At 73.7% G+C, this 112,270-nt stretch carries 99 protein-coding genes (1 of these 99 cut by a window edge); 45 read left to right on the forward strand and 54 right to left on the reverse strand.

Annotated elements, in window-relative coordinates; translation table 11 throughout:
• Window positions 1–33: 33 nt before the first annotated feature.
• The gene (locus tag ACWEEU_RS06435) at window positions 34–945 is read left to right on the forward strand and encodes a universal stress protein (protein ID WP_451729177.1); all 912 of its coding nucleotides are present in this window, start codon (window positions 34–36) and stop codon (window positions 943–945) included.
• Here ACWEEU_RS06435 and ACWEEU_RS06440 read toward each other — a convergent pair.
• Together ACWEEU_RS06440 and ACWEEU_RS06445 are read right to left on the reverse strand one after the other, a co-directional pair.
• A complete protein-coding gene (locus tag ACWEEU_RS06440) occupies window positions 924–3,230 on the reverse strand; it encodes a heavy metal translocating P-type ATPase (RefSeq protein ID WP_451729180.1) in 2,307 nt (768 codons plus the stop codon). The two genes, ACWEEU_RS06435 and ACWEEU_RS06440, sit on opposite strands and share 22 nt — an antisense overlap.
• A 129-nt stretch (window positions 3,231–3,359) precedes the next feature.
• Window positions 3,360–4,295, reverse strand: coding sequence for a helix-turn-helix domain-containing protein (locus tag ACWEEU_RS06445; RefSeq protein ID WP_451729183.1), 936 nt, complete (start codon window positions 4,293–4,295; stop codon window positions 3,360–3,362).
• 111 nt (window positions 4,296–4,406) lie between these two features.
• Between ACWEEU_RS06445 and ACWEEU_RS06450 the strand changes: the two genes are divergently transcribed.
• The 6 genes from ACWEEU_RS06450 to ACWEEU_RS06475 all read left to right on the forward strand — a co-directional run bounded on the left by ACWEEU_RS06450 (window position 4,407) and on the right by ACWEEU_RS06475 (window position 11,550).
• Complete coding sequence (locus tag ACWEEU_RS06450; RefSeq protein WP_451729186.1) at window positions 4,407–5,924, forward strand: alpha/beta hydrolase; 1,518 nt, start codon at window positions 4,407–4,409, stop codon at window positions 5,922–5,924.
• 130 nt (window positions 5,925–6,054) lie between these two features.
• The gene (locus tag ACWEEU_RS06455; protein WP_451729189.1) at window positions 6,055–8,454 is read left to right on the forward strand and encodes a SpoIIE family protein phosphatase; all 2,400 of its coding nucleotides are present in this window, start codon (window positions 6,055–6,057) and stop codon (window positions 8,452–8,454) included.
• 272 nt (window positions 8,455–8,726) lie between these two features.
• Window positions 8,727–9,158 (forward strand): DoxX family protein, encoded by a 432-nt coding sequence (locus tag ACWEEU_RS06460; protein ID WP_385741132.1) that lies wholly within the window; start codon window positions 8,727–8,729, stop codon window positions 9,156–9,158.
• 87 nt (window positions 9,159–9,245) lie between these two features.
• Entirely contained in the window at window positions 9,246–9,926 is a 681-nt protein-coding gene (locus ACWEEU_RS06465; RefSeq protein WP_385741134.1) for an ABC transporter permease, read from the forward strand.
• Window positions 9,923–10,594, forward strand: coding sequence for an ABC transporter permease (locus tag ACWEEU_RS06470; RefSeq protein WP_451729194.1), 672 nt, complete (start codon window positions 9,923–9,925; stop codon window positions 10,592–10,594). The genes ACWEEU_RS06465 and ACWEEU_RS06470 overlap by 4 nt, the downstream gene beginning before the upstream one ends.
• A complete protein-coding gene (locus ACWEEU_RS06475; protein ID WP_451729197.1) occupies window positions 10,591–11,550 on the forward strand; it encodes an ABC transporter substrate-binding protein in 960 nt (319 codons plus the stop codon). The genes ACWEEU_RS06470 and ACWEEU_RS06475 overlap by 4 nt, the downstream gene beginning before the upstream one ends.
• A 24-nt stretch (window positions 11,551–11,574) precedes the next feature.
• Here ACWEEU_RS06475 and ACWEEU_RS06480 read toward each other — a convergent pair whose 3' ends face one another.
• From ACWEEU_RS06480 to ACWEEU_RS06495, 4 genes are read right to left on the reverse strand one after another with little or no spacing between them, the layout of a single operon-like run.
• Window positions 11,575–12,729, reverse strand: a complete 1,155-nt coding sequence (locus ACWEEU_RS06480; protein WP_451729200.1) for a betaine/proline/choline family ABC transporter ATP-binding protein — start codon at window positions 12,727–12,729, stop codon at window positions 11,575–11,577.
• Window positions 12,726–13,427 (reverse strand): LutC/YkgG family protein, encoded by a 702-nt coding sequence (locus tag ACWEEU_RS06485; protein WP_451729203.1) that lies wholly within the window; start codon window positions 13,425–13,427, stop codon window positions 12,726–12,728. Before ACWEEU_RS06485 ends, ACWEEU_RS06480 begins: the two co-directional genes overlap by 4 nt.
• Window positions 13,424–14,902, reverse strand: coding sequence for a LutB/LldF family L-lactate oxidation iron-sulfur protein (locus ACWEEU_RS06490; protein WP_451729206.1), 1,479 nt, complete (start codon window positions 14,900–14,902; stop codon window positions 13,424–13,426). Before ACWEEU_RS06490 ends, ACWEEU_RS06485 begins: the two co-directional genes overlap by 4 nt.
• Window positions 14,899–15,654, reverse strand: coding sequence for a (Fe-S)-binding protein (locus ACWEEU_RS06495; protein WP_385741150.1), 756 nt, complete (start codon window positions 15,652–15,654; stop codon window positions 14,899–14,901). Before ACWEEU_RS06495 ends, ACWEEU_RS06490 begins: the two co-directional genes overlap by 4 nt.
• Before the next feature lie 115 nt (window positions 15,655–15,769).
• Between ACWEEU_RS06495 and ACWEEU_RS06500 the strand changes: the two genes are divergently transcribed.
• A complete protein-coding gene (locus tag ACWEEU_RS06500) occupies window positions 15,770–16,606 on the forward strand; it encodes a pentapeptide repeat-containing protein (protein ID WP_451729210.1) in 837 nt (278 codons plus the stop codon).
• On the opposite strand, the gene ACWEEU_RS06505 is transcribed toward ACWEEU_RS06500, so the two are convergent.
• Window positions 16,571–18,169 carry a cytochrome P450 gene (locus ACWEEU_RS06505; RefSeq protein WP_451729213.1) on the reverse strand — a complete coding sequence of 533 codons (1,599 nt, stop codon included), beginning with the start codon at window positions 18,167–18,169 and terminating at the stop codon, window positions 16,571–16,573. The genes ACWEEU_RS06500 and ACWEEU_RS06505 overlap by 36 nt on opposite strands.
• A 120-nt stretch (window positions 18,170–18,289) precedes the next feature.
• On the opposite strand from ACWEEU_RS06505, the gene ACWEEU_RS06510 reads away from it, so the two are divergent.
• The gene (locus ACWEEU_RS06510; RefSeq protein WP_385741156.1) at window positions 18,290–18,895 is read left to right on the forward strand and encodes a TetR/AcrR family transcriptional regulator; all 606 of its coding nucleotides are present in this window, start codon (window positions 18,290–18,292) and stop codon (window positions 18,893–18,895) included.
• A gap of 202 nt (window positions 18,896–19,097) precedes the next feature.
• On the forward strand, window positions 19,098–19,817 hold the full coding sequence (locus tag ACWEEU_RS06515; RefSeq protein WP_451729217.1) for a DUF2470 domain-containing protein: 720 nt from the start codon (window positions 19,098–19,100) through the stop codon (window positions 19,815–19,817).
• Here ACWEEU_RS06515 and ACWEEU_RS06520 read toward each other — a convergent pair.
• From ACWEEU_RS06520 to ACWEEU_RS06535, 4 genes are all read right to left on the reverse strand, one after another.
• Window positions 19,785–21,044 carry a lactonase family protein gene (locus ACWEEU_RS06520; protein ID WP_451729220.1) on the reverse strand — a complete coding sequence of 420 codons (1,260 nt, stop codon included), beginning with the start codon at window positions 21,042–21,044 and terminating at the stop codon, window positions 19,785–19,787. The two genes, ACWEEU_RS06515 and ACWEEU_RS06520, sit on opposite strands and share 33 nt — an antisense overlap.
• A gap of 117 nt (window positions 21,045–21,161) precedes the next feature.
• A complete protein-coding gene (locus tag ACWEEU_RS06525) occupies window positions 21,162–22,415 on the reverse strand; it encodes an FUSC family protein (RefSeq protein WP_385741164.1) in 1,254 nt (417 codons plus the stop codon).
• Between the two features lie 73 nt (window positions 22,416–22,488).
• The gene (locus ACWEEU_RS06530) at window positions 22,489–22,983 is read right to left on the reverse strand and encodes an FBP domain-containing protein (RefSeq protein WP_385741167.1); all 495 of its coding nucleotides are present in this window, start codon (window positions 22,981–22,983) and stop codon (window positions 22,489–22,491) included.
• A 111-nt stretch (window positions 22,984–23,094) separates the two neighbouring features.
• Window positions 23,095–23,748: a helix-turn-helix transcriptional regulator gene (locus ACWEEU_RS06535; protein ID WP_385741170.1), complete on the reverse strand. Its 654-nt coding sequence runs from the start codon at window positions 23,746–23,748 to the stop codon at window positions 23,095–23,097.
• Between the two features lie 208 nt (window positions 23,749–23,956).
• Here ACWEEU_RS06535 and ACWEEU_RS06540 point away from each other — a divergent pair, with 208 nt between their 5' ends.
• Together ACWEEU_RS06540 and ACWEEU_RS06545 are read left to right on the forward strand one after the other, a co-directional pair.
• Window positions 23,957–27,136, forward strand: coding sequence for a cytochrome P450 (locus ACWEEU_RS06540; protein ID WP_451729225.1), 3,180 nt, complete (start codon window positions 23,957–23,959; stop codon window positions 27,134–27,136).
• 134 nt (window positions 27,137–27,270) lie between these two features.
• Window positions 27,271–28,560 (forward strand): ROK family protein, encoded by a 1,290-nt coding sequence (locus ACWEEU_RS06545; protein WP_451729228.1) that lies wholly within the window; start codon window positions 27,271–27,273, stop codon window positions 28,558–28,560.
• A 244-nt stretch (window positions 28,561–28,804) separates the two neighbouring features.
• Here the strand turns inward: ACWEEU_RS06545 and ACWEEU_RS06550 are convergent, their stop codons facing one another.
• Window positions 28,805–29,845: a PHP domain-containing protein gene (locus ACWEEU_RS06550; RefSeq protein ID WP_451729231.1), complete on the reverse strand. Its 1,041-nt coding sequence runs from the start codon at window positions 29,843–29,845 to the stop codon at window positions 28,805–28,807.
• A 141-nt stretch (window positions 29,846–29,986) separates the two neighbouring features.
• Here ACWEEU_RS06550 and ACWEEU_RS06555 point away from each other — a divergent pair, with 141 nt between their 5' ends.
• Window positions 29,987–30,232, forward strand: coding sequence for a hypothetical protein (locus ACWEEU_RS06555; RefSeq protein ID WP_385741181.1), 246 nt, complete (start codon window positions 29,987–29,989; stop codon window positions 30,230–30,232).
• Window positions 30,233–30,244: 12 nt separating this feature from the next.
• On the opposite strand, the gene ACWEEU_RS06560 is transcribed toward ACWEEU_RS06555, so the two are convergent.
• The 3 genes from ACWEEU_RS06560 to ACWEEU_RS06570 form a co-directional block, all read right to left on the reverse strand.
• Window positions 30,245–31,477 carry a lectin gene (locus ACWEEU_RS06560; RefSeq protein WP_385741184.1) on the reverse strand — a complete coding sequence of 411 codons (1,233 nt, stop codon included), beginning with the start codon at window positions 31,475–31,477 and terminating at the stop codon, window positions 30,245–30,247.
• Between the two features lie 105 nt (window positions 31,478–31,582).
• Window positions 31,583–32,254, reverse strand: coding sequence for a VanZ family protein (locus ACWEEU_RS06565; protein WP_385741187.1), 672 nt, complete (start codon window positions 32,252–32,254; stop codon window positions 31,583–31,585).
• Between the two features lie 85 nt (window positions 32,255–32,339).
• Window positions 32,340–32,969 (reverse strand): DUF4230 domain-containing protein, encoded by a 630-nt coding sequence (locus tag ACWEEU_RS06570; protein ID WP_385741261.1) that lies wholly within the window; start codon window positions 32,967–32,969, stop codon window positions 32,340–32,342.
• A gap of 232 nt (window positions 32,970–33,201) precedes the next feature.
• On the opposite strand from ACWEEU_RS06570, the gene ACWEEU_RS06575 reads away from it, so the two are divergent.
• Window positions 33,202–34,155 (forward strand): ribose-phosphate diphosphokinase, encoded by a 954-nt coding sequence (locus ACWEEU_RS06575; protein ID WP_385741190.1) that lies wholly within the window; start codon window positions 33,202–33,204, stop codon window positions 34,153–34,155.
• A complete protein-coding gene (locus tag ACWEEU_RS06580; protein ID WP_451729236.1) occupies window positions 34,148–34,633 on the forward strand; it encodes a hypothetical protein in 486 nt (161 codons plus the stop codon). The genes ACWEEU_RS06575 and ACWEEU_RS06580 overlap by 8 nt, the downstream gene beginning before the upstream one ends.
• A gap of 8 nt (window positions 34,634–34,641) precedes the next feature.
• On the opposite strand, the gene ACWEEU_RS06585 is transcribed toward ACWEEU_RS06580, so the two are convergent.
• Together ACWEEU_RS06585 and ACWEEU_RS06590 are read right to left on the reverse strand one after the other, a co-directional pair.
• Window positions 34,642–35,022, reverse strand: a complete 381-nt coding sequence (locus tag ACWEEU_RS06585) for an anti-sigma factor antagonist (protein ID WP_385741196.1) — start codon at window positions 35,020–35,022, stop codon at window positions 34,642–34,644.
• A 197-nt stretch (window positions 35,023–35,219) separates the two neighbouring features.
• Window positions 35,220–35,519, reverse strand: a complete 300-nt coding sequence (locus ACWEEU_RS06590; RefSeq protein WP_385741198.1) for a DUF4235 domain-containing protein — start codon at window positions 35,517–35,519, stop codon at window positions 35,220–35,222.
• A 156-nt stretch (window positions 35,520–35,675) separates the two neighbouring features.
• Between ACWEEU_RS06590 and ACWEEU_RS06595 the strand changes: the two genes are divergently transcribed.
• Window positions 35,676–36,662: a cation diffusion facilitator family transporter gene (locus tag ACWEEU_RS06595; protein ID WP_385741201.1), complete on the forward strand. Its 987-nt coding sequence runs from the start codon at window positions 35,676–35,678 to the stop codon at window positions 36,660–36,662.
• 332 nt (window positions 36,663–36,994) lie between these two features.
• On the opposite strand, the gene ACWEEU_RS06600 is transcribed toward ACWEEU_RS06595, so the two are convergent.
• On the reverse strand, window positions 36,995–37,444 hold the full coding sequence (locus ACWEEU_RS06600; protein ID WP_385741204.1) for a nitroreductase family deazaflavin-dependent oxidoreductase: 450 nt from the start codon (window positions 37,442–37,444) through the stop codon (window positions 36,995–36,997).
• 349 nt (window positions 37,445–37,793) lie between these two features.
• Between ACWEEU_RS06600 and ACWEEU_RS06605 the strand changes: the two genes are divergently transcribed.
• The 3 genes from ACWEEU_RS06605 to ACWEEU_RS06615 are packed head-to-tail and all read left to right on the forward strand — an operon-like array spanning window position 37,794 to window position 39,825.
• Window positions 37,794–39,023, forward strand: coding sequence for a cytochrome P450 (locus tag ACWEEU_RS06605; RefSeq protein WP_451729242.1), 1,230 nt, complete (start codon window positions 37,794–37,796; stop codon window positions 39,021–39,023).
• 12 nt (window positions 39,024–39,035) lie between these two features.
• A complete protein-coding gene (locus ACWEEU_RS06610; RefSeq protein ID WP_451729245.1) occupies window positions 39,036–39,260 on the forward strand; it encodes a ferredoxin in 225 nt (74 codons plus the stop codon).
• Window positions 39,261–39,312: 52 nt separating this feature from the next.
• Complete coding sequence (locus tag ACWEEU_RS06615; RefSeq protein WP_451729248.1) at window positions 39,313–39,825, forward strand: flavoprotein; 513 nt, start codon at window positions 39,313–39,315, stop codon at window positions 39,823–39,825.
• A gap of 26 nt (window positions 39,826–39,851) precedes the next feature.
• Here ACWEEU_RS06615 and ACWEEU_RS06620 read toward each other — a convergent pair whose 3' ends face one another.
• Window positions 39,852–40,652 (reverse strand): endo alpha-1,4 polygalactosaminidase, encoded by an 801-nt coding sequence (locus ACWEEU_RS06620; RefSeq protein ID WP_451729251.1) that lies wholly within the window; start codon window positions 40,650–40,652, stop codon window positions 39,852–39,854.
• 150 nt (window positions 40,653–40,802) lie between these two features.
• On the opposite strand from ACWEEU_RS06620, the gene ACWEEU_RS06625 reads away from it, so the two are divergent.
• Both ACWEEU_RS06625 and ACWEEU_RS06630 read left to right on the forward strand, forming a co-directional pair.
• Window positions 40,803–41,771 (forward strand): aldo/keto reductase, encoded by a 969-nt coding sequence (locus tag ACWEEU_RS06625; protein WP_385741219.1) that lies wholly within the window; start codon window positions 40,803–40,805, stop codon window positions 41,769–41,771.
• A gap of 312 nt (window positions 41,772–42,083) precedes the next feature.
• Window positions 42,084–44,006 carry a ricin-type beta-trefoil lectin domain protein gene (locus tag ACWEEU_RS06630; protein WP_451729256.1) on the forward strand — a complete coding sequence of 641 codons (1,923 nt, stop codon included), beginning with the start codon at window positions 42,084–42,086 and terminating at the stop codon, window positions 44,004–44,006.
• A gap of 6 nt (window positions 44,007–44,012) precedes the next feature.
• On the opposite strand, the gene ACWEEU_RS06635 is transcribed toward ACWEEU_RS06630, so the two are convergent.
• The 4 genes from ACWEEU_RS06635 to ACWEEU_RS06650 all read right to left on the reverse strand — a co-directional run bounded on the left by ACWEEU_RS06635 (window position 44,013) and on the right by ACWEEU_RS06650 (window position 48,200).
• A complete protein-coding gene (locus ACWEEU_RS06635; protein ID WP_451729259.1) occupies window positions 44,013–44,495 on the reverse strand; it encodes a universal stress protein in 483 nt (160 codons plus the stop codon).
• A 55-nt stretch (window positions 44,496–44,550) separates the two neighbouring features.
• A complete protein-coding gene (locus tag ACWEEU_RS06640; RefSeq protein ID WP_385741228.1) occupies window positions 44,551–45,843 on the reverse strand; it encodes an arsenic transporter in 1,293 nt (430 codons plus the stop codon).
• 78 nt (window positions 45,844–45,921) lie between these two features.
• Window positions 45,922–46,650 carry a DUF4232 domain-containing protein gene (locus tag ACWEEU_RS06645; RefSeq protein ID WP_451729262.1) on the reverse strand — a complete coding sequence of 243 codons (729 nt, stop codon included), beginning with the start codon at window positions 46,648–46,650 and terminating at the stop codon, window positions 45,922–45,924.
• A gap of 167 nt (window positions 46,651–46,817) precedes the next feature.
• On the reverse strand, window positions 46,818–48,200 hold the full coding sequence (locus ACWEEU_RS06650) for a serine/threonine-protein kinase (RefSeq protein WP_385741234.1): 1,383 nt from the start codon (window positions 48,198–48,200) through the stop codon (window positions 46,818–46,820).
• Window positions 48,201–48,244: 44 nt separating this feature from the next.
• Between ACWEEU_RS06650 and ACWEEU_RS06655 the strand changes: the two genes are divergently transcribed.
• Window positions 48,245–48,793: an RNA polymerase sigma factor gene (locus tag ACWEEU_RS06655; protein ID WP_385741237.1), complete on the forward strand. Its 549-nt coding sequence runs from the start codon at window positions 48,245–48,247 to the stop codon at window positions 48,791–48,793.
• A gap of 4 nt (window positions 48,794–48,797) precedes the next feature.
• Here the strand turns inward: ACWEEU_RS06655 and ACWEEU_RS06660 are convergent, their stop codons facing one another.
• Both ACWEEU_RS06660 and ACWEEU_RS06665 read right to left on the reverse strand, forming a co-directional pair.
• The gene (locus tag ACWEEU_RS06660; protein WP_385741240.1) at window positions 48,798–51,224 is read right to left on the reverse strand and encodes a SpoIIE family protein phosphatase; all 2,427 of its coding nucleotides are present in this window, start codon (window positions 51,222–51,224) and stop codon (window positions 48,798–48,800) included.
• Between the two features lie 198 nt (window positions 51,225–51,422).
• Window positions 51,423–53,078 carry a multicopper oxidase family protein gene (locus ACWEEU_RS06665; protein ID WP_451729267.1) on the reverse strand — a complete coding sequence of 552 codons (1,656 nt, stop codon included), beginning with the start codon at window positions 53,076–53,078 and terminating at the stop codon, window positions 51,423–51,425.
• A gap of 151 nt (window positions 53,079–53,229) precedes the next feature.
• Here ACWEEU_RS06665 and ACWEEU_RS06670 point away from each other — a divergent pair, with 151 nt between their 5' ends.
• The 3 genes from ACWEEU_RS06670 (at window position 53,230) to ACWEEU_RS06680 (ending at window position 56,016) form a co-directional block, all read left to right on the forward strand.
• Window positions 53,230–53,532, forward strand: a complete 303-nt coding sequence (locus ACWEEU_RS06670) for a hypothetical protein (protein WP_385741246.1) — start codon at window positions 53,230–53,232, stop codon at window positions 53,530–53,532.
• A gap of 3 nt (window positions 53,533–53,535) precedes the next feature.
• Window positions 53,536–53,916: a toxin Doc gene (locus ACWEEU_RS06675; protein ID WP_385741249.1), complete on the forward strand. Its 381-nt coding sequence runs from the start codon at window positions 53,536–53,538 to the stop codon at window positions 53,914–53,916.
• 447 nt (window positions 53,917–54,363) lie between these two features.
• Entirely contained in the window at window positions 54,364–56,016 is a 1,653-nt protein-coding gene (locus tag ACWEEU_RS06680) for an RICIN domain-containing protein (RefSeq protein WP_451729272.1), read from the forward strand.
• A gap of 168 nt (window positions 56,017–56,184) precedes the next feature.
• On the opposite strand, the gene ACWEEU_RS06685 is transcribed toward ACWEEU_RS06680, so the two are convergent.
• On the reverse strand, window positions 56,185–57,342 hold the full coding sequence (locus ACWEEU_RS06685; RefSeq protein WP_451729275.1) for a lactate 2-monooxygenase: 1,158 nt from the start codon (window positions 57,340–57,342) through the stop codon (window positions 56,185–56,187).
• Between the two features lie 171 nt (window positions 57,343–57,513).
• Between ACWEEU_RS06685 and ACWEEU_RS06690 the strand changes: the two genes are divergently transcribed.
• Window positions 57,514–60,678: a BTAD domain-containing putative transcriptional regulator gene (locus tag ACWEEU_RS06690; protein ID WP_451729278.1), complete on the forward strand. Its 3,165-nt coding sequence runs from the start codon at window positions 57,514–57,516 to the stop codon at window positions 60,676–60,678.
• Here the strand turns inward: ACWEEU_RS06690 and ACWEEU_RS06695 are convergent.
• The 4 genes from ACWEEU_RS06695 to ACWEEU_RS06710 form a co-directional block, all read right to left on the reverse strand.
• Complete coding sequence (locus ACWEEU_RS06695; protein WP_451729281.1) at window positions 60,662–61,423, reverse strand: ABC transporter permease; 762 nt, start codon at window positions 61,421–61,423, stop codon at window positions 60,662–60,664. The two genes, ACWEEU_RS06690 and ACWEEU_RS06695, sit on opposite strands and share 17 nt — an antisense overlap.
• A complete protein-coding gene (locus ACWEEU_RS06700; RefSeq protein WP_385750827.1) occupies window positions 61,420–62,358 on the reverse strand; it encodes an ATP-binding cassette domain-containing protein in 939 nt (312 codons plus the stop codon). The genes ACWEEU_RS06695 and ACWEEU_RS06700 overlap by 4 nt, the downstream gene beginning before the upstream one ends.
• A 116-nt stretch (window positions 62,359–62,474) precedes the next feature.
• Window positions 62,475–63,134, reverse strand: coding sequence for a cyclase family protein (locus ACWEEU_RS06705; protein WP_451729285.1), 660 nt, complete (start codon window positions 63,132–63,134; stop codon window positions 62,475–62,477).
• Window positions 63,131–64,738, reverse strand: a complete 1,608-nt coding sequence (locus tag ACWEEU_RS06710; RefSeq protein ID WP_451729287.1) for a purine-cytosine permease family protein — start codon at window positions 64,736–64,738, stop codon at window positions 63,131–63,133. Before ACWEEU_RS06710 ends, ACWEEU_RS06705 begins: the two co-directional genes overlap by 4 nt.
• A 474-nt stretch (window positions 64,739–65,212) precedes the next feature.
• Here ACWEEU_RS06710 and ACWEEU_RS06715 point away from each other — a divergent pair, with 474 nt between their 5' ends.
• The gene (locus tag ACWEEU_RS06715; RefSeq protein WP_385750819.1) at window positions 65,213–65,635 is read left to right on the forward strand and encodes a subtilase-type protease inhibitor; all 423 of its coding nucleotides are present in this window, start codon (window positions 65,213–65,215) and stop codon (window positions 65,633–65,635) included.
• Between the two features lie 218 nt (window positions 65,636–65,853).
• Here the strand turns inward: ACWEEU_RS06715 and ACWEEU_RS06720 are convergent, their stop codons facing one another.
• From ACWEEU_RS06720 to ACWEEU_RS06735, 4 genes are all read right to left on the reverse strand, one after another.
• Window positions 65,854–68,670 carry an NHLP bacteriocin export ABC transporter permease/ATPase subunit gene (locus ACWEEU_RS06720; protein ID WP_451729290.1) on the reverse strand — a complete coding sequence of 939 codons (2,817 nt, stop codon included), beginning with the start codon at window positions 68,668–68,670 and terminating at the stop codon, window positions 65,854–65,856.
• Between the two features lies 1 nt (window position 68,671).
• Complete coding sequence (locus ACWEEU_RS06725; RefSeq protein ID WP_451729760.1) at window positions 68,672–70,792, reverse strand: NHLP family bacteriocin export ABC transporter peptidase/permease/ATPase subunit; 2,121 nt, start codon at window positions 70,790–70,792, stop codon at window positions 68,672–68,674.
• Between the two features lie 113 nt (window positions 70,793–70,905).
• On the reverse strand, window positions 70,906–71,712 hold the full coding sequence (locus ACWEEU_RS06730) for an HlyD family efflux transporter periplasmic adaptor subunit (RefSeq protein WP_385750960.1): 807 nt from the start codon (window positions 71,710–71,712) through the stop codon (window positions 70,906–70,908).
• A 132-nt stretch (window positions 71,713–71,844) separates the two neighbouring features.
• Window positions 71,845–72,060, reverse strand: a complete 216-nt coding sequence (locus tag ACWEEU_RS06735; protein ID WP_018548646.1) for a hypothetical protein — start codon at window positions 72,058–72,060, stop codon at window positions 71,845–71,847.
• A 680-nt stretch (window positions 72,061–72,740) separates the two neighbouring features.
• Here ACWEEU_RS06735 and ACWEEU_RS06740 point away from each other — a divergent pair.
• Window positions 72,741–74,153: a S1 family peptidase gene (locus tag ACWEEU_RS06740; protein WP_451729763.1), complete on the forward strand. Its 1,413-nt coding sequence runs from the start codon at window positions 72,741–72,743 to the stop codon at window positions 74,151–74,153.
• Window positions 74,154–74,354: 201 nt separating this feature from the next.
• Here ACWEEU_RS06740 and ACWEEU_RS06745 read toward each other — a convergent pair whose 3' ends face one another.
• Window positions 74,355–76,493, reverse strand: a complete 2,139-nt coding sequence (locus ACWEEU_RS06745; RefSeq protein ID WP_451729766.1) for a SpoIIE family protein phosphatase — start codon at window positions 76,491–76,493, stop codon at window positions 74,355–74,357.
• A gap of 339 nt (window positions 76,494–76,832) precedes the next feature.
• Here ACWEEU_RS06745 and ACWEEU_RS06750 point away from each other — a divergent pair, with 339 nt between their 5' ends.
• A complete protein-coding gene (locus ACWEEU_RS06750) occupies window positions 76,833–77,441 on the forward strand; it encodes a response regulator transcription factor (protein WP_385744946.1) in 609 nt (202 codons plus the stop codon).
• A gap of 19 nt (window positions 77,442–77,460) precedes the next feature.
• On the opposite strand, the gene ACWEEU_RS06755 is transcribed toward ACWEEU_RS06750, so the two are convergent.
• From ACWEEU_RS06755 to lanKC, 4 genes are all read right to left on the reverse strand, one after another.
• Complete coding sequence (locus tag ACWEEU_RS06755) at window positions 77,461–79,182, reverse strand: ATP-binding cassette domain-containing protein (protein ID WP_451729295.1); 1,722 nt, start codon at window positions 79,180–79,182, stop codon at window positions 77,461–77,463.
• A 28-nt stretch (window positions 79,183–79,210) separates the two neighbouring features.
• The gene (locus ACWEEU_RS06760) at window positions 79,211–80,920 is read right to left on the reverse strand and encodes an ABC transporter ATP-binding protein (protein ID WP_451729298.1); all 1,710 of its coding nucleotides are present in this window, start codon (window positions 80,918–80,920) and stop codon (window positions 79,211–79,213) included.
• A gap of 174 nt (window positions 80,921–81,094) precedes the next feature.
• On the reverse strand, window positions 81,095–81,208 hold the full coding sequence (locus ACWEEU_RS06765; RefSeq protein ID WP_018548652.1) for a SapB/AmfS family lanthipeptide: 114 nt from the start codon (window positions 81,206–81,208) through the stop codon (window positions 81,095–81,097).
• Window positions 81,209–81,246: 38 nt separating this feature from the next.
• Window positions 81,247–83,973 carry a class III lanthionine synthetase LanKC gene (gene lanKC, locus ACWEEU_RS06770; protein WP_451729302.1) on the reverse strand — a complete coding sequence of 909 codons (2,727 nt, stop codon included), beginning with the start codon at window positions 83,971–83,973 and terminating at the stop codon, window positions 81,247–81,249.
• Window positions 83,974–84,192: 219 nt separating this feature from the next.
• Here lanKC and ACWEEU_RS06775 point away from each other — a divergent pair, with 219 nt between their 5' ends.
• Both ACWEEU_RS06775 and ACWEEU_RS06780 read left to right on the forward strand, forming a co-directional pair.
• Window positions 84,193–86,628, forward strand: coding sequence for an ATP-binding SpoIIE family protein phosphatase (locus ACWEEU_RS06775; RefSeq protein ID WP_451729305.1), 2,436 nt, complete (start codon window positions 84,193–84,195; stop codon window positions 86,626–86,628).
• Between the two features lie 55 nt (window positions 86,629–86,683).
• Complete coding sequence (locus ACWEEU_RS06780; RefSeq protein WP_385744936.1) at window positions 86,684–86,950, forward strand: hypothetical protein; 267 nt, start codon at window positions 86,684–86,686, stop codon at window positions 86,948–86,950.
• Between the two features lie 75 nt (window positions 86,951–87,025).
• On the opposite strand, the gene ACWEEU_RS06785 is transcribed toward ACWEEU_RS06780, so the two are convergent.
• Both ACWEEU_RS06785 and ACWEEU_RS06790 read right to left on the reverse strand, forming a co-directional pair.
• The gene (locus tag ACWEEU_RS06785) at window positions 87,026–87,610 is read right to left on the reverse strand and encodes a hydrolase (protein ID WP_385744934.1); all 585 of its coding nucleotides are present in this window, start codon (window positions 87,608–87,610) and stop codon (window positions 87,026–87,028) included.
• A gap of 120 nt (window positions 87,611–87,730) precedes the next feature.
• Complete coding sequence (locus ACWEEU_RS06790) at window positions 87,731–88,168, reverse strand: MarR family winged helix-turn-helix transcriptional regulator (protein WP_385744932.1); 438 nt, start codon at window positions 88,166–88,168, stop codon at window positions 87,731–87,733.
• 183 nt (window positions 88,169–88,351) lie between these two features.
• Here ACWEEU_RS06790 and ACWEEU_RS06795 point away from each other — a divergent pair, with 183 nt between their 5' ends.
• Window positions 88,352–89,383 (forward strand): alcohol dehydrogenase, encoded by a 1,032-nt coding sequence (locus ACWEEU_RS06795; protein ID WP_385744930.1) that lies wholly within the window; start codon window positions 88,352–88,354, stop codon window positions 89,381–89,383.
• 279 nt (window positions 89,384–89,662) lie between these two features.
• On the opposite strand, the gene ACWEEU_RS06800 is transcribed toward ACWEEU_RS06795, so the two are convergent.
• Together ACWEEU_RS06800 and ACWEEU_RS06805 are read right to left on the reverse strand one after the other, a co-directional pair.
• Entirely contained in the window at window positions 89,663–89,896 is a 234-nt protein-coding gene (locus tag ACWEEU_RS06800) for a hypothetical protein (RefSeq protein ID WP_451729311.1), read from the reverse strand.
• Complete coding sequence (locus tag ACWEEU_RS06805) at window positions 89,884–90,249, reverse strand: nuclear transport factor 2 family protein (protein WP_385744928.1); 366 nt, start codon at window positions 90,247–90,249, stop codon at window positions 89,884–89,886. The genes ACWEEU_RS06800 and ACWEEU_RS06805 overlap by 13 nt, the downstream gene beginning before the upstream one ends.
• A 172-nt stretch (window positions 90,250–90,421) precedes the next feature.
• Here ACWEEU_RS06805 and ACWEEU_RS06810 point away from each other — a divergent pair, with 172 nt between their 5' ends.
• The 6 genes from ACWEEU_RS06810 (at window position 90,422) to ACWEEU_RS06835 (ending at window position 94,591) form a co-directional block, all read left to right on the forward strand.
• Complete coding sequence (locus tag ACWEEU_RS06810; protein ID WP_385744926.1) at window positions 90,422–90,727, forward strand: hypothetical protein; 306 nt, start codon at window positions 90,422–90,424, stop codon at window positions 90,725–90,727.
• A 109-nt stretch (window positions 90,728–90,836) separates the two neighbouring features.
• Window positions 90,837–91,925 (forward strand): S-(hydroxymethyl)mycothiol dehydrogenase, encoded by a 1,089-nt coding sequence (locus ACWEEU_RS06815; RefSeq protein WP_385744924.1) that lies wholly within the window; start codon window positions 90,837–90,839, stop codon window positions 91,923–91,925.
• The gene (locus ACWEEU_RS06820) at window positions 91,925–92,554 is read left to right on the forward strand and encodes an MBL fold metallo-hydrolase (protein ID WP_451729316.1); all 630 of its coding nucleotides are present in this window, start codon (window positions 91,925–91,927) and stop codon (window positions 92,552–92,554) included. Before ACWEEU_RS06815 ends, ACWEEU_RS06820 begins: the two co-directional genes overlap by 1 nt.
• Window positions 92,555–92,658: 104 nt before the next feature.
• Entirely contained in the window at window positions 92,659–93,447 is a 789-nt protein-coding gene (locus ACWEEU_RS06825) for an SDR family NAD(P)-dependent oxidoreductase (protein WP_451729319.1), read from the forward strand.
• 131 nt (window positions 93,448–93,578) lie between these two features.
• A complete protein-coding gene (locus ACWEEU_RS06830; RefSeq protein WP_451729322.1) occupies window positions 93,579–94,274 on the forward strand; it encodes a L,D-transpeptidase family protein in 696 nt (231 codons plus the stop codon).
• 131 nt (window positions 94,275–94,405) lie between these two features.
• Complete coding sequence (locus ACWEEU_RS06835) at window positions 94,406–94,591, forward strand: hypothetical protein (protein ID WP_018548667.1); 186 nt, start codon at window positions 94,406–94,408, stop codon at window positions 94,589–94,591.
• A 115-nt stretch (window positions 94,592–94,706) separates the two neighbouring features.
• Here ACWEEU_RS06835 and ACWEEU_RS06840 read toward each other — a convergent pair whose 3' ends face one another.
• Together ACWEEU_RS06840 and ACWEEU_RS06845 are read right to left on the reverse strand one after the other, a co-directional pair.
• Window positions 94,707–96,083, reverse strand: coding sequence for an alpha-lytic protease prodomain-containing protein (locus ACWEEU_RS06840; protein WP_385744916.1), 1,377 nt, complete (start codon window positions 96,081–96,083; stop codon window positions 94,707–94,709).
• A gap of 196 nt (window positions 96,084–96,279) precedes the next feature.
• Window positions 96,280–97,110, reverse strand: coding sequence for an SAM-dependent methyltransferase (locus tag ACWEEU_RS06845; RefSeq protein WP_385744914.1), 831 nt, complete (start codon window positions 97,108–97,110; stop codon window positions 96,280–96,282).
• Between the two features lie 191 nt (window positions 97,111–97,301).
• Here ACWEEU_RS06845 and ACWEEU_RS06850 point away from each other — a divergent pair, with 191 nt between their 5' ends.
• Window positions 97,302–97,688, forward strand: a complete 387-nt coding sequence (locus tag ACWEEU_RS06850) for a PPOX class F420-dependent oxidoreductase (RefSeq protein ID WP_385744912.1) — start codon at window positions 97,302–97,304, stop codon at window positions 97,686–97,688.
• Between the two features lie 56 nt (window positions 97,689–97,744).
• Here the strand turns inward: ACWEEU_RS06850 and ACWEEU_RS06855 are convergent, their stop codons facing one another.
• A complete protein-coding gene (locus ACWEEU_RS06855) occupies window positions 97,745–98,104 on the reverse strand; it encodes a Zn-ribbon domain-containing OB-fold protein (RefSeq protein ID WP_385744910.1) in 360 nt (119 codons plus the stop codon).
• Here ACWEEU_RS06855 and ACWEEU_RS06860 point away from each other — a divergent pair.
• Window positions 98,103–98,306, forward strand: coding sequence for a hypothetical protein (locus ACWEEU_RS06860; RefSeq protein ID WP_451729329.1), 204 nt, complete (start codon window positions 98,103–98,105; stop codon window positions 98,304–98,306). The genes ACWEEU_RS06855 and ACWEEU_RS06860 overlap by 2 nt on opposite strands.
• Window positions 98,307–98,428: 122 nt before the next feature.
• On the opposite strand, the gene ACWEEU_RS06865 is transcribed toward ACWEEU_RS06860, so the two are convergent.
• Complete coding sequence (locus tag ACWEEU_RS06865; RefSeq protein ID WP_385744906.1) at window positions 98,429–99,148, reverse strand: TetR family transcriptional regulator; 720 nt, start codon at window positions 99,146–99,148, stop codon at window positions 98,429–98,431.
• A gap of 200 nt (window positions 99,149–99,348) precedes the next feature.
• On the opposite strand from ACWEEU_RS06865, the gene ACWEEU_RS06870 reads away from it, so the two are divergent.
• Window positions 99,349–100,215 (forward strand): ATP-grasp domain-containing protein, encoded by an 867-nt coding sequence (locus ACWEEU_RS06870; protein ID WP_385744904.1) that lies wholly within the window; start codon window positions 99,349–99,351, stop codon window positions 100,213–100,215.
• Between the two features lie 76 nt (window positions 100,216–100,291).
• On the forward strand, window positions 100,292–101,020 hold the full coding sequence (locus tag ACWEEU_RS06875) for a peptidoglycan-binding protein (RefSeq protein WP_385744902.1): 729 nt from the start codon (window positions 100,292–100,294) through the stop codon (window positions 101,018–101,020).
• Between the two features lie 34 nt (window positions 101,021–101,054).
• Here ACWEEU_RS06875 and ACWEEU_RS06880 read toward each other — a convergent pair whose 3' ends face one another.
• From ACWEEU_RS06880 to ACWEEU_RS06900, 5 genes are all read right to left on the reverse strand, one after another.
• Window positions 101,055–103,397 carry a SpoIIE family protein phosphatase gene (locus ACWEEU_RS06880; protein WP_451729769.1) on the reverse strand — a complete coding sequence of 781 codons (2,343 nt, stop codon included), beginning with the start codon at window positions 103,395–103,397 and terminating at the stop codon, window positions 101,055–101,057.
• A gap of 103 nt (window positions 103,398–103,500) precedes the next feature.
• On the reverse strand, window positions 103,501–103,875 hold the full coding sequence (locus ACWEEU_RS06885; RefSeq protein ID WP_451729334.1) for a hypothetical protein: 375 nt from the start codon (window positions 103,873–103,875) through the stop codon (window positions 103,501–103,503).
• A gap of 154 nt (window positions 103,876–104,029) precedes the next feature.
• The gene (locus ACWEEU_RS06890; protein ID WP_385744900.1) at window positions 104,030–104,944 is read right to left on the reverse strand and encodes a MurR/RpiR family transcriptional regulator; all 915 of its coding nucleotides are present in this window, start codon (window positions 104,942–104,944) and stop codon (window positions 104,030–104,032) included.
• An 89-nt stretch (window positions 104,945–105,033) separates the two neighbouring features.
• On the reverse strand, window positions 105,034–106,731 hold the full coding sequence (locus tag ACWEEU_RS06895; RefSeq protein WP_451729773.1) for a phospholipid carrier-dependent glycosyltransferase: 1,698 nt from the start codon (window positions 106,729–106,731) through the stop codon (window positions 105,034–105,036).
• A 137-nt stretch (window positions 106,732–106,868) separates the two neighbouring features.
• Window positions 106,869–107,552: a nucleoside/nucleotide kinase family protein gene (locus ACWEEU_RS06900; RefSeq protein ID WP_451729337.1), complete on the reverse strand. Its 684-nt coding sequence runs from the start codon at window positions 107,550–107,552 to the stop codon at window positions 106,869–106,871.
• A 218-nt stretch (window positions 107,553–107,770) separates the two neighbouring features.
• Here ACWEEU_RS06900 and ACWEEU_RS06905 point away from each other — a divergent pair, with 218 nt between their 5' ends.
• Together ACWEEU_RS06905 and ACWEEU_RS06910 are read left to right on the forward strand one after the other, a co-directional pair.
• Window positions 107,771–108,511 (forward strand): HAD family hydrolase, encoded by a 741-nt coding sequence (locus tag ACWEEU_RS06905; RefSeq protein WP_451729340.1) that lies wholly within the window; start codon window positions 107,771–107,773, stop codon window positions 108,509–108,511.
• Window positions 108,508–110,856, forward strand: coding sequence for a glycoside hydrolase family 65 protein (locus ACWEEU_RS06910; RefSeq protein ID WP_385744894.1), 2,349 nt, complete (start codon window positions 108,508–108,510; stop codon window positions 110,854–110,856). The genes ACWEEU_RS06905 and ACWEEU_RS06910 overlap by 4 nt, the downstream gene beginning before the upstream one ends.
• Window positions 110,857–111,037: 181 nt before the next feature.
• Here ACWEEU_RS06910 and ACWEEU_RS06915 read toward each other — a convergent pair whose 3' ends face one another.
• Window positions 111,038–111,472, reverse strand: coding sequence for a BlaI/MecI/CopY family transcriptional regulator (locus ACWEEU_RS06915; RefSeq protein WP_385744892.1), 435 nt, complete (start codon window positions 111,470–111,472; stop codon window positions 111,038–111,040).
• Between the two features lie 51 nt (window positions 111,473–111,523).
• Window positions 111,524–111,730, reverse strand: coding sequence for a hypothetical protein (locus ACWEEU_RS06920; protein ID WP_385744890.1), 207 nt, complete (start codon window positions 111,728–111,730; stop codon window positions 111,524–111,526).
• 239 nt (window positions 111,731–111,969) lie between these two features.
• On the opposite strand from ACWEEU_RS06920, the gene ACWEEU_RS06925 reads away from it, so the two are divergent.
• Window positions 111,970–112,270, forward strand: partial view of a glycoside hydrolase family 15 protein gene (locus tag ACWEEU_RS06925; RefSeq protein WP_385744888.1) — the start only. It continues 1,541 nt past the right edge of the window; only the first 301 of its 1,842 coding nucleotides appear in the window; its start codon is at window positions 111,970–111,972; its stop codon lies beyond the right edge, outside the window.

The raw sequence follows: 112,270 nt of genomic DNA on the forward strand, positions 1-112,270 counted from the left end.
GGCGGCCGGGCTACGAGACGAGGAGACTCGGCGATGAGCACAAGCGCCGGCATCCGAGCCGGCCACCGGCCGTCCGGTGCCCGAGACCTTCCGATCACCGTCGGCGTCGACGGCTCCGCACCGAGCCTGACCGCACTGGACTGGGCCGCCGACGAGGCCGCCCTGCGCGGTGTCGCCCTGCGGATCGTGCATGCCTGCTGGTGGGAGCCCCACGCTAACACCGCCGAGGAGGGTACGGCCGCCGTCGCCGCCGCCGCCGAGCGCCGCGCCCGCCGCAGGCAGCCGGGCGTGGAGGTCGGCATCGGCCTCGTCCTCGAAGCGCCGGAGTACGCGCTCGTACGCGAGAGCCGGCGCGCCCTCGCGCTGGTCCTGGGCTGCCGGGGCCGGGGCGCCGTAGCCGGAACACTGCTCGGCTCCGTCAGCGCCATGGTGGCGCGCCACACTCACTGCCCGGTGATCGTGGTGCGCGGACCACATGTGGAACCGCCCTCGGCCGGGTGTGTCGTCGTGGGTGTCGGCGAGCCGCCGGAGGACGCGGCCGCCATGCGGTTCGCCGTCGAGGAGGCCCTGCTGCGGGGCGTCCCCCTGGAAGCCGTACGGTCCTGGCGCTGCCCCCGGCACGCGCCCGCCGTACACCCCCTGCTCGCCGGCGCGCCCGCCCACGCACAGGAACAGCGGGCGGCGGAGACACTGGAGGCGGCCCTGCGCGACGCACCCGAACACCTGCGGATACGGCGCCGCACGGTCGAGGGCCCGGCCCGCGACGCCCTGCTCGCCGTCGCCCGGGACGCCGTACTGCTGGTGGTCGGCGCACAGGGAGACGACGAACACCTCGGGCGGGTCGCCCATGGGGTGCTGCACCATGCGCGGTGCCCGGTCGCCGTCGTACCGGACCCGGGCCGGGCCGCTCCGGACCCCCCGACTCACTCGGCGAGTGAGAAGTAGCTCTCCTCCTCCTGGGCGAAATGCAGCCGCAGCACGCCGTGCAGTCCGTACAGACAGGCGCGCAGGTCGTCCAGTTGCCCTTCCGAGAGGCCGCCCTCGGTGTGGGCCAGCCGCAGGTGCGCGGCGACGCGCTGGGTGAGGTGGTCGATCTCGGTGTGGGCGCGGCTCATGGTGGCTGTCGCCTCCGGGCCGCCGAGGCTCGGCGCGATCGCGGGGTAGAGCCGGTGTTCCTCGGCGTGCTCGTGGGGCAGCAGCCGCTCGCTGAGCAGCCGGTACGCCTCCTCGACGGCGGCCAGCGCCCGCGGGCCGGGGCCGTCCGCGAGGGCGTCGGCCGCGGCGCGCACCGCCGCGAGGACGCTCTGGAGGTCGTCGTGTTCCGCGGCGAAGCGGTGCACGAGCGCCTCGGCGCCGGCGGACAGCACCGGACGCGCGGCCGGCGGCACGCGCAGGGCACGCAGAGCGTTGAGGATGACGGCGACGTCGATGGCCTCCTGGAGCAGGGCTCCCGGGGCGGGCGGCAGCAGACCGGAGGCCGCCGCCGCCATCGCGGCCAGCGACAACAGCATCCCGCCCAGGGCGCTCTGCACCGCGATCCGGCGGGCCCGCACGGCAATGAGCACGGCGTCGGCCAGCCGGTCCAGACGGTCGGCGGTCAGCACGACGTCCGCCGCCTGGGACGAGGCGGTGGAGCCACGCGCTCCCATCGCGACGCCGACGTCGGCGGCGGCCAGCGCGGGGGCGTCGTTGACGCCGTCCCCCACCATGGCGGTCACCGCGCGCTCACGTTCGGCCCTTACGGCGGCGGCCTTCCCGACCGGGTCGAGTCCGGCCCGTACGTCGTCGAGACCGAGGACGGTGCCGACCTCGCGGGCCGGCTCCGGGCGGTCGCCCGTCAGCATCGTCAGCCGCTCGATGCCCGCCTCCCGCAGCCGGCGCAGGGTGCGCGGGGCGTCTTGACGCAGCGGATCACCGAGGACCACGGCGCCCTCCATGCGCCCGTCGACGGCAAGCCAGGCCACCGCGGCGCCGTCGAGCAGCACCCGGTTCTCCACCGTCCGCGCCCACCCGGGCAGGTCGGGGACGTCGGGACGACCGACGGAGACCGCCCGGCCGTCCACGACACCCGTGGCTCCCCGGCCGGGTTCCTCACTGACACCGGTCGGCACCGACAGCACCAGCCCCCGCTCACGCGCGGCGCCCACGATCGTCCCGGCCAGGACGTGCGGCGAGTACTGGTCCACGGACGCTGCCAGACGCAGCACCTCCGCGGGCCGCCCGCCCGGCGCGGCGACCACGTCCAGGACGCGTGGCCGCCCCCCGGTGAGGGTGCCGGTCTTGTCGAGCAGCAGGGTACGGGCCCGGCCCAGGTTCTCCAGCGCGCCGCCGTCCCGTACGACGACGCCCCGCCGCGAGGCACGGGAGATCCCGGAGACGACGGCCACCGGCGCGGCCAGCAGCAGCGGACAGGGCGTGGCGACCACCAGCACCGCCACCGCCCGCACGGCCGATCCGCTCAGCAGCCAGGCCAGCCCCGCCACCACCAGGGTGAGCGGCAGGAACCAGGCCGCGTACCGGTCCGCCAGCCGCACCACCGGCGCCCGCTCGGCGCCGGCGTCCCGGGCGAGCCGCACGATCCCCGCGTACGTGCTGTCCCGGGCGTTCGCCGTGGCCCGCAGTTCGAAGGCGGACCCCGCGTTGGCCGCGCCGCTGCGGACGTCCTCGCCCGCCGTCCGGCGTACGTGCAGGGACTCCCCGGTGAGAACCGACTCGTCGAGCTCTGCGACCGTCCCCTCCAGCCGCCCGTCCACCGGCACGACCTCACCCGGCCCCACCACCAGCAGGTCGCCCGGGACGACCTCCCCGACCGGGATCTCGCACACCCCGTCGGCCGTCCGCCGCCGCGCCACCGCCGGCGCGTGCTCCGACAGCGCACGCAGGTCCCGGGCGGCCCGCCGCCGCGCCGCGGTCTCCAGCGTCCGCCCGGTGGCCAGCATGAGCGCGATGAGAGCCCCGGCCAGGTACTCGCGCACGGCGAGGGTGCCGCCGAGGGCGAGCACCGCGATGAGGTCCACTCCCGCGTGGCCTCGGTGCAGGGCGGAGAGCACCCAGCCGACGGCGGGGACGATCGCGACCACGGTGCCCAGTGCCCACAGCAGGTCGGCGAGGCCCTGCTCGCCGACCAGCCGGGCCACGCCGCCCGCGGCCAGGGCGAAGGCCGTGAGCAGGAGGAGGACCGGCTCGGGGCGCACCCGGCCGAGGCTTGGGAGGGGGAAGAAGCGGTTCATGGCTGCTCCGCCGGTTCGCTGCCCGTGGGCCGTCCTCCGTCATCACACCCCGGCGAGCCCCTTTTGCGACAGGGGTCGCAAGGGTCTGTTCAGGGGGCCGTACGGACCCTTCCGGGTGAGGGGGGTCGCTCAGCCCGCCGCCCGCGCGACGTCGTCGCCCAGCGCGGACCGCAGCCACTCGTGCACGGCGCCGAGGGTCGGGTCCGGGGACGGGGTGAGGACGCCGGTCAGTTCCCAGTACCGGTCGATCACCGGGTCGGCGGCACGGGTCAGCAGGGTGTGCAGGCGGCGGCGGAAGGCGGGGGTGTCCGGCAGGTCACGGGCGGTGGCGTGGGCGGTGACGAAGCAGTCCAGGGCCTGCCCCCGGTCGGGGACACGGCCGGTGCGCAGGTCGGCGGCGGCCAGGCTGTACGCGTCGAAGAGGCCGTCGTAGAGCACGTCGGGGCGGCAGTCCGCGTCGGTGCGGTGGCGGGCGGGGCGGCGCGGGTCGGCCGCCGGACAGGGGGCGGTGGCGATGGCGTGCAGCCGGGCGAAGGCCAGCACCTGCGCGGGCGTCGGATCGGCCGGGGGCCGGGGGACCGCGTGGTCGAGGATCGCCGAGCGCAGCCGGGCCGACAGCCGGGCGGGCAGCGCCCCGCGCCAGAAGCGCGCGAGCGCAGCGGTACTGGGCGGCGCCGACACGGCCCCGACCAGCCGGAGCCGCTCGGCGCGCTCCTCGGCCGGACAGTCCCGGACGAGCTGGAGGGCGGCCTCCCGCCACCTCAACGCGGCCATTTCCGAGCCGAGTTCGCGCAGGCGGGTGTCAAGGGCGTTCTCCAGGGCACCGGTCAGCCCGTCGCCCTCGTCGAGCACCCGGCCCACCTCGGGAACCGGCAGGCCGAGCGCGCGCAGTGAACGGATCAGCCGCAGCCGGTCCAGCGCCTTCGGGCCGTAGCGCCGATGACCGCCGCCGCTGCGGGACGCCTCGGGCAGCAGGCCGAGATCGGAGTAGAAGCGGACCGTCTTCACGGTGACACCCGCGCGCCGCGCCAGCTCGCCGATGCTCAACAGGGCTTCAGAGGACATGCCTTGAATCTCCCTCAGGGGGAGTTCCTACGGTACCCGCGAGCGCGGCCGGCCGATGTGCCCCTCCGGTACGGCGGACCGCGCGGACCACCACCCCACAGGGAGACGATCATGACGGCGTTCGTACTGGTCTCCGGCCCCTTCACCGGTGCCTGGATCTGGCGGGAGACCGCCGCACGGTTGCGTGAGGCAGGGGCGCAGGCGCATCCGCTGTCCCTCACCGGTCTCGGGGAGAAGCGCGAACTCGCGGTTCCGGGAACCGACTTGGAGACACACATCGAGGACGTCGTACGGCTGATCGACGGCCTCGACGCGTCCGAGCTGGTCCTCGTCGGGCACGACTACGCCATCCATCCGGTGCTCGGCGCGGCCGACCGCCGTCCCGGACGGATCTCCCGCATCGTGCACCTCGACGCCGGGATGCCGCAGGACGGCGACGCGGCGCTGGCCCTCGTGCCCGACCAGGAGACGCGCGAGCGGCTGCTCGCCGAGCCCGACGGGAGTGTCCCGGTGCCGAAGCCGGGCGACTGGGACCGGTGGGGCAGCACGGCGGGGCTGTCGGCGAGCGCACTGGACCGACTGGACCGGTACGCCGCGCCGCAGCCGTCCGGCACACTCCTCCAGCCGCTGCGGCTCACCGGGGCGTCGGCCGAACTGCCCAGCACCGGGATCTTCTGCACCGCCTCCGGGATGACCATCGCCATGGCCGAGACCCTCGTACGCACCGGACCACCGCAGTTCCGCGCACTCGCCCACCCCCGGGTCACCTTCTTCGAACTCCCCACCGGACACTGGCCGATGCTCTCCACCCCCGACCAACTGGCCGACGCACTGCGGCGCGCGGCCGCCGGCGAGGGGCACCGGATCGCCGTGGACCCCGACGAACAGCCGCTCCACCTGCGGCCGTTCGTGCTCGACGTGCCCGAGCGGCCGCGCGAGCGGACCGGCCGGGTCGACCTCCATCTGCCCGACTCCCCGCCCGAAGCGGACGCGGACGCGTACCCGCCCCGGCCCGCCGTCGTCTTCGTCCACGGCGGCCCCGTCCCCGTCTCCCGGCGGCCCACCCCGCGCGACTGGCCGCTCTACACCGGCCACGCCCGGTACGCGGCGAGTCAGGGCGTGGTCGGTGTGACCGTCGACCATGGTCTGCACGCGCTGACCGACTACGCGCGGGCCGCCGCCGACCTCGAAGCCGCCGTCGACCTGGTCCGGGCGCATCCCCGGGTGGACGCCGACCGGATCGCCCTGTGGTTCTTCTCGGGCGGCGGGCTGCTCATGAGCGACTGGCTCGCCGCGCCGCCGCCCTGGCTGCGGTGCGTCGCCGCGAGCTACCCGGCGCTCGCGCCGCTGCCCGGCTGGAACGCGGTCGACGCCCGCTTCCGTCCCGTCACGGCCGTACGCTCGGCCGGGAAGCTGCCGGTCGTCCTCAGCCGGGTGGGCCTGGAGCACGCGTCGATCGCGGACACGGTGACGGAGTTCCTCACCGCCGCACGGGCCGCGGGCACCCGCGTCGTCACCGTCGACGTCCCCTCGGGCCACCACGGCTTCGACGTGGCCGACCCCACGGACGAGTCCCGGCGCGCGGTGGTGTCCGCCCACCGCCAGGTGCTGAGCCTTCTGACGGCCTGAGCCGCGACCCGCCCCCGCCACCGCGACCGCCCGAAAAGTGCCGAGCACCCGCGCGGCCCGTCGCGAAAAGCGCTCCCACCTCGTTGGTCGTACCGTGGGAGAGGCGGGGGCGCCGAGCCGGAGGAGCAGGATGGGCGGGTTCAGCGCCGGTGCCGAGAGGCATGTGTTCTCGTTCGCCGGAGTGGCGACGGCCGTGCTCGACGACCGGGGCACCGTGGTGCGCTGGTCGCCGGCGGCCGCCGAACTGCTGGGCCGGACCGCCGACGAGGTCTGCGGACGGTCGTTGCGCGATCTGCTGGCCCGCGAGTGTCCGGGCGTAGGCGACGACGGAGCCTTCCCCGCGGACGGCCGGGCCCTGCTGCGGCATCGCAGCGGTGACGCGGTGGCCGTCAGCTTCCGCGTCCTGCGGACCGAACCCGACTCCGAGGCGCTGGTGCTGCTCGCCCCCGCCCGGCAGGTCAGCCACTGGGAGGCGGACGCCAATGTGCTGCGCGCCCTGCTGTCCCAGGACCGTCTCGGCATCGGGATGCACGACACCGACCTCACCGTGGTGTGGACCAACATCACGTCCGGCATGTTCGGCGGCTCCGCCCTCCCGCGGGGCAGCCGGCTGACGGACGTGGCCGCCCTGAAGGACGCCAAGTCGGCCGAGACGGAGCTGCGGCAGGTGCTGGAGACCGGGGAGCCGGCGGTCGGGAAGACGCTGCACATGCGCGCGCCGGACGACCCGGACCGCTACGTCGTCCTGTCGATGTGCGCCTTCCGGGTGGAGGACGCCGACGGCGCGCCCATCGGCGTCGTCACGATGTTCGCCGACACCCCGGAACAGCAGCGGGTGCGCAGACGGCTGGACGTGCTGCACGCCGCCGCCGACCGCATCGGCGGCTCCCTCGACGTCACCCGCACCGTGCGGGACCTGCTGGACGTGCTGGTCCCGGCCCTCGGGGACGTGGGCTGGGCCGACCTCGCCGAGGCCGTTCTCAACACGGAGGAACCGGCCAAGCCCGCCGCCGGCGGGGGAGACCTGTATCTGCGCCGGGTCGTCGTGACCCCCCACGAGGGCACCGCCCACGTCTTCCAGCCCGGCGAGGCCATCCCCCGGCTGCCGCACACCCCCGAACTGGGCGACATCCAGCGCGGACGGCCCGTCGTCCTGGACCCCGAGACGGTGGCCGTCGTGCTCGGCGACCCCGACATGGTGCACCGTTTCCTCCCCGAGGACGGCCGTTCGGGCCTGTGGGCGCCGCTGTTCGCGCGCGGTCTGGTGCTCGGTTCCGTCACCATCTGGCGCACCGGGGAGCGCGACCCCTTCGAGCCGGAGGACGCCGAACTGCTCGGCGAGATCGCCTCCCGCGCCGCCCTCAGCGTCGACAACGCCCGCCGCTACACCCGCGAGCGCCGCACGGCCCTCACCCTCCAGCGCCGCCTGCTGCCCCCGGCCACCACCGAGGGCCCGGCCGCCGAGACCGCGGGCATCTATCTGCCCGCCGGCGGCGGCGCCGACATCAGCGGCGACTGGTACGACGTCATCCCGCTGCCCTCCTTCCGGGTCGCCCTGGTCGCCGGGGACGTGGTCGGACACGGCCTGGACGCCAGCGCCGCGATGAGCGGTCTGCGCACCGCCGTCCGCACCCTCGCCGACCTCGAACTCGACCCCTCCGAACTCCTCACCCACCTCGACGACCTCGTACGGCGGCTCGGCCAGGACACCGAATGGGGCAAGCCCGCCGGAGCGACGTGTCTGTACGCCGTCTACGACCCCGTCGCCTGCCGCTGCGTCATGGCCGGGGCCGGGCACCCCCCACCGGTCGAGGTACGACCCGACGGCACCACCCGGATGCTCCGCTTCGCGCCGGGACCGCCGCTCGGCGTGGGCGGGATGCCCTTCGAGACCATCACCGCCGACCTGGAGCCCGGCAGCGTCCTCGCCCTCTACACCGACGGACTCCTCGACCGGTACGACGGCGACCTCGACGCCGGTCTGCGCTGGCTCACACACCGGCTCGCCACCTCGTGCCGCCCCGGCCAGAGCCTGGTGGAGGCGAGCCGGCTGCTCCAGGCCGACCTCGGCCAGACCCCGCCGCGCGACGACATCGCCCTGCTCCTCGCCCGCGCCCGCGCCATCCCCGAAGACGCCGTCGCGGACTGGGAGTTCGGCGCGGACGAGTCCGTGGTGTCGGATGCCCGCCAGGCCGCCAAGCGGCAGCTCACCGAGTGGGGCCTGGACGACCTCGTCTTCACCACCGAGCTGATCGTCAGCGAGCTGGTCACCAACGCCGTCCGCTACGCCGGAGCCCCGGTCGGCCTCCGCCTCATCCGCGACGACGTCCTGGTCTGCGAGGTCACCGACCCCAGCAACACCCAGCCCCGGCTGCGCCGGGCGAGTCTCAGCGACGAGGGCGGCCGCGGCCTCTTCCTCGTCGCCCAGCTCTCCACCCGCTGGGGCAGCCGCTACGGACGCAACGGCAAGACGATCTGGTCGGAGCAGCGGATGGTGCCCCAGGAGGTGGACTTCGAGGCCCTCATGTGAGGGGACCACATAGGTGCGCCCCACATGTGAGCACCCCACATGGGGGGCGCTCGGTGCGTGTACGGCTTCGAGACCAGTGCCCCCTGCGGCACAGCCGTCGGGTCTCGGCATCCTCTTCGAACAGCCCCTGATCGCCCGCAATTGTCGCCTTCAGGCCGATGAACGCCTTTTGAGGCTATATCTCCGCCGCGCGAGAGGCGCGGGCAACCGCGGGCCGACGCGAAGGGGACTGCGTAGCATGAACGTCCGTACCCCTAGGGAAAGTGAGTGGCATGAACATCCTCGGTAGGCTCGGTGGCGCGCTGCTCGGCGGATCCTTCGCGGTGTTCGGCTCCGGCGCCGTGCGCGACCCCGCGGCATTGGCGAAGCTCGCCGGTCCCGCGCTGGAAGAGATCCGCAAGGTCGTCCCGCTGCCGAAGGACGACGAACTCCTCGTACGCGTCAACGGCGCGGTCCAGACCGGCGCCGGAGCGACCCTGGCCATCGGCCTGTTCCCCCGCACCTCCGCCCTCGCCCTGGCCGGCTCACTGATCCCGACCACCTACGCCGGTCACCCCTTCTGGACCGTCGAGGACCCCGCCCAGCGCAGGGCCCAGCGCACCCAGTTCCTCAAGAACGCCGCGATGCTCGGCGGCCTGCTGGTGATCGCGGGGGCACGGCGCAAGCCGGGCGCGCTGCCGGGCACGGGGATCTCGGCCGGATAGGCACCGCTGGGGGGGGGCAGAGCAGCCCGCCCCCCATCCGGCCCACCTCGACGCGCCCCCCGCCACCCCGCCCGCTCCAATGGACCCGTGGCCGCGCCCCCCGACGACTGTCTCGCGCGTAACGAGTGGATCTGTGGTGCCTATCTGAGCAGCCGGCGCCAGATTCTGGTCGACGCGGTGGTGCAGCATCTCGAGTTGACGGTGTCGTCCGTCGTCATCGGGCTGGTCATCGCCGTGCCGTTGGCGGTGATGGCGCGCAGGTGGGGGTGGGCGGCCGGGCCGGTGCTCGCCGTGACGACCGTGCTGTACACCATCCCCTCGCTGGCGATGTTCTCGTTGCTGCTGCCGGTGTACGGACTCTCGGCGACGCTCGTCGTCGCCGGGCTGGTGCTGTACTCGCTGACTCTGCTCGTGCGGAACATCCTGGCCGGGCTGCGGGCGGTGCCGGAGGAGACGCGGCAGGCGGCGCGGGGGCTGGGATACGGGCCCGTGCGGCTGTTGCTGACCGTGGAGCTGCCGCTCGCGCTGCCCGCCGCGATGGCCGGGCTGCGGATCGCGACCGTTTCGGCGGTCTCGCTGGTCACGGTGGGCGCGATCGTCGGGTTCGGCGGGCTCGGGAATCTCATCTACTCCGGGATGAACACCTTCTTCAAGGCGCAGGTGCTCACCGCGTCCGTGCTGTGCGTGCTCATCGCCGTCGCGGCCGACCTGCTGCTGCTCGGCGTGCAGTGGCTGATCACACCGTGGGTGCGCAAGGGGCGGGCGTGAGCACCCTCGCCGCCGCCTGGGACTGGCTCGCCGACCCCGCGCACTGGAGCGGGGAGGACGGGGTGTGGCACCGGCTGCTCCAGCACCTCGTCCTCACCGTCGTCTGCCTCGTCGTCAGCTGTCTGATCGCGCTGCCTGTCGCGCTCGTCCTCGGGCACATCGGCAAGGGCGGCGCGCTCGCGGTCAACATCTCCAACGTCGGCCGGGCCGTTCCCACCTTCGCCGTGCTGGTGCTGCTCCTGCTGACCCCGGTCGGCAAGTGGGGCGAGGGTCCCACCGTGGTCGCGCTGGTGCTGTTCGCCGTGCCGCCGCTGCTCACCAACGCCTATGTCGGGATGCGCGAGGTCGACCGGGGCGTGGTCCAGGCGGCCAAGGGCATGGGGATGACCGGACGACAGGTCCTCGTGCGGGCGGAGGTGCCCCTCGCGCTGCCGATGATCCTCAACGGGGTGCGGATCGCCGCCGTCCAGCTCGTCGCCACCGCCACCGTCGCCGCGCTCGCGGGCGGCGGCGGGCTCGGCCGGATCATCACCGCGGGCTTCAACCTGGCCAGCACCCCGCAGGTGGTCGCGGGCGCGCTCCTCGTGGCGGTGTTCGCGCTGCTCGTGGAGGCCGTCTTCGAGGTCGTGGAGCGGCTGTCACCCACCTGGGCCCGGGCCGGCCGATGAGATGCCGTACGGCGGCCGCCACCGTCACCGCCCTGCTCTGCGCGCTCGCGGGCTGCGCCTCCGGGCCCTCCCTGGAGAACCGCAGCCAGGTCACCGCATCGCCGGGCGACAGCCGTCATCTCACCATCGGCTCGGCCGGCTTCACCGAGAGCGATCTGCTCGCCCAGATGTACGCCCAACTGCTCGACCACGCCGGGTACAGGACCTCGATGATCACCGTCGCCAACCGCGAGCTGTACGAACCCGCACTGGAATCGGGGCAGATCGACGTCGTACCGGAGTACGCCGCCACCCTCGCGGACTGGCTCAACGCCAAAAAGCACGGTGCCGACGCGCCCCCGGCCGGATCGCCCGACCTCGACACCACGATGAAGTCCCTGCGCGCCCTCGCCGCCCCGCGCGGACTCACCGTGCTTCCGCCCGGCCGCGCAGTGGACCAGAACGCCTTCGCCGTGCGCGCCTCCTACGCCCGCGAGCACCACCTCAAGACCCTAAGCGACCTCGGCGCCTCGGGACTGAAGGTGCGCCTGGCCGCCGGGGACGAATGTGTGCGGCGCCCCTACTGCGCGCCCGGGCTGAAGAAGGTGTATGGCATCCACATAACCGGCGTCGATCCCAAGGGTGTCGGCACCACACAGGCCAAGCGTGCCGTGCAGTCGGGCCGCGACCAGATGGTGCTGACCACCACCACGGACGCCACCCTCGACTCCTTCGGCCTGGTCCTGCTCGCCGACGACAAGCACCTCCAGAACGCCGACTACATCGTCCCCGTCGTCAACCGCGCCCGCGCGGGCAGCCCCCGCGTCGCCCGGGCCCTCGACAGACTCAACGACGTCCTCACCACCCAGGAGCTCGCCGACATGAACCGCCAGGTCGACAGTTGGCGACGGCTCCCCGCCGACGTGGCCCGCACCTATCTGAAGGACAAGGGCCTGATCGTGACCACACACGAGTGACCGCACGCCCCGCCGGAAGACCCCTCACGCATCCGCCACCGAGTCGAACCGCACCTGACCCCGCGCCACCCCCAGCGCGTCGGCGTCCACCGACCGCCGCAGCGCCTCGTGCAGCTTCGCCGGGGTCAGCACGCCCAGGAAGCGCGCCCCGTCGAGGACCGCGACCCACCCCGCGTCGTACTGGAGCATCACCCCGAACGCCTGCTTCAGCGGCGCGCCCACCGGCACCCACGCCGTCATCCGGTGGGCCAGGTCCCCGACCGTGCCCCCGGCCACCAGCTCGTCGATCCCCACCCAGCCGTGCAGATTCCCGTCCGCGTCCAGGACCACCGCCCAGCGCGCCCCCTCGGCCCGCAGCCGGTCCAGGGCGCGTGCGGCGGGCTCGTCGGGGCGGGCCACCGGGGGCTGTTCGAGGTCGTCCGGCTCGATCTCGGTGACGGAGAGCCGCTTCAGGCCCCGGTCGGCGCCGACGAAACCGGCGACGTACGAGGTCGCGGGCGCGCCCAGGACCGCGCCGGGCGTGTCGAACTGCTCGATCCGGCCCTCCCCGTACACCGCGATCCGGTCCCCGAGCCGAACCGCCTCCTCGATGTCGTGCGTGACCAGGAGCACCGTCTTGCGGACCGCCTCCTGCATTCGCAGGAACTCGTCCTGCAACTGTTCGCGCACCACCGGGTCCACCGCGCCGAACGGCTCGTCCATCAGCAGCACCGGCGGATCGGCCGCGAGCGCCCGCGCGACCCCGACCCGCTGCCGCTGGCCGCCGGAGAGCTGGTCGGGGTAGCGGGAGCCGTACGTCTTCGGGTCGAGCCCGACCAGGTCGAGGAGTTCGGCGGCGCGCGCCCGGGCCCTGGCCCGCTTCCAGCCGAGCAGGGTGGGCACGGTCGCGGTGTTGTCGAGAACGGTGCGGTGGGGGAAGAGGCCCACCTGCTGGATGACGTAGCCGATACGGCGGCGCAGCCGCACCGGGTCCACGCGGGCGACGTCCTCGCCGCCCACGGTGATCCGGCCCGAGGTGGGCTCGATGAGCCGGTTCACCATCATCATGGTGGTCGTCTTGCCGCAGCCGGAAGGGCCGACGAGAGTGACCAGTTCGCCCTCGGCCACCTCGAACGACAGCCCGTCCACGGCGGTCGTGCCGTCCGGGTAGCGCTTGGTGACCTGCTCGAACCGGATCATTCCCCCACGCTAGCCGCGCTCCCCTCCGCCCGCCCGGCCCCGCCGACCGAAGGGATGACCCCGGCGAGGACGACCTCAAGGGTGCGCGGTCCGTGCACACCCTCCACCCGGTCCAGCTCGATGTCGCTGGTCGCCGAGGGACCGGAGATCCAGGTCGACGGGCGGGTGGGGGAGAGGCGTTCGAGGGCCTGCGGCACGGACGCCACGACCTGCGCGGGGGCGCGGACGACACAGATGTGGTGGTCGGGGACCAGGGTGATCCGGCGGCGGCCCTGCCCCGGCCCGCCGTCCAGCACGATCGTGCCGGTCTCCGCGACGGCGACCGCGCAGCCGGTCACCACGCTGTCCACCGCGTCCAGCTCGTACGGCGTGCTCGCGGTCCGGTCCGCGACACGACTCGCGTCTGCGGCGGACAGCCACGCCGTCGGCAGCCCGTCCGGGACGAGCACGGAACGCGAACCGCGTTCGGCCAGCAACCGGCCGATCAGCGAGGGCAGTTCGTCCTCCGTGCAGCGGTGCACCACCGCCCGGTAGTCCGCCAGGTTCTCCGCCAGCAGCGCCACCGTCTCCCCGGCGGTGCGCTCGCCGTGCTCGCGCAGATAGCGGCGCGGGACCGCCCGGTCGTAGGGGGTGTCGTCCGGCGGCACGTCCGCGAGCGCGCGGCGCACCCGGCCGAGGACCCGTTCCCTGGCGCTCATCGCGCGTCGTCCTTTCCGCCGCGCGTGCGCAGCCACCAGTCACGGAAGGGTTCGGCCGGTACGGCCGGAAGGTCGCGGGTCGCCGTCCAGGCCCGGCCGGGTCCGGGCAGCGTGCGCGGGCGGAAGCCGCGGGTGCGGGAGGCCAGCCGCTGCCCGGTCCGCAGGACGCCGGGCCGGGCCAGCGCCCAGCCCGCCGCGCGCATGGCGGCCCGCTCGGCCGCGTGCCCCTTGGCGGGCTTGAGCACCACCCGGTTGCCGTTCCGCACCGCCGGGCCGCCCTCGACGACCCGTTCGCGCAGATGGACCAGTACCTCGGGGATGTCGATGGCGACCGGGCAGACCTCGTAGCAGGCTCCGCACAGCGAGGACGCGTACGGCAGGGAGGCGTCGATCGCGCTTGCCGTGCCCCGGAGCTGGGGACTGAGGACGGCGCCGATGGGACCGGGGTAGACCGAGCCGTAGGCGTGGCCGCCCGCGCGCTCGTACACCGGGCACACGTTGAGGCAGGCCGAGCAGCGGATGCAGCGCAGCGCCTGGCGGCCCACCTCGTCGGCGAGGGTGTCGGTGCGGCCGTTGTCCAGCAGGACCAGATGGAAGGCGCGGGGTCCGTCGCCGTCGGTCGTGCCGGTCCACATGCTGGTGTACGGGTTCATGCGCTCGGCGGTGGAGGAGCGGGGGAGGAGTTGCAGGAACACCTCCAGGTCGCGCCAGGCCGGGACGACCTTCTCGATGCCCACCACCGAGATCAGCGTCTCCGGCAGGGTCAGACACATCCGGCCGTTGCCCTCGGACTCCACGACCACCAGCGTGCCGGTCTCCGCGACCATGAAGTTGGCGCCGGACACGCCGACTTTGGCCCGCAGGAACTTCTCCCGCAGATGCAGCCGGGCCGCCTCCGCCAGCTCGGCCGGATCGTCGGACAGGCCCTCGGGCGCCGGGCGCCCCCAACTCGCCATCTTCGTCAGGAAGATGTCGCGGATCTCGCCCCGGTTGCGGTGGATGGCCGGGACCAGGATGTGCGAGGGGCGGTCCTCGCCCAACTGCACGATCAGCTCGGCGAGATCGGTCTCGTAGGCGCGGAGGCCCGCAGCCTCCAGCGCCTCGTTCAGCTCGATCTCCTGCGTGGCCATGGACTTGACCTTCACGACCTCCGACTCGCCCGTGGCACGCACGAGTTCGGTGACGATCCGGTTGGCCTCGGCCGCGTCCGCCGCCCAGTGGACGGTGCCGCCGGCCGCCGTGACCGACTCCTCCAACCGCTCCAGATACCGGTCGAGATGGCGCAGCGTGTGGTCCTTGATCCGCTTGCCCGCCTCGCGCAGCTCGGCCCAGTCGGACACCTCCGCGACGGCCCTGGCACGCTTGGCGCGGATGGTGTGCGTGGCGTGCCGCAGATTCCCGCGCAGGGTGCGGTCGCCGAGCGCCTCCCGCGCGGCCTCGGGGAAGGCGGGCATACCCGCGAACGTCGCGCTCATAGGGCCGGGTCCTCCTCCGTGCTCGCCAGGATCTCCGCGAGGTGCACCGGGCGCAGCTTCGAACCCGACCGGCTGAGCGTGCCGCCGAGGTGCATCAGACAGGAGTTGTCGGCCGCGCACAGCACCTCGGCGCCGGTCGACTCGGCGTTGCGCACCTTGTCCGCGCCCATCGCCGCCGACACGTCCGCGTTCTTCACCGAGAAGGTGCCGCCGAACCCGCAGCACTCGTCGGCGCCCGGCAGCTCGGTCAACTCCAGCCCCTCGACGGCCTGGAGAAGCCTGCGCGGCCGGTCGCCCAGACCGAGCGAGCGCAGGCCGTGACAGGTGGGGTGATAGGTCACGGTGTGCGGATACCAGGCGCCCACGTCGGTCACGCCCAGCACGTCCACCAGGAACTCGGTCAGCTCGTACGTCTTCGGGATCACCGGGGCCAGCGTGGCCGTGAGCCCGCCGCCGCGCCCCTCGGCGCTCGCCCGCTCGCCCAGGCGCGGATACAGCTCGCGGACCATCGCCGCGCACGAGCCGGAGGGGGTGACGATCGCGTCGTACTCCCCGAAGACCTCCGCGTAGTGCCGGGCCAGCGGTTCCGTCTCGTGCCGGTAGCCGGTGTTGTAATGCGCCTGGCCGCAGCAGGTCTGCGCCATCGGGAAGTCCACCTCGACACCGAGACGGGTCAGCAGTCTCACCACGGCGCGCCCGGTGTCCGGATAGAGCGTGTCGTTGACACAGGTCAGGAACAGGGCGACACGCATCGCGGCTCCTCGGGGCTCGGCTCCCTCTCGGCGGGCGGACCCTCGCAGCCTAGCCAGGCGGGCCCCTCGAAAAACGAAAAGCCGCGCAGGTCAGCAGGTCGGTAGGCTGCCCGCCATGCCGGAACACGAACGTATGACCGACCGCTCCGTCCTGCGCGCCGACTGCGCGCGCTGCTTCGCGCTGTGCTGTGTCGCGCTGCCGTTCGCCGCCTCCTCCGGCTTCGCCCTGGACAAGCCCGCGGGGAAGCCCTGCCCCAACCTTCGCGGCGACCACCGCTGCGGCATCCACACCGGACTGCGCGAGAGGGGCTTCGCCGGCTGCACGGTCTACGACTGCTTCGGCGCGGGGCAGCGCGTCTCCCAGGTCACCTTCGGCGGCCGGGACTGGCGCGGTGGCGAACGGGCCGGGGCCCGGCTGATGTTCGACGTGTTCCCCGTGGTCCGCCGACTGCACGAACTGCTCTGGTACCTCGCCGAGGCACTGGCACTGGACGCCGCCCGGCCGTTCCACCCCGAGCTGCGGCAAGCACGGGAGCGGACCGAGGAGTTGGCCGGGAGGGAGGCCGAGGCGCTGGCCGCGCTGGACCTCGACGCCCACTGGCACGAGGTGGCCCAACTCCTGCTTCAGGTAAGTGAGTCGGCCCGGCGGGGGATCGGCCGGAAGCAGGGCAGGGACCGCCGGAGCGCCGATCTGACCGGCGCCCGCCTCAAGGACGCCGACCTGCGCGGGGTCAGTCTGCGCGGCGCCTGTCTGATAGCGGCCGACCTCACCGGCGCCGATCTGCGGGGCGCGGATCTGATAGGCGCCGACCTGCGTGACGCCGATCTTGCCGACGCCGACCTCACCGGCGCCCTCTTCGTCACCCAGCCGCAGCTCAACGCGGCCAAGGGCGGTCCGGGTACCCGGCTGCCGGGGTCACTGGTCCGCCCGGTGCACTGGACAACCGGCTGAACCGGAGCCCGACGCGGTGGACTCGGAGTCGTAGTCCGCCCCCGACGCGGCGGACTCGGAACCCGCCCCCGCCACACGTCCCGCCGAGACGCCCGCCGCCACCGGCCCCCGCCGCTCCAGCCCCAGCCGCAGCCCCTCCGGCATCAGCGTCAGCCGCTCGGTGACCTCCAGCCGGTAGCCGGGATCGGCCCGCAGCTCGTAGCGGCGCAGCAGCAGGCCGAGCACGAGGGTGGCCTCGTGCAGCGCGAACTGGCGGCCGATGCAGGCCCGCGCGCCGGTGCCGAACGGCTTGAAGGTGTGCGGCGCCCGGCCGCGTACCGCCTTGGCGTCGAAACGGTCCGGGTCGAAGCGCTCGGCGTCCTCGCCCCACACCTCGGGATCGCGGTGCAGCAGCGGCAGCAGCACCAGCGCCCACGCGCCCCGGCGCATCGGGTGCTCCCCGGCCAGCACGGTGTCCCGCGTGGCCTCACGGGCGTAGGCGGGCGCGGTCGGCCACAGCCGCAGCGACTCGTCCAGGACCCGGCGCACGTAGCGCAGCTTGGCGACCTGGTCGTAGCCCGGCTCGGGCGTGTCGCCCCAGACGCGGTCCACCTCGGCGCGGGCGCGGGCGGCGATCTCCGGGTGCCGCGCGAGGTAGTAGAGGGCGAAGGAGAGCGCGCCCGAGGTCGTCTCGTGGCCCGCGACCAGGAAGGTGATGACCTGCTTGCGGACGTTCTCCGCCGAGAGCCGCTCCCCGGTGACGGGGTGGGAGGTCTCCAGCATCCGGTCCAGGAGGTCCCCGCTGCCGCCGCCGGAGCCGCCGCTGCCGCCGCCCGAGCCGCGCCGCGCGGCCACCAGCGTGTCGACCGTGCGGTTGAGATGGGCGATGTCGGCCGCGTTGCGCCGGGCGGCGGTGCGCAGCAGCAACGGGGCCAGCGGGCCGGGCACGCTGTTCAGGCGCTGGGCGTAGGTGAGGGTGCCGACCATCGCCCGGACGAAGGGATGCGGGCGGTCCCGCTCGAAGGAGCCGAAGTCGTGCCCGAAGCCGGTGCGCGCGATGGTCTCCAGGGTCAGTTTGGTCATGTCCCCTGGCACGTCCACGGTGCGTCCGGCCGCCAGCTCACCGTCCCAGTGGGCGGTCAGCCGCCCGGCGACCGACAGCATCATGCCGTGGTAGGTCTCCATGGCCTCGCGGCTGAAGCCGGGCGCCAGGACGTCGTGCGCGAGCTGCCAGTTGGGCTCGTGGTTGTACGCCGTGAACAGGCCGTCCCCGACGACCGGCCGCAGATTGGCGACCCCGAGGCCGACGTGCTTGGCGAAGCGCGACTCGTCGGCGAGATCGGCGGCGAGCCGCGCGCCCCACACGAACACGAACTCCTTGCCGAACGCCCGCCGCCGGAAGACCGGTCCCAGTTCCCGTCCGAAGCGCATCGAGTCCTGGAGCGGGCGGCGGCGGTCCACGCCCACCACGTCACCGACCAGCGGCAGCCGGCGCGCCGGGTGCGGGATGCGGTCCAGCTCCGGCCAGCCGTGCTCGGCGCTGCGGAACCCCTTCGGCAGCCCGCGCTCCGTCGTCTCCGCCATGGCGCGATCTCCCTTGATCCAGCGGACGGTTGTGCCTGCGATCCCCGCGTGTTGTACGCGAGTTCAATAGCCGGTTCAGTCTGGTCCGCTTGTTGAATCCGCGTCAAGTAAGGTGGCCGCATGGCCGCGAACGAGGGGGAACGCGCCCGGCGCAGACTCAGCACCCAGGAGCGCCGCGAGCAACTGCTCTCGGTCGGCGCCCGGCTGTTCTCCGAGAGCCCGTACGACGACGTGTGGATCGAGCGGGTTGCCGAGATCGCCGGGGTCTCGCGGGGGCTGCTCTACCACTACTTCCCGAACAAGCGGGACTTCTTCGCGGCGGTCGTCGAGCGCGAGAGCGAGCGGATGCTGCGCATGACCGCGCCGGTACCCGGTGTGCCGGTGCGCGAGCAGCTCGCCGCAGGGCTGGACACCTATCTGACCTACGTCGAGACCCATGCCCACGGCTTCCGCGCCTTCCACCGTGCCGACGCGGCCGGTGACCAGGCCGTGCGCCGGGTCTACCGGCGGGCGCTCGCCGCCCAGGAGCGGCAGATCCTCGCCGCGCTCGCCGCCGACCCCGAGTTCGGGCCGCGTTTCGAGGACGCCGCGCCCGCCCGGCTCGCGGTGCGCGGCTGGCTGGCCTTCACCACCGCCGTCTGCCTGGAGTGGCTGCGCGAGGGCACCCCGGACCGCGAAGAGGTCCGCGAGCTGTGCGCGCGGGCGCTGCTCGGCGTCATCGCCTAGCAGGCGCCTCCCGGCCCTCGCCGTTCGCCTCGTGGCTTCCGCACGGCATTTCGCGACTCCCCGGCGGCTGCCGAAGTCCTGCGAGGCGGTGGCCGGTTGGCGCTCCCCCGGGAGTCCTCGGGTCACCCGTGCGGCGCGGCGTGGTTGGCCTGCGCCCCGATCTTCGATAAGTTAGGCAAGGCTTACCTAAGGAGGGCTCGGGATGGGTGACACGCAGGACTGGGCGGCCAGCCCCGGAGCGGCGGAGCGGGCGAGGTCGGTCCTCGCGGCCGCGTGGTCGTGCGCGGTGACCGCCGAGAGTGTCCGGGAGGAGTACGTCGGCGCGCACTCCGTGACCGAGGACGGCGGGGTGCTGCTCGACGTCCCCGAGGACAGCGCGCTGCACACGGCGGCCCTGTGCGCGCCGCGCGGTGAACCCGGTGCCGTGCTGGAGTTCGCCGACGTGGCCCCGGTGCCGGTGCGCCGGCGCATCCGGGCCCGGCTCTGGATCGCCGGCCGGCTCTCGCGGGACGCCGGTGCGCTGCGGTTCCGGCCCGCCAGGGTGGTCCTCCGGCTGCCCTCGGGCACCCAGGTCGTCGGCCTCGACGAGTTCGCCGCCGCCCGGCCCGACCCGCTGGCCCTCGCCGAGGCGCAGTTGCTCACCCATCTGGCGGACGCCCACCCGGACGCGGTGGAGCGGCTGACCCGCCTGGTGCGGCCCGAGAGCCTGTACGCCGCGACCCGGGTCGTCCCCGTCGCCGTGGACCGGCACGGACTCACTTTGCGCATCGAGCGCACCCGCGCCCACGGCGACGTGCGCCTGGCCTTCCACGCGCCCGCAGACGACGTCTCGCAGCTCACCGAGCGGATGCACGCCCTGCTCTCCCAGGCCGCCGCCTGTCCGCGTGCCCTACAGCGGCACCGCGCAGACGGCGACCGGTGACGCGAACGGCTCGCCCGTAAGGCGTAGTTTCCCGCCGTCCACACGGAACACGCTGACCGTGCCGGAGCGCTGGTTCGCCGAGAACAGCAGCCGGCCGTCGGGGGACAGCGCGATCTGCCGGGGGAAGTCCCCCTCCACCGGCACCGTGCCCAGCAGCCGCAGTCGTGCGCCGTCGGCCTCGACGGCGTACCGGGCGACGGTGTTGTCACCCCGGTTGGCGAGGAACGCGTATGCGCCGTCGGCGCTCACCACGAACTCCGCCGGATAGTTGGTCACCCCGTCGCGCGAGCCGCTGGGCCGCGGTTCACCGATCGTCAGACGGCCGCTGGAGGCGTCGTACGCGCAGACGGCGACCGTGTCGTCCACCTCGTTGGCCAGATAGGCGTACCGGCCGCCCGGGTGGAAGGTCAGATGGCGCGGCCCCGCGCCCGGCCGCGTGGCCGCCCGGGACACCTCGGTGAGCGTGCCGTGCGTGGTGTCGAGGCGGTACGTGTAGACCGTGTCGGTGCCGAGGTCGACCGCGAGGACGTGCTCCCCGTCCGGCGCCGTGAGGAACTGGTGCGCGTGCGGGCCCTGTTGGCCCGGGCCCGGGGACGGCGCCGTATGGGTGACCAGCGCCGTGCGCTCACCGGGAGCGCCCGAGGCGTCCAGGGGGTGCACGGCGACGCTGCCCGAGCCGTAGTTCGCGCTCAGCAGCCAGCGCCCGCCCGGATGCACCGACACATGGCAGGGTGCGGAGCCGCCCGTGCTCCGGCTGCCGAGGACCGCCCCGTCCGCGAGCCGTACGGCGGTCACCGCGCCCTCGTCGCGCTCGTCCACCGCGTACAGCGTGCGGCCATCGGGGTGCACCGCCAGGAACGACGGGTCCGGGACCTCCGCCAGGACGCCCGGGCCGGTGACGTGGCCGGTCTCCGGGTCGTACGACGCCTTGCCGATGCCCTTGCCGCCGTTCTCGCCGGAGGTGTAGGTGCCGAGGTAGAGGGGGTGGGGTCCGGTGCCGGCGCGGGGTGCCGGGCGGCTCTCGGGAGCGTGCTTCCCGCCGCCCGCCTCCGACGCGGTTCCGTCCGCCGCGGCGCCGTCCGTGGCGGGCTCCTCCGGGGGCGCCGGGGAGGGCACCGTCACCACGGCCGCCGCGCCCGCCAGGGCGCCGACGAACCGGCGCCTGTTCCAGCTTCCGCGCACCCGTGCGCCCGCGTTCCCGTCCCCGGCGCCGTCCGTGCCGTACATCCCGTGCCTCAGCCGCCCCTCGGTGCTCTCACGTCCCGTACGTCATGGCCACCTTGGCGCGGCGCGCCCCGGGAAGGCAAGGCGGGCGGGTGGCGCGACCCGGCCGGGCGGCCCGGTTCAGCGGGAGCGGCGCCCGGCTCCCGTGCGGGTGCGCCACAGATCCTCCTGGACGCCGAGCCGTTCGCGCAGCCGGTTCATCCGGGGCAGGCGCGCCCGCTGCTGCCGGGCCACGCGGTCCAGCTCCTCCAGCAGACGACGGCTGCGGTGCTCGGTGTCCATCTCGTCGATGATGCGGCTCACCTCGGTCAGCACCGCGCCCATGAGCTGCCAGTTGGCCCAGTCCGAGCGGACCTCCTCCTTGATCAGCTCCGCGAGCCGGTCGCGGGTGGCCGCCGCCGTGTGCAGTTCGGCGGTGAGCCGGGCCTCCGCCGACTCGGCGTTCGCGCTGAGGTCGGTGGTGACCAGCACCGCGAAGCTGACCACCGCGTCCGCCACCTCGGACAGCACTTGCTGAACGGTCGCCCCCACCGGCGGCGGGAACAGCTCCCGGCCGCCCCGCGCCTTCGCCAGGTCGGTGAAGGAACGGGCCAGCACACGCAGGACGACCGTGCAGATCTCCAGCGTGTCCAGGCCGGTGCGCAGCACCACCCGGTGCAGCAGCCCCTCCTTGACGCGCGGGTTGAGCCGCAGGCTGTCCTCCGCCTGCCGCAGCGAGGCGTCGACCTCGACGATGTCGTGGTCCATGCGGCGGGCCTCGTGCAGCCGCTCGGCCGCCTGCTCCCAGGGAACGGCGCCTGCGGCCTCCTCACCCATCCGGAGCATCAACTGCCGCAGCTGGCGGGCCAGCCCGTCGATCGAGCGGCCCGCCTCGTCCACCCACACCGGCGGCGGCAGCAGCAGATTGCAGGCCATGCCCGTGATCGCGCCGATCAGGGTCTCCACGATCCGCGCCCACGCCGTGAAGCCGACGGTGGTGACCCCGAGCACCAGCATGGCGCTGATCGCCACCTCGACCACGTACTCGTGCACGCGCACGAGATGGCCCACCGTCAGCGCGGACACGATCAGCAGGGCCAGGCTCCACCAGGTCAGCCCGACCAGCAGGCTGAAGATGATGGCGACCACGACCCCCGCGACCACCGCGTTCACCCGGCGGATGCCGTTGGTGAGCGTGGCGTAGAACGTGACCTGGACGACCAGCAGCGCGGTCAGGGGCGAGGTCAGCGGGGCGGGTTCCGGGCTGAGCCGGAGCGCGACGACATAGGCGATCGTCGCCGCGAAGGCCGACCGCAATGTCTGCACGACCACCGGTTCGCGACGGCGCGCGATCAGGCGCCGCAGTCCGGCTGTCCATTTCCGTACGTCTGGCATCCCATGCCCTGTTCCCGTTCCGGGCGGCCGGTGAACGGGGCCGAAAGAGGACCGTTCGTGTGACGTGTGTGACTCATGTGTGCAGCTTGTCCACGAACGCCGCCAGGTTGGCGTTCGCGCGGTCGATCTGTTCCCGCACGGTGAGGCTCTCCTCGAACCGCGTGCCGGAGTCGGGCACCTTCAAGCCGCGCACGTACAAGGAGCACGCCAGGTCGGCACACATGTACACGCCGACCGAGTTGCCCTCGCGCCCGGCCGGGCCGGCCTTGCGGGCCGTCATCAGGGACACCCCGCCGCCGCGATGGGTCGTCAGGCACACCGAGCACATGCTGCGGTGCAGGAACCCGTGGCGCGCGGGCGGGAAGCGCAGGGCCACCCCCGCGAGACCGCCCGCCCGCTCCACGACCAGATAGCTGCGGTCGGGCGCCCCCGGATCGCGCCAGCCGAGGAAATCGAGGTCCTCCCAGGGTCGTTCGGCCAGGTCACGCGGGACTGTCAGCCGTTTGGCCTCGCCCTTGGAGCAGTTGACGAACGAGGCGCGGATGTCCTGCTCGGTGAGCGGTCGCATGGGGTCCTCCGGATACGACTGGGGAACCTAGGGGGTCTAGGTGCAGGGTGAGCATATGTAGGCGGCAGGGGGGTGGCGAATGGTTTTAGCGGCCGAGCCCGTCGACGCCGGTCACCGGTCCTGCTCCGGCCCGCTTCCTCGCGCCTCCGGCGGCCACACCCCTGGCACGAGCACGCCCAGCGCGTAGGCGCGGGCGATCAGCTCCGTGCGGTTGGTCGCGCTCCAGCGGGCCGACAGGCGGCGCAGATGATAGGCGACCCCGTCCCGGCTCAGGCCCAGCTCGCGGGCGGCACGGTCCGTCGTGGCGCCCCCGGCCAGCAGCGCCAGGACCCGGCCCTCGGTCTCCGTGACCCGCGCGGGCTCCGGCCCCCGCCGCGCCCCCCGCTCACCGCGCACCCGCAGCATCACCAGGAGCGCCGGGGTCGCGTCCACGCTGTCGCTCACCGGGTCCGCCGTCAGCTCCCCGAACCGCTCCGCGCCGCCGGGCGCGCTCCAGCTCACCGAGACCTCGTAGCGCGAGCGGTGGCGCAGTCGCAGCGCCTCGGCGATCCGCTCCACCTGGCCGGTCTCCCGGGGCCGGAACACGCTCAGCACGTCCCGGCCGCGAAGCCGTCCCGGGGTCGTGCCGCACTCGGCCGCCATCGCCGGGTTCGCCAGCAGCACCACGCCGTACACGTCACAGACGGCGACCGGCATCGGCACCCGGTCGAAGAGGGTGAGGGCACGGTTGCGCCACACCACGCCATCCGTCCGCCCCAGGTCCATCCGGTGCCTCCCGCTGTGCAAAGCCTGCCCCATCCAAGACGAAAGCACAGGTCAGCGGCAACTTACGGGCTCCACGAGAACCCCTCGCGCAAGTGCCCGCGACGACTTTCGGCTACACGAACGTGTAGTGCCGTGGCACGGCCCGTCCCCGCCGGAGCGCCAGTCTGGAACACAGGACTCCCGCCCCGCGAAAGGCAGTTGCCGCGCCATGCCCCCCACAGCACCGCTCCCCGAGCCCGTCGACCCCGGCGTCCCCATCGTGGACATCAGTGCCACCGGTCCCGGCCGCACCCCGATCCAGCAGGTCATGGGCCTGATGCGCACCCACGGCCCGGCGCTGGTGCGCCGACTGCACGGGCGGGACGCGCTGTTCGTCGCCGACGCCGACCTCGTCGCCGAGCTGGCCGACGAGGACCGGTTCACCAAGCACATCGGGCCCGCCCTGGAGAACGTGCGCGCCTTCGCCGCGGACGGCCTGTTCACGGCCTACAACGACGAGCCGAACTGGGCCAAGGCCCACGACATCCTCATGCCCGCCTTCGCGCTCGGCTCCATGCGCGCCTACCACCCGGTCATGCTCAAGGTCGCCCGCCGCCTGATCGAGTCCTGGGACCGCGCCGCCGGTGCCGGCCGCCCGGTGAACGTCCCCGACGACATGACCCGGATGACCCTCGACACCATCGGCCTGGCCGGATTCGACTACGACTTCGGCTCCTTCGACCGCGACGAGCCGCACCCCTTCGTCGAGGCGATGGTGCGCTGCCTGGAGTGGAGCATGACCCGCCTCGCCCGCGTCCCGGGCGGCGACTACACGGCGGCCGACGCGGCCTTCAAGGCCGACGCCGACTACCTCGCCGGCGTCGTCGACGAGGTGATCGCCGCCCGCACCGGCACCGACCAGAGCGAGGCCCAGGACCTCCTCGGCCTGATGCTGACCGCGCGGCACCCCGCCGACGGCACCACCCTGGACACGGCCAACATCCGCAACCAGGTCATCACCTTCCTGATCGCCGGGCACGAGACCACCTCGGGGGCGATGTCCTTCGCCCTCTACTACCTGGCCAAGCACCCGGCCGCGCTGCGGCTCGTCCAGCGCGAGGCCGACGCGCTGTGGGGCTCCGCCGCCGACCCCGAGCCGACGTACGACGAGGTCGGCCGGCTCACCTACACCCGCCAGGTGCTCAACGAGGCGCTGCGGCTGTGGCCCACCGCCGCCGCCTTCAGCCGCGAGGCCCGCGAGGACACCCTGCTCGGCGGCCGCATCCCGCTGCGCGCCGGGCAGGCCGTCAGCGTGCTCGTCCCGATGCTGCACCGCCAGGACGTGTGGGGCGACAACCCCGAGCTGTTCGACCCCGAGCGGTTCACCGCCGAGGCCGAGGCGGCCCGCCCGGTGCACGCCTTCAAGCCCTTCGGCACGGGCGAACGCGCCTGCATCGGACGGCAGTTCGCGCTGCACGAGGCCACCATGCTGCTCGCCATGCTGGTCCACCGCTACCGGCTGCACGACCACGCCGACTACGTGCTCGACATCAAGGAGACGCTGACCCTCAAGCCCGAGGGCTTCACGCTCGCCCTGACCCCCCGCACCCCCGCCGACCGCGCCCACGCCACGCTCCCCGGCGCCGTCCCGGCCACCGCCGCCCAGGACAGCGCCGCCGCCACCCTCCCGGCCCGGGTGCGCCCCGGCACCGCAGCCCTCTTCCTGCACGGCAGCAACTACGGCACCTGCCGCGAGTTCGCCGCCCAGCTCGCGGACGAGGCCGCCGCCCTCGGCTGCGCCACCGAGGTCGCCCCGCTCGACGCCTACGCCGACAGCCTGCCCACCGACCGCCCGGTGGTGATCACCGCCGCCTCCTACAACGGCCGCCCCACCGACGACGCCACCGCCTTCCACGCCTGGCTCGACGGCGACCACGACCTCACCGGCGTCACCCACGCCGTCCTCGGCGTCGGCGACCGCAACTGGGCCGCGACCTACCAGCACGTCCCCACCAGGATCGACACCCGTCTGGCCGAACTCGGCGCCACCCGGCTCACCGGGCGCGCCGCCGCCGACGCCTCCGGCGACCTCACCGGCACCGTCCGCGACTTCACCGCGGAACTGCGCACCGCGCTGCTCCGGGAGTACGGCGACCCGGACGCCATCGGCTCGGCCGCCGCGGCCGACGAGCCCGAGGCCGCCTACGAGGTCCGCGTCCTGCCCGGCGGCCCCCTCGACGCCGCCGTCGAACGGCACGGCCTGGTCCCGATGACCGTCACCGAGGCCCACGACCTCACCGCGCCCGGTCACCCGCGCGTCAAGCGGTTCCTGCGCGTCGCCCTCCCCGAGGGCGTCACCTACCGCACCGCCGACCACCTGACCGTGCTCCCCGCGAACGACCCGGACCTCGTGGACCGCGCCGTCGCCGCCCTCGGCGTCGACCCCGACGCGGTCCTGGACATCCGCGCCACCCGCCCGCGCCGCGACGGCCTCGCCGTCGACCGCCCGCTGACGGTGCGCGAACTCCTCACCCACCACGTGGAGTTGCAGGAGCGCCCGAACCGCCGCCAGCTCGACCTGCTCGCCGGGGCCAACCCCTGCCCGCCCGAGCGCGCCGCGCTGGCCGCCCTGCCCGGCGACGACCCGCGCACCCTGCTGGAGATCGTCGAGGACCACCCCGCCCTGCGCGGTGCCCTCGGCTGGCCCCTGCTGCTCGACCTGCTCACCCCGATGCGCCCCCGCCACTACTCCGTCTCCTCCTCCCCGGCGGGCGACCCGCACCACGCCGACCTCATGGTCTCCGTGCTCGACGCCCCCGCCCGCTCCGGCAAGGGCCGCTACCGGGGCACCGGTTCGAACCACCTGGCCGCCCTCAAGCCCGGCGACACGGTGTACGCCCGCGTCCAGCCCTGCCGCGAGGTGTTCCGCGTCGACGGCTCGGCCCCGGTCGTGATGATCGGCGCCGGAACCGGCCTCGCCCCCTTCCGCGGAGCGGTGGCGGACCGCGCGGCCGCCTGCGCCCAGGGTGCCGAACTGCCCACCGCGCTGCTGTACTTCGGCTGCGACGCCCCCGACGCGGACTACCTCCACGCCGAGGAACTGCGCGCCGCCGAGGCCGCCGGAGCCGTCTCGCTGCGCCCCGCCTTCAGCGCCGCCCCCGAGAACGGCGCCCTCTTCGTCCAGCACCGCATCGCCGCCGAGGCTGACGAGGTCTGGGACCTCCTCACCGCCGGAGCGCGGGTGTACGTCTGCGGCGACGGCTCCCGGATGGCCCCCGGCGTTCGGGAGGCGTTCCGTACCCTGTACCGGGAGCGCGTCCCCGGCGCCGCCGAGACCGACGCCGTCCGCTGGCTCGACTCGCTGGTGGCGGACGGGCGTTACGTCGAGGACGTGTACGCGGCCGGGTGATCCCGAGCCCGCCGAGCGCCGTGGCTCACCACTCCACGCCTTAGCTCACAGCATGAGATAAGGGCGCCCCGGCATCGTGCCCGGCCTGCCAGGAGAGGTATGTTGCAGGTCGGGCACGGTTCGGAAGGGGCCACATGGCGGGGCGGAACGGGCGCACGGTACGCGATCTGAGGCGGGGCAACCGCACGGCCGTGCTCCAACGGCTTTACTTCGACGGCCCCTTGAGCCGCTTCGAACTCGGCCCGGCCACCGGACTCAGCTCCGGCTCGGTGAGCAACGTGGTCGCGGACCTCGTCGCGGACGGCCTGGTCGAGGAGGCGGGCAGTGTCGACTCCGACGGCGGCCGCCCGCGCACCCTGCTCCGCGTCGCCCCGCACAGCGGCCAGATGATCGGCGTCGACGTGGGCGAGACCCGCGTCCGCGTCGAGCTGTTCGACCTCGCTCTCACCGAACTGGCCCGCGTGGAACACCCGTTGGCCCCGCAGAGTTACGACGTCGACGTGATCGTCGGCCACATCCGCGACGGCATCGCCGAGGTTCTCGCCTCCGAGGCGGCCGTCCCCGCCCGCCTGCTCGGCGTCGGGGTCGGCGTCCCCGGCATCATCGAGCACACCGCCGACGAGGGCGCCGTGGTGCACGGGCAGACCATCGGCTGGGACGGTGTCCCGCTGGAGCGGCTGCTCCGGGCGACGTCTCAACTCCCCGACGACGTTCCGTACTTCATCGACAACGGCGCCAAGACGCTGGGCCAGGCCGAGATGTGGTTCGGCGCGGGACGCGGCGCCCGCAACGCCCTGGTCGTCCTCTTCGGCTCCGGTGTCGGTGCCTGTCTGGTCGCCCCCGACGTGGAGCAGGGGCGGGCCGTGGAGTGGGGGCATCTGACCGTACGGGTGCGCGGGCGCCGGTGCCGTTGCGGGGCGCCGGGGTGCCTGGAGGCGTACGCGGGTGCCGAGTCGCTGCTGGCCCGCTGGCGCGAGGAGGGCGGACGTCCGCCGGAGGGCACCGACGAGGAGACCGCGCTCACCGCGATGCTCGCCGCCGCCTACCCGGCCGACGGCACCGAGCCCGACCCGGTGGCCCTCGCGGTCCTCGAGGAGACCGCCGAGTACCTGGGCGCCGGGCTCTCCGACCTGATCAACCTCTTCCAGCCCGAGCGCATCCTGATCGGCGGCTGGGCCGGACTCCAGCTCGGCACCCGCTTCCTGCCCGCCGTGCGCCGCCACGCGGCCACCTACGCGCTGCGCCACCCGGCCGACCGGGTGACCATCGAGCTGGGCCGCCTCGGCCCGGACGCGGTGACCGTGGGCGCGGCGATCCTGCCGCTGGCCGACTTCTTCGCCCGCGGCGGCCGCCGCGCCGAACCCGCACCCGGGGACCGGCTGCCCGCCTGGCAGACGGCCCTGGAGGAGCGGACGCCGCGCTGAGCGCACGGTAGAAGACCGCGAACCGAGGGAAAACGCCGAAAAGCCTGAAAAAGAGGCTGTAAAAGCCTGAAAAGCCGTAAAAGACTGAAAAAGAAGAGCCCCGGCCGTGACGGGGGGACGCACGGCCGGGGCGGGTGGGCGCTGCGGCCGGTCGGTCGACCGCGTCCCACACCGTCTACAACGGTCCGTGCCGCTCGGTCGTTCCTGCCGGGGCGGTGACCCCCGTCACGTCCGACGCCGCTGGTCAGCGCGCCGCCGCCCGCTCGGGAACCCGGCCCTCGCGCGTCCAGCCGAGCAGTTCGTCGGCCGTCCAGGTGGTCACCACCCGCTCCGGCGGCACCGCGCACTCCTCGGCGCGGGCGCAGCCGAGGATCTGCCAGTCGAGCTGGCCGGGCGCATGGGCGTCGGTGTCGATGGAGAACAGGGTGCCCGCGGCCACCGCCTCCCGCAGCAGCCGCCTGGGAGGGTCGAGGCGTTCGGGGCGGCTGTTGATCTCCACGGCGGTGCCCGACTCGGCGCAGGCCGCGAACACCTCGGCGGCGTCGAACGCGGACTCGGGGCGCTTCTTCCCGGCGAGCAGCCGGCCGGTGCAGTGGCCGAGGACGTCCGCGTGCGGGCTCCGTACGGCCCGCACCATGCGCCGGGTCATCGCGCGGGCGTCCATCCGCAGCTTGGAGTGCACCGAGACCACCACCACGTCCAGGCGGTCGAGCAGCTCGGGCTCCTGGTCCAGCGAGCCGTCGTCCAGGATGTCGCACTCGATGCCGGTGAGCAGCCGGAACGGCGCCCAGCGGGCGTTCAGCTCCTCGATCACGTCCAACTGCTCGCGCAGCCGCCCGGGGGACAGGCCGCGGGCCACGGTGAGCCGGGGGGAGTGGTCGGTCAGCGCGGTCCACTCGTGACCGAGCGCGGCCGCCGCCCGGCCCATCTCCTCGATCGTGCTGCCGCCGTCCGACCAGTCGGAGTGGGTGTGGCAGTCACCGCGCAGCAGCTCCCGCAGCCCCTGGCCCGCGCCGTCGGTGAGCGGTGCCCCGGCCTCCTCCTCCAGCGCGCTCAGATAGCCGGGCACCTCACCGGCCAGCGCCTCGCGCACCACCTGGGCGGTCTTCGGGCCGATCCCCTTGAGCGACTCCAGCGATCCGGCGGCCGCCCGCCCTGCGATCTCCTCCTCGGGCAGCTCCGCGAGGACCCGGGCGGCGGTCCGGAAGGCCCGTACCCGGTAGGTGGGCGCCAGCGAGCGCTCTAGGAGGAAGGCGATCCGGTCCAGGGCCGCGACGGGATCCATGCGTCACCTCCGGCTCGGGGCACCCCGCCCGCACGGGGACCTCCAGCGTTCCCCACCCCTGCCCACGGCGCACGGCGGGCGCCGCCGGTCCGGCGCACCTGGACGAGTCGTCCCGGTCCGTGGCGTTCTAGGCTTCAGAACATGACCGAACAATCAGCTCCGTACATGTCGAAGCCGCGGGTCCTGGTGCTCGGGGTGTGCCCCGGCAAGCCGGGGCAGCCGCCCTTCCGGATCATGGAGATCGACGGTGAGGTGATCGGCGAGGTCACGTCCATCACCGAGGTGCTGGAGGTCGCCGCCGCCCGGGGGATCGTCATCCACGACCTGGACGATCCGGATGTGATCCGCTGGGTCGGCGGCGACAAGTTCACCTGGAAGCCGCGCTGAGTCCCGGTCGGCTCAGCCGACCGTCCACTTCTGGTTGGCGCCTCCGCCGCAGGTCCAGATCTGGAGCCGGGTGCCGTTGGCCGAGTTGTTGTCGGTCACGTCCAGACACTTGTTGGCCTGTGGATTGACGATGTCGTTGGCCGACGACACCACCCACTTCTGGTTCGGGCCGCCCGTGCAGTCCCAGAGCTGGACCTTGGCGCCGTCCGCCGTGCTGTTGTCCACGACGTCCAGGCACTTGCCGAGCGCCCGGACCGTCCCGTCCGAGCCGACCGTCCACTGCTGCGCGGCGGTGCCGTTGCAGTCGTAGAGCTGGACCGGGGTGCCGTTCGCGGAGTTTGCCGCGGCCACGTCCACGCACTTGCCCGCCAGGCCCCGGATGGCCTTGCCCGCGGCTCCGTCGGCGGTCGTCACCGACACCGAGTCCACCACGAGCTGCGCGGGGAACTGGGTCGAGCCGTCCGGGTCGCCCGGCCAGTAGCCGCCGACCGCGAGGTTCAGGATCAGGAAGAACGGCTTGTTGAACACCCAGGTCCTGCCGCCCAGGTCGGCCGGGGTGCGCCGCTGGTAGACGTTGCCGTCCACGGACCAGGTGATCGAGTCGGGCGCCCAGTCGACCGCGAAGGTGTGGAAGGCGTCCGCGAACGCCTGGCCGTTCGGCAGCGAGTAACCGGCGCCGATGCCGCCCGAGCCGGAGTAGCCGGGGCCGTGGATCGTGCCGTGCACCGTGGAGGGCTCGAATCCGACGTTCTCCATCACGTCGATCTCACCGGAGTCCGGCCAGTTCACCGGGGTGCCGAGCATCCAGAACGCGGGCCACATGCCCTGCCCGCGCGGGATCTTCATCCGCGCCTCGACATGGCCGTACTGCGCGTTGAACCTGCCCGAGGTGTTCAGCCGGGCCGAGGTGTACTGGCAGGTGCCGTACCAGCACTGGTAGCCCGCCGGGTTCTCCTTCTTGGCGGTGATCACCAGATGGCCCTGGCCGTCCAGGGCCGCGTTGTTGGTGCCCGAGGTGTAGTACTGCCGCTCGTGGTTGTTGACGTTGTCACCCGTCTCCTGCGTCCACTTCGAGGAGTTGACCGCGGAGCCCGCGGGTCCGTCGAAGGTGTCGGAGAACGTGGTGACGGCCGCCGCGGTGGGCGCCGCCGTACCGGCGTGCGCGGGCGCGACGGCCGCCGTGCCGATCAACGCGGCAGAGAGGGCCGCGAACAGGCATCTGCGGAGCAGGCGTGGGGTGGCCATGGCTCTCCGTTTCACGTGGGGGGTCTCCTGCACCTCGATTCAAGGAGTGAACTGATGGCACGTCAATACCTTGGTACGGACCAGAAGTCGGAGACCCTCCGCGCCTCAGGCGCCGGCGGGCTCGCGCACCCGCCGCGCGTGCACCGCCCGGCCCAGGCGACGGCCCAGCAGCGCCCAGCCCAGCAGTGATCCGGCCGTGTTGAGGATGACGTCGTCGATGTCGAAGGCGCGCCCGGTGATGAGCGCGCCCTGCGTCAGCTCGACCATCAGCATCACCAGCGCCGTGAGCGCGAGGACCTGGACCACACCCCGGGCGCGCGGGGCGAGCACCGGCACCAGCACGCCGAACGGCACCCCGAGCAGGATGTTCCCGCCGAGCTGGCGGATCACGTCGTGTACGGAGGCGTAGTCGAGGTACGCCCGCAGCGAGCGGCCGGGGTGCAGATTGCTGTGGGTCAGCGCCACCGAGGCCGGGGAGGGCTCCAGGGTGACCCGGGCGAGGAGGATGGCGAAGGCCACCATGAAGACGAAGGCCAGCAGCATGATCGGCAGCCGCAGGGGGAGCGGGAGCGGCCGGGGGCCCGACGGCGGCGCCGCCTTCTGCGGGGCGCTGGTCCGGCGGACCCTCGCCAGGAGGCCCGGCCGGTGGGTTCGGGCGGCGGAAGTGCCGGCCTTCGCGGGAGCGCTCGCCCGGCCGGCCTTCGCCTTCCGTTCCGGCCGCTCACCTCGCCTCGGCAGGCGCAGCGCGGCGGGCAGGCGGGGGGCGGTACGGGCCATGCGGTCCTCCAGGCGGGGATGCGGATGTTGCGTTCAGGGGCTGTACGGGTGCGGGTGCGTGGGTGCCCGCATGCGGGGGGTGTGTTCAGGAGCCGTAGGTGACGCGCACCTTCTCGAAGCCGAGGGAGCGCAGCAGGCCCTGGAGCATGTCGGTGGTGTTGGTCTCGGCGCGGGTGGTCAGTTCGCTGTCCTTCGCGGCCTCGCCGATGTGCTTGACGGCGAGTTTCTGCACCGCCTGCTCGCCGTTGGGGTTGTCCGAGAAGAAGTCACCGAGGCGGTCGAGCAGTCCACGCTGCTTGGAGACGGCGTAGGAGCGGTCCGGGTCCAGTGCGGGCTTGCCGAGCCGGGCGTGCGGCAGGTGGAGGGTGGCCGAGGTGCGGTCCTTGTTCACGCTCACGTCGTTCTTGCCGAGCCGCCCGAGGTCCACATAGGCGTCCACGGTGCCCGCGCCGACGTACAGCGTGCGGGTGCCCCGGAGCGCGTCGGGGAGGAACCTGGCGTCCTTCTCCAGGTCCACCACCACCTGGAAGTTGCCGGATGCGGCGTCGTAACGGCTCATGTCCTGGATGGACTTCAGGAGCGCGGGGCCCGAACGGTCGTGCGTGTCGGTGCCGAACAGGTCCTTGATGCCCGGGAGTACGGCCAGCCGTATCCCCGCCACCAGCAGCACCAGCACGACGACGATCGCGGTCACCACTTTGGCCCACAGCGGCATACGCCGGGGCAGGTCTCTGACGGAACTGGTCTTGTCCACGGGTCCTCCTTCCCCCGAACAGATGCCCGCCAAATCCCTTCACAGACAGCTCAGTTGACCGGACGGCCGGGATGGCTTAGGTCCTCGCCGGCGCGACGAGGGTGCGTGCATGGCGTCGCGCGGCAGACGAGAGTTGTCAGACAGGCCCTAGCATGTGCGGCGCAGCCCGTACGGATCATGCGAGGAGCGGATCGTGCGAGACATCGCCGTCTTCAGTGGCAGTGCCCATCCCCGGCTGGCCGAGGAGGTCTGCGCGCATCTCGGAGTGCCGCTCAGCCCGACCCGCGTGAGCCGTTTCGCCAACGACTGTCTGGAGGTGCAGCTCCAGGCCAACTGCCGGGAACGGGACGTGTTCCTGATCCAGCCGCTGGTCAAGCCGGTGCAGGAGCATCTGGTCGAACTGCTGCTGATGTGCGACGCGGCGCGGGGTGCCTCGGCGGCCCGGATCACCGTCGTGATGCCTCACTACTCCTACGCCCGCTCAGACAAGAAGGACGCGCCCCGCATCTCGCTCGGCGGCCGTCTCGTCGCCGACCTGCTGGTGGCGGCGGGGGCGAGCCGGGTGCTCGCGATGACCCTGCATGCCCCGCAGGTGCACGGCTTCTTCTCCGTCCCGGTGGACCATCTGCACGCGCTGCGCGAACTGGCCGCGCACTTCTCGCGGTACGACCTCTCCCGCACCACCGTGGTCTCCCCGGACCTCGGCAACGCCAAGGAGGCGGCGGCCTTCGCGCGGATGATCGGGGCGCAGGTGGCGGCGGGCGCGAAGCAGCGGTTCGCGGACGACCGGGTGAGCATCAGCTCCGTGATCGGCGAGGTCGCCGGGCGCGACGTCATCGTGCTGGACGACGAGATCGCCAAGGGCAGCACGGTGCTCGAACTCCTCGGAAAACTGCGGGAGTCGGGGGCGCGCTCGATCCGGGTCGCCTGTACGCACGGGCTGTTCGCGGCCGGTGCGCTGAAGCGGCTCAGCGAGCAGCCGGACGTTCTGGAGATCGTCTGCACCAACACCGTCCCGGTCCCCCTCGACGACCACCCGGAAAAACTCCGCGTCCTCTCCATCGCCCCCGCCCTCGCCGAGGCCGTCCGCCGCATCCACAACGGCGAATCGGTGAGCGCGCTGTTCGAGGAACCCAAGGATGCGTGAGCGGGGCGCGCCGCGCGCGCTGGGCGTACTGGTGCTGCTCTTGGGGTTGACGGGATGTGCGCGGGGGGAGGCGTGCGCCGGCTGGGGCACCGTGGCAGGCGTCGGTGTCATGTTCCGACAGGCGGGGCACGGGCATCTCGCCGGGGCCGTGGCCGAGTTGTGCGCGCGCGGCGTGTGCGCGCGGTCGCGACTGCGGGACGAGGAGATCACCCAGGTGAGCCTCCGCCTGCCGGAGGACGTGGACCCGGACTCCGGGCCCGTCCGGCTGCGGGTCACTCCGGCGGGGGCCGCCCGGCCTGTCATCGACACCTCCGCCGAGGTGCCGCTCACCCTCCAGAGCGACGGTTGCGGCGGCGGGTCGTACAACCGGGGGCTCGCGCTCACCGGCGACGGGGTCCTCACCACGAAGATCCCGGAGTCCCTGGGGGAGGACTGGGCCGCCCAGGTCCGCGCGCGGGCGACCGCGCCGTCGCGGTGACTGCCCGTTCAGCGGGGCTGCGCGTCGCCGTTCGACTCGTTGATCACCGACTCCAGGGTCGGGTGCGGGGGCAGGAGGCGGGTCAGGCCGGTGACGCGGAAGACGCGGAGGGTCAGGGGGTGGGTGCAGACCAAGTGGAGACGGCCGCCGCGTTCCAGCAGGCGGCCGCGGGCGCGGTGGACCAGGCGGAGCCCGGAGCAGTCGAAGAACTCCACGGGGCGCAGATCGAGGACGAGCCGGACGCCGGGGCGGCCGGTGAGACGGTCGAGCAGCGGGGCGATCTCGGCGGCGGTGGCGATGTCGATCTCGCCGCGTAACTCCAGAACCGTGTGACCCCGGTCCTCGTGCACACGCAGATGCCGGGTGGGCGGGGTGGGGTCCTGTCGCACGACGACATCACCTCCCACCCGCGCCCGTGACGCACTCCGCGCCGGTCCACTCGCCTTCGACAGAAGGAATTTGAGCATGTTCGATTGACATATGTCTTCGACTTTGACGCATGTCGTTCGAACCTGATCGAGCTGTGTGTACGTAAGCGATTGCGTGGCTTGATCGCGGTGCTCAGTGGTGCGTCGGCGGACGCCGCTCAGTGCTGCTTCGCCGGGCGCGGCTGCGGCCAGCTCCCCGTCGAGCGGGCGACCGCCTTCGCCCGGGTGCGGTCCACCACGCTGCGCGCCACCGCGAAGATCGCGCCCTGTACCGCCGCCGCGAGCAGGATCTCGCCCCACCCGCGCTCCGGGTCGAGCGGGTCGGGCGCGTGCTCCTCGTGCCGGACGACCGTCCAGACCTTACGGAACGCCAGCCCCGCCAGCGCGCCGCCCGCCCAGCTCAGCAGAAAGCCGACCGGCTGGTAGTGGAGGGGAAGCTTGGTCCTGTTCTTCGCCATGGGAGACTCCTTCCTCGCGTCGCGGCCCTCTTGTCGGCCGAGCGGGCCGCGCCACCCGTTCGCCCCTCCCGCCGATCCCTCACCGCCTTTCCCCGTTCCGGCACCCCGCCCGTTCGGCGCCGTGTGAACCGGCCGGTGCGGGGCATTGGGTGACGGATGAGTGGGACATCCTCCAAGCGCGACAAGCAGACCAAGGCCGACCGGCACACCCGGTTCACCGTGCTGGTGGCACTCGCCGCCAACCTGGTGATCGCGGTGGCGAAGGCGGTCGGCGGAGTACTAGCCGGCTCGCCCGCACTCCTCTCGGAGGCGGCCCACTCGGTCGCCGACAGTCTCAACGAAGTCTTCCTGCTGGCCGCGCTGAGCCGCAGCCGCCGTCCGGCCGATCGGCGTCACCCCTTCGGGTACGGCAAGGAGCGGTATTTCTGGTCCCTCCTCGCGGCCGTAGGGATCTTCGTGATGGGCGGCTGCTTCTCCTTCTTCCAGGGCTTCGAGGCGCTGCGCTCGGGCGCGGAGGAGAAGTTCAGCGGATACGTGGCGGGACTCGTCGTGCTCGGCGTCGCGTTCGTCGCTGAGGGGCTCTCCCTGCTCCGCGCGGTGTACCAGGCCCGCCGCAAGGGCGGCGGCTCCGCCGATCTGAGCGACCCCGCCCTGCGCACGGTGATCGCCGAGGACGGCACGGCGGTGCTCGGTGTCACCCTCGCCGCCGTCGGCATGGCGCTGCACATGGTGACCGGGCAGGTCGTCTGGGAGGCCGCCGCCTCCATGGTGATCGGCGCACTGCTCGTCTACATCGCCTACCGCCTCGGGCGCGAGGCCCGCGACCAGCTCATCGGCGAGGCCGCCGACCCCGAACTGACCGCCCGCATCCGCGCGCTGCTGTGCGCGCAGCCGGAGATCGACAGCGTGGAGGCGCTGTTCACGATGAAGACCGGCATCGACTCCACGCTGGTGGCCGCGCGGGTGGACCTGGTGCCGGGGCTGGACAGCGAGCGGGTCGAGGAGGTCGCCGTACGGATCAAGCGGTCGGTCGCGCAGACGTTCCCCGACGCCGACCGGATCTTCCTCGACGTCACCGACCGCGACGGAGCCACCGGAACACAGGAGAGCCCCGCCGCGACGGGGGAACGCGGCGGGGCCTGACCGGCGAGTGCCCGGCCCGGGGGCGGTTCATGCGCACCTCCCGCGAAAACCGGTGCCGCTCCCGCACGGGGTCGACGAGTTCGGCCACCCCGGCTCGCGGGCCCCGGCCCGCAGGGTCGTTCCGGGGTCCGATCACCACCGGCTCCCTGGTCCGCGCCCACACCAGCCTCCCGGCCCGGGGGCCCGTAAGAACCTCCGGGCCGACCCGCACCACCCGCACGACCCGCACGACCCGCACGACCCGCACGACCCGCACGACCCGCGCGGACCGCGCCGCCGCAGTCCCGCGGCCCGGTCCGCGCCCGTACCCCCGAAAAAATGAGCGCGCCCGCTCAGCGGGGGTCCACCGGCTCCAGCACGAACAAGGGGATCTCCCGGTCCGTCTTCTCCTGGTACTCGGCGTACGGCGGGAAGGCGGCCACCGCCCGCTCCCACCACTCGGCCTTTTCCGCGCCGGTCACCTCGCGGGCGCGCATGTCCTGCTTGACGGGGCCGTCCTGGAGTTCGACCGCCGGGTCGGCCTGGACGTTGAAGTACCAGACGGGGTGTTTGGGCGCGCCGCCGACGGAGGCGACCGCCGCGTACTTCCCGTCGTGCTCCACCCGCATCAGCGGCGTCTTGCGGATCTTGCCGCTGCGCGCGCCCCGGGTGGTCAGGATGATCACCGGGAGTCCGGTGTCCTGCAGCGTCGTCCCCTTGGTCCCGCCGGACCCCTCGTACAGCTCGACCTGCTCGCGCACCCACTGGGCCGGGCTGGGCTCGTACTCGCCCTCAAGCGGCATTGCCTCGTCCTCTTTCTCGGTCAGACGGCGTAGTGCTCGGACGGTTTGCTCCTGCGACCTGCCGTAACACCGGCGGGCGCCGCAATCATCCATACCGCGCAGCGGTGGCCGGAACACCCCCCGAGCCGCGAGACTGAAAGTGGCTGAAAGCAACCGAGTAACCTGGCCGAGAAGAAGCGAAGTGCGATCCGGAACGGCCGGAACCGGAGCTCGCCCACCCATGACGGCCACGCTCTTCGGCCAGATCCGCGGGATCACCGATCTGGCCGAACTTGCCGTCGCCCCATGGGTGCCCCAGGCATCTAATGAAGATCGGCACGACGCACCTCTTCGTCTGCGAGGTCTTTCCATGACGGAACTGACGGACATCACCGAGCCGGCCACCCCGGCGGACCCCGTCGCCTTCCCGCAGGACCGTTCCTGTCCCTACCACCCGCCCACCGGGTACGGCCCGTTGCGCGAGGCGCGGCCGCTGTCCCGGGTCACGCTCTTCGACGGCAGCGAGGTCTGGGCCGTCACCGGGCACACCGCGGCCCGCGCCCTGCTGGCCGACCCCCGGCTGTCCAGCGACCGCACCAGGCCCGGCTTCCCCGTTCCCTCGGCCCGTTTCGCCGCGGTGCGGGACCGGCGGATCGCGCTGCTCGGCCTGGACGATCCCGAGCACAAGGTCCAGCGGCGGATGATGATCCCGTCGTTCACCGTCAAACGTGCCGCCGCGCTGCGGCCGAGCATCCAGCGCATCGTGGACGACCTCCTCGACGCGATGATCGAGCAGGGGCCGCCCGCCGAGCTGGTCTCCGCCTTCGCGCTGCCCGTGCCCTCCATGGTGATCTGCGGTCTGCTCGGGGTGCCGTACGACGACCACGAGTTCTTCGAGGCGCAGTCCCGCAGGCTGCTGCGCGGTCCGACGGCCGAGGACACCCAGGCCGCCCGCGTGGAGCTGGAGAAGTACCTCGGCGCTCTCGTCGACCGCAAGGCCGCGCAGTCGGAACCCGGCGACGGCGTGCTCGACGACCTCGTCCACCAGCAGTTGCGCGAGGGCGCCCTGGACCGCGCGGAAACCGTCTCGCTCGGGCTCATCCTGCTCGTCGCCGGGCACGAGACGACCGCCAACATGATCTCGCTGGGCACCTTCACCCTGCTCCGGCACCCCGAGCGGCTGGCCGAGCTGCGCGCCGACCCCTCGCTGCTGCCCGGCGCGGTCGAGGAGCTGATGCGGATGCTGTCCATCGCGGACGGTCTGGTGCGGATCGCCCTTGAGGACATCGAGGTCGAGGGGCAGACCATCCGGGCCGGGGAGGGTGTGCTCTTCTCCACCTCGGTGATCAACCGCGACGCCGCCGTGTACGAGGACCCCGACAGCCTGGACTGGCACCGCTCCGCCCGCCACCACGTGGCCTTCGGCTTCGGCATCCACCAGTGCCTCGGACAGAACCTCGCCCGCGCCGAACTGGAGATCGCCCTCGGCTCTCTGCTCACCCGGCTGCCCGGGCTGCGCCTTGCCGTCCCGGCCGAGGAGGTCCCCTTCAAACCCGGCGACACGATCCAGGGGATGCTGGAACTCCCCGTGAACTGGTAAGAGGCTCAGCCCATGCACATCGACATCGACACGGATCTCTGTATCGGCGCGGGACAGTGCGCGCTGGCCGCCCCGGCGGTCTTCACCCAGGACGACGACGGCTACAGCGCGCTGATCCCGGGCCGCGAGGACGCCACCGACAACCCGATGGTGCGGGAGGCGGCGCGGGCCTGCCCCGTCGGCGCGATCACCGTCACGGACGACGCGCCCCGGGCGGCGGCCCTCACGGACGACTGAGCACGGCCGCCGGTGCGGGTCCGGCTGTCCGGCGCCCCGGTAGGGTGCCCGGATGACCGACCGCACCGGCAAGCCGTTCCTCTACGTCGTCGTCTGCGCGGCCGGGATCGCCGACAGGGTCGGCACCCTGATCACGGCCGCGCGGACCCGGGGCTGGGAGGTCGGCGTCATCGCCACCCCGGCGGCGACCAACGGCTTCTTCGACCTGGCCGCCGCCGAGCGGCTGACCGGCCGCACCGTGCGGTCCGCCTGGCGCACCCCGCGCGATCCGCGCCCCTTCCCGCCGCCGGACGCGGTGGTGGTGGCGCCCGCGACCTTCAACACCGTCAACAAGTGGGCCGCCGGGATCGCCGACACCCTCGCGGTCGGCACGCTGTGCGAGGCGCTCGGTCTCGGCGTGCCGATCGCGGTGCTGCCCCGCGTCGGCGAGGCGCTGGCCGCCCACCCCGTCTACGCCGAGAGCGTGGACCGGCTGACCGGGCTCGGTGTGCGGTTCGGTGAGGGCGCCGGGGACGACGGCTTCCCCTGGGAGTCGGCCCTGGACCTGCTGGAGCCGCCCCACTGAGTCGGCGGGTGCCGCAACACCCCGAGTCAGCGGGTGCGGCGGACGTATCCCGGATCGCCGGGCGCGGAGACCTCCAGGTCCCGGCGGACGATGCTCAGCCGGGAGCCCCAGCGGGCCAGCGCCTTGCGCAGCCCCGCGTCGGTGTACTCGACGTCCAGCACGCGGTCGTCGTACGCCTTCGCGTACACCCCGCACTCGTCGTACTGCCCGCACTCCTCCGCCACCGCGAAGTCCAGCCCGGCGGCACCGCGGCGCCCGGTCAGTTCCGCCGTGTTCTTCTGGCCGACGGCCAGACGGCGGGTGTGCGCGTGCCGGGTCAGCAGGCGCATGTACGCGACCGCGTCGGCGGCGGTGAGCAGATGGCGGGAGCGGGTGTAGCTGTCGTAGTTGTCGGGTTCGACGGCGTCGTATCCCTTGCGGGCGCAGCCGTCGATCCAGGCGTTCACCCGGCGCGCGACCCGTTCGCGCTTGGCCGGGGTGCGCAGGTCGAGGAGGGGCTCGTCCCAGTCCTCGTCGATCACCGTGCGGCCGTGAGCGTCGCGCAGCAGCAGGTCGGCGGGCCAGTCGGCGCGCTCGTCGGGCTGGGCCTGGAAGGCGTTGACGTAACAGACGTTGTAGCGGTCCGGGGCGGGGGAGGCGGAGCGGTCGCGGGTGACGATCCGGACCCCGGCGGGCGGCGGGTAGGCGCCGCCGATCTGGTAGTCGAACCCGGCGTGGCGCGGCGGCAGTTCCACTCCGTTCCCGTCGTGCCCCGACCCGCAGCCGGTGAGGGCGACGGCGAGGGCGAGCAGCGCGGCGGCGGCACGCGGGACAGCCTGGCGGGCCACGAGCGCTCCTCGGTTCTCGGCTGGGGCGGCGGGACCGCCGTACGGCACTGTCGTGATCCAACCGGCCGCGCGTCGTGTGCGTCAACTCGCCCTCGGCGGGCCGACGTACCCTCGCGGTGACAGCACCTCCCGACGGCAGGAGCGGCAACGATGCGGTATGTGAAGCTGGGTTCCACGGGCCTGGACGTCTCGCGGATCTGTCTGGGCTGCATGACCTACGGCGAGCCCGACCGGGGCGTCCACGAGTGGACCCTCGGCGAGGAGGCGGCCCGGCCGCTGATCCGGCAGGCGCTGGAGGCGGGGATCAACTTCTTCGACACCGCCAACGTCTACTCCGACGGCACCAGCGAGGAGATCGTCGGCCAGGCCCTGCGGGACTACGGGCACCGCGACGAGATCGTGCTCGCCACCAAGGTGCACGGCCGGATGCGCCCCGGGCCCAACGGCGGCGGGTTGTCCCGCAAGGCGATCATGTCGGAGATCGACCACAGCCTGAGCAGGCTCGGCACCGACTACGTCGACCTCTACCAGATCCACCGCTACGACCACGAGACTCCCGTCGAGGAGACGATGGAGGCCCTGCACGACCTGGTGAAGGCGGGCAAGGTCCGCTACCTCGGGGCGAGTTCGATGTACGCGTGGGAGTTCGCCAAGGCGCAGTACACCGCCGAGCTGAACGGCTGGACCCGGTTCGTGTCCATGCAGAACCACTACAACCTGCTCTACCGCGAGGAGGAGCGGGAGATGCTGCCGCTCTGCGCGGACCAGGGCGTCGGGGTGCTGCCGTGGAGCCCGCTGGCGCGCGGGCGGCTCACCCGCGACTGGGGCACGGTCACCGGGCGCAGCGCGAACGACGACTTCGGCGGCCGGCTGTATCTGGAGAGCGACCGCGAGATCGTCGAGGCGGTGACCCGCGTCGCCGAGGCGCGGGGCGTGCCGCGCGCCCAGGTGGCGCTGGCCTGGCTGCTGCACCAGGACACGGTGGCGGCGCCGATCGTCGGAGCGTCCCGGCCGGGGCACCTGGAGGACGCGGTGGCCGCCGTACGGCTGGAGCTGACCGAGGCGGAGATCGAGGAACTGGAGCGGCCGTACACCCCGCGCGCCGTCAGCGGGCACTGATTTCCGCCGCCTATTTTCATTGAGTGATCAATAGGATTCGGCTGTGAATCCCGCTCGATGATCAACTTCGTTCTCGCCCGTTCCGTTTTCCGGGCCCTCGAACGGGAGATCTCTTGTTCCGCGCCGCCGGCCTGTGCGAAAGTGTGCGCTGCCGGCGCGCGGACAATTGTTTTTCCGCCGCGAGCGCCGGTCCGCTCCGGTGCGTCCCCCCTGTCTCAAATGAGCTTCTCCAGGCGGGCGTTGGGGCTGTCGCGTCCGGGGTCCTGCCGTCGGCATGGGCCGATTCCGTGTCGGGTCTGGAGGAATGCGGTAGTGAAAGGCGAAGGACCGGAGAATTTCCCTGATTTCCCCCAGTCCCGGGATTTTGCCGATTACGGCGAACACGGCGGGCGAGCTCCGGTATCGGACCGGGAGCTGAGTGCCGAGCTGAAGAACTGGACCGGAGCGGCGCCCGCGCTGCACCCCGTCGGCGAACTCCTCGACCGGCACTGGGCGGCGGGCTACGCCTACGCCCGGCTGTGCACCGCCGGGCCGCGCGCGGCCGGGATGCTCACCACCGCCGCCTTCACCCGGCTCTTCGGCGAGACCCTGCGCCAGGCCGGCCCCTCCGCCGCCTGGCGCCCCCATCTGCTGGTCACCGTGCGCCGCATCGCCGCCGAGTGGGACGGCGACGGCCGCCAGGACCTGCTCCACCCCGCGCTGCTCCCGGGCCCCGGCAGCACCGAACGCGCCGCCGCCCGGCTGCTCCCCTCCTCCGGCAGGCGGCTGCTGTCCCGGGCCTTCCAGCGGCTGCCCCAGTCCTACCGCGCGGTGCTCTGGCACGCCGAGGTCGAGGGTGAACCCCTCTCCGTGCCCGCCGAACTCCTCGGCCTGGACGAGGAGAACACCCTCATCGAACTGCGCCGCGCCCGCGAGCGGCTGCGCGAGGAGTGCCTCCAGACCCACCGCGAGCTGGCCGCCGACCCCGAGTGCGGGCGCTATCTGCGGATGCTGGACGTGACCTTCCGGCGCGGCGCCATGGACATGGACCCCGATCTGCGGGCCCATCTGGAGGGCTGCCGCCACTGCATGGAGACCGCCGAGCAGCTCGCCCGCTTCAAGCAGGGGCTCGGGCTCGCGCTCGCGGAGTCCGTCCTCGGCTGGGGCGCCGCCGAGTACCGCGAGGCCCGCGCGCACCGCGCCGAGGAGACGCCCGCCGCCCCCGCGCTCACGGGCGGCGAGGACTTCGAGCGGCCGCTCGCCGCCGTCCCCGACCTCCCGCCCGCGCACCGGACCACCGCCGCCTCCGGACCGGCCGTCCGCTCCGCGCACCGGGCCGCGCGCCGCGCCCGCCGCCGCAACCTCGGCATGGCGGTCGCCACCGTCGGCGGCCTGGTCGTCCTCCCGCTGGTGCTGTGGTCGGCGCTCGGCTCCGGCGACGACTCCGCCCGCGCCCACGGGGCCACCCCCTCCGAGGCGCCGGACACCCAGCCGCCCACGCCGGGCCCTTCGTGGGCCGGGGCGAGCACCCGGGAGGGCGCCCTGCACGGCCGGCTGCACAACGTGGCCTCCGGCGACTGCGTCGCGGTCGTCGGCAAGGCGGTCAAGGGCGCCGAGACCGAACTGGCCTCGTGCTCCTCGACGCCGTCCCAGCGCTGGACGTACGAGACCAACGGCCTGCTGCGCAGCGACGCCGCCCCCGACCTCTGCCTCGACTCCCACCTCGGCTACTCGGTCCGGCTCGCCCCCTGCTCGGCCACCGGACACACCGCTAGGAACCTCCGCTACGACTTCACCCTCCAGGGTGTCCTCGTCCCGCGCTGGGACCAGGACCTCGCCCTCACCCCGGCCGCGACCGACGGCTCGGGCGCACTGGTCGTCAAGAACCGCGAGGACACCGGGGCGCAGCACTGGGTCATGGACACGAGCCATCCCGATCCCCAGATGCAGAGCGTCGGCTGGGACGGCACCACGCCGCCCGCCAAGGGCACGAGCGGTGCCGCTCCCGGCCGGACCGCCGCACCGGTCCCGACGCGGAGCGCGCGGCCCACGTCCGGCGCGACCCCCACCGAGCAGCCCGGGCCCACCCGGGAGGGCTTCCCCGTCTCCTACCGCTGCGCCGACCACCAGGACGCCTGCTTCCGGGACGGCCACTACGGCGACCGGGACCACGGCGGGTCCTACGGCTCCTACGGTTCCTACGGGGACTCGTACGGAGGGTCCTACGGCGGCTCCTACGGGGGGCGCCGCCGCTGACGGGCGTCAGTGAGGAGGCGGGGGCGGCAGGGTCCGCAGGGACGGCGCCCGGTCCGGCCACACCAGCAGGACCGGGCAGGGCGCGTGGTCCACGGTGAAGCGGGAGGCCGGGCCCAGGCTGTGCGGGCCGAGCCGGGTGCGGTCGCCGTCGCGGGCGAGGACCAGCAGGTCGGCGCCCTCGGCGGCCGCGACGACCTCGCGCTCGACCCGCCCCGAGCGCTCCTCACGGACACAGGGGCGGCCGAGCCGTTCGGCGGCCGCCGCGAGCAGCTCCGCCGCCGAACCGTCGTTCAGCGCCTCCATCAGATCGCCCGGATCGCCCCGGCGCCCCCGACCCAGCAGCCCCGCGAACGCCCCGTGCGCCACCCCCGGCACCTCGGGTCCGCTCACGTGCAGCAGCACCACCTCGGCACCGGCCGGGGTGTGGTCGCGTACGGCGTCCACACAGGCGGGCCAGGTCCCCTCGACGAGCCAGGCGATCACACGCATCCGGTCGGGCCCCTCTCGACGTACGACGGTCGCTCTTTGACGGACCGCCGCGGCTTCAGAACAGGCTCAGCGCACCCCACAGTGCCACCACCGACACGGCCAGCGCCGAGGGCACGGCGATCAGACCGAGCCGGGTGAACTCGCCGAGGTTCACGCCGTGGTCGTGCTGGTGCACGATCCGCCGCCACAGCAGGGTCGCGAGCGAACCGGCGTAGGTGAGGTTCGGGCCGATGTTCACCCCGAGCAGCACCGCGAGCACGGCGCCCGCGCCCGCCGGAGCCGCCAGCGGCAGCAGGACCAGGACGGCGGGCAGGTTGTTGATCAGGTTCGCCAGGACGGCGGCCAGCGCGGCGGTGCCCAGCAGCGCGAGCAGGCCGGTGCCGCCGGGCAGTACGTGCTTCAGCGCGTCCGCGAGCCCGTTGTCCACGACCGCGCGCACCACCACGCCGAGCGCCAGGACGAACGCCAGGAACGAGGGCGCCGCCGCCCGTACGACCGTCAGCGGGGTCGCCTGCCGCCGGATCAGTGCCCGCCCGGCCAGCACCAGCGCACCCGCCGCCGCGACCCACGCCGGGTCCACGCCGAACCCCGACGCCACCACGAACCCGGCCAGCGTGCAGCCCACCGTCACCAGCGCGAACAGCGGCAGCGGCGGCTCCTCGCCGGTGATCCCCGCACCCGGCGCCGAGACCGCCAGATCCCCGGCGAAGAACCGCCGGAACACCACGTACTCCACCCCGATCGCCGCCAGCCAGGGCAGGGCCATCAGCGCCGCGAACCGGGTGAAGCTCAGCCCGCTCGCCGCGAAGGCCAGCAGGTTCGTCAGATTGGACACCGGCAGCAGCAGCGAGGCCGTGTTGGACAGATGCGTACAGGCGTACACCTGCGGTTTCGGCCGTACGCCCGTGCGTGCGGCCGTCGCGAACACCACCGGGGTCAGCAGCACGATCGTCGCGTCCAGGCTGAGCACGGCCGTGATCACCGAGGCCAGCGCGAACACCGCCGTCAGCAGCCGCACCGGACGCCCCCGCGACCAGCGCGCCATCCACGCCCCGCACGCCCGGAACAGCCCCTCAACGTCGCAGAAGTGGGCCAGCACCAGCACCGCCGCGAGGAACCCCACGACCGGGCCGAGCCGGGCCACCTCCTCGCGGGCGTGCTCCGGCGGGATGACACCGAGGGCGATGGCCAGTCCGGCGGCGGGCACCGCGAGGACGGCCTCCGAGCGGCCGAAGGGCCGTACAACCGCCCAGGCGAGCACCGCCACGAGCAGGACGGCGGACAGGGCCTCGGCGAGCGGGGTGTTCAGGGCGTTCCTCCGGGTCGGACGGGATCGGTGCCTGCCCATGAAAACAGATCACGGGCGGGACACCGGGCGCCGGCCGGGCGCGGAGCACCGGGCGCCGCAGAACGTGTCTCGTGCCGGTCAGGGCTGGCTGCCCGGCCGGAACACGCTCAGGAAGACGGACGAGGAGTTGCCGCCGACCGGCACCGTCCCGGCCGACCACGCCACCTTCAGCGAGTCCCGCTCGTCCGGCGGGGTGACCACGAGCGCGGCGGGCCGCGCGGTGTCGGCGCCGCTGATCTCCGGGTTGGAGAAGGTGAGCCCCGCCCAGGCGCTCGCCCCCGGCCGCAGCGTGACCGTCACCGCGGAGCCCGAGGAGCGCTTCGGGTCGGGACCGAGCTGCTTGCCCGAGGCGTCGACGAAGGCCGCGCCCGGATAGCCGTGCACCGTGCAGGTGCGGGACGACTTGTTGGTGAGCACGACGGGGAAGTTCTCCTGCCCGGCCCCCGGGTCGTTGCCGCCGACCGAGGCGCGCAGCTCGGAGGTGTGGCACCGGGAGCTCGCGGCGGGCTTGCCGCCCGGCGTCACGTCGCCCTTGGTGCCGTCGTCCTTCGTGCCGTCGCCGCGCCGCGACTCCCGCGGCTCGGCGGTCGAGGACGCGTGCCTGCCCGACGGGGTGGCCGTCGCGGCCGACGCGGGCGGGGAGGCGCCCGGGGACCGCTCGGTCGCGGGCGCGGCCGTGCCCGACTCCGTCTTCACCGGTTCGGCGCGCACGCCCTGGCCGCCGCCGCAGGCGGTCAGCAGACCCAGTACGGCGACCGACCCCGCGATGAGGGCCCCGCGCCGTGCGGAGGGAGATGAGTTCGCCATGTCGCTCGACACTCCTGGTACTCGCGGCACGCGCGGTACGCGTGCCTCCGGCGCCGGGTGCGCCGTCACCACACTCCGATGCGCGGACCGGGGGAAAAGTTCGGAGCGCGCGAAGAATATTTTCCCGCCCCCGGTCCTTTCGTGCCCCGTCGGACCGTCGGATCCGCTCAGCCGACCCGCAGCGAGCGCAGGACGGCGTCGGTGGCGTCCCCGCCGCCCTTGCGGCGCACCTGGACGTACACCTGCGGCTCGTCCGCGCCGTCCGCCGGGCGCAGCGCCGACTCGGTGACCGAGCCGCCGTCCGGGCAGTCCCCCCAGGTGCGCACCGTGCCGCGCCAGGCGCCCCCGGTGAAGGCCCGCCCGCCCGCGTCCCGGCATCCCGCGTGGGTGAGCGCGCCCACCCGAGCCGCCACGTCCCCGCCCCCGGCCACGCCGACGAACACGCCGTCCACCGCCGCGCCCAGGTCCGGCCAGCGCTCCAGGTCGCCCGCCACCACCAGCCCCGGCTCCTGTCCCGGGGGCAGCCCGATCGCCGCCGGGTTCCAGCCCGAGTCACGGACCTCACGCGCCCACCCGGCGGGCACCTGGACGCTGATCCGCCCCGAGGCGTCCCGCACCCGCACCGGCCCGGCATCCCCGGCGGCGGGCCGGTGCAGCACCAGGGCCACCGCCCCGGCGGCCACCCCCAGCGCCACCGTCCCGGCCACGACGGCGTACCCGGCGCGCACCCGGCGCGGCCACCGCCGGTGCCCGCGCCCGCCGCCGTCCGCCAGCCGCTCCAGCTCGTCCGCGAACGCCGCCGCGTCCGGCCAGCGCCGTTCCCGGTCCGGCTCCAGGGCCCGCAGCAGCGCCCGCTCCACGTCCGCGCCCAGTCCGGGGCGCAGCCGCCCCGGCGGCACCACGCGCCCCGGCGGAGCCGGCACGGTGCCGGTGACCAGCTCGTAGCCCACCGCGCCCAGGCTGTAGACGTCGGCGCGCGCGTCGATGCCCGCCCCCGGCTCGGCCTGCTCCGGCGGCTGATAGCCCGCCGAGCCCGCCGCCAGGGTGAGCACGGACGCCTGCGCGAGGCTCTTGGCCAGGCCCAGGTCCGCGAGCAGCAGCCGCCGCTCGCCGTCGGGCGCGGTGTGCAGCAGCACGTTGGTCGGCTTGATGTCGCGGTGCACGATCCCCGCCTCGTGCAGCGCTGCCGCCCCGCGCGCGGCCTGCGCGGTCAGCCGCAGCGCCTCCGAGACCGGGCGCGGACCCTCCGTCAGCAGGTCGGCGAGCGTGCCCCCGTCGGCGTACTCCATGACGAAGTACGGCCTGCCGTCCGGGAGTTCACCGATGTCGTAGACCTGCACCAGACGGCTGGAGGAGGCGCGGCGCAGCAGCTTCGCCTCGGACAGGAACCGCTCGCGCACGTCGAGCCGGTGCGCCCAGTTGTCGGCGAGCACCTTGACCGCCACCGGGGCGTCCAGCTCGTCGTCGTGAGCGAGCCACACCGTGGCGAAGGCTCCGGTGCCCAGGACCCGTTCCATGCGGTGACGGCCGATCCGCTCCGGGGGATGCATACGACTATCATGCCTGGCCTGAGATCGACTTCGAGGGGGCAGCGGTGGGGGACGAGCCGACGGCCGAGGACCTCGCCCGACTGGCCGCGGCCGGTGACACGGCCGCGCTCGACCGGCTCCTGGCCGAACTGCGCCCGGAGGTGATGCGCCGCTGCGGCCGCTTCCTGCCGTGCCGGGAGGACGCCGAGGAGGCCGCGCAGGACGTGCTGCTCCAGGTGGCCCGGCACATCACCGGCTTCGAGGGCCGCAGCCGCTTCAGCACCTGGCTCTACACGGTCGTCGCCAACTGCTGCCGCCAGAAGTACCGCGAGCTGCGCCGCCGCGCCGCCGAACGGCCCGTCCCGCCCGCGCGCCCCGAACCCGTCGACCCCCGCACCACCAGCGTCATCGCGGGCTCCCGGGTCGACCTCCTGGAGGCGCTCGACCGGCTGGAGCGCGAGTATCCGCATCTGGTCGCGCCGCTCGTGTACCGGGACATCTGCCATCTGGACTACGCCGAGGCCGCCGAACGGGCCGGCATCCCGCTCGGCACCCTCAAGTCCCGTCTGCACGAGGCCCGCAAGCGGGTACGGCCCTGGCTCAGCGGCTACTGAGCGGCTACCGGCCGTCCTGCTCCGACCGCCGCCCGTCCTCCGGCAGGGTCAGCTCCGCCCAGATGGTCTTGCCCTCGGCGGTGTGCCTGCTGCCCCACCGCTGGGTCAGCTGCGCGACCAGCAGCAGACCCCGGCCGCCCTCGTCGAAGGTCTTGGCGCGCCTGAGGTGCGGGGCGGTGTGGCTGGCGTCCGACACCTCGCAGATCAGCCGGTCCGCGTCGTGGATGAGCCGCAGCCGCACCGGCTGTGAGCCGTAGCGGATCGCGTTGGTGACCAACTCGCTCACCACCAGCTCCGCCGTGAACGCCGCCTCGCTCAGCGACCAGCGCTCCAGCTGCTCCCCGACCTCCCTGCGCACCGACGCCACCAGCGCCGGGTCGTCCGGCACGTCCCAGGTGGCCACCTGATCGGCGGGCAGGGCGTGGGTGCGGGCCAGCAGCAGAGCCACGTCGTCCGCCGCCTCGCCGCGCGGCAGCAGGGCGTCCAGGACCCGGTCGCAGGTGGCCTCCAGCGCCTCGCCGCGGCGCTCACCGAGGCGCCGGGCCTCGTCGCCGAGCACCTCGAACAGCAGCTGCCTGCCCCGGTCCCCGGCGCGGTCCCGCGAGGCGACCAGACCGTCGGTGTACAGGGCGATCACCGTGCCCTCGGGCAGTTCCACCTCGGCCGCCTCGAAGGGGAGCCCACCGAGGCCCAGCGGGGTGCCTGAGGGCAGGTCGAGTTCGCGGGGCGGTTCGCCCGGCTCCAGGACCACGGGCGGGGGATGGCCCGCGCGGGCCAGCGAACAGTGCCGGGACACCGGGTCGTAGACGGCGTAGAGGCAGGTCGCCCCCACCTCGCCGCCGCCGTCGCCGCCCGACTCCTCGTAGAGCCGGACCACCAGGTCGTCCAGGTGGGTGAGCAGCTCGTCCGGGGCCAGGTCGAGGTCGGCCAGCGTGCGCACGGCGGTGCGCAGCCGGCCCATCGCCGCCGACGCCTGCACCCCGTGGCCCACCACGTCCCCGACGACCATCGCGACCCGCGTCCCGGACAACGGGATCACGTCGAACCAGTCGCCGCCGACCCCGGCCCGGGCAGCGGGGAGGTAGCGGGAGGTGGCTTCCACGGCGGCGGTGGGCGGCAGCCGCCGGGGCAGCAGGCTCCGCTGGAGGGCCAGGGCGGTCTCGCGCTCGCGGGAGTAGCGGCGGGCGTTGTCGAGGCAGACGGCGGCGCGCGTGGTGATCTCCTCGGCCAGCAGCACGTCGTCCGACGTGAACGGCTCGCGGCGCCGGTGCCGGCCGAGCACCGCCACCCCGAGTGTCGTGCCCCGGGCGTGGATCGGCACCGCCATCGTGGCGTGGATGCCGAACTGGCGCACCCGCTCGCCCCGCTCGGTGCTCCAGGTCAGCCACTTGTCCAGATCGCCCGCGGCCACCGTGGCGGTGACGGTACGGCCGATCAGCAGCGCGGCCGCCTGCGGGGCGAACTCCGGGTACGCCTCGGAGCCGCCCGGCTCCGCCACCGCCTCCGGCTCGCCCTCCAGCACCGACCGCTGGGCGACCCGGCGCAGCGGCACGGGTGCCACCACCCGGCGCGGTGGCTCGCCGCCGTGCTCGGTCGGGTCCAGCAGGTCGATGGTGACGAAGTCCGCGAGCACGGGCACGCACACGTCCGCCAGCTCCCGCGCCGTGCGGGTCACGTCCAGGGAGGTGCCGATGGCGAGGCTCGCCTCGTTCACCAGGCGCAGCCGCTGCCGGGCCCGGTGGCCCTCGGTGACGTCGTGCGCGGCGACGACGACGCCCCGCACCCGGCCCGCCGGACCGGTGACCGGCGCCATCCGGGCGAGCCAGACCCGTCCCGGTCCGTCGCCCGCGCCACCGGCGAAGACCCGCAGGTTCAGGGGCTGACCGGTGGTGAGCACCTGGAGCATGTCGCGCTCCAGCTCCTCGGACTGCGGCAGCCCGCCCATCTCGGTGATCCGCAGCCCGCGCACCCGTTCCTCGGGCAGGGCGGTGACCTGGGCCATCGCGTCGTTCATCCGGCACAGCCGCAGCTGGTCGTCGTACACGGCGACGGCGCAGGGGGACTGGACCAGGCCCGCCTCGGCGAGCGGGTCGCCGGCCGGCGGCGGGGCGGCGCCGGTGGGCGGGGCGAGCACGAGCCAGTCGCCGGCGCCGTGGCCGTCGGCCGGGCGGCGCCGGGCGAGCAGCCAGACGGGGACCGTGCGCCCGTCGCTGTGGCGCAGGTCGAGCGTGCCGTCCCAGCGGACGCCGGAGGGGAGCGGCCCGGTGCCGTCGTCGTTCGCGAGCAGGCCGGCGGCCGGGCGGCCCAGGACCGCGTCGGCCGGGTAGCCGAGCAGACGCCGGGCGCCCTCGTTCCACTCCAGCAGTGTTCCGTCGTCGGCGATCACGGCCCGGGCCGTCGCCGCCTCGTCGAACGGATAGCCCCGGCTCATCGTCGCCACTCCCAAGCGCGTGCGCGCAGAGTCGACAGGCGCACCTCCGCCACCCAGCCTAGGCCCTGTCGGCGAACCCCCGCCTGCTGTGCGGGACCGAGCGGGGCACGGGTCGCCCGGCGCCGCCGCCGGGGCGAGCGGCCCCGCCGCGGCGCCGCCTCGCAGGAAGTCGGTTCCACCGGCACTTTCGCGCCCCGCTCAGGTGCGGTAGCCGAGGATCGTCATCATGCCGCTCTCCGAGTGGTACTGGTTGTGGCAGTGCAGCATCCACAGGCCCGGGTTGTCGGCGTCGAAGTCGAAGACCAGCTTGCGGTGCGGCAGGACCACCGCGGTGTCCTTGCGCGCGCCCACCGCGTCGAGGCCGGTCATCGCGAAGGTGTGGCCGTGCAGATGCATGGGGTGCCACATGTCGGTGGCGTTGATCAGGGTGACCCGCACCCGCTCCCCGGCCCGCACGGGGTGGCGCTGGCGCACGTCGTACGGCTTGTGGTCGAAGCTCCAGTCGAACCTGCCCATGTTGCCCGTGGCCTTGATCCGCAACCGCCGGTCGGGCTCGCGGTCGTCCAGGGCGACCGCGTCGGCGGGGCGCAGCCGGCGGGCGGGGATGATGTTCCCGTCCAGCTCGTCGGGGTGCACGTCGGGGAGAGGAACGGTTCTGCTCTTGTCGGTGCGCAGGACCGCGATGGCCTGGCCGTTCTTGCCCTCGGCCTTCGCCACGAGCGGGAAGACGCCGTCCTTCGCGGTGACCAGCACGTCGTAGCGCTCGGCCATGCCCACGAGCAGCGCGTCGGTGTCGCAGTGCTGCACCGGGTAGCCGTCGGTGTGCGTGACCGTCATGGTGTGACCGCCGAGCGCGACCCGGAAGGCGGTCTCGGAGCCCGCGTTGATGATGCGCACCCGGATGCGCTCGCCGGGGCGGCAGCGGAAGCTGGTGGGCTCGCCCGGGCGGCGGCCGTTGACGAGGTAGACGGGGAAGTCCACGCTGCCGCCCATGCTGTGCAGCAGGCGGCTGTGGGAGTGGTGCAGCCTGCGGTCGGGGCCGTTGTCCACCTGAGTGGGGCCGGGATGCGCGGAGGCACGGGCGGACGGGTGCGCGGACGGGTGCTGGGGGCCCATCCCCATCCCCATGTCCATGCTCATGCTGTCGCGCGTCGCCGAGTTCGGGATCAACTGGCGGAGCACCTTGTCGGGGGTGGAGCCGTTCACCCCGTCGAGCCAGTCGTCCAGGATGACGACCCACTCCTGGTCGTAGGAGAGCGGCTCGCGCGGGTCGTCGATGATGAGCGGCGCGTACAGCGCGCGGTCCGGCTGCATCCCGACGTGCGAATGGATGAAGTACGTCCCCGGTTCGGCGGCGGTGAACCGGTAGGTGAAATCGGTCCCGGCGGCGACGGCCCGCTGGGTCAGCCCCGGCACGCCGTCCATGTCGCAGCGCAGCCGGATGCCGTGGAAATGCAGGGTGGAGAACTCCGGCAGCCGGTTGGCGAAGCGGATGCTCAGCACGTCCCCCGCGGTGGCGCGCACCAGCGGCCCCGGGAGCTGGTCGTGGTAGGCCCACGAGCGCACGCTGCGGCCACCGAGGTCCAGCGTGGTCTCCTTGGCGGTCAGCGCGACCATGCGCACCCGGCCCGAGCCGCGTCTGCGCTCGGCGGCCCGGACCTCCGGACCCGACGGGTCGACATATCCCTCGGGCCCCGGGGGGACGAAGGCCTTCTCGGCCGCCGCCGCGCCGCTCGGTCCCGGTCCCGGTCCCGGCCGCGGGTCGGTGCCTGAGTCCGTGCAGGCAGCCAGGAGACCCGCGCCGGCGGCAGCGAACGGGGCTCGGAGCAGGGTACGCCGCGAAGGTGTGTGCATGAAGGAAATAAGACACTTTTTGTGCTCATATGTGATGGATCTGCGGCGGCGCGTCCGCTGGTGTCGGGCCCGCGCCGCTCTCGGTACCGGCGGAAAAGGTCCTCCAACTGGCGGAATTTACGGGTAAGTACCCGCGCTGTACCGTGAGGCCATGCCAGCTCTGAATGTGGAGTTCAGCGAGCGCGAACTGGCCGACCTGCGCCAGATCGCCAAGGAGCGCGGTACGTCGATGAAGGCCCTCGTCCGCGAGGCCGCCGCCGCGGGTATCGCCCGGCACCGGGCACTCCAGGAGGGCGCGGAGACGTTCCGCACCTTCTTCGCCGCCCACGCGGGGGAGTTCGCTGCCGCCTTCCCGGACGACGAACCGCCGCCCGTGCGCAGCGCCCCCGCACCGGCGCCCGCGCCCACGTCCGCCTCCGCTCCCGCCTCCTCCGCCGACGGCGAGGCCGCCTGAGCGATGCCGTCGCCCGTCATCCACATCGACGTCCCCTGGCTGCTGCGGCGGTACGAGGAGGTGCTGCCCGGGGCGGCGGCGGTCGGGGACCTGTCCGTACTGGTCGCCGCCGTGGCCCGGCACCGGGTGGAGCCCCCGGGGCCCGGGGTGGAGGCCGACGCCGCGTGGCGGGCGGCCGCCCTGCTGCACACCCTCGCCGTGCTCCGGCCCCTGCCCTCCGCCAACGCGCGCTTCGCGTGCGCCACCGCCGTCGCCTATCTGGCCGTGAGCGGCGCGCGCATCGACCCGCCGCCGGGCGCCCTCGCCGGACTCGTACGCGATCTGCGCTCCGGCGCGGCCGATGTGTACGGTGCGGCCGGCCGGCTCCGTTCCTGGCAGATCTGACACCGCCCGGCGGACGGGGGAAGCCGTCGTGACCGCCGGCCGGGGCGGTGGGAACGGACCGGCCGGCCTGCCCCGTGCGCGGAACCGCCGTTCCGCCGGGGGCCTTCCGGGAAGGACCGGGACCAAGTCCACACCGCCCCGCCGCCCGGCGGCAGCGTGCGCGGCGGGGCGGTGGGTGCGCGTGTTTCACACGGGGCACGAGACAACACACCCGCTCAGGGTTTCGAAGACTTCCTTTCAAAACCGGTGATGTGGGACGGGCGCCTTGTTGCTTGTGCAGAAGTTGTGCGAGGGTTGACACACCCGCGCGGGGGGTAAGGTCCGGGGCCGCTTCGGCAGTTGAGGAACCGGGGTGGGGACGACGCCGGTGACTTCCCGCTCCCGTGCGCACCCCGGAGGCTCGCTCCCGGCTCCCACGCACCGCACGCGCCAAAGGAAACCGCTCAAGTGACCACCCCCCGACCTTCCCGGCCCCCGTACCCGCACGGCGGCGACCCGGGCGAGTCCGACGAGTCGCTCGCCGCGCCCCTGCGCGCCGGTTCCGACGCGGAGGCGTCCCGCTCCGCCGCCCTGCTGATGGCCCGTCACTGGCAGCCCGCCACCGACTACGCCGTCATCTGTCTGGCGACGTCGGGGCCCCTGGCCCACATGGTCACGGCGGCCGCCTTCCACCAGGTCCTCGACCGGCTCCGGTTCGGCGAACCCGCCGTGGCCCTGCGCCCCCGGCTGCTCCTCACCGTCCGCGACACCATCGTGGACTGGGCCGCCGCCGACCGGATCACCGACGCCCTGCCCGGGCTCGGAAAGCCCGCGGGCGGACGCGGGATGCGCGCGGCCAAGTCGCTGACGCCGGAGAACCGCGCCCTGGCCGAGCGCTCCTTCCACGCGCTGGCCCCGCTGGAACAGGCCCTGCTGTGGCACACCGCCGTCGAGGCGGAGCCGGTCGCCGTCCCGGCCGTACTGCTCGGGCTCGACGAGGCGAGCGCCCTCGCCGCGCTGGAGCAGGCCCGGGAGCGCTTCCGCGAGGGCTGTGTGCGCGCCCACCGCGAACTCGCCCCCAGCGCCGAGTGCCGCCACTACAACCGCCTCTTCGACGTGCCGATCCGCCGGGGCGGCGACCTGCTGCCCGACGTACGCAGGCACCTCGCCTCCTGCGCCTACTGCCGGCACGCCGCCGAACAGCTCGGCCAGGTCGACACCGCGCTCGGCGCCCTGCTCACCGAGGCCGTCCTCGGCTGGGGCGCCCGCCGCTACCTCGACTCCCGCCCCGGCCGCTCCGGGTCCGCCACGGCGTCCGGCACCGCCCGCCGCCCGGGCGGGCGCAGGCGCGGCGGCAAGCGCGGGGCACCGGTCGGGGGCGGCGAGGCAACGGGCCGCCGCCGGGGCGGCGAGGGTCCGCTCGCCCGCGTCGCCGGGGTCCTCTCGCCCAAGGTGGTGCTCACCGGCGTCGGGGTCGCCTCCGCCGGGCTCCTCGTGACCGTGCTCGCCGTCGGCGCGTGGCCGGGCGGCGGGGACGGCACCTCGCAGGTCGCCTCCACCGGCGCCAAGCCCGCCGCCGACCCCCGCTCGGCGCAGCCGTCCGACGGCACGTCACCGTCCGCGCCCGTCGGCACGCCCACCGCCGTGGCGGTCCCCACGGCCGGGCACCCCTTCCGGCTGCGCAACGTCGGCGCCGACCTCTGCCTGAGCGTCAAGGGCGAGCCCCGCGCCGGCGCCGCGACCACGCTGGCGCTCTGCTCCGGCGACGCCGTCCAGCGCTGGACCTACGACGCCGACGGACTGCTGCACAGCGCCGCCGACCCCCAGCTCTGCCTGGACTCGCACGCCGACCCCGGCGTGGTCATCCTCGGCACCTGCGTCGACGCCGGCACGGACCGCGCGGACGACGTGCGCTACGACCTCACGGTGCGCGGCGAGCTGCTGCCCCGCTGGGACCGCACCCTGGCCCTCGCGGCGGCGGACACCCGGCCCGGCTCCGACATCGTCGCCGCCTTCCGCGACCGCTCCTCCGGCCAGCGCTGGCTGACGGACACACCGTCGGCGAGCCCCGACTCGCTGTCCATATCGGGGGCTTCGGAGCCGCCGCGCCAAGGGGCGTAGTACCTGCGGCGCTTCGGCCGGGGAACAAGGTGTTCCTCACCTCCGTCGGGTGCCGGTTCGGTGCGGCTGGTCGCGCTCACGGGGTCGTGGCCGCACATCGGCACGGGTCCGCGCCCCTTGGGGTTGCCGTGCCCTCGGTCGACCGAGAAGCCGTACTCCGCCCTCGGCTCAGCCCAGCGCGTCCGGGCCGAGCGTGGACACGGAGGCATGGCCGGAGAGGGCCATCGTCAGGTCCAGTTCCGCGAGCAGACAGCGGATCACGTGGTCCACGCCCGCCTGTCCGTCGAGACCGAGCCCGTACACGTAGGGGCGGCCGAGGAGCACCGCACCCGCGCCCAGGGCGAGCGCCTTGAACACGTCGTCACCGGTGCGTATGCCGCTGTCGAACAGCACGGTGAGCCGGTCGCCGACGGCCTCGGCGATCCGGGGCAGCGCGTCGGCCGCCGCGACGGAACCGGCGACCTGGCGGCCGCCGTGGTTGGAGACCACCACCCCGTCCATCCCCGCGTCGGCGGCGAGGCGGGCGTCGTCCGGGTGCAGAACGCCCTTCAGCACGATCGGCCCGTCCCAGTGCTCCCGCAGGAACGCCAGGTCCGGCCAGGTGTGCCCGGCGTCCCCGAACAGCCCGAGGAAGTGCAGCACGGCCGCGTTCGGGTCCTCGTGGACCGGCCTTGCGAGCCCCGCGCGGAACGCCGGGTCGGTGAAGTAGTTGGCGGTGCCGACCCCGTGCAGGAACGGCAGGTACGCCCGGTCCAGATCGCGCGGGCGCCAGGACAGCAGCGGGGTGTCCAGCGTGACCACCAGCACCGAGTACCCGGACGCCTTCGCGCGGGCGAGGAAACTGGCCGTCACCTCACGGTCGCCGCCCCAGTACAACTGGAACCAGCGTTCGGCGTCCCCCATCGCCTCCGCGACCTCCTCCATCGGCGTGCTCGACGCCGACGACAGGATGTACGGCACGCCCCGCGCTGCGGCGGCACGGGCGGCCCCGGACTCCGCCTCCGGGTGCATGATCGACAGCACTCCCACGGGAGCGAGCGCCAGCGGCGCGGGCAACGTGCGCCCCAACACCTCGACGGACAGGTCCCGTTCGCGTACGTCCCGCAGCATCCGGGGCACGATCCTCCGCCGCTCCAGCGCGTCCCGGTTGGCCCGCGCCGTGCTGCCGTCCCCGGCGCTCCCCGCGACGTACCCCACCGGACCCGGGCCGAGCCGGTGCTCGGCCAGCTCCTCCAGCCGGGACAGATCGGTGGGGAGCCGGGGGACCGCACCGGTCATCCCGTTCAGATAGATCTCGTACTGGAAATCCGCCCACTGCCCGACCATGATCCGGCTCCCTCCACTCGACACGGACATCCGGCCCTGCCAGGACCGGCGTTGATCCTAGGCGGAGGGGAGCCACTGGTCAGGAGCCGGGACGCGACCCCGGGAACGCGGGGGAGCCGGGGGCGGCGCCGGCCCGCGGACGCCCGCTCCCGCCCGTGGCAAAATCGGCGGGTGCAGATCGGGATACTGGGGCCCTTGACGGTGCGCGCGGACGACGCCGGCCCGGTCGAGGTGCCGGGGGCACGGCTGCGGGGACTGCTGGCCGCGCTGGCGCTCAGGGCGGGACAGGTGGTCCCGAAGGCGTCGCTCGTGGACTGGATCTGGGGCGAACACCCGCCCGCGGACGCCGCGAACGCGTTGCAGCGGCTGGTGTCCCGGCTGCGGAAACTGCTGCCGGACGCGGCGATCGAGGGGCGTATGGAGGGGTACCGGCTGCGGGTCGAGCCGGACGCCGTGGACGCCCTGCGGTTCGAGCGGCTGGTCGGCGAGGCGCAGGGGCGGGACGCGCTTGGGCGGGTGCGGCTGCTGCGGGAGGCACTCGGGCTGTGGCGGGGCGCCGCCCTTCAGGACGTGGGGCTCGGCGGGGGTGAGGCGTTCGACGCCGTCGTGGTGAGGCTGGAGGGGCTGCGGCTGACCGCCACCGAGGAGCGGGCCGAGGCGGATCTCGCGCTCGGGCGCGGGGCGGAGACGGTCACGGAGCTGACCGGTCTGGTGGCCGCGCATCCGCTGCGCGAACGGCTCGTCGCCGCGCTGATGCGCGCCCTCGTCGCGGCCGGGCGGGACAGTGAGGCGCTGCTGGTGTACCAGCGCGCGCGGGAAGCCCTGTCCGAGGAGCTGGGGGTCGATCCCTCGCCCGACTTGGCCGCGCTCCATGTCTCCCTGCTGCGCGGTGAGCTGACGCGTCCCGAGAGCCGGAAGACCAATCTGCGCGCCGAGCTGACCACGTTCGTGGGGCGCGGCGAGGACGTCGAGGCGGTCCGCGGGCTCGTCACCGAGCACCGGCTCACCACCGTGATCGGCCCCGGAGGCGCGGGCAAGACCCGGCTCGCCACCGAGACCGCGCGCACGCTGCTGCGTGAACTCCCCGACGGAGCCTGGCTGGTGGAGCTGGCCGGGCTCGGCGCCGACGGCGACGTGGCACAGGCGACCCTCTCCGGGCTCGGCCTGCGCGACACCCTGCTCGGCGGCGCCCCGCACGCGGAGCCCGTGGACCGGCTCGTCGCCGCGATCCGCGAGCGCGAGGCGCTGCTGATCCTGGACAACTGCGAGCACGTCGTCGAGGCCGCGGCTCAGTTCGCCCACCGGGTCCTCGGGGAGTGCCGGCGCCTGCGCGTCCTGGCGACCAGCCGGGAACCGCTCGGCATCACCGGCGAGGCCCTGTGGCCGGTCGAGCCGCTGGCCCTGCCGTCGGCGGACGCCGCCCCGGCCGAGATCGCGTCCGCACCGGCCGTACGGCTGCTGCGGGACCGGGCGCTCGCGGTGCGCCGGGACCTCGCGGGCGACACCGGCACGCTGGCGACCATGGCGCGGGTCTGCCGGGCGCTCGACGGACTGCCGCTGGCCATCGAGCTGGCCGCCGCCCGGCTGCGCACCATGTCCGTCGACCAGCTCGCGGGCGGTCTCGACGACCGCTTCCGCCTGCTGACCGGCGGCAGCCGCACCGCCCTGCCCCGGCACAAGACCCTGCGCGCTGCCGTCGACTGGAGCTGGGAGCTGCTCTCCGACGCCGAACGGGCCGTGCTGCGCAGGCTCGCGGTGTTCTCCGGCGGGGCGAGCCTGGAGGCGGCCGAACGGGTCTGCGCGGGTCCCGGCGAGGAGGTCGCGCGCGAGGAGGTCTTCGAGCTGCTCACCGCGCTGACCGAGAAGTCGCTGCTGCGCGCCGAGGGGGACGGTGCCCCGCGTTACCGCATGACCGGCACCATCAAGGAGTACGCCGGTCACCGCCTGGCGGAGGCCGGGGAGGCGGACCTCGCCCGCCGGGCACACCTCGCCCACCTCACCGAACTCACCGAGACCGCCGAGCCGCACCTGCGCCGCGCCGGCCAACTCCACTGGCTGGCCAGGCTGGAGGCCGAGCACGACGACATCGCGGCGGCCATGCGCGGCGCGCTCGCGGCCGGGGACGCGCAGGCGGCGATGCGGCTGGCGGCGGGCGCGGGCTGGTACTGGTGGCTCGGTGGACACCGCGCCGAGGGCATGGAGCTGATCACCGCCGCCACCGAGGTGCCCGGCGAGGTCGCCGACGAGGTCCGGGCCACGGTGTACGCCCTGTACTCGATGTTCGCGACCTCCGGGCGGGGCGACGCGCAGCAGGCCGCGGAGTGGATCCACGAGGCATACCGGATCAGCCGGGCGCTCAAGGGCGGTGGCCACCCGGCACTCGGCCTGGTCGGGGCGATGGAGCGGCTGCTGCGGGACCCCGGGGAGGCGCTGACCGCCTTCGAGCCGCTGCTCGCGGACGAGGACCCCTGGGTGCGCGCCCTGGCCCGGCTGCACATGGGCAAGATGCGGATCGTGCTCGGGTGGAGCGGACGGGACGCGGACGCCCATCTGGAGGCGGCGCTCGCGGAGTTCAGGGCGCTCGGGGAGCGGTTCGGGATCGCGTTCGCGCAGACCGAGCTGGCCGACCGCATCGCCATGCGCGGCGAGTTCGCCGCCGCCTGCGCACACTACGAGCAGGCCGTCGCGGTCGTCACCGAGGTCGGCGCGGCCGAGGACGTCATCCGGATGCGGTCGCGGCAGGCCCAGTTGTGCCGGCTGCTCGGGGACCGGGAGGCGAGCGCCGCCGCCTTGGCCGAGGCGCAGCGGTGGGCCGAGCGGGTCACCTGGCCGGATGCGCTGGCCGAACTGGCCTTCGCCAAGGCGGGACTCGCCCGCTGGGACGGCGACGCCGAGGAGGCGCGCGCCCAACTCGACTCGGCGACCGCCCTGTTGCGCGACGAATCCGGACTGCCGCACATCCGGGCGATCAGACACGACCTGCTCGGCCACCTCGCCGTCGACCTGGACGAGGCCCGCGCCCACCGCACGGCGGCCTGCGCGGCGGCGGCCGAGTCGGGATACGCACTGGCCGTCGCCCAGGTGCTCGTCGGTGTCGCGGACCTCGCGCTGCGCCAGGGGAAGCCCGAACAGGCCGCCCGGCTGCTCGCGGCGAGCGCGGAGGTGGGCGGCCTGCGGGACCGCTCGAACCCGGACACGGACCGGATCGAGCGGGAGGCCCGCGACCGCCTCGGTGACGCGCGGTACGCCGAGGCGGCCCGGGAGGGGACCCGGACCGACTGGCGCCGACTGGCCGAGGCCGTGCTCGCCCCGCCCGGGGTCACGCACGCTTCTTGAACGTGGAGACCGCCCACGCGTAGCCGACCACCGCGAACCCGGCACACCAGGCGAGAGCCGCCCAGGTGTCGCCACCGGAGGGGTGGCCCGTCAGCAGCCCGCGCAGCGTCTCGACGATCGGCGTGAAGGGCTGGTACTCCGCGAACTGCCGTACGCCCGCGCCCATCGTGTCGGCGGGCACGAACGCGCTGCTGAGGAACGGCAGCATGATCAGCGGCACGGTGGCCAGGCCCGCCGACTCCACCGTCTTCGCGGCCAGCCCCAGGGCGACCGTCAGCCAGCTCACGGCGAACCCGAGCAGCAGCATCACGCCGATCGCGCCGAGCCACTGGAGAAGGCTCGCGTGCGGACGGAAGCCCATGGCGAAGCCGACGCCGATGATGACCGCGTCCGCGATCAGACCGCGCACGGTCGTGGAGACGACATGCCCGACGAGCACGGCGCCGTGGGAGACGTCCATGACCTTGAACCGGTTGATGATGCCCTTGGTCATGTCGCCGTTGACGGCGGCGGCCGTCGGACCCAGGCCGTAGGTGAGGGCCATGACGATCAGGCCCGGCACCGCGTAGTCGATGTACTCGCCCCGGACCTTGAAGGCGCCGCCGAAGACGTAGACGAACATCGCCATCATCACGAGCGGGAACAGGACCGCCTGGAACAGGGTGACCGGATTGCGGAGCGTGTGCTTGAAGTTGCGGCGCAGCATGACCGCCGCGTCGGCCAGCGGCATCGTGGAGGTGCTCACTTGGCGGTCACCTCCGTGTGCGCGCGGCCGGTGAGGGCGAGGAAGACGTCGTCGAGGTCGGGGGTGTGCACGGAGAGCTCCTTCGCGTCCAGCAGGTGTTCGTCGAGGCGGTCCAGCAGGGCGCGCAGCGACCGGGAGTCGCCGTCGCCGGGGACCCGCAGGGTCAGTTCCTGGTCGTCGCGTACGGCGCCGGGCAGCACCCGGGCCGCCGTGTCGAGGTCGGCCGGGGCGGCGAAGCGCAGCCGGACGTGGGTGCCGGGGATCTGGCGTTTCAGCTCCTCGGGGGAGCCCTGGGCGACCAGGCGGCCGTGGTCGAGCACCGCGATCCGGTCGGCCAACTGGTCGGCCTCCTCCAGATATTGAGTGGTGAGGAGGATGGTGGTGCCCTCGGCCACCAGCTCGCGGACGATGTCCCACATCGTGCGGCGGCTGCGCGGGTCGAGGCCCGTGGTCGGCTCGTCCAGGAAGATGATCCGCGGGTTGCCGACCAGCGTCATCGCCAGGTCCAGCTTGCGGCGCATACCGCCGGAGTAGGCGGAGGCCAACTCGTCGGCCGATTCCGTCAGATCGAACCGTTCCAGCAGCCGGGCGACCACCTCGTCGGCCGGGCGCACCCGCTTGAGGTCGGCCATCAGACGCAGGTTCTCCCGGCCGGTCAGCAGCTCGTCCACGGCCGCGAACTGGCCGGTCACGCCGATGGCCGCGCGCACCTGACGGGTCGCGGTCGTCACGTCGTGCCCGGCGACGTACACCGTCCCGGCGTCGGGCTTCAGGAGGGTGGTGAGGATGTTGACGGTCGTCGTCTTGCCCGCGCCGTTCGGGCCGAGCAGGGACAGGACGGAGCCCGCCGGGACGTCGAAGTCGATGCCGTCGAGGACGGCTTTGCCGCCGTACGCCTTGCGCAGTCCGGAGACCGCGATCGCTGAGTTTCGCATGACGCCAAGGTGGCGGTCGCCCCTGACACGGCGCCGCCACGCCCCTGACACGGGTGCGGGGCCCGTGTCACCACGGACCCCGCACCGTCACGCCCGTACCGTCGTCGCCCGCGCCGTCACTCCCCGCCGAGCCGCGCCACCGCGCGCACCGGCGCCCCGTCCGAGCCCGGCAGACGCAGCGGGAAGAGGAACACCTCGGCGTCGTCCGCGCCCACCAGCCGGTCGAGGTTCCCGAGGTTCTCCGCGATCACTCCGCCCGCCCCGCACAGCACCCGGTGGGCCGGGAGGGACGGGTCGGCGTCCGGGCCGCTCGGGTCCACGCTGAGGGCGTCCACCGCCACCGTGCGGACCCCCGCCGCCACCACGGCCTCGGCGGCGGCCGGGGTCAGCCAGGGATGGTCCGCGTAGCCGTCCGTGCCCCAGTGCGCCGACCAGCCCGTGACCAGCAGCAGGATCGCGCCCGGGGTCACCGCCTCCAGCGCCGTGGCCAGCAGCTCCGGCGCGATGGGGGAGCGGGGCGCGAGGCCGCGTACGTCGGCCACCACCGCGCGGCCCGTGAAGCGGGACAGGGGAAGCTCGTCCAGCCGGAGCCAGGCGTCGTCGACGTGGTAGGGCGCGTCCACGTGCGTGCCGGACTGCGAACCAAGGTGCAGGGAAAGGACGTTGACCCCGTCGACGGGGGCGCGCAGGGCGGGGGAGACCGTGACCTCCGGGTCACCGGGATACACGGGCATCCCGCTGACCACGGGGACCGAGAGGTCCAGCCACCGCGTCATCGGGTGGGCTCCGCCGGCACCGGCTCGCCCGCCGGCACCGGCTCGCCCGCCGGCTCCGACTCGCCGCCCGTGATCGGCGGCACCGGGGTGTCCGCCGTGCGGGCCAGCCGGGCGCCGTCGGGGCCATAGGCCGCGCGGGGCTCCGGGAACAGCCACAGCAAAGCCAGGAAGAGCAGCGCGGCCACCGCCAGCGAGAGCGGCAGGCTGATGTCCACCCCGCCCGCGACATCGCCCAGCGGGCCCACGAACTGGCCCGGGATGTCGGTGAACAGCACACCGAGCACCGCCGAGACCCACCAGGCCGTCATCCCGCGCCAGTTCCAGCCGTGCGCGAACCAGTAACGGCCGCCGCGCTGACGGCGGTTGAAGACCTGGAGAGCGTCCGGGTCGTACCAGCCGCGCCGGGTCCAGAAGCCGAGCATCATCACGACCATCCACGGCGTGGTGCAGGTGATGATCATTGTGGCGAAGGTGGAGATGGACTGCACGAGGTCCAGGCCGAAGCGGCCGATGAAGATGAACGCGATGGACAGCACGCCGACCAGCAGCGTCGCCTGGACCCGGGACAGCCTCGGGAAGACCGAGGAGAAGTCAAGACCCGTGCCGTAGAGCGAGGTCGTGCCGGTCGACATGCCGCCGATCAGGGCGAGCAGACACACCGGCAGGAAGAACCAGCTCGGGGAGATCGCCAGCAGACCGCCCACGAAGTCCGGCGCCTCCGGGTCGACGTACGCCGGTGCCTTCGTCGCGATGATGCTCGCGGTCGCCAGGCCGAACACGAAGGGCAGCAGCGTGGCCAGCTGGGAGAGGAACGCGGCCCCGATCACCCTTCGGTGCGGGGTGGACGCGGGGATGTAGCGCGACCAGTCGCCGAGGAACGCCCCGAACGACACCGGGTTGGACAGCACGATCAGGGCGGCGCCGATGAACGACGGCCAGAACATCGACTGCGTCGCCGCGTCCGCGTGGGCCGTGAAGACACCGGCGTACGACGGGTCGAAGTCACCGGCGAAGGCGATGGCGCCGAGCAGGAACAGCACGGTCGCCGACATCACCGCGATCTTGTTGACGAAGAGCATGAACCGGAAGCCGTACACGCACACCGCGAGGACGAGCCCCGCGAACAGCGCGTACGCCACGACGTACGACAGCGTGCCGCGCTCCAGGCCGAACAGCCGGTGCGCGCCGCCCACCAGGGCGTCGCCCGAGCTCCACACCGAGATGGAGAAGAACGCGATCGCGGTGAGCAGGGAGAGGAACGAGCCGACGACCCGGCCGTGCACACCGAGGTGCGCGGAGGAGGAGACCGCGTTGTTGGTGCCGTTCACCGGGCCGAACACGGCCATCGGACACAGGATCAGCGCGCCCGCGACCACCCCGAGGACGGTCGCGGCGAGTCCCTGCCAGAAGGACAGCCCGAACAGGATCGGGAACGCGCCGAGGACACAGGTGGAGAAGGTGTTCGCGCCGCCGAAGGCGACCCGGAAGAGGTCGAGCGGGGTCGCGGTGCGCTCGGAGTCGGGGATGCGTTCGACGCCGTAGGGCTCGACCTCGGTGAGGGCGGGCGGCGGCGTCGCCGGTGATGCGGAGGACGGAGAGGTCAACGGTGGCTCCTGCGCCGCGTGATGGGCGGATGTCCGGATCGGGATCTGCCGACGGTACGGCCGGGCGGCGGAAACGGACCAGGTGATGTTTCGTCCATCTTCCGGGCCCGCCGATGGAGGGTTCGGCCACTCGGGCGCGCCCGAAACCCGGGCGAACGCGAGGAAGCGTGAAGGTGTCACGAACGGGACGTGAAGGGGGACCGGGCGGCCACGGCCGGAATGTTTCAGGCCGATTGCGCAGGCGGTGCTTTTCGGCCAGTCGGCCCTGTTCCGCGATCAAGAACCGCGGCGTTGCACGGCCGACGTGTTCGAATTCCGTGACTTCTCGCCACTGATTCAACACGCAATGTTACTGAAAGTCATGGGTGGGATGTGTGTTCCGGCGGCGGACTCGGCAGAGTGGCGGCCGCCGCCCCGGCACCCGAACGGAACCGGGCCGGCACCCCCGTCTGTTCGAGCGGAAGGATGCACACAATGCGGAACACCGCGCGCTGGACCGCGGCCCTGGGACTCACCGCCGCCGCCGTCTGCGGCCCCCTGACCGGGGCTGCCGCAGCCGCCCCGGCCTCGCTCTACGCGCCCTCGGCGCTGGTGCTCACCACCGGCCACGGCGACAGCGCCGCCACGCTCGCCCCCGAGCGCGCCGTCACCCTGAGCTGCGCCCCGACCCCGTCCGGCACGCACCCGGACCCCGTCCGGGCCTGTGCCGAACTGCGCGGACTCCAGGGCGACTTCACGGCCCTGAAGGCCCGCGACGATGTGTGGTGCACCCGGCTGTACGACCCGGTCACCGTCACCGTGCAGGGTGTGTGGCAGGGCCAACGCGTCTCCTACGAGCGCACGTTCGGCAATTCTTGCGCGAAGGACGCGCTGGACAGCAGCGTCTTCGCGTTCTAGGACCGGGATCGCGCGGACTCCAGGACGCCGACAGGGCTCGTGACTGGGGAGTGCGGCCCCTGGCCGGAGCGACCGCGATCCCGTGACCGGAGCAGGCGGACGGTGTGGGGCCGTCCGCCGGTCTCCGGAAGCACAACCGTGTCCCGGCCGGGCCCGTGGGGGGCCTCGGCCGGGACACGGCGTTTCGTCTCCCGACGGCTTCCCGGGGCGCCCCGGCCCTACGCCATCTGCCTGCGCACCAGTTCGTGCAGCCGACCCCCGGTGTCCGCGAGGAGTTCGGCGGGCGGACCCTGCTGGACGACCTTGCCGTCCTCCATCACCACCACCCGGTCCGCGTCCATGACGGTCGAGAGACGGTGGGCGATGACGATCCGGGTCGCGTTGAGCTTGCGGGTGCTCTCCATGACCGTGCGCTGGGTCTCGTTGTCCAGCGCGCTGGTCGCCTCGTCGAAGAACAGCACGCGCGGGCGCCGGATCAGCGCCTGGGCGATCATCAGCCGCTGGCGCTGGCCGCCGGAGACCGCTCCGCTGCCGGAGACGATCGTGTGCAGCCCCATCGGCATCCGCTGGATGTCCTCCGCCAGCCCCGCCAGTTCGGCCGCCGCCATCGCCTCCTCCGGGGTGTACGGCTCGGCGCCGCAGATGACGTCAAGGATCGAGCCGGTGAACGGCTGCGCGTGCTGGAGCACCACCCCGCACTGGCGGCGCACCGCCGACTGGTCGAGGGCCGCGAGGTCCTGGCCGTCGTAGAGCACGCTGCCGGAGACCGGCTTGTCGAAGCCGATGAGCAGGCGCAGCAGCGTGGACTTGCCGCAGCCGCTGGGACCCACCACCGCGACGAACTCGCCGGGCCGCACCGAGAAGGACACGTCGTCCAGGACCAGCGGGCCGTCGTCCGCGTACCGGAAGGACAGCCGCCGGGCCTCCAGCGCGCCCGTGAGCGCACCCGGCCGGGTGCTCGCCGAGCGCACCTCGGGGGTGGCGTCGAGGACCGGGCGGATCTCCTCGAAGAGCGGCAGCGCCGCGACCGCCGAGACGAACGCGCCGGTGAGCTGGGTCACCGAGGTCAGCACCATCGTCACCGAGGTGCTGAAGGTGAGGAACGCCGCCGCCGACATCGCGCCCCTGGCCGGGCCCGCGAGGAGCATGAACATCACCAGCGTGCAGACCGGCAGATAGACCGCGCCGAGCACCGCGCTGAGGTTCTTGATCCGGCCGACCTTCTGCTGGAGCTCCCGGCTGCGCGCGAACTCCCGCGCCCACGCGGCGTACGCGTAGTTCTCCGCCGCCGCGACCCGCAGCTTGGGCAGACCGCGCAGGGTCTGGAACGCCTGGTTGTTCAGCTTGTTGCCCAGCGTCACCAGACGCCGCTGCCAGCGCACCTGCCACAGACCGAGCCCCAGGAACACCGCCCCGATCACGATCAGCAGCCCGATCGCCGCGAGCGCCATCGGCACGCTGTACCAGAGCAGCAGCCCGACGTTCATCGCGCCGACCGTCACCGACTGCGCCACCACCGGACCCACGCCCGCGAGGAGTCGCCGGATCGAGCTGATGCCCATGGCGGCGCTGGCCAGTTCCCCGGTGGAGCGGCTCGCGAAGAACCGGGTGGGAAGTCGCAACAGCCGGTCCCACACGGCCGGTTGGAGCGCCGCCTCGATACGGCCCTCAAGGCGCAGGATCGTCAGGTTCTCCAGCAGCGTGAACGCCGCCGAGACGATCCCGCTCAGCATCACCGCGAGACACACCTGGGCGATCAGGTTCTCCCGCGCCTGCGGGACGTACTCGCCGAGCACCTTGCCCGTGGCCACCGGCACCAGCGCGCCGATCGCCACCGTCACCAGTCCCGCGAGCAGCAGGTTCGTCAGGTCGCCGCGCGTGCCGCGCAGGCTGAAGCGGAGCAGTCCGAGCGGGCCGAGGCGCCGTTCGGGCAGCGGGCGGTAGAACATCACCGCGCGCGGCTCGAACTCCTCCGCGTTCGCCTTCTCCACCGGCGTCTCCCGCCCGGTCGCCGGCTGGACGGCGACATAGCCGCCGCGCCGCCACAGCAGCGCGACAGGCGCCCCGGACAGCGCCCGGTGACCCACCAGCGGGCCCACGTTCTCCCGCCACCAGTAGCCGTGCAGGCGGACCGCGCGGGTGCGCACCCGGGAGGCGAGCGCGACGCGCTCCACCGGGTCCAGGCGCTCGCTCTCGGTGCCGCCGTGCGCGGGCTCGGCGAGCGCGATCCCCGCCGCCTCCGCGACCAGCTTGCAGGCCGCGTACCCGGCGTCCGCGTCCGCCGCCGTGGTCCGCCGTGCCGAGCGCTTGCCGATGGACGCGAGCAGCGTCCGGTCGGCCTCGGCGCGCACCGCCTCACCGGCCTTGATGCCGGCCGCCGCGCGCGTCTCGTGCGTGCGCTCCAGTTGCTCGATCCACCGGTCGAGGGCGGTCAGCAGGCGGTACTGCTGGTCCACCAGGGTCTGCCACAGCGCCGGGTCCATCAGCAGATCGGTGGCGGCCTCCGCGCCGTACAGGGAGCCGTACTGCACGCTGCCCGGTGGCACCTGGGTCCAGAACACGTCGTCGTCCGAGGGCGCGGTGGAGCGGTCCTCGGCGAGCGGCGCCTGGAACAGCACCGCGAGGCCGCGTCCGACGCCGAGCGCGAGCGCGTACTCCAGCGGGCTGGTGGCGGGCGGCACGTACTGGGGGTTGCCGTACGCGTCGTACGACCAGGTCTCGGTCCCCGCGCTCTGGTACAGCTCGCGCAGGTTCACCCGGTGCACCACGCAGTCGCGCACCGGGCGGGCGACCAGCGTGTGCTGGGGTCCGGCGACCGGACCGAGCAGCAGCGCGCCCGCCTCCAGGCGACCCAGGTGATGCCAGTGACCCTGCTGGGCGGCATCCACCGCGAACAGGTCCAGCGCGCCGGACGCCACCAGCCACAGCACCTGCGGGCCTTCGAGGTCCAGGCGGTTGAAGCCCGCGCAGTCCACCCGGGTGCCGAGCGCGCCGAGGGCGTCGAGGACGAGGTCCCCTTCGTGCGTCTGCGTCATCTCACCGCTCCCTGACCAGCGCCGCGTAGGCGCCGCCGCGTGCCACCAGCTCGTCGTGGCGGCCGCGTTCGACCACCGTTCCGTGCTGGAGGACCACGATCTCGTCGCTGTCGCGGACCGTGCTCAGCCGGTGCGCGATCACCACACAGGCACAGCCGCGCCTGCGCAGGTTGTCCATCACGACCAGCTCCGTCTCCGCGTCGAGCGCGCTGGTCACCTCGTCGAGCACGAGGATGCTCGGGCGGCGCACCAGCGCCCGCGCGATCTCCAGGCGCTGTCGCTGGCCGCCGGAGAAGTTCCGGCCGTCCTGCTCGACCCGGCTGTGGATGCCGCCGGGCCTGCGCATCACCACGTCGTACAGCGCCGCGTCCCGCAGCGCCTCCACCACGGCCTCGTCCGGGATCGAGCGGTCCCACAGCGCCACGTTGTCGCGCACCGAGCCCTCGAAGAGGAACACGTCCTGGTCCACGAAGGAGACCGAGGAGGCGAGCGCGCCGCGCGGGATGTCCTCCAGGCGCGTTTCGTCGATGCGGATCACGCCGTCCCACGGGGAGTACAGCCCCGAGATCAGCCGGGACACCGTGGACTTGCCGCTGCCCGAGCCGCCGACCAGCGCCACCTGCTGACCCGGACCCACCGTCAGGTCGAAGCCGGTCAGCAGCGGCTTGTCCAGCGGGCTGTAGCCGAAGGTGACGTTCTCCAGTCGGACGTGCCCGCGCAGCCTGCGCGTGGACTCGCCCGCGCCGCCGGGGCGGTCGTAGAGCGGGTCGGCCTGGAAGTTCTCCACGTCCTTCAGCCGGGCCACGTCGGCCGCGAAGTCCTGGATGCGGCCCGCCACGCCGTTGAGCCGGGTGAGCGGCGCGGTGAAGCGGGCCACCAGCGCCTGGAAGGCGACCAGCAGACCCACCGAGATGTGTCCCTCGATGGCCCGGACGCCGCCGATCCACAGGATCAGCGCGCTGTTGAGCGTGGCCAGCGTCGGCGCGACCACACCGAGCCACGCACTCGGCACCCCGAGCTTCTGCTGCTCCTCCAGTGTCGCCGCGTGCTGCCCGGCCCACTTGCGGAAGTAGCCGTCCTCGCCGCCGGTCGCCTTCATCGTCTCGATCAGCTGAAGCCCGGTGTACGAGGTGTTGGTGAGCCGCGCGGAGTCCGCGCGCAGCTTCGCCGTACGGGTGGCGCGCAGCCGTACGACCATCCGCATCGCCACGATGTTCAGCAGGGCCACGCCGATGCCCACGAAGGTGAGCTGCGGGTCGTAGGTGTAGAGGAGCACCGCGTAGAGCACGACCACGATCGCGTCCACGCCCGCCGCCGCGAGGTCGCGGGCCAGGGTCTCGGCGACCTGGTCGTTGGATTGCAGGCGCTGCACCAGGTCGGCGGGGGAGCGCTGGGAGAAGAAGGTGACCGGCAGCCGCAGCAGATGGCGCAGGAAGCGGGCGCTGGAGAGGGTGGAGGAGATGATCCGGCCGTGCAGCAGGTTGGTCTGCTGGAGCCAGGTCAGCACCAGGGTCAGCGCGACACAGGTGCCCATCGAGGCGAACAGCACGCCGAGCAGCGAGGTCTGGCCGCCGATGAGGAACATGTCGATGTAGGTACGGCTCAGCGCGGGCACGGCCGCCCCGACCGCGACCAGCAGCAGGCTCGCCAGGACGGCGGCGGGCAGGGTGCCCGCGGTGCCGCGCAGCCGGGCGGGCATCGCGCCGAGGATGCCCGGCTTGCGGCCGCCCCTGCTGAAGTCCTCGCCGGGCTCCAGGACGAGCACCACACCGGTGAAGCTGCCGTCGAACTCCTCCATGGGCACGAAACGCCGGCCCTTGGCGGGGTCGTTGATGTACACCCCGCGCCGGCCGAATCGGCGGCCCATGCCGTCGTAGACGACGTAGTGGTTGAACTCCCAGAACAGCACGGCCGGAGCGCGCACCTCGGCGAGGGCGGCCAGGTCCATCTGCATACCCTTGGCGGTCAGCCCGTAACTGCGCGCCGCCTTCAGGAGGTTGCTCGCGCGCGAGCCGTCGCGGGAGACACCGCACGCGATGCGCAGCTCCTCGAGCGGGACATGGCGGCCGTAGTGGCCGAGCACCATCGCCAGGGAGGCGGCGCCGCACTCGACGGCCTCCATCTGGAGCACGGTGGGCGTACGGACCGTGCCGCCACGGCCCTTGGGGACCGGGCGGCGCGGGGGTGCGGCGCGTCTGCGGCCACGGGTGTCGGGGTCCTGCCCCGTCTGGACGGTCACGGGAGCAGCCAATCGAGGGGGCGCTGGTCGGCCAGGTGGACCGAACCGGTGGCCAGGGTCATGGAGTCGAGCCGGAAGGGCGGTCCGTCGACGGAGGACCAGCGGTAACCGCTCTTCGCCGAGGCCGACTTCTCCAGCTTCACGGTCACGGCGACGGGGCGGCTCCTGCGGGTGAACTGCTGCCCGAGCTGGGTGTCGCCGAGGAACGCGGCGATCGACTGGGCCGACTGGGCGGTGCGGTCCACCGACTTCACCCGGCCGCGCAGGACGCCGTAGCGGTCGGCGGGCACGGAGGAGACGGTCAGGTCGACCTCCGCGTGCGCCGGGATGGAAGCGGCGTTCTCGGCGGGCACGTAGACCGTCGCGTACAGCGGGTCGCTCGTGTGCGCGACCTTCTCCACGGCGGCCACGTTGGCGCCGGTCTGGATGATCTGCCCGATCGTCGCGGCGAGCGCGGTGATCCGTCCGGCCGCGACCGTGCGGATGAGGGAATCACCCTGCGCCGTACGGACCTTGAGGACGGGCGCGTTCGCGGGAAGCCGCTCGCCCTGCTCGGCGAGCACGGCCGTCACCTGACCGGCGACGGGGCTCTGGAGGAGGTAACTGCCCTGCGCGTGCGTGAGGATGGCCGGGGCACTGACCGTGGAGGTGACCGAGCCGGTCACCGCCCACACGGAGGCCGCCGCCATCACGACGACGGTGACACCCAGCGCGAGCCAGCCCTGCGGGCGCGCGAGACGCACCGGGAGGTCGAGTTCCTCCGGTGACTGGAGCTTGGCGAGGGCCTGTTGGCGGAACTGCACGGAACTTCCCTCACCCGAGGAGAGACGACGGCACGGAGACTGCGGCGGCGACCTGCGCGGAAACCGCCGGGGAACGCCCGAGAGTCCCGGAGCCGGCGGACGGCTCCGGGACTTCGGTGAAACCAGGTGCGATCAGAGACCGGCGACCAGGTTGGTGACCGGCTGGGTGTTCAGGCCGGTGACGCCCTCGACGGTGCCGATGGCGGTGTCCACCAGGCCGGAAACCGGGGCGATGCCGTTGACGGCGCCGGTCACGGTGTTGAGGGCGTTCACGGACAGGCCGCCGGAGACGTTGTCCAGCTCGGCGTCCGAGATCTCGACGGTCTCAACCTGGGGGGTGGAGTTCATGGTGGAACTTCCCTTCATATGGATATCTCACAAGGGGGAGAGCGGCCCCCTCTGGGGGACAGATGGACCGCCGTACCGCGAGCACCCGGGGGCGGCCGTCTCCGGCAGCTCCTGAGCGGTCCCCGCGGTGCGATGGATCAAAGCACGCGCGCCGCGCCCGCTTCCACCTGAACAAGCCCCTCACCAGGCGTTTCTGTCGGTAATGGGGGGCGATGGTGACGGCGTGCGCACGGCGTCGTGGCCACTCCTTCACATGCCGGGCGCGCGCCGCGGGCCGACTCGTGCGTTCCTCGGGCGGCGAATCCGGCACTCCTCTCCAAAGGTGCGTTGCGGGAGCGCGCGGATGTGCAGATCCGGCCGTGCCGGTGACCCGCTTGGGCAGTCGGTGTGCAGATTCCCTGAAGCAACGATTCCGGTACACGTCCTGGACGGACCGTCACCTGACGGGTCCCCAGTGTGACGATCCGGGTCCGCCGCCCTTGCGCCACGGCACCGGAGGAGACGTGGACACCTCTGCCGCGATGGCCGATTCGCTTTGCGCCGAAGGAAGTTGGCGGACGGAGTTGAACGCTCCGCGCACCCCGCCCGTACCTGTAGCCGTCCGGGCGCCCCCGTTCCACTGCCCCTAGCGGCAGACCCCCGTCCCCCACTGGAGGTCGAGAAGGTTGAGTCACAAGCGAATGCCCAAGCGCAAGGCCGCGATAGCGGTGGGCGGCGTGGCGGCGCTCGGAGCCGCGGCCCTCCTGCTGCCCAACGCCATGGCGTCCCAGGACAAGGACGCGACCGCCGCCGCAGGCACCGCCAAGACGCTGAAGGCCACCGACGCCTCCACGCTCAGCGCCCAGCTCCAGAAGCAGCTCGGCACCGCGTTCGCCGGTGCCTACTACGAGAACGGCAAGCAGCAGCTCGTCGTCAACGTGGCCCGGGGCGACCAGAACGCCATGGCGCGCGCCCGGCAGGCCGGTGCCGCCGTCCGTGAGGTCGACAACAGCACCACCGAACTCCAGGCCGCCGCAAAGACGTTGAAGACCAAGGCGACCATCCCCGGCACCGCCTGGGCCGTGGACCCGCGTACCGACAAGGTCGTCGTGAGCGCCGACAGCACGGTCACCGGCGCCAAGTGGGACCGTCTGGAGTCCACCGTCGAGGGCCTCGGCTCGGACATGGCCACCCTCAGAAAGTCCTCCGGCACCTTCAAGACCTTCGTCTCCGGCGGCGACGCCATCTTCTCCCAGGTCCAGGGCGGCAACGTCCGCTGCTCCCTCGGCTTCAACGTCACCGCCTCCGACGGCAGCCCCGCCTTCCTGACGGCCGGTCACTGCGGGGTCGCCGCCAAGGAGTGGTCCGACTCGCAGACCGGTCAGCCCATCGCCACGGTGGACCAGGCGAACTTCCCCGGCGACGGCGACTTCTCACTCGTGAAGTACGACGACCCGGCGACCCAGGCCCCCAGCGAGGTCAACGCGGGCAACGGCCAGACCGTCCCGATCACCCAGGCCGTGGACGCCACCGTCGGCTCCACCGTGTTCCGCATGGGCTCCACCACCGGGCTGCACAACGGCCAGGTGACGGGTCTGGACGCCACGGTCAACTTCCAGAGCGAGACCGACCCCAACGGCGTGGACACCGTCACCGGTCTCATCCAGACCAACGTGTGCGCCGAGCCCGGCGACTCCGGCGGCTCCCTGTTCACCCAGGACGGCGGCGCGGTCGGTCTGACCTCCGGCGGCAGCGGCGACTGCACCAGCGGCGGCGAGACCTTCTTCCAGCCGGTCACCACCGCGCTCGAGGCCACCGGCGCCACCCTCGGCGACGGCGGCCAGGCGGGCGCGGGCGACCAGGCCGGTGGCGACCAGGGCGCGGGCGACCAGGCCGGCGCGGGCGACGAAGCGGGCGCCGGTGACCAGGCGGGTGCCGGGGACCAGGCCGGCGGCGACGAGGTCGGCGGCGCCGCGGACCCGTCCGCCTCGGCGGGCGACCAGGCCGCCGGTGACGGCGCCGCCGGTGACCAGGCCGCGGGCGACCAGGGCGCCGCGCAGAGCGGCACCGCCCAGCACCACAGGTCGCGCCACCACCACAGCGGCGGCAACTGAGCCGCTCCACCTTCCGGCACCCCGCGCGGGTGCCGGAACCGACGCCCCGGCCGGCCGTTCACACGCGGTTCCGGTCGGCCGGGGACGGTCCGGCCCTCCGGCGGGAGGGCCGGACCACCTCTTTGCCGGGGGTGGGTTTCTCAGCGGCCCCCTTCTCCGCGGCCGGCACGGTCCGGCCACGAGCTCCGGGCCCGGGTGCCGTCAGCCGCCCCCGCTCGCCCGCAGCAGCAGCACCGCCACGTCGTCCACCCGCTCGCGCCCCGACGCCCCGTGCCGCACCAGCTCGTCCGCGACGCTCTCCAGCGGTCCGCCGCCCGCCTCCGCGAGCACCACGCCCAGCTCGACCAGCGCGTCCTCGATGTCCACGCCCGGCGACTCCACCAGCCCGTCGGTGTAGAGCGCGAGCACCGAACCCGGAGTCATGGCCACTTCGGTCGTCGGATACACCGCCCCCGCGTCGATCCCGAGCAGCGGCCCCCCGGCCAGGTCCAGCACCCGTACCCGGCCGTCCGGGCGGCGCAGCAGCGGCGGCGGATGCCCGGCCCGTGCCATCACGGCCTGTCCGCGCGCCGGGTCCAGCCGCAGATACAGACAGCTCGCGAACAGATCCGCGCCGATGTCGAGCAGCAGCCGGTTGAGGCTGTCCATGACCTCCTCCGGCGACTGCCCCACCGCCGTGTACGCCCGGACTCCGGTGCGGATCTGGCCCATCAGCGCGGCCGCCGTCACGTTGTGCCCCTGCACGTCGCCGATCACCGCGGCCGCGAGCGGACGGGTCGGCACCAGGTCGTAGAAGTCGCCGCCGATCTCCATGCCCCGGGTCGCGGGGAGGTAGCGCGCCGCCGCCTCGATGCCCGGCGGCGGGGCCAGGCTGTGCGGCAGCAGTGCCGACTGGAGGCCGTGCGCGAGCCGGTGCTTGGCGTCGTACAGCAGGGCCCGCTCCAGCGCCTGCGCGATCAGCCCGCCGAGGCTGGTCAGCACCGCGCGCTCCTCGGCCCGGAAGACATGCGGCTCCGCGTACGCCAGCACGCACGTGCCCACCGGGCGCCCGGAGGCGACCAGCGGCAGATACGCCCAGGCCGCGAAGCCGTCCCGCGGGTCGCGTCCCGACGGATAGAGCCGCTCCAGGTGCTCCACCGACTCGAAGAAGGCGGGCACCCCGCTGTCCAGGGCCTGGGTGCCCGGGGAGCGCGCGCTCAGCGGGAGACCGTCGTAGTGCTCCACCGCGCGCGCGTCGCGGTAGCCGTGGTGGCCCAGGACGCGCAGCCGCCCCTCCTGCGAGCCGAGCAGCACCAGCGCCCGGCTGCCCACGGCGGGCCCCAGCTCGTCCGCGACCAGCCGCACCAGGTCCCGTACCGCCACCGCCTCGGTCAACGCGCCGGTCAGGCTGAGCAGTTGGGAGATGGTCACCAAGCGGGGCGGAGGCGTGCCCGACCGCGCGGCCTCGTGCGTCCGCTCCGTGAGCACCTTGACCCGGGTGATGCGCACGCTCAGCCCGGTCGTGTTCGGATACAGCCGGAAGGACAGCCACTGGTCCGGCGGCCGCAGCGCCACGAACGAGGTCGGCCGCTGACTGAGCAGCGCGGCCCGGTAGCGGTCCTCGTACCCCGGGTCGTTCAGCCACGGGACCGACACCCACGGCAGGGTGCCCAGCAGATCCCCGGCGGAGCGGCCGAGGAGTTCGGCGGCGGCCTCGTTCAGGAAGCCGATGCGGCCCCGCAGGTCCATCGAGACCAGGCCGTACGGCAGCCGGGACAGCAGCCGTGCCGCCTCCGCCGGATCGGGGTCGACGGCGGCCTCCGGCGCGGGCGTGGCCAGCAGGTCGGGCTCGGGTCCGGCCGGCAGGGCATCGGCGGCGGCTCGCTCCAGTTGCCCGGAAAGCCGCGCGCAGGCTTCCGTCAGCCGGTCCTGGTCCTCGCCGGACACCTCCGCCGCGCGGGTGCCGGGCCAGGTCACGAAGACCACACCCAGCACCCGCTCCGCCGTCGCCAGCGGCACCGCCGCGAGCGCGAAGGGGTACGGCAGCACCACCGCGATCCTCGGGAACCGGCGCGCCATCTCCTCCGCGCCGCCCACCCAGACCAGGCGCCGCTCCCGGGCCGCCAGGGCCACCGGGATCTGCGCGCTCAGCCCGACCCGCTCCCAGGGCGCCGCGAACGCGCGCGGGAGCCCCGCCATCACCGCCATCTCCAGGACCGGCGCGTCGGGCCGCAGCAGATAGACCGCACCGGAGTGCGCTCCGACGTCCTCCATCATCGAGGCGAGCGCGAGCGACAGCAGTGGTCGTCCGGCCGCCGGGGACACGGACGCGGGCCCCGGTGTGTCGGACACCCCGACCACCTCCTCGTACGGTCGCGCGCCCGGCCCGGGCGGAGCGGGGCGCCCGCCCGGGGACGCCCCGCACGCGGCGGATGCCGCCATCGGGCCGTGTCCCTGACCTGCGGACCGGCCCGGTCGGCAAGGGGGCGCCCCGAGTACCCCGCGAGGGCGGGGCCCATGCCCGTGGTTCCGGAGCACGCGATGGCACACGGGCGCCGCGTGTGCGCCCCCGCGCCTCCTGATGGCCGGATCTCCGCGCACGAGTTGGGCCGCCACACCCAACAATGGGCACGCGGTCGACTTCCGAGGGTGACAGTACGGCCGCGCAGAGCGACGCAGAGCGAAACCGAGGGGGCGGGAGTGATCCGGGTGCTTCTGGTGCACGACGCGTGTCTGGTACGGGCGGTCCTGGCGGAGTGGCTGCGGCGGGAACCCGGCCTCCACGTGGACGACACGCCGTGGCGCGGCGCCTCCGACCAGGTGCGCACACTGTCCCCGGACGTGTGCGCGGCCGACCTGGAGTACGGCGACGGCCACGCGGCGCCCCCACTGGCCGAGTTGTGTCCCCCGGGCACGGGAGGACGCCCACCCGCCCTGGTGGTCCTCGCCAGTGCCCATCGCCCCGGTCTGCTCAAGCGCGCCGCCGAGGCGGGCGCGCTCGGTTTCGTCGACAAGGCGGGCTCTCCGGAGGGCCTGGTCCGCGCGATACGGCACGTCGCCGCGCGGGAACGTTTCATCGACGCCTCCCTGGGCTTCGGCTTCCTCCGGGCCACCCAGATCCCCCTGACACGCCGGGAGCTGAGCGTCCTGGACCTCGCGGCGGGCGGCGCGTCGATCGCCGAGATCGCCCGCAGCCTGCACCTGTCCCACGGGACGGTCCGCAACTACATGGCCGCGATCACCCGGAAGACGGGGGCGCGGAACCGGATCGACGCGATCCGGATATCCCGCGGGGAGGGATGGCTGTGACGGCCGCTCCCGGCGCCGCTCAGCCCACCCGCGCGTCGGGCGCGCCGGCCCAGTCGCCCATGAGGTCCCGGTACAGCGGCGAGGAGGCCAGCAGCTCGGCGTGCGTCCCGCACACCGTGCGCGCGCCGTCCAGCACCAGCACGAGATCCGCCCGCCGGGCCGAGCTCATCCGGTGCGCGACGACCACCAGGGTGCCGCCCGGCCGGTCCGCGAACGCCCGCTCCGCGCGTTCCTCCGCCTCCGCGTCGAGATGACAGGTCGCCTCGTCCAGCAGCGCTAGGGGGGCGGTGGAGAGGTAGGCGCGGGTGAGCGCGAGGAGCTGGCGCTCACCCGCGGACAGGGCGGTGGGGTGGACCTGGGCGTCCGGGCCGCCGAGCGCGGTCAGCAGGGGGGTCAGGCCCACCGCGTCGGCGGCGGCCAGCAGTTCGTCCTCGGGTACGGGGTCCGGGCGGTGCAGCGTCAGGTTCTCGGCGAGGGTGCCGCCGTGGACGTACGCCTCCTGCGGGATGAGTGTGCGCAGGGCGGTCGCCTCCGGCGCGGGGCGGCCGTGGATGTGGGTCGTGCCCGCGTCGGGTGCGAGCAGCCCGGCGATCAGGGCGGTCAGCGTGGACTTGCCGGTGCCGCTCGGGCCGACGACGGCGAGGTGGGTACCGGGGGGCAGCGCCAGGTCCAGCCCGTGGAGCACCGGTTCACTCGCGGGTCCGTAGGCGAAGCGGAGACCGGAGAGGGCGAGGGCGGGCGCCTTCGGCTCGGGAGACCGTTCGGCGGCCGGCGATGCTTCGGTGGCCGGGGACGCCTCGGCGTCTGCCGCGTGCGGCTCCGGCTCCGGAGGGAGCAGACGGCGCAGTACGACCGTCAGCCGGGCCCCGCTCGTGCCCAGGCCGTGGACCAGGTTCTGCAGGGCCGGATACAGGGACTGGCCGACGTAGGCCAGCGCACCGACGAGCGCGCCCGGCGTCACCCCCCGGCGCAAGAGCCAGGGAGCCGCCACGAGGAGCAGGATCACCGGCACCTCGCCGCCCAGCGCGAGCGCGGCCACGCGGGCCGGGCTCCAGCGGGCCAGGGAGCGCGCCGTCCTCAGCTCGACCCCGATACGGCGGTCGAGGCTCCGCGCGACCCGGGACTCGGCGCCGGTCGCGGTGATGTCCCGCAGCCCGGAGCCCACCGCGCCCAGGTCCTCGGCCAGCGCCTCGTCGGCCGCCAGGAACGCCTCCTGGCGGCGGGCCAGGGGGCGCAGCGTCGCCGTGAAGAGGGCCACCGCGGCCAGCAGCGGAGGCACCACCACCGCCAGGAGCAGCGGGTCGAGGGAGAACAGACCGATCAGCGCACCCGCGGCCGTGAAGAGGAAGGAGCGGGAGACCAGCACCAGTCCGGCGAGGGTGTCCCGGGCGATCTCCACCTGCTGGGTCAGGCCCGAGAGCGCACCCGGATCGGCCTCGCGGACCCCGCGCCGGACCACCTTCGACACCAGCCGGTCCCGGACCGGCTCGACCAGCGCGGCCACCACGCCGTACACCCGCCCGGTGCCGACCGCGCCCACGACCACCGCCGCCCCGGCCGCGCCGAGCCAGAGCAGCCCGGTGCGGACGTCCCCGATGAGGAACCCCGCGTCCAGGGCGCGCGCGAGGGCGTACCCGGCCAGGAAGGTCTGCCCCGCCTCCAGGAGGGACCAGACGCCGAGGCGCACCAGCACCCGCGCCTTCGTCCGCGCGTACCGGGCCGCCCGCTGCCGCAGCTTCATCGGAGCCCAACTCCCTCGTGTCGAAGCGCTACTTGGCCACCGTCTCGGCGTCCCCGAACACCGCCCGGTACTCCGGGTCCCGCCACAGCTCCGCGTGCGGCCCCACCGCCCGCAGGCGCCCGCCGTCCAGCCACGCCACCGCGTCCGCCGCGGCCGCGGTCGCCGCCCGGTGGGCGACCAGCAGGCGGGTGGGTCCGCCCGGGGTCAACAGGGAGCGGGAGATCTGGCGTTCGGTGACGGTGTCCAGGCTGGAGAGGGCGTCGTCCAGGATCAGCAACCGGCCGCCGTGCGCGAACGCGCGGGCCAGTCCCAGGCGCTGGGATTCGCCGCCGGAGCGGGGCGCGTCCGCGAGAGGCGTGTCGTACCCCTTCGGCAGCCTGCGGACGAACGCGTCGGCGCACGCCGTGCGGGCTGCCTCGCGGACCCGGTGGGCGGGCGGCCGGTCGAGGCCGAAGCCGAGGGCGTCCTCGACGGTCGTCCCGAACAGCGCCGGACGCTCGAAGGCGTAGGAGACGGCGCGGCGCAGCGCGTCGTGGGTGAGGTCGCGCAGCGGTACGCCGTCCAGCAGCACCTCGCCCGTGTCCGGGTCCGCGAGCCGCCCGGCGACCTCGGCGAGCAGCGACTTGCCGGTGCCGGAGCGGCCCACGACGGCGAGCGTGGTGCCGCCTGGCACCGTGAGGTCGACCCCGTCGAGGACGGTGCGTCCGCCGCGCCGGGCCGTCACGCCCCGCAGCTCCAACCTGCCGGTACCAGAAGGCAGTCGCCTGGTGCCGTGCGCGGACGCCGGTGGGATCGGCACCTCGGCCAGCCGTGCGGTGCCGGCGCGGGCGCGGCTGAGCGCGGCGAGCCGTCCGACCAGTACGCCGACCCCGGTCGCCAGCGCCGCGTACCGGGAGGCCGCCAGCACCTCGCCCACCGTGAGCCGGTGCCGGGCGAGCAGCAGCCCGGCCACCGCGACCACGCCCAGGTTCAACAAGGGTGCCACGGTGAGGGCTTGGGCCGCCGCTCGCCCCTGCACCCGCCACATGGCGTGACCCGCGCGGGAGAGCCGGGGGAGCGGGGCGAGCACCCGGGCCGCCTCCCGCTCCTCGGCGCCCGCCGCGCGGATCGTCCGGTGGCCGCCGACCGCCTCCGTCAGCGCGGCCGCGATCACGCCCTGCTCCCGCTGGTACTCCTCCGCGCAGGCCGAGGTGTCCCGGGCCAGGGCCCGCAACAGCAGCGCGAGCACCGGCGCGCCGGTGAGGAACACCGCCGCGAGCAGCCAGTCGACGATGCCGAGCGCGACCAACGCACCCACCGGCAAAGCGAGTTCGGCCAGCAACGCGGCCAGCGCCGCCGGGCCCGTACCCGCCTGCGCGGCACCGCCGACGAGCCGGGCCACCAGGTCCCCGCCGCCGAACCGCGCCGCCGCGCGCGGTCCCAGCGCCAGCACCTGCCCGGTGACCCGGCGCCGCAGCCACGCCGCCGAGCCCGCGTCCAGGGAGCCGCTCACCACGCCCGCGCAGCCCTCGAACACGGCCGACAGCAGGACGAGCCCCGCGCACCAGACCACCCAGCGGGTCGCGTCCTGGCGGGCCAGCAGCAGGTCCAGGGCCCGCCCCAGTACGGCGGGCAGCAGCAGCCCGGCGGCGGTCGCGGCGGTGCTCAGGGCGAACAGGGCGGTGGCGCGCGGGCCCCCGTGACGGAGTACGGCGCGGGACAGGGCGCGGGTGGCGTCGGCGTCGGGACTGGGCGTCATCGGCTGCGGCCTCGCCTCGGTCGGAGTGCGGGTGGGTCGGAGCGGCGTGCTGCGGTCGAGCCACGTCGTGAAGAAGGGAGTCGGCGACCGGGGCGCCGCCGGGAACGGGAAGGCCCCGGACGCCCCCTCCCCGCGAGGGGAGAGGCCGCCCGGAGCCGAGTGGTGCCGGTCAGATCACAGGCAGAGCAGAACGCTGGCCGCCGAGACGCAGGACAGCAGGCTGACCGTGCTGGCGACGGTGAGGGTGTGGTCGTCGGACTCGAGAACCTGGAGGTCGAGCAGTGCCATGGTGGTGTCCTCTCCCTATTCATGGGGACGGGGTTGTGTCACGACTCCGGGTCGGAGCCGCGTGTGAGGGCCGCCTTCGGCGGCGGGAGGAAGGGCAGGTGGGCGCGCTCGCCCGAGCGCTCGCCCGAGCCGTCGCCCGCGTCCGTACCGGCGTCGAGCGCCGAGGCGAGGGCGAGCAGACAGCCTGCCGTTCCGGTGGCGAGGTCCATCGAGAGCCGCATCATCTGGTGCCCGGGGAAGGCGAGCTGGCCCTGGTAGGCCATCGCGAACCAGCCGAGCCCGTCGATCTGCCGCTCCAGCCGCTCCCGGGCGGCACCCGGCGCCGCACCGCGCGCCAGATGCAGCACCATGCCGGCGCGGCCCTGGAAGAGACCTGGTTGGGCGTAGAAGCGGGAGGTCGCGGCGGCGAGGATGCCCTCCCGGGCGCGTCGGAACTCCTCGGCCGCGCCCGCCGCGTGGGCGAGGAGGGCCTGTTCCCGGGTGCCGGGAGCCGCCGCGCGGGCGTGTGCGGCGAAGCCCTCGGCGCCCGTGTGCGCGAGATAGTCGTCCAGGACCAGTCCGATCCCGACGCTGCCGTCCCCGAGGTAGGGCAGCGTGCGCCAGCCCTCGTCGACCTCCAGGCCGCCGCTCGCCTTCTGGACGACACAGCAGGCCAGGTCGCGGCGGAGCGCCTCGGCCGCCGCCGCCGCCGCGCGGGGGTCGCCGGTCTCCTCGTACCGGCGCAGCAGGAACAGTGCCGGGCCGCTCGCGCCGCGCATCAGTCCCGCCCGCCGCCGCGGCGTCTCGGGGACCGGCTCGGCCAGCCGTCGCACCAGGATGTCGGCGGCCTCGGCGGCGTGTTCCGCCAGCGCCTTCTCGCCGGTGGTGGCCGCGAGCCGGCCGAGGACCAGGCCGAGCCCGGCCAGGCCGCCGTGCAGATCGGAGGACAGGTTGCGCCAGTTCTCGCGCAGGATGCCGTCGATCAGCTCCAGCGCCCGCCGCCGATGCCCCAGCTGGTCGAGGACCAGGGCGACGCCCGCGAGTCCGTCGTACAGGCCGAGCGGTGTGCCGGGCGGTGGGGGCGCGGTGTGCCGGAGCAGCCAGCGCTCACCCTCCTCGTACCGGTCGGCCCCGCAGGCGGCGAGGGCGTACAGCACCCCGGCCGCGCCGTGCGCGAGGCCGAGCCCGCCGCCGTCGGCGAACTGGGCGATGTCGCCCGGGAAGAGCCGGTCGGAGCGCTCGGGGGTCGCGGAGGCGAGGAGCGCCTTGACCATCGAGTCCCGGCTGTGCGGCCAGTCGCCGGGCCGCACCAGCGGGGTGGCCGGACGGGCCTCGCCGCCCCGGGTGTCGCGGGTGATCTCGGCGACCGCCTCGTCCAGGAAGGCGCGCGGCACGTCCGGGAACTGTTCCGCGATCACCTCCGCCAGATGCGCGGCCTTGCCCCGGTCCACCACGAACAGCGAGGTCACCGGCAGGAACAGGGCGATCCGCAGACAGGCGAGGGCATAGCGGTCCACGTCCTTGCCCCGGCGGTCCGGCGGGGCGAAGAAGCCGGGGTGGGCGACCGTCTGGCGGCCGTTCTCCGCGGCCGGGGCCGCCGCCTCGAAGTCGATGAGGTGGACCGTCTCCTCGTCCGGCGCGACCATGATGTTGAAGACGTGCAGGTCGTTGAAGACGAGCCCGCGCTCGTGCACCGCCGCGACCGCCCGCTCCACCGCCGCGTGCACCCTGAGCGCCCAGGCCGTGTACGCGGCGGTCTTCGCCGGATCGGGATCGGGTATCAGCAGGGGATGGCGCTCGGCGAAGAAGGAGTTGAGCGGGCGGCCCTCCAGGAACTCCATGACCAGGAACCGGTGTTCGCCGAGGGTGAGCCAGTCGCGCACCTCGGGCACCACCCCGGTCCCGGCGACCCGCTCCAGCGCGTCCTTCTCCCGCTCCAGGCGGGTCACCGCGTCCGCGCCGTCGGCCGCCAGCCCCGCGTGCGGCCGGGCCTCCTTCAGCACCACCCGGCTGCCGTCCCGCACGTCCGAACCGGCGTACACCCCGCCGCCGTTGGAGAAGTGCAGCGCCTTCTCGATCCGGTACGGCAGCTCGCCCACCGTCGTGGTGTTGCGGGCCTCCAGATGGGGGCGCAGGAACTCCGGCAGCGTGACCCACTCGGGCACCTGGAAGGAGGGGTCGCGCCGGTCCGGCACGAGACCGCCCTCGCCGTCGGCCACCGCGAGCACCAGCGTGCCGCGCTCGTCGACGACGTACCGGCGGGCGAACGCGCCGTAGCGGACATAGAGCGGGCCCGCGCCCCAGCGCAGGTCGGTCAGGATGTACGGACCCTCGACGCCGTCGAGCAGCACACCCAACTCAGTGAGTATTCGGTGCAGTTGCTCCTCGTCGGCCGGGTAGACGGTGACGAACTTGCCGCTGGTGTCGCGGCCCGCGTACTTCGCGTTGCGCAAGTGCAGCAGATGCGGACCGGGCACGAACTTGAACGGGATGCGGCGCGGCACGCAGTAGTCCCACACGATCTCCGCGACCCGGCCGGCGTTCGCGGCCGTCGCCGAGGAGTGGATCTTCCAGCCCTGGGCCGGTCCCGGCTCCGGCGCGCCGTCCTCGCCGAGCGGGGTCAGCGTCAGCCAGTCCCCGGAGCGGGCCGCGTGCCAGCCGTCCGGCACCGGGCGCCGCGCCGCCGCGTACTGCGGTGCCGGCTCGCCCGTCTCCGCCGAGAGCCGGTCGGGCGTGTCGTAGAAGTGTCCATCGGCGAGCGCGTACACCTCGTACCGCTTGTCCATGGCCTTGTCGCCCCTCCCGCCCCTGCCTTCGCCGTTCCGGTGGTCCCGGTCGGCACGAGAAGACACTCTCAGGAGTCGAACGGTCGCGGACAGTCGTACAAGTCATCAGATCGTCGTGCGGAACGCACAGGTAAAGATGTGTTCGGACGGCTACGCGTGGAATGCTCGTACCACTTGGGACGTGCACGGGGGCTGCGCGGACGCCCCGCAAGCGCTGTAATGGCGAACGTGGCGAGCGAGGGTGCTGCGGTACGCAGATCGAGAACCGAGCGTGCCGAGCATGTCCTCGCCACGCTCATGGCCATGCCGTCCACGGACCGGCCCCGCCGGGTCCTGGAACAGGCGCTGGTCCTGGCGGGGGCCACGTACGCGGGGATCTACGTTCCCGGCGACGACCCCGCGACACTCCGGCTCGTGGAGTCCGCGGGCCTCCCCCGCACGCGGTACGGACTGCGCGACGAGTGCCCGGCCACGGCGCACTCGCCCGTCGCCCAGGCCCACCGCACGGGACGGCCGAGCTGGTCGGGCCCGGGCGAACCACCCGCCCCGGACGCCGACTTCGCGCTCGCCGCGCTGCCGCTCGGGGCGCCCGGCAGCGGCTGCCTGGTCGCCGTCACCGAACAGCCCGGCGGCTTCGGCGCCGACGACCGTGCCTGCCTTGAGCTGCTCGCCGGGGCGGTCACCGCGCCGGTACCGGTGCCGCCCGCCCCGCCCCGCGAGCCGGCCGGCGACGCGTTCCGCCTCGCCATGGACACCGGCCGGGTCGAGGTCGGCGACGACATCCTGCGGCTCTTCGGCCTCTCCCGCGAGGCGTTCGACGGCAAGGTCGAGACGCTGCTCGGCCGCACGGTGCCGGAGGACCTGCCCGCGCTGATGTCCGTCGTCGAGGCCGACCACATGCCCGTCGGCGACCGCGAACTGGAGTTCCGCGCCCTCCAGCCCTCCGGCGCGCCCCGCTGGCTGCGGCTGCGCGGCCGGCTGCTGCCCGGCACCGGGGGACACCCGGCCCGGCTCGTCGGCACCGTCGCCGACGCCTCCGCCTTCCGCTCCGACGTCACCGACGTGGCCCGCGTCCAGCGCCTGGCCGCCGCCCTCGCCACCGCGGGCACCGTCAAGGACGTCGGCCAGGCCGTCGTCGCCGCCCTGCGCGCACCCCTGCGCGCCGACCGCATCGCGCTTGCCGAACTGGAGAACGACCGCCTCGTCGTCACCGTCCTCGACCCGCCCGAACCCGCCGCCTGGCCCGAACTCTGGCGCGCCGAATGGCGCGGCGAGTGGCCCGACGCCCCCGTGCGTGCCATGCCCGCCCTCGCCTCCGCCCTGCGCAAGGGCCGCGCCCGCATATGGCCCGCGGGCTCCCGCCTGGAACCCGGCCTCGCCGGAGTGGGACCCGGCGGTCTCGCCGTGCTCCCGCTGCCCGCCGGGGGCCGCACCGCCGGGGTCTGCCTGATCGGCTGGGACCGGCCGCACGAGTTCGGACCCGACGAACGCGCCCTGCTCACCGCCTGCGCGGGCCTGACCGGCCAGGCCCTGCTGCGCGCCCACGCCTTCGACGCCGAGCACGAACTCGTCGGGATGCTCCAGCGCACCCTCCTGCCCCGCCGCCTGCCCCGCCTCCCCGGCGCCGAGGCCGTCGCCCGCTACCTCCCCGCCACCGCCGGTCTGGAGGTCGGCGGCGACTGGTACGACGTGATCCCGCTCGCCGACAACCACGTGGCCCTCGTCATCGGCGACGTCCAGGGCCACAACGCGGGCGCCGCCACTCTCATGGGCCAGCTCCGGACCGCCCTGCGCGCCTACGCCGCCGAGGGCCACCCACCGGACGTGGTCGTCGCCCTCGCCAACCGGCTGCTCCTCGACATGGAGACCGACCTCTTCGCCACCTGCGCCTACGTCGACGTCGACATGGAGAGCGGCTCCGCGCTGTGCGTGCGCGCCGGGCATCCGCAGCCGGTGCTGCGCCACCCGGACGGCAGCACCGAGATCGTGAACGCCGAGGGCGGACCGCCCCTCGGGGTGCTGGTCCAGGCCGAGTTCCCGATGACCCCGCTGCGGCTGAGACCCGGCACCGTCCTCGCGCTCACCACCGACGGCCTGGTGGAGTCCGCCGACTCCGACCTCGACCGGGGCATGACCCGGCTCGCCCACGATCTCGCCGCCGTCGACCCCGCCGACCTCGGCGCCGCCGCCGACGCCCTGCTCGGCGGCGCCCACCGGGGCGACGACGTGGCCCTGCTGCTCACCCGCTACGACGGCATGGCCGTACGCCCGCTGCGCGAGAGCTGGAGCGTGTGGCGGGTCCCCGAGGCGGTCCGGCACGCGCGCCGCTTCACCCGGCGCGTGCTGCGCGGCTGGGACGTGCCCGAGGACACCCTGGACGCGGCCCTGCTGATCGTCTCCGAGCTGGTCACCAACGCCCTCGTGCACACCGAGGGGCAGGTCCGCCTCGACCTCGGCCTGGTCGGCCGGCGCCTGCGTGTCGCGGTCGCCGACGCCTCCCCGCGCGGCCCCCTCAAGCCCACCAGCGTCGGCTGGGAGGCCACCGGCGGCCGGGGCGTCCTGCTGGTCGAGGCGGTCTCCTCGACCTGGGGCACCGTGCCGGTCAGCGGCGGCAAGCAGGTGTGGGCCGACCTGGTGACGGACGGGAACACCTGAGCGGTCCGGCCCGTTCGAGTGGCGCGTTCGCCGCGTGAGCCTAGGGTCGGTTGGTGTGGCTCACACCTTCGAAGAACTCGTGCAGAAACAGCGTGCGGCCGACGCCGCCCACGCCACCGTGACGGGCCTGCGCGACACCTACGGCCCGCCCGCCGAGCGCGGGATGACCGGCGCCCAGTCCGGCACCTACGAGACCGCCCTGCGCGCCTGGCGCGACCTGGCCCGCGACGTCCAGACCGCGGTCAGCGAGTACGCCCGCGAGACCGGCCGCCCGCGCGCCGAGGTCGAGGCCGAGGTCGAACGGGCGGCGGCCGGGGACTGACCCGGCGTGGGGCGTCGTACGCGCGCGCCCGGCCACCGGCGTGGTTCACCGGGGGCCGGGCACGACGTCGTGCCGTCAGGCGTGGGTCTTGGCCAGCAGCTCCAGGATCTCCGCCGTGGTGCCGCTCTCGCCGAGGCGCGGGAAGACGCGCTCGACGCTGTTGGCGTGTGCCGCCGCGTCCGCGTCGGCCATGGCGTCGGTGGCCAGGGTGACGTTGTAGCCCGCCGCGTAGGCGTCACGGGCGGTGGACTCCACGCCGATGCTGGTCGCGATGCCGGTCAGCACGATCTGCGTGATGCCCCGGCGGCGGAGCTGCACGTCCAGGTCGGTGCCGAACAGCGCGCTCCAGTTGTGCTTGGTGACCAGGATGTCGCCGTCGTGACCGGAGAGTTCGTCCACGATGACGTCCCAGCCCTCGGGGAAGGAAAGGCCGCGCGGCTGCCGCTCGGTGCGGCCGGGCACCGCGTCCGCGCCGTCGGCGGCGAAGGAGACCCGGACCAGCACCACCGGTAGCTCACGGGCGCGGAAGGCGTCCGCGAGCTCCACGGAGCGGGCCACCACGTCGGCGGCGGCGTACGGCTGGGTCTGCATCCCCACGATGCCGCGCTGGAGGTCGATCACGACGAGGGCGGTACGGGGGTCGAGCGTGGTGACGGACATGAGGTGATCAGACCTTTCGGGGGGTGAGCCGGCCGTGCGAACGGTCCGGCGGGGTCGTCGCCGGCGGACCGGCGAGCGTGAACGGGGCCGGGTGGTACGGCCCGACGGGGGTGTTTGGCGTCACGGGCGCGAGAGCCGTTCCAGCAGGGTCAGTGCCGTGAGCACGGTCTGCCGCTCCTCCTCGGAGAACCGGTCCTCCAGGGCGCGCGCCAGCCACTCCTCGCGCACCTGCCGGTTGCCCTCCACCCGCGCCTGCCCCGACTCGGTCAGGGTGACCAGCTGACGGCGGCCGTCGGCCGGGTCCGGCGTACGGCGGATCAGCCCGTGCTGGTCGAGCGCGGCCAGCGTGGCCGCCATCGACTGCGGCCGTACGCCCTCGGCGGCGGCCAGCGCGCTCGCGGTGGCCGCGCCGTGCTTGCCGACCAGGGAGAGCGCCGACTCCTGCGGCGGGGTGAGATCGGAGTCCCGCGCGACCTCGCGGATACGGCGCCGGAGCCTGCTGAACATCACGCGCAGTTCGCGCGCGGCCAGGGCGGCGGAGTCCGAGATGTGGGCCATGCCGCCACCGTAGACACCGGCAGGGTGAACTGTCCAGCTCGAACTGTTCAGTTTTACCTGTGCAAAACGGCGATGGGCCGTGTCATGCCCGGGATGACCCCGCTCGGCGCGCGTGATCCCGGGCGAACTGGTCTGCTGGAACGGCAGGGCTCCCCACCCCCGAGCCGTACCCCGGAGACACGCATGAGCACGTATCGAGTCGCGCAGGTCACCGCCCCCGGCGGGACGTTCGAGCTGGTGGAGCGGGAGGTGCCGCACCCCGGCCCCGGCCAGGTGCGGGTCGCCGTGGAGGCGTGCGGCATCTGCCACAGCGACGCCCTGTTCGTGGACGCCGCCGCGCCCGGCATCACCTTCCCCGAGGTACCGGGCCACGAGATCGCCGGGCGGATCGAGGAGCTGGGCGAGGGCACCCTCGGCCGGGGCTGGAACGTCGGCGACCGGGTGGCGGTCGGCTGGTTCGGCGGCAGTTGCGGCTACTGCACGCCCTGCCGCCGGGGCGACTTCATCGTGTGCGTCCGCCTGAAGGTGCCCGGCTGGGCCTACGACGGCGGTTTCGCGGAGAAGGTGGTCGTACCCGTCGACGCGCTGGCCCGCATCCCCGACGGCCTCGACGCCACCGCCGCCGGACCCATGGCCTGCGCGGGCGTGACCACCTTCAACGGGCTGCGGCGCAGCGCCGCCCGCGCCGGCGACCAGGTCGCCGTCCTCGGCCTCGGCGGGCTCGGCCACCTCGGCGTGCAGTTCGCCGCAGCGATGGGCTTCGAGACCGTGGCCATCGCGCGAGGTCCCGAAAAGGCGGGATTCGCCAAGGAGTTGGGCGCACACCACTACATCGACAGCACGTCGGGCACCCCGGTCGCCGAAGCGCTGCAGAACCTCGGCGGCGCCAAGGTCGTCCTCGCCACCGCCGGGAGTTCCGCCGCCATGTCCGCCACGGTGGACGGTCTCACGCCGCGCGGCGAACTCATCGTCATCGGGGTCACGCCCGATCCGCTGGACATCACCCCGCTCCAGCTCATCAGCGGTGGCCGCGACGTCAAGGGCCACCCCTCCGGCACCTCCCAGGACGTGCAGGACACCATGAACTTCGCCGCCCTGCACGGCATCCGCCCCATGACCGAGGTCGTCCCGCTGGACGACGTGGAGGCGGCGTACCAGAAGATGCTGGCCGGGCGGGCGCGGTTCCGCATGGTGCTGGAGACCGCGGGCGCCTGAGCGAGGGCGTCCGGCGGGGGCGACCACGTGGTTCGGCGGCGCCGGGCGGGGTGGCCGGGTCCCCGGCCGGCCGACGGGTGCCCGGCTGCCCGACCGGGCTCGGCCGCGCGGGGTGAGCGATGGGCGGAGCCCGGCGGAATGGACGGGCGTGCCGTCCGGCGGGGCGACGGGGATCGGGCGGGTCGCCGGCGTCGGCCGAGCGGCGCGTTCGCGGACGTTCGAGCGCGGCGGGCGCCCACTGGGCGGCCGGACTGTGCCGCAGCGGCGTGCCGGTGCGGGTCAGCCGGTACGGCGTCGCCGCCCCGGCCGGTGCCGGGCCGCGTACCTGGCCGCGTGGCCCGCCGTGCGCAGCGCCGAGCGCAGTACGCCGGCCGACGCCCGCGCGGCGGAGACGTGGACCGGCCCGGTCGCTTCGTGGGGCGGGCGGGGGCCGTAGGACGCGCGTGCCGAGAACGACCACGACAGGCGGGAGCCGATCCGGGCGTGCGCGCCCCGCGTGCCTAGTCGTCCCATGCCTGGATCAGGATCTGCTCGGAGATCCTGCCGTCCCGCAGGGTGATCATCGACTCGGCGTATACCCGGTCGCCGTTGGCGTACTCGCAGGACTCGGTGAACGCCGCGTGGTCGCCGTCGATGACGCACTGGCCGAGCCGGTGGATCATGTCGCGGCTGTAGATGTCGTCGAGCATCTCCCGGATCTCGTTCCGCCCGCGCAGCACCTTGGGGTGGCTCGGCTGGGCGTCGCGGTCGATGACGCGTATCTCCGCGTCGTCCTCGTACAGGTTCAGAAGCGAGTCCCCTGTGTCGGACTCGATGCTCTCGCGCAGGGTGTCGGTGGTGAACGCGGGGTTCTTCGTGCTGCCCATGGTGGCCTCCTTCGGACGTCGGCGGCCCGGCGGGGAGCGGGACCGCACGGGTCCACGTTTCGAGGCTCCCCCGCCCCGGCGGTCACGGCAAGCGCAGACGACGCGCTCCACCTGTCGGGTGAGGAGCGGGCGGTGCCCGTGTCCGGTGCGGGGCGCACGCGTTGCAGAGGGCATGATCTCAACACGACGTATCGTCGCCGCGGTCGGTCTCGCCGTCGGCGTCACGGGACTTGCCGCGCCGCTCGCGAGCGCGGCCGACGCGAGCGCCGCGGGCACCGGGCAGATCAACCCGATGACCACGCTGGACAACCTCGCCGTCAGCGACATCCCCGCCGAGCACCGCGCCGAGGTCCCCGGCGTCGGCGAGCAGCTCCGCGGCCTGAACCAGCTCAGCGACATGAACCGCCTGAACGAACTCCACCAGCTGACCGACCTGGCCGCCCCGGCGCTGGGCGTCCTTCCCGCGCTCGGCGGCTGACCGTACGACCGACGCTCTCCGGACCGGGCCTTTTCAAGGCCCGGTCCGGCGTATGTCCGTGGCGTAGGGTCGGCAGCGAAGGTACGTACAAGGGAAGAGGGGCCAGGTCATGGCGCAGGAAGTACGCGGCGTAGTCGCACCGGGGAAGGACCAGCCGGTGCGCGTCGAGACGATCGTGATCCCCGATCCCGGGCCCGGCGAAGCCGTCGTACGCATCCAGGCCTGCGGGGTCTGTCACACCGATCTGCACTACAAACAGGGCGGCATCAACGACGACTTCCCCTTCCTGCTGGGCCACGAGGCCGCGGGTGTGGTCGAGTCGGTCGGCGAGGGTGTCACCGAGGTGGCACCGGGTGATTTCGTCGTCCTCAACTGGCGTGCGGTGTGCGGGACGTGCCGGGCCTGCCGGCGCGGGCGCCCGTGGTACTGCTTCAACACCCACAACGCCGAGCAGAAGATGACGCTCGCCTCCACCGGTCAGGAGCTGACCCCGGCCCTGGGTATCGGCGCCTTCGCGGAGAAGACGCTCGTCGCCGCCGGACAGTGCACCAAGGTGGACCCGGCCGTCTCCCCGGCGGTCGCCGGACTGCTCGGCTGCGGTGTGATGGCGGGCATCGGCGCCGCGATCAACACGGGCAACGTGGGCCGGGGCGACTCCGTCGCCGTCATCGGCTGCGGCGGCGTGGGCGACGCGGCCATCGCGGGTGCGCGCCTTGCCGGGGCGGCGAAGATCATCGCCGTGGACATCGACGACCGCAAGCTGGCCAAGGCCCGCGAACTCGGCGCCACCGACACCGTCAACTCCCGTGAGACCGACCCGGTCGAGGCGATCCGCGGACTGACCGGCGGCTTCGGCGCCGACGTGGTGATCGAGGCGGTCGGCCGCCCCGAGACCTACCAGCAGGCTTTCTACGCACGCGACTTGGCGGGCACGGTCGTCCTCGTCGGTGTCCCCACCCCCGAGATGAAGCTCGAACTGCCGCTGCTCGACGTGTTCGGCCGCGGCGGCGCCCTCAAGTCGTCCTGGTACGGCGACTGTCTGCCCTCGCGCGACTTCCCGATGCTCATCGACCTGCACCTCCAGGGGCGGCTGCCGCTGGACGCGTTCGTCACCGAGACGATCCAGATCGACGAGGTGGAGAAGGCGTTCGAGCGGATGCACGAGGGTGACGTGCTGCGTTCGGTGGTGGTGCTCTGATGACCGCCCGCATCGAACGCCTCGTCACCTCCGGCCAGTTCACCCTCGACGGCGGCACCTGGGACGTCGAGAACAACGTCTGGATCGTCGGCGACGACCACGAGGCCATCGTGATCGACCCGGCCCACGACGCCGAGGCCATCGCCCGCGCGGTCGGCGACCGCCGCCTGACCGCCATCATCTGCACCCACGCGCACAACGACCACGTCAACGCGGCCCCCGCCCTCGCGGACCTCACCGGCGCCGTCATCTGGCTGCACCCGGACGACCTGCCGCTGTGGAAGCTCACCCACCCCGACCGCGACCCCGACGCCCACCTCGCGGACGGCCTGGTCATGGAGGCCGCCGGAGCCGACCTCACCGTCCTGCACACTCCGGGCCACGCCCCCGGCGCCGTCTGCCTCTACGACCCCGGCCTCGGCACCGTCTTCACCGGCGACACCCTCTTCCAGGGCGGCCCCGGCGCCACCGGCCGCTCCTACTCCCACTTCCCGGCGATCATCGACTCCATCCGGGACAAGCTCCTCACCCTCCCCCCGGAGACCAAGGTCCTCACCGGCCACGGCGAGCCGACGACCATCGGCGCGGAGGCTCCCCACCTGGAGGAGTGGATCGCACGCGGGCACTGATCCCGCCAAGGCGCGGACAGGGGCGGCCGGTTGCGCGACCGGCCGCCCCTTCTTCGTGCGTACGGCATCTGTCGCGCCGCGCCCCGCTGCCCTACCGTCGCCCCATGACCGATCCAACTCGTTTCGCGGGCCAGGGAGTTCTCGTCACCGGTGCCGCCCGGGGCATCGGGGCCGCCGTCGCACGGCGGATCGCCGAGGAGGGCGGGCGGGTTCTGGTCACCGACCGGGACGGCGACGAGGCCGGGCGGACGGCGGCGGGACTGCGGGAAAAGGGGCTGGACGCACGGGCGTCGGAGTGCGACGTGGGGGAGCGGGCGTCGGTCGAGGCCGCTGTCGCTTACGCCGTGGACGCGTTCGGGGCGTTGGACGTACTGGTGAACTGTGCCGCTCGGTCGTCGCCGGACCCGGAGCTGTTCGAGGACGGTGACGACGAGGTGTGGGAGCGGGACCTCGATGTCACGCTGAGCGGGGTGTACCGGTGCTGCCGGGCCGCGTTGCCGCATCTGGCCGCCTCCGGGCGCGGAGCGGTCGTGAGTATCGGGTCGGTCAACGGGCTGCAGGACTTCGGGGGGCACGCCTACAGCGCCGCCAAGGCGGGGCTGGCGTCGCTCACCCGGACGCTCGCCGGGCACGCGGCCGCCCGCGGGGTGCGGGTGAACCTCGTCGTGCCGGGGACGGTGCGCACCTCGGCCTGGGAGGGGCGCGAGGAGGACCTGGCGGCGGTGCGGGGGCTCTATCCGCTCGGCCGGATCGGGGAACCGGAGGACATCGCCGCGGCCGTGGCGTTCCTCGCCTCGCGCGACGCCGCCTGGATCACCGGTACCGCCCTCGTGGTGGACGGCGGACTCACCGCCGTGCACACCGGGTTCCACGCGGCACTGCACGGACGATGACCGACAGGCGATGAAGTTCACCGTTTCGTCACAGCATGACCGGAACCACAACCGTCCGTCCCGGGTGCGGGTCTAGTAGGCGACGGATGCCGCGGGGCAGCCGACGTGGAAGAGGGGAAGGGGTCAGGGACATGGGGGACACACGCAGACGAGGAGCCGCCCTGCTCGGCGTCACCGCGCTGGCGGCGCCGCTGGCGCTCGTCGTCACCGCCGCACCGGCGCAGGCCGCGAGCTGCAGCACGAAGGCGGGGCCGTACCAGAAGCAGGTGGAGAAGTTCCTCGGGCGGCCGGTCGACGGCAAGCAGTCCAGCGCCGACTGCTCGGCCATCCGCGCCTTCCAGAGCAAGCACGGCATCACCCCCACCATCGGCTACGCGGGCCCGGTGACCTGGGGAGTGATGGACCTCATGAACAAGCAGAAGGCCGTGGGGAAGAACCCCGACAAGGCCGGCAAGTGCCCGGTGAACAAGGGCCGCATCGCCTGTGTGAACCTCACGCTCCAACTGAGCTGGGTCCAGGACGGCAAGAAGCTGGTCTACGGCCCGGTGCCCGTGCGCACCGGCCGTGATCACTACGAGACCCGCACCGGTCTGAAGAAGATCTACTGGCGGGACATCGACCACGTCTCCAACATCTACGACGTGCCGATGCCCTACAGCCAGTTCTTCGACGGCGGCCAGGCCTTCCACTCCGTCGGCCTGAGCATGTGGAACCCGCCGGGCTCCCACGGCTGTGTGAACATGACCACGAAGGACGCCCAGAAGTACTGGTCGCTGCTCAAGAACGGCGACGACGTGTTCGTGTACGGCCGCAAGCCGGGCACCTGAGACGCGGGAGCGGGGGCGCACCGCGCCCCCGAACTCCGGCCGCGTCACGGCCCATTGACGTGATGAGTAACACGGTCCGATATGTCCGCATCGAGTACACTTGCTCACGCCGTCTTCACGGAGACCGGCATATGCTTCACACCATGTCCACCACTGCTGACACCGCCTGCCAGCGGTCGGCCGCGGAGGTCAACGAGGAGATCCGGGCCCTGTGGCGCCGCTCGGGCGGGATACTGACCACCGAGCAGCGCGCGGAGTACCAGCGCCTCGTCCTGGAGTGGGCCTCCGCGACACCGCAGCCGCGCCGCCCGTCCTGAACCGGCCGCCGCGCGACCATCGCCGTACCCGTTCGCCGTCCGGTCGTGACCGTACGGGCGCGGCGAGGGACCGATTTCGTCGATCGACCTCTCCGCCTCCCGTGCTCGTCCCGGATCACCCCCAGGTCGCCGAGTAGTACCGCTGGTAGGCCCGCCGCTCCTGCTCCGAGCGGATGTAGCGGGCCGCGATCAGGGCGATCAGGCTGCCGGCCATGATGAGCAGGCCGGGACCCACGTTCCGGGTGTCCGTGAGGCGCGCCAGCAGCGTGCGGCCCTCCGTGATTCCGCTCACCGGGGCAGAGGAACCGGGCGCGGCCGCGCTCGGGGCGACGGTGCTCTGCGGGGTGGGAGTCGGCGCGGACGACGGGTTCTGCGCTGCCCCGGCCTTACCGCCGGAGGTGATCAGGCGCACGTTCAGCGCCTGCATCGCCTTGGTCAGCGGCTGGAAGAACGTCGTGCCGCCCGACGTGCAGTCGCCGCTGCCGCCCGAGGTGACCCCCAGCGCCACCCCCTCCGAGAAGAGCGGGCCGCCGCTGTCGCCCGGTTCGGCGCACACGTTCGTCTCGATCAGCCCGGTGACGGTGCCCTCGGGGTAGTTCACGGTGGCGTTGAGCGCGGTCACCTGCCCGTCGTGCAGCCCGCTGGTGCTGCCGCTGCGGAACACCCGCTGTCCCACCGTGGCGTCGGCAGCCCCGGTGATGCGCACGCCCTTGCCGTCGCCGACCGCGACCACGTCGGCCCCCGGCCCGGCCTTGCCGGAGTCGTACTGCACGAGGGAGAAGTCGGCGCCGGGGAAGTTGCTCTTCACCGTCGCGCCGAGCTGCTGGTCGGCCTGGTTGTCGGCGAACCAGATGGAGCCGGTGGGGCCGCAGTGGCCTGCCGTGAGGATGAAGTCCCGTTGCCCGTCGGTCACGTTGAACCCCGCCGAACAGCGGCCGCTCGTGGAGAGGATCGGCTGCGCGCCGTTCAGCCGCGTGGTGAACGTGCCCTTCGACCGCTCCATGGCGACGAAGTCCCCGATGCGCGAGGCGACTTTGGTCATCCTGGTCCAGTCGCCGGACGACACCGTGCTGTCCGCCTGCACCACGACCCGGTTGGTGCGGTAGTCCACCGACCAGGCGGTGCCCGCCACCCGCGGAGCCGAACGCAGCGTCGCCGTGGCCGACTTCAGCTCGTTCATGCTGTGGCCCACCATCTTGGGCTCGGCACCCGCCTGGCGTACCTCCTTGGCGGCCTTGGCGTCGGTCACCGCGACGACCGGCCGCCCGTCGGCGCCGATCCAGCTTCCCGCGGAGCGCGCCGTGCCCAGCTTCGCCGTCAGCGCGGTGCCCGTCACTCCGGCGGTGCCCGCCGTGCTCAGCGGGGTCGCGGGGGACTGCGGCGTCTCGCTCGCCATGGCCGCCTGTGTCACCATCGCGCCCCCCAGAAGGAGTCCGCCGACGGCCGCCAGCCGTGTCACTCGCCGGACGACCCGCCGTCGTGCGTGCCTCATGCCAGACTCCCGAAACCCCGAGCGCGCGATACCCCTGCCGGGCACCACGGGGCCCTCCGGTCGATGAGCGCCCGCCCCTGAGTACGTGGTGCGGGGCGGGCGCGTTCAGCGACCGCGGCCATCTTCCGAAGGGTTTCGCGGATTCCGTTTTCCCGGGCCTCTCCCTTACCGGCCGGGGGAGTTGGGGTGGGCCGGATCAGTTCTTGCGGGCCACCCCGCCGAACATCGCGACCTCCTCCGGTTCCGCTCCCTCACCCGGCTCCGGGCGCCAGCGCGAGCAGGAGACGACGCCGGGCTCCAGCAGTTCGAGACCGTCGAAGAAACGGGTCACGTTCTCGGGCGTGCGCTGGGTGAGCTTCGGCGTCCCGTGCTCGTTCCAGAACGCGACCGCCTCGTCCACGTCGGGCATCGACGGGCTGGTGATGGTGTGCGAGAGCACGAGGTGGCTCCCGGCGGGCAGCCGGTCGGTCAACTGCCGTACCAAACCGTAGGGGTCCTCGTCGTCGCCGATGAAGATGACCACGCCGAGCAGGATCAGTGCCACGGGCTCGCTGAAGTCCAGTGTCTTCGCCGCGTGTTCGAAGATCGCGTCGATGTTGCGCAGATCCTCGTCGAGGTAGTCGGTACGGCCCTCTGGGGTGCTGGTGAGCAGGGCGCGCGCGTGGGCGAGGACCAGCGGGTCGTTGTCGACGTAGACGATCCGGGCGTCCGGCACGAGCCGCTGGGCCACCTCGTGCGTGTTGTCGGCGGTGGGCAGCCCGGTGCCGATGTCCAGGAACTGCCGGATGCCCGCCTCCTGCACGAGGTGGCGTACGGCGCGGCCGAGGAAGAGCCGGTCGGCGCGGGCGTACTCCCCGATGCCCGGGTGGAGTTGGCGGATCTGGTCGCCGGCCGCGCGGTCCACCTCGTAGTTGTCCTTGCCGCCGAGCCAGTAGTTCCAGATCCGCGCGGTGTGCGGCTGGCCGGTGTCGATACGGGCGCGCAGCGACTCGGCGACGTCGTGGGCGGCGGCCGGGTTGTCGGTCACGGGGCTCAGCTCCTGGGGGCCTCGGGGGAGTGGTGCCTTGAGCGGTGCACGGGTCAAGACGCAATCTAGACGCAGGAGTTGACCGCCGCCGCTGGACCGGCGTATTCCGCCGCCGGTTCCGCGCGGGCTCGGGTCCCGGCTCCGGGCCCCGTCGTGCTGCCGGGTGCCAGGGCGCCTCCTAGACTGCGGACATGGACGACACGCTCCCGGCCCGGCTCGGTGCGGGCAAGTACCTGCTGGTGACCAGCTACCGCAAGGACGGCACGCCGGTGCCCACCCCGGTCTGGGTGGTGCGCGACGGCGACGCCCTCGGAGTGTGGACGGCCGCGGACAGCTGGAAGGTCAAGCGCATCCGCCGCCGCGCCGATGTGCTGGTGGGTCCCTGCGACCTGCGCGGCAACGCGACCGGCGAGCCGGTTCCCGCCACCGCCGAGATCGCCGACGCGGACACCACGGCCCGCTACCGCTCCCTGATCGCCCGCAAGTACGGAGTCGTCGGCCGCCTCACCCTGCTGGGCAGCAAGCTGCGCCGGGGCGTGGAGGGCACGGTCGGCATCCGGATCACGCTCAAGGACTGAGCACGCTCAAGGACTGAGCCGGCCGGTGGCCGAGCCGCCGAAGGGACCGCCGCGGCTCAGCTCCAGGCCCGGTACGCCTCGTCGACGAGCTGGAAGACCGGTTCGCCCCGCACCGGGTCCTTGGCCGTGGACAGCCGCACCCGGTCCCCGCTGTGGATGCCGATGGCCGGACCCATGACCCGGCCGCGCACCACGAACCCCTCCGCCATCTCGACCAGCGACACATTGCGCGCCATCGGGGTGTTGCGGTGCACCACCGTGGAGTGGCGGACCGTGCCGACGCCCTGGCTGCGCTCGGTGCGCAGATCGCTGCCCTGACACACCGGGCACAGCAGCCGGTGGTACATCGCCGTGCCGCACCAGGCGCAGCGCTGGAAGGTGAGGGCGTCCCTGTCCTCGGCGGTCCGCGTGGGCATGGCGGACCCGGTGGACGCGGACGTGACGGTGGCGGTGGGGGGCGGGGCGGGCACGGTCCCGGCGCCGGACGCCGTCGAGGCGGACCGGGGTTCGAGTACACCCGCCGTCGAGCCGCCCACCGGGTGCGTGGCGCTTGCTGAGTGGTGGTACACGCTGGTCAACTCCCTGCGCTGGGCCGGAAATCCCGAACGCGCGGCGTGAACCGCGCACACGTGTGCCCGGTCGTCGTGCCACCGTGCACACCGCCAGCGTATGGCACTCAGTGTCAGCCGTAAAGGCACTCCGTACCCTCAATCTGTTGCGGGGGCCGCACGGTTGCCCTGTCAGGGGCGTCCCAGCGCCGCCTCGAACTCCCGCACCACGCGCCACAGCGGGGCGTCGCGCCGGGCGACGACCACCACCACGTCCTCGCCCCCGGCGGGGGCGGCGCGGGCCACGGCGCCGTCGGCCGGTTCCGCGAACGCCGCCCGCACGCACCCCAGCGCGTGGTCCACGGCCGCGTCGGCGTCGCCCGCGCCGTCCGAACGCAGCCAGGAGCGCAGGGCGTTGTTGTGCGCCGCGACCACCGCTGCCGCGATCACGTCCGCGCGCAGCATGCCGTCGGGCCGTCCCGCGTACCGCTCCCGCAGATATCCGGCGAGCGCCCGCTCGTAGCGCCGGACCACCGACAGCTCGTACGCGCGCAGCCCCGGGACCTGCTTGGTGAGCCGGTAACGGCGCACCGAGAAGGCCGGGTTCTCCGCGTACATCCGCAGCACCAGGCGGGCCGCGTCGCACACCCGCTCCACCGGGTCCCCGGTGCCGTCGCCCGCCGCGAGGAACGCGGTCATCTCGGCGAGGCAGCGCTCGTGGTCGGGGAAGACCACGTCCTCCTTGGAGGGGAAGTAGCGGAAGAACGAGCGCCGTCCGACCCCGGCCAGCGCCACGATGTCGTCCACGGTGGTGCGGTCGTACCCCCGCTCCAGGAAGAGCCGGAAGGCGGCCTCGACCAGGGCGTCACGCATCGGCGGCTTCGCGGCCGGGTCCGCGCTGCTGGTGCTCATGAGCGGGAAAGTAGCACCCCACCGCCCGACGTGGCACTCGGTGCAACGCGAGCCCGCCCGCGAGGGAACCGAGTGCTGTGCGGCAGCACCAGGGCGCGCATCTCCACGTGATCACCCCAGGGCCCGCCGCTCATCGGCCCCCGCCTGCGGCGTAACCTTTCTCCGCCCTGTCGCCACCTGCCCGCCCGAGGAGAACCCCCATGCGCCGCCCCCGCCTGCTCTACGTCACCGATCTGGCGTTTCCGGCCCGTGGGCGCCGCTACGGCGACGAGGACGTGTTCCTCACCTCCCGGCTGCGCGCCCACTTCGACCTGGCCCTGTGTCACCCGCTGGACGCGGCGGCCCTGATGGACGACTTCGACGCGGTGGTGGTGCGCAACTCCGGACCGGTGCTCGGCTATCTGGCCGCGTACGAGAAGTTCCGGGCGCACGCGCTGGAGACCGGGGCCCGGGTGTACAACCCGCTCACCGGCAGGGCGGACATGGCGGGCAAGGGCTATCTGATCGAGCTGACGGTGGCGGGTCATCCGGTCATCCCCACCGTCGACCGCGCCGAGGACCTGGACCGGCTGCCCCGGGCCGACCGCTACGTGGTCAAGCCGCGCCTCGGCGCCGACTCCCTCGGCCTGCGCGTGGTGCCCGCGAGCCGGGTCGCCGAGGCGCCCGTCGCCGATGGCAGCGTCCTGGTGCAGCCGCACGTCGACTTCACCCACGAGATCTCCTTCTACTTCGTGGACGACGACTTCGCGTACGCCCTCTACGCCCCCGACCCCCGCCACCGCTGGGAGCTGAAGCCCTACGCCGCCACCGCCGCCGACCTCGAGTTCGCGCGCCGCTTCATCGACTGGAACGCCCTCGGCCACGGCATCCAGCGCGTCGACGCCTGCCGCACCCTCGCCGGCGACCTCCTCCTGGTCGAGCTGGAGGACCTCAACCCCTACCTCTCCCTGGACGCGCTGGCCGAGGACGACCGTGAAGCCTTCGTGGCCACGCTGACGTCCTCCCTGAACCGCTTCGCGCAGGGCGTGTCGAGCCCGGTCCGCCCCCGTGGCGGCGCCCGCCCCTGAACGGCCGTGCCCCGCGCTCCGTATCCCCCGTCGGGACCGCGCACTCCCGGACCCGAGGGACGGAAAGGAGAGCAGCGTGCCGACACCCCCCGATCCCGAACCGCCGCGCCCCGGGCGGATCGTGGAGCCCGTCCGTGTCGTACGGGCCCGCCGTCAGGACGCGCTCGCGGAGCTGATGCGCGAGCTGCTGCCGCAGGACGGCCCAGGACCGCGCGAGGCCGCCGGTACGCCGGCGCCCGAGCCCTGCGGCACACCACCACCGGCGCCACCGCCGTCGCCGCTGCCCGCGCCCGCCGGAGCCGAGGACGACACCCAGGAGCTGCCCCCCGTCCCCGAGACGTCCCCGGCGCGACCGCGGCGGGCCGGGCGCCGGTCCGTCGCGGCGCTGGCCCTCGGCCTCGCCGCGCTGACCGGCTTCGGCTGTGCCCTGCTGCTGCCCGCCCGGCAGAGTGCCACCGCCGCCGCGCGGCCCCCGCACTCGGCCGCCCCTCGCCCGGTGACCATCACCCCGGCCACCACCGAGCCCGCCGCCCCGGCCGCACCCGCCGCCCCTGCCGCGTCCGCCACCGCCGACCCCGACGGCCCCGGCACCCTGCGCCAGGGCGACTCCGGACCCGAGGTCACCGAACTGCGCGAGCGCCTGCTGCGCATCCCCGACGTGTTCCGGGACGGCTCCGCGACCGGCGGCTACGACGCCGTGCTCGCCGCCGCCGTCGCCCGCTTCCAGGTCTGGTACGGCATCAGCGGCGACGAGCGCGGCGTCTACGGCGACGACACGCGCCGCGCGCTCGAGTCGCGTACGTGAGCGGCCCGGTGGGTCGCGTACGTGAGAGGTCCGGCTACTCCTCGGCCGCCGGCATCCTGATGTCCACCACGCACACGTCGTCGCGCCGCTCGTCCGCCAGCAGCGAGGCGAGCAGCGCGTCCAGCGAACCGGCGCCCTCCCTGCCCTGCGCGCGGACCGTGCCCGCCAGGCGCGACAGAGCCGTGTCCAGGCTCTCGCCGGGCCGCTCCACCAGGCCGTCCGTGTACAGCAGCAGCCGGTCGCCCGGTTCGAGGCGCAGCTCCGCCGACTCGAAGACCGGCGCCGCGCTCGCGCCGAGCAGGATGCCCCGGGGGCGCTCCACGTAACGCACCTCGGTACCGCGCACCAGCAGCGGCGGCGGATGCCCGGCCTGCGTCCAGGTGAGCACGCGGGTACGGGGGTCGTAGCGGGCGAGGATCATGGTCGCCGTGGTCAGCGCGTCCCGGGAGTGCAGCAGCAACTGGTTGAGCCGGGACAGTGCCCCGTTCAGCGAGGAGCCCGTGCTGACCATGCCCTTGGCGGTGAACCTGAGCTGCGCCATCGTCGCCACCGCGTCGATGCCGTGCCCTGCCACGTCGCCCACCACGAACAGCGCCTGATCGTCGGGGAGTTCGATCGCGCTGAACCAGTCGCCGCCGACCTGGATGCCCGACTGCGCGGGCAGATAGGCGATTTCGACGCGCAGCCCGGCAAGGCGTACCGGCTTGCGGGGCAGCGGCAGCAGCGCGTGCTGGAGCCGTCCCGCGAGCGCCCGTTCGGCCTGGAGGACACCGCGCTGGAGGAGCATCGCGCGTTCGCTCTCCACCAGGGCGAGTTCGGCGCTGCGCTGCGCGGTGAGGTCCTGAACGAAGCCGTGCACCTCCACCGGGGTGCCGTCCGGCTCCGTCACCGCCTCCGCGACGATCCGCAGATGCCGTACGCCGCGCTCGGTGTGGATGCGAAAGGGGAGGCTGAACGGCATGGCCCGGGTGGTGAGTTCGGTGATCGCCCGGGTGAGGGTGTCCGCGTCGTCCGCCGCGACCAGCCGGGGCAGCCGCTCCAGCGGCACCGGACCGGCGGCGGGGTCCTGGCCCAGTACGGCGTACGCCTGCGCGGACCAGGCCATCTCGCCGGTCACCAGGTTCCAGTTGGCCCAGCCCAGATTTCCCAGCCGCTGCACGTCGGCCAGCCGCTGCTCCTGCAGCTCCGCCGGGTCGTGCCGCAGCCAGGTCACCAGCAGACCGCCGTCCAGCGGGGCGGCCCGGACCGAGTAGGTCGCGGTCACGGGCACGCCGTCCACGGTGTCGTGGTAGGCGAACGGCTCGCTCTCGAAGGGGATCTTGGTGGTGAGCGCCTGGAGGTAGCCGTCCCACAGCGCCTCGCCCGCGACGGACGGGTAGCTCTCCAGGATGCGGCTGCCGACCATGTCCTGCCCGGTCCGGCCGAACACGTCCACCGCCTCGGGCGCCGCGGCCTCGATGCGGTAGTCCTCCACCTCTCCGGAGGAGGAGCGCAGCGGGCACAGCAGGATCGCGGCACCGGGCAGCGCGTCGAGCACGCTCTGCACGGGCTGCGGACTGTCGTCGTGGCCGTCCGGACGTGAGTCGAAGGCGCGCAGCCGTCCCGCGCACAGCCGGGCCACGGCGCGCAGCAACTGCCGCTCGCGCGGGGTGAACGGCCGCTGCTCGCCGCGCAGGACACCGAGGACGACCCCCGAGTCCGGTCCGCCGGGCATGGGCAGCCAGGCCCGGGAGCGCCAGCAGTCCGGCGGGTCGTGGAAGAGCAGATAGTGCTCCCGGTCCTTGGTCAGGTCCTCCAGCCAGTACGGCTCACCGGCCGCCAGCGCGTCCAGTGGGGCCACATTGGTCAGGGGCGGTATCCGGCGCCACCGCGCGGCGAAGGCGGGGGCGATGCCGGCGTGCCCCATCAGTGCGATGCCGCCCTCGGGCAGCCGCTCGTACAGCATCACGGCGTCGGCCCCGGCCTCGGGCGCCAGGTGACGCAGCAGACATCCCGCCAGCTCCTGCGGGGAGCCCACCCGCACCAGGTCCCGGCCCACCGCGCCGAGCACCTCCGCGACGTCGCCGGAGTCCGAGGCCGGAGCGGGGCGCCACGCGTCCCGCTCCGGGCGTCGCTCGGCCTCCCGCCCGGGCCGCTCCAGGGCGCCCAGGGTGAGCCAGCACTCCTCCAGGAGGGTGCGATTGCCCGTTCGGGCGCGCCGCAGCAGTTCGTGGTGGGCCGCGTCGGCGGACCGGCCGTCCGCCGCCATCAGGGCACCCTTGGCACGCTCCACCACAGCGGTGGTGGCGGCCTGGTCCCGCAACCGCTCAAGTTCGGCGCGCTGCCGTGCCACGGCCCGGGCCAACGCCGTGGGGTCGGCGCCGGTGCCCGGTTCCATGGGAAGCGCTGGATCGCTCGTCACGCGTTGAGCATTGCACAGGTCGTGCCGCTCGCTCACACGTCCGGCCGGTACGTGTGCCGCTCACACGGTTGGGCGCCGCTCAGCGGGTGGTGCCGCGTCCCCCGAGCGACTCGGAGACCACGCGCACGCTGCGCGCGATGTGCTGGAGCTGGAGCAGCTCGGCCGCGTAGAGCTTGATCGTGTGCTCGATGACCGATTCGGGCAGGCCGAGGGCGGGCAGCTCCGTACGGGCGGTCTGCAGCGCGGTGCGCGCGACCCGGATCTCCTGTTCGACCTGGAGCCGGGCGTGCCGGGCGAGCAGGACGGGGTGCCTGATGAGCGCCGGGTAACCGGCGTAACGGGCGGGGATCAGGTCGCGCAGCCAGCGGGCGGCCGAGCGCTCCCAGTCGTAGCTGCCCGGGGTCTTGACCTGGCATGGCCAGTCGGGGCTGATGCGCGTGGTGGTCATGGGCATGATCGTCGTCGCTTCCGGGTACGGGTGTGCCGCGTGGGGGGCGCCGGGAGCAGTATTTATATATGCCGTCGGGTTTTCAAGACGCATGAAAACATTCATGTGTGCCTGGTCACGTGGGCATCTTCCGCGGTGCGGGAACATCCGGGCCCGCGGCTCACTCCGGCAGGAAGAACTGCCGCTCCTCGGCGCCCCGCTCGTACTTCTCCAGCCGGGCCTGGGTACGCTCGGGGCCGGCGTCCGTCATGGCCTGGAGCAGCGCGGCGGCCATCACACCGGGGGCCGCGTAGGAGTCGAAGACCAGCCGGGAGCCGGTGCCCGTGGCGAAGGTGACGTCGGCCTCGTCGGGCAGCGGACCGAGCGCGAGGTCGGTGACCAGGGCGACCTTCAGACCCGCCTCGCGGGCCACCCGCAGCGCGGTCAGCGTCTCCCGCGCGTGCCGGGGCATCCCGAACGCCAGCACCCAGCTTCCGCCCGCCTCCCGCGCCTGGAGCAGCGCGTCGTACGCCACGCTCCCCCCGTGGGTCACCAGCCGTACGTCGGGGTGGATGCGCCGGGCCGCGTACCCGAAGTACTCCGCCAGCGAGGCCGAGATGCGCAGCCCGAGGACGGTCAGCGGGGTGGAGCGGGAGAGCGCGCGGCCCACCCGGACCACCTTGCCGGGGTCGGCGAGGTCGCGGCGCAGGTTCTCCAGGTTCTGGATCTCGGCGTCCACGGCGGACTGCAGCTCGTTCGCCCGGTCCGCCTCGTGCGGGCCCGGCAGCGTGCTCAGCGCGATCGACTGGAGCCGCTCGCGCAGCGCCGGATAGCCGCCGAAGCCGACGGCCGCCGCGAACCGGGTCACCGACGGCTGGCTGACGCCCACCCGGTCGGCCAGCTCGGTGATCGACAGGAACGCGGCCTCGGTGATGTGCTCGATCAGATACTGCGCGATCCGCCGCTGCCCCGGGGACAGCCGGGGCCCGTCGAAGAGCGCGCGCAGCCGGGAGGTCGGGGAGGCTTCGGCCCGGGAGACGTCCCCGCGCGTGGTGATCGCTGACGCCTGGGCGCGTGCCGCCTGCGGAGAGGGCACCGGCCCGTCGACTTTTTCTCCCACGGTCACTCAACATAGCTCACCGGCCCGTGCCGTTCGGCGGGCCGTCGCGGCCGCGGACGCCCGGCTCAGCGCCGGTACAGCGTGATCGAGTACCCCACCTGATCCACCGGACGGCTGGTCCGGATCAGCCGGGCGAGACCGCCGCGCGCCTTCGCGGCCGCCGAGTCCGACACCGCGAGCACTCCGTGCACCCGCGACAGGGGCACCACGCGCGGATCGGCGGCGTGGATGCCGTACGCCGAGGGCACCCCGCTGCCCTTGTAGACCAGCCACACCCGCTCGCCCGGATACCGCTCCCGCAGCCGGTCCCCGAGCCTGCCGAGGTCCTGGCCCCAGTCCACGTTGGAGTCGTGCAGCAGCCGGTGCGTGGCCGCCGGACCGCCGAACGCCTCGTTGGCGTACGGCAGGTAGTACGGGAACACGCGCAGCGAGGTCACCGCCGCCCAGGCCACGAGCAGCCCGGTCAGCGGCACCGCCCACCGGTACCGGGCCCGGACCGCCGTCACGCAGCCCGCCGTCACCGCCAGGAACACCGGCACGAACAGCGCGTACCGGGTGCCGAAGTCCCGCGCGCCCGTCATCGCCACGGCCAGCAGCAGCGCCGGGGGCAGCAGCAGATACGGCGCGGCGGGGCGCGGCCGACGGAGCGCCAGGACCGCCACGGCACCGGCGGCGCCCAGTGCCAGCAGGGCGAGCGGGGTCTTCACCAGGAGGGCGGCGGGGAGGTAGTACCAGAGCGGTCCCGTGTACAGCCGCCCGAACAGGAAACCCTGCCAGGCGTGGTTCTCGAAGGCGAACTGCACGCGCATCCCGGCCCGGTAGGCGGGCGGCAGCGGGAGCAGCGAGGTCAGCCTGCCGTGCAGTCCGGCCAGGGCGGGCACCGGTTCGGCGGGGGAGAAGCCGAAGCGGGGATCGACCGCCGCGTACACCGCCCACACCACGCCGACCGCCGGCACGGCCACCGCCGCCGCGCCCCCGGCACCGAGCAGCGCCCGGCGCCGCCGGTCCGCGCCGGGCAGCGCGTGCCACACGGACAGACCGGCGAGCAGCACCACCACCGGGATCGCGGGCAGGGCGCTCATCTTCGTCGCGATCGCCGCGCCGAGAGCCAGGCCCGTGAGCGGGACGTAAAGCCGGGGGCGCCGTCGCGCCCGCCAGGCCAGCCAGGCGGAGGTCACCAGGAAGCCCGTCACCGGCATGTCCAGCGTGGCCAGCGCGCCGTGCGCGATCACATCGGGCGAGAAGGCGTACAGCGCGAGCGCCACCAGGCCGCCCGGCGTCCCCGCCACGTCACGGGCGAACGCGAACACCACCAGTCCGGTCAGCAGCGTCAGCGCGATCACCGGGAGCCGGGCCCAGAGCATCAGCCGGCCCGGGTCGTTGCCCGACTCGTAGAGCAGACGGCGGCCCACGTCGCCCTGGGTGCCGGGGGACGCCGGGTCGTAGCGAGGGTCGGCCACCGCCACCCCTGCCGCGATCAACAGCTTGCCGAGCGGGGGGTGTTCGGGGTTGTAGCGCAGACGGTGTTCGCGGAGGTAGTCGGTGGCCGTCGCGACGTAGACCGGCTCGTCGATGGTGGGCGTCTGCTGGACGGCGGTGGTCACCATGGCGACGGCCATCTGACCGAGGAGCAGGGCGACGAGCACGACGAGGAGCGGGCGGCGGTGGCCCGGGGGCAGCCGGAGCCGCGCCGGGGAGAGGACGGCTCTCGGGACCTCGGCAGCCCGTTCCTGCCGGGGAGCCGTCCGCTGTTCGCTCGCCATCGCCCGCCCCACGACGGCGCCCCCGGTCGCCGGGTCGACGGCCCGCGTCACCCGCGTCCTGCGGCGCCACCGCCCCGTGAGTCCTACCGGCGGGCTCTCCGCCGTGCCCTGGGGTACGGCCCGGGGGCGGCCGGGGTTCACCCCGACGCCGGAGAGGGGACGGGCGGCGTCCCCTGCGGCGAGGGGAGCGCCGCGCAGGGCACGATCAGGTCGGCGGCGTCGCGCGTCGTCGCGATCAGGTCGGCGTTGCGCTGGTCCGGGCCCAGCACCCAGGCCACCGCGTCCGCGTGCGGCTTGCCGAACTCCTCGTGCCGGGCCACCAGACGCCGGACCCGCTCCGCCTCGTCCACCTCGCAGTACCAGACCTCGTCCAGCAGCGGCCGCACCCGCGCCCACGAACCCTCGCGCAACAGAAGGTAGTTGCCCTCAGTCACCACGAGCCGCGCGGTGGGCGGCACGGGAATGGCACCGGCGAGCGGCTGCTCCAGTACGCGCTCGAAGCCGGGCGCGTACACGACCTCGTCGGTCTCGGTCCGCAACCGCCGCAGCAGCGCCGCGTACCCGCCCGCGTCGAAGGTGTCCGGCGCGCCCTTGCGGTCCCGCCGCCCCAGCCGCTCCAGCTCGGCGTCGGCCAGATGGAACCCGTCCATCGGCACATGCGCCACCCACGGCGGCCCGTCGGTGTTGAGCGCCCGCGTCAACGACTCCGCGAGCGTCGTCTTCCCCGCCCCGGGCCCGCCCGCGACACCCAGGATCGCGCGCTCCCCGTCCCGGACGAGGCCCCGCGCGCGGACAAGAAGGTCTTCGAAGATCGACGGCATGGGGCGAAGTGTGCCACCGCCGCAGCGCCGGTGGAACGGGTGACGCGGGTGCGGCCGGGGATGTGTGGCCCGGGAGGCGTCGACGCCCGAGGCGCGTCGCGCGTCCGGCTCGCAGCCGTACCCCCGGCCCCCACACAGCCGTACGCCTCCTACCCGCCCGGCCGTACCCGGGGAAAGCACCGAGAATCCGCCCCCGCTTCCGGGGAAGGCTGGCTGTTATGACTCAGCTCGGACTGCCCGACACCATCCTGGCCTGCCTGTTCGACCTCGATGGCGTCGTGACGAAGACGGCCGTGGTCCACGCGGCCGCGTGGAAGGAGACCTTCGACGCGTACTTGCGCGGACACGAGGGGGAGCAGGGGCGTCCGTTCGACGCGGTCGCCGACTACGACGAGTACGTGGACGGACGGCCCCGCGCGGACGGCGTGCGGGCCTTCCTGGAATCGCGGGACATCCATCTGCCCGAGGGCGGTCCGGACGACCCGCCGGACGCCGACACCGTCAACGGCCTCGGCAACCGCAAGAACCAGCTGCTGCTGGAGAGGATCCGCAGCGGGGGCGTGGAGGCGTACGACGGGACGCTGCGGTACATCGAGGCGGTCAGGGCGCGGGGGCTGCCGACGGCCATCGTGTCGTCCAGCGCCAACTGCCGGGACGTGCTGCGCGCGGTCGGCGCCGAGGACCTCTTCGACGTACGGATCGACGGGATCGTCGCCGCCGAACGGCATCTGCCGGGCAAGCCGCACCCCGACACCTTCCTGGCCGCCGCCCACGACCTCGGCATCGAACCCGCCCACGCCGCCGTCTTCGAGGACGCGCTCGCCGGGATGGACGCGGGCCGCGCGGGCGGCTTCGGATACGTCGTCGGGGTCGACCGGACCGGACAGGCCGACGCGCTCTACGCCCACGGCGCGCATATCGTCGTGAAAGACCTCGCCGAGCTGGGAGGAAAGCAGTGATCACGGAGCGCGCCTACACCGTCGAACCGTGGACCGTGCGCGAAACGGCGCTCGACCTGGACATCCTCGCCCAGAGCGAGTCGGTCTTCGCGCTGTCCAACGGCCACGTCGGCTGGCGCGGCAACCTCGACGAGGGCGAGCCGCACGGTCTGCCCGGCAGCTATCTGAACGGCGTGCACGAGCTGCACCCGCTGCCGTACGCCGAGGCCGGATACGGCTACCCGGAGTCCGGGCAGAGCGTCATCGACGTCACCAACGGCAAGATCCTGCGGCTGCTCGTCGACGACGAGCCGTTCGACCTGCGCTACGGCCGCCTCGTCTCCCACGAGCGCGTCCTCGACATGCGGCGCGGCGTCCTGGAGCGCACCTGCGAGTGGACCTCGCCCGCCGGGTCGACGGTCCGGGTCCGCGCCACCCGCCTGGTCTCGCTCACCCAGCGCGCCGTGGCCGCCATCGCCTACGAGGTGGAGGCCGTCGGCCGCCGCAGCCGGGTCGTCATCCAGTCCGAGCTGGTCGCCAACGAGAGCCTGCCGGGGCCCAACGGCGACCCGCGCGCCGCGATGACCCCGCACTCCCCGCTGGAGCAGGAGGACGGCTTCGCCTCGGGCGAGCGGCTGCGCCTGGTCCACCGCACCAAGCGCAGCGGGCTGCGGGTCGCCGTCGCCGCCGACCACGTCGTCTCCGGACCCGGCCGCACCACCAGCCGCAGCGAGAGCGGCACCGACGTCGCCCGGCTCACCGTCACCTCCGTCCTGGAGCCGGGGCAGACCCTGCGGGTGGAGAAACTGGTCGCGCACGGCTGGTCCGGCACCCGTTCGCTGCCCGCGATGGCCGACCAGGTGGACGCCGCCCTCGCCGCCGCCTCGCACGACGGCTGGCAGGGACTCCTCGCCGACCAGCGGGCCTGCCTGGACGACTTCTGGGCCCGCGCCGACGTCGAGGTGGACGGCGACGAGGAGATCCAGCAGGCCGTACGCTTCGGCCTCTTCCACGTCTTCCAGGCGGGCGCCCGCGCCGAGCAGCGCGCGCTCCCCGCCAAGGGGCTCACCGGCTCCGGTTACGACGGGCACGCGTTCTGGGACACCGAGATGTTCGTGCTCCCCGTGCTCACCCACACCTCCCCGCGCGCCGTCGCCGAAGCTCTGCGCTGGCGGCACAACACCCTCGACGCCGCGCGGGAACGCGCCGCCCAACTCGGGCTCAGCGGAGCCGCGTTCCCCTGGCGCACCATCGAGGGCTCGGAGGGCTCCGCGTACTGGCCGGCCGGCACCGCCGCGTTCCATGTGAACGCGGACATCGCGGACGCGGTCGTGCGCTACGTCGAGGCCACCGGCGACGTCCGCTTCGAGCGGGAGGTCGGGGTCGAACTGCTCGTGGAGACCGCCCGGTTGTGGCGCTCGCTGGGGCATCACGATCACCACGGCGCCTTCCACATCGACGGCGTGACCGGGCCCGACGAGTACAGCGCCATCTCGGACGACAACGTGTACACCAACCTGATGGCCCGTCAGAACCTGCTCGCGGCGGCCGACATGGTCGAACGGCACCCCAAGGAGGCGCACCGGCTCGGCGCCGACGAGGAGGAGAGCGCGGCCTGGCGGGACGCCGCCGAGGCGATGAACATCCCCTACAACGAAGACCTCGGCGTCCACGAACAGAGCGCGGGCTTCACCCGCTACCAGCGCTGGGACTTCGCGGGCACCGGGCCCGACCAGTACCCGCTGATGCTGCACTTCCCGTACTTCGACCTCTACCGCAAACAGGTCGTCAAACAGGCCGACCTGATCCTCGCGATGTACACCTGCGACACCTGCTTCGACGACGAGCAGATCGCCCGGAACTTCGCCTACTACGAGCCGCTGACCGTCCGCGACTCCTCCCTGTCCGCCTGCTGCCAGGCCGTCATCGCCGCCCAGACCGGACACCTCAGGCTCGCCTACGCCTACACCACCGAGGCGGCCCTGATGGACCTGCACGACCTGGAGCACAACACCCGCGACGGACTGCACATCGCCTCGCTCGCCGGTACCTGGATGGCCCTCGTCGCGGGCTTCGGCGGTATGCGGCGCCCCGTCGGCCGCTCCGGCCTGCGCTTCGCCCCCCGCCTCCCCGAACACCTGCGCCGCCTCGCCTTCCACCTCCAGTACCGGGGACGCCGGCTCCGGGTCGAGATCAGCGCCGACAAAGCGACGTACTCCCTCCTGGACGGCCCTCCACTGGTCCTCAGCCACCACGGCGAGCCGTTCACCCTGAACACCGGCGAACCGGCTGTACGCCCCCTGCCCCCGGCACCCCTGCGGCAGGCTCCGGAACAGCCGCCGCACCGGGAGCCGCGGGACGTGTGAGGGGTTTCGTGCGGTGGGGGCGGTATGCCCTTGCCGGGCGCGGGGCTCCGGCGGCGTCCGGCGGCCGCGCCGGGGTCTCGGGCTCGGCGGGGGTCCGAGGCGAGGCCGAGGGTGACCTGGCGGGTTCGGGGCGCCGGGAAACCGTGCGCAGCCCCTGTTTCCTCCACGGCGCCCGGTCCGGCTAGGGGGTCGTGTCGGGCTCGTCGGCGCCTTCGAGGTCGGGGGCCGTTCCGGGTTCCGGGCCGCTGTCCGGGCCGGCCGTCAGGAAGCCGCGCAGCGCTCGGGCTTCCTCCGGTCGTAGCAGGGGGACCAGGCGGGCGAGGGCGCCTATGGGGTCCGGTCCCCGGTCCAGGGTGCGGCGCAGCAGCTCGGCGGTCAGTTGGGCGGGGTGTTTGGAGGGGCGGTACGCGCCTCGGCGGCCGTCCGCGTCGCGTAGGACCAGGCCCTTGTCGTAGAGGCGCTTGAGGATGGTGTGCACGGTGTTGTAGGCGAGACCGCCGATGCCGGCCTGGATCTCGGCAGGGGTCAGCGGCCGCTCGGTGGCCCAGAGCGCGGTCAGCACCTCGTTCTCCAGCGCCCCGGCGCAGCGCCGCATCCCCTTGCCGTTGCCGGTCATGGTCGAACCCGCGGCGCGCGAGACGGCCCCGCCCCGCGCGCCGCACCCGATCTAGGGCAGCAGCTTCTCGACCGCCGCCGAGCCCTCGCTCTCCAGCTTGCGGCGGGCCCAGTCCAGGTTCTTCGGCGTGACGTCCCTGCCCGCCGCCATCACCAGGTCCTCCGGCGAGACGTCCCGGGAGGGAGCGGTGTGGAGCAGGGCGTCCGGGGTGCAGTAATCGTCGGACGACCGGGACTCTTCGGATGTTGAGCTCGACATGATGCCTCCTCGTCGGTCCGGATGGGCGCATCCGTTCCGGTGCCCGCAGACGGGGCACCCTTTCACCATTGCCCGCCGGGCCGCACCCCGCATCCGGAGACTGCCCGGCGACCGGTGCCGGACCGCCTGCCCGCCCCGACGGCTCCCACACATCCCCACGCCTCCCACCTGCCACCCCCCCGCGACCCACCTCCCGCCCTAAGCTGGAAGCACCCCGATCCCACCGGGAGGCAGTGGCGATGGACGAGACCTCTTTTCAGTCGGACATCTCCGGGGGCGGACACCGCCACCTGCCCATCGCCGAGCACGGGCTCGTGGGGGATCTGCGGAGCGTGGCGCTGGTCGGAAGTGACGGGACCATCGACTGGTACTGCTGCCCGGCCTTCGACGCGCCGAGCGTGTTCGCGGCTCTGCTCGACCCCGAGCGCGGCGGACGGTTCGCGCTGGCCGCGGCCGTACCCGCCCGGACCAAGCAGTTCTACTTCCCCGACACCAACGTGCTGATCACCCGCTTCTTCACCGAGGAGGGCGTAGGGGAGG

The organism is Streptomyces sp. NPDC005004 (assembly GCF_053600675.1).

Coding starts and splice junctions, on each gene's coding strand:
- ACWEEU_RS06435 (WP_451729177.1), top strand. CDS start 34: ATGAGCACAAGCGCCGGCATCCGAGCCGGCCACCGGCCGTCCGGTGCC.
- ACWEEU_RS06440 (WP_451729180.1), bottom strand. CDS start 3,230: ATGAACCGCTTCTTCCCCCTCCCAAGCCTCGGCCGGGTGCGCCCCGAG.
- ACWEEU_RS06445 (WP_451729183.1), bottom strand. CDS start 4,295: ATGTCCTCTGAAGCCCTGTTGAGCATCGGCGAGCTGGCGCGGCGCGCG.
- ACWEEU_RS06450 (WP_451729186.1), top strand. CDS start 4,407: ATGACGGCGTTCGTACTGGTCTCCGGCCCCTTCACCGGTGCCTGGATC.
- ACWEEU_RS06455 (WP_451729189.1), top strand. CDS start 6,055: ATGGGCGGGTTCAGCGCCGGTGCCGAGAGGCATGTGTTCTCGTTCGCC.
- ACWEEU_RS06460 (WP_385741132.1), top strand. CDS start 8,727: ATGAACATCCTCGGTAGGCTCGGTGGCGCGCTGCTCGGCGGATCCTTC.
- ACWEEU_RS06475 (WP_451729197.1), top strand. CDS start 10,591: ATGAGATGCCGTACGGCGGCCGCCACCGTCACCGCCCTGCTCTGCGCG.
- ACWEEU_RS06480 (WP_451729200.1), bottom strand. CDS start 12,729: ATGATCCGGTTCGAGCAGGTCACCAAGCGCTACCCGGACGGCACGACC.
- ACWEEU_RS06485 (WP_451729203.1), bottom strand. CDS start 13,427: ATGAGCGCCAGGGAACGGGTCCTCGGCCGGGTGCGCCGCGCGCTCGCG.
- ACWEEU_RS06490 (WP_451729206.1), bottom strand. CDS start 14,902: ATGAGCGCGACGTTCGCGGGTATGCCCGCCTTCCCCGAGGCCGCGCGG.
- ACWEEU_RS06495 (WP_385741150.1), bottom strand. CDS start 15,654: ATGCGTGTCGCCCTGTTCCTGACCTGTGTCAACGACACGCTCTATCCG.
- ACWEEU_RS06500 (WP_451729210.1), top strand. CDS start 15,770: ATGCCGGAACACGAACGTATGACCGACCGCTCCGTCCTGCGCGCCGAC.
- ACWEEU_RS06505 (WP_451729213.1), bottom strand. CDS start 18,169: ATGGCGGAGACGACGGAGCGCGGGCTGCCGAAGGGGTTCCGCAGCGCC.
- ACWEEU_RS06510 (WP_385741156.1), top strand. CDS start 18,290: ATGGCCGCGAACGAGGGGGAACGCGCCCGGCGCAGACTCAGCACCCAG.
- ACWEEU_RS06515 (WP_451729217.1), top strand. CDS start 19,098: ATGGGTGACACGCAGGACTGGGCGGCCAGCCCCGGAGCGGCGGAGCGG.
- ACWEEU_RS06520 (WP_451729220.1), bottom strand. CDS start 21,044: ATGTACGGCACGGACGGCGCCGGGGACGGGAACGCGGGCGCACGGGTG.
- ACWEEU_RS06525 (WP_385741164.1), bottom strand. CDS start 22,415: ATGCCAGACGTACGGAAATGGACAGCCGGACTGCGGCGCCTGATCGCG.
- ACWEEU_RS06530 (WP_385741167.1), bottom strand. CDS start 22,983: ATGCGACCGCTCACCGAGCAGGACATCCGCGCCTCGTTCGTCAACTGC.
- ACWEEU_RS06535 (WP_385741170.1), bottom strand. CDS start 23,748: ATGGACCTGGGGCGGACGGATGGCGTGGTGTGGCGCAACCGTGCCCTC.
- ACWEEU_RS06540 (WP_451729225.1), top strand. CDS start 23,957: ATGCCCCCCACAGCACCGCTCCCCGAGCCCGTCGACCCCGGCGTCCCC.
- ACWEEU_RS06545 (WP_451729228.1), top strand. CDS start 27,271: ATGGCGGGGCGGAACGGGCGCACGGTACGCGATCTGAGGCGGGGCAAC.
- ACWEEU_RS06550 (WP_451729231.1), bottom strand. CDS start 29,845: ATGGATCCCGTCGCGGCCCTGGACCGGATCGCCTTCCTCCTAGAGCGC.
- ACWEEU_RS06555 (WP_385741181.1), top strand. CDS start 29,987: ATGACCGAACAATCAGCTCCGTACATGTCGAAGCCGCGGGTCCTGGTG.
- ACWEEU_RS06560 (WP_385741184.1), bottom strand. CDS start 31,477: ATGGCCACCCCACGCCTGCTCCGCAGATGCCTGTTCGCGGCCCTCTCT.
- ACWEEU_RS06565 (WP_385741187.1), bottom strand. CDS start 32,254: ATGGCCCGTACCGCCCCCCGCCTGCCCGCCGCGCTGCGCCTGCCGAGG.
- ACWEEU_RS06570 (WP_385741261.1), bottom strand. CDS start 32,969: ATGCCGCTGTGGGCCAAAGTGGTGACCGCGATCGTCGTCGTGCTGGTG.
- ACWEEU_RS06580 (WP_451729236.1), top strand. CDS start 34,148: ATGCGTGAGCGGGGCGCGCCGCGCGCGCTGGGCGTACTGGTGCTGCTC.
- ACWEEU_RS06590 (WP_385741198.1), bottom strand. CDS start 35,519: ATGGCGAAGAACAGGACCAAGCTTCCCCTCCACTACCAGCCGGTCGGC.
- ACWEEU_RS06595 (WP_385741201.1), top strand. CDS start 35,676: ATGAGTGGGACATCCTCCAAGCGCGACAAGCAGACCAAGGCCGACCGG.
- ACWEEU_RS06600 (WP_385741204.1), bottom strand. CDS start 37,444: ATGCCGCTTGAGGGCGAGTACGAGCCCAGCCCGGCCCAGTGGGTGCGC.
- ACWEEU_RS06605 (WP_451729242.1), top strand. CDS start 37,794: ATGACGGAACTGACGGACATCACCGAGCCGGCCACCCCGGCGGACCCC.
- ACWEEU_RS06610 (WP_451729245.1), top strand. CDS start 39,036: ATGCACATCGACATCGACACGGATCTCTGTATCGGCGCGGGACAGTGC.
- ACWEEU_RS06615 (WP_451729248.1), top strand. CDS start 39,313: ATGACCGACCGCACCGGCAAGCCGTTCCTCTACGTCGTCGTCTGCGCG.
- ACWEEU_RS06625 (WP_385741219.1), top strand. CDS start 40,803: ATGCGGTATGTGAAGCTGGGTTCCACGGGCCTGGACGTCTCGCGGATC.
- ACWEEU_RS06635 (WP_451729259.1), bottom strand. CDS start 44,495: ATGCGTGTGATCGCCTGGCTCGTCGAGGGGACCTGGCCCGCCTGTGTG.
- ACWEEU_RS06640 (WP_385741228.1), bottom strand. CDS start 45,843: ATGGGCAGGCACCGATCCCGTCCGACCCGGAGGAACGCCCTGAACACC.
- ACWEEU_RS06645 (WP_451729262.1), bottom strand. CDS start 46,650: ATGGCGAACTCATCTCCCTCCGCACGGCGCGGGGCCCTCATCGCGGGG.
- ACWEEU_RS06650 (WP_385741234.1), bottom strand. CDS start 48,200: ATGCATCCCCCGGAGCGGATCGGCCGTCACCGCATGGAACGGGTCCTG.
- ACWEEU_RS06660 (WP_385741240.1), bottom strand. CDS start 51,224: ATGAGCCGGGGCTATCCGTTCGACGAGGCGGCGACGGCCCGGGCCGTG.
- ACWEEU_RS06665 (WP_451729267.1), bottom strand. CDS start 53,078: ATGCACACACCTTCGCGGCGTACCCTGCTCCGAGCCCCGTTCGCTGCC.
- ACWEEU_RS06670 (WP_385741246.1), top strand. CDS start 53,230: ATGCCAGCTCTGAATGTGGAGTTCAGCGAGCGCGAACTGGCCGACCTG.
- ACWEEU_RS06675 (WP_385741249.1), top strand. CDS start 53,536: ATGCCGTCGCCCGTCATCCACATCGACGTCCCCTGGCTGCTGCGGCGG.
- ACWEEU_RS06685 (WP_451729275.1), bottom strand. CDS start 57,342: ATGGTCGGGCAGTGGGCGGATTTCCAGTACGAGATCTATCTGAACGGG.
- ACWEEU_RS06700 (WP_385750827.1), bottom strand. CDS start 62,358: ATGCGAAACTCAGCGATCGCGGTCTCCGGACTGCGCAAGGCGTACGGC.
- ACWEEU_RS06705 (WP_451729285.1), bottom strand. CDS start 63,134: ATGACGCGGTGGCTGGACCTCTCGGTCCCCGTGGTCAGCGGGATGCCC.
- ACWEEU_RS06715 (WP_385750819.1), top strand. CDS start 65,213: ATGCGGAACACCGCGCGCTGGACCGCGGCCCTGGGACTCACCGCCGCC.
- ACWEEU_RS06720 (WP_451729290.1), bottom strand. CDS start 68,670: ATGACGCAGACGCACGAAGGGGACCTCGTCCTCGACGCCCTCGGCGCG.
- ACWEEU_RS06725 (WP_451729760.1), bottom strand. CDS start 70,792: ATGGAGGCCGTCGAGTGCGGCGCCGCCTCCCTGGCGATGGTGCTCGGC.
- ACWEEU_RS06735 (WP_018548646.1), bottom strand. CDS start 72,060: ATGAACTCCACCCCCCAGGTTGAGACCGTCGAGATCTCGGACGCCGAG.
- ACWEEU_RS06740 (WP_451729763.1), top strand. CDS start 72,741: ATGCCCAAGCGCAAGGCCGCGATAGCGGTGGGCGGCGTGGCGGCGCTC.
- ACWEEU_RS06755 (WP_451729295.1), bottom strand. CDS start 79,182: ATGAAGCTGCGGCAGCGGGCGGCCCGGTACGCGCGGACGAAGGCGCGG.
- ACWEEU_RS06760 (WP_451729298.1), bottom strand. CDS start 80,920: ATGACGCCCAGTCCCGACGCCGACGCCACCCGCGCCCTGTCCCGCGCC.
- ACWEEU_RS06765 (WP_018548652.1), bottom strand. CDS start 81,208: ATGGCACTGCTCGACCTCCAGGTTCTCGAGTCCGACGACCACACCCTC.
- lanKC (WP_451729302.1), bottom strand. CDS start 83,973: ATGGACAAGCGGTACGAGGTGTACGCGCTCGCCGATGGACACTTCTAC.
- ACWEEU_RS06775 (WP_451729305.1), top strand. CDS start 84,193: ATGGCGAACGTGGCGAGCGAGGGTGCTGCGGTACGCAGATCGAGAACC.
- ACWEEU_RS06785 (WP_385744934.1), bottom strand. CDS start 87,610: ATGTCCGTCACCACGCTCGACCCCCGTACCGCCCTCGTCGTGATCGAC.
- ACWEEU_RS06790 (WP_385744932.1), bottom strand. CDS start 88,168: ATGGCCCACATCTCGGACTCCGCCGCCCTGGCCGCGCGCGAACTGCGC.
- ACWEEU_RS06795 (WP_385744930.1), top strand. CDS start 88,352: ATGAGCACGTATCGAGTCGCGCAGGTCACCGCCCCCGGCGGGACGTTC.
- ACWEEU_RS06800 (WP_451729311.1), bottom strand. CDS start 89,896: ATGGGACGACTAGGCACGCGGGGCGCGCACGCCCGGATCGGCTCCCGC.
- ACWEEU_RS06805 (WP_385744928.1), bottom strand. CDS start 90,249: ATGGGCAGCACGAAGAACCCCGCGTTCACCACCGACACCCTGCGCGAG.
- ACWEEU_RS06810 (WP_385744926.1), top strand. CDS start 90,422: ATGATCTCAACACGACGTATCGTCGCCGCGGTCGGTCTCGCCGTCGGC.
- ACWEEU_RS06815 (WP_385744924.1), top strand. CDS start 90,837: ATGGCGCAGGAAGTACGCGGCGTAGTCGCACCGGGGAAGGACCAGCCG.
- ACWEEU_RS06820 (WP_451729316.1), top strand. CDS start 91,925: ATGACCGCCCGCATCGAACGCCTCGTCACCTCCGGCCAGTTCACCCTC.
- ACWEEU_RS06825 (WP_451729319.1), top strand. CDS start 92,659: ATGACCGATCCAACTCGTTTCGCGGGCCAGGGAGTTCTCGTCACCGGT.
- ACWEEU_RS06830 (WP_451729322.1), top strand. CDS start 93,579: ATGGGGGACACACGCAGACGAGGAGCCGCCCTGCTCGGCGTCACCGCG.
- ACWEEU_RS06835 (WP_018548667.1), top strand. CDS start 94,406: ATGCTTCACACCATGTCCACCACTGCTGACACCGCCTGCCAGCGGTCG.
- ACWEEU_RS06840 (WP_385744916.1), bottom strand. CDS start 96,083: ATGAGGCACGCACGACGGCGGGTCGTCCGGCGAGTGACACGGCTGGCG.
- ACWEEU_RS06850 (WP_385744912.1), top strand. CDS start 97,302: ATGGACGACACGCTCCCGGCCCGGCTCGGTGCGGGCAAGTACCTGCTG.
- ACWEEU_RS06860 (WP_451729329.1), top strand. CDS start 98,103: ATGGCGGACCCGGTGGACGCGGACGTGACGGTGGCGGTGGGGGGCGGG.
- ACWEEU_RS06855 (WP_385744910.1), bottom strand. CDS start 98,104: ATGCCCACGCGGACCGCCGAGGACAGGGACGCCCTCACCTTCCAGCGC.
- ACWEEU_RS06865 (WP_385744906.1), bottom strand. CDS start 99,148: ATGAGCACCAGCAGCGCGGACCCGGCCGCGAAGCCGCCGATGCGTGAC.
- ACWEEU_RS06870 (WP_385744904.1), top strand. CDS start 99,349: ATGCGCCGCCCCCGCCTGCTCTACGTCACCGATCTGGCGTTTCCGGCC.
- ACWEEU_RS06880 (WP_451729769.1), bottom strand. CDS start 103,397: ATGGAACCGGGCACCGGCGCCGACCCCACGGCGTTGGCCCGGGCCGTG.
- ACWEEU_RS06885 (WP_451729334.1), bottom strand. CDS start 103,875: ATGCCCATGACCACCACGCGCATCAGCCCCGACTGGCCATGCCAGGTC.
- ACWEEU_RS06895 (WP_451729773.1), bottom strand. CDS start 106,731: ATGGCGAGCGAACAGCGGACGGCTCCCCGGCAGGAACGGGCTGCCGAG.
- ACWEEU_RS06900 (WP_451729337.1), bottom strand. CDS start 107,552: ATGCCGTCGATCTTCGAAGACCTTCTTGTCCGCGCGCGGGGCCTCGTC.
- ACWEEU_RS06905 (WP_451729340.1), top strand. CDS start 107,771: ATGACTCAGCTCGGACTGCCCGACACCATCCTGGCCTGCCTGTTCGAC.
- ACWEEU_RS06915 (WP_385744892.1), bottom strand. CDS start 111,472: ATGACCGGCAACGGCAAGGGGATGCGGCGCTGCGCCGGGGCGCTGGAG.
- ACWEEU_RS06920 (WP_385744890.1), bottom strand. CDS start 111,730: ATGTCGAGCTCAACATCCGAAGAGTCCCGGTCGTCCGACGATTACTGC.